96 protein-coding genes and 3 pseudogenes are annotated in these 111126 nt (G+C 54.5%); 48 read left to right on the top strand and 51 right to left on the bottom strand.

What is annotated here, in order from left to right:
• The 4 genes from tnpA to B9Y55_RS02680 form a co-directional block, all read right to left on the bottom strand.
• The coding region (tnpA, locus tag B9Y55_RS13430) for an IS66 family insertion sequence element accessory protein TnpA (RefSeq protein ID WP_407641437.1) at window positions 1-212 on the bottom strand (212 nt) is incomplete at its 3' end.
• 89 nt (window positions 213-301) lie between these two features.
• Window positions 302-2017 carry a patatin-like phospholipase family protein gene (locus B9Y55_RS02685; RefSeq protein ID WP_085543809.1) on the bottom strand — a complete coding sequence of 572 codons (1716 nt, stop codon included), beginning with the start codon at window positions 2015-2017 and terminating at the stop codon, window positions 302-304.
• Between the two features lie 2 nt (window positions 2018-2019).
• Window positions 2020-2262, bottom strand: coding sequence for a hypothetical protein (locus B9Y55_RS12990; protein WP_143340787.1), 243 nt, complete (start codon window positions 2260-2262; stop codon window positions 2020-2022).
• A 293-nt stretch (window positions 2263-2555) separates the two neighbouring features.
• Window positions 2556-2963 (bottom strand): hypothetical protein, encoded by a 408-nt coding sequence (locus B9Y55_RS02680; protein ID WP_085543808.1) that lies wholly within the window; start codon window positions 2961-2963, stop codon window positions 2556-2558.
• Window positions 2964-3177: 214 nt separating this feature from the next.
• Here B9Y55_RS02680 and B9Y55_RS02675 point away from each other — a divergent pair, with 214 nt between their 5' ends.
• Window positions 3178-4260, top strand: a complete 1083-nt coding sequence (locus B9Y55_RS02675; RefSeq protein WP_085543807.1) for an ankyrin repeat domain-containing protein — start codon at window positions 3178-3180, stop codon at window positions 4258-4260.
• A gap of 977 nt (window positions 4261-5237) precedes the next feature.
• Here the strand turns inward: B9Y55_RS02675 and B9Y55_RS02665 are convergent.
• The 24 genes and pseudogenes from B9Y55_RS02665 to B9Y55_RS02545 form a co-directional block, all read right to left on the bottom strand.
• Window positions 5238-5621 (bottom strand): hypothetical protein, encoded by a 384-nt coding sequence (locus tag B9Y55_RS02665; RefSeq protein ID WP_085543806.1) that lies wholly within the window; start codon window positions 5619-5621, stop codon window positions 5238-5240.
• A complete protein-coding gene (locus tag B9Y55_RS02660; protein WP_085543805.1) occupies window positions 5618-6727 on the bottom strand; it encodes a hypothetical protein in 1110 nt (369 codons plus the stop codon). The genes B9Y55_RS02665 and B9Y55_RS02660 overlap by 4 nt, the downstream gene beginning before the upstream one ends.
• 556 nt (window positions 6728-7283) lie before the next feature.
• Window positions 7284-7721 (bottom strand): annotated as a pseudogene (locus tag B9Y55_RS13425) (ATP-binding protein).
• The gene (istA, locus tag B9Y55_RS02645) at window positions 7682-8773 is read right to left on the bottom strand and encodes an IS21 family transposase (protein ID WP_159448206.1); all 1092 of its coding nucleotides are present in this window, start codon (window positions 8771-8773) and stop codon (window positions 7682-7684) included. The pseudogene B9Y55_RS13425 and the gene istA overlap by 40 nt, the downstream one beginning before the upstream one ends.
• A 775-nt stretch (window positions 8774-9548) precedes the next feature.
• Entirely contained in the window at window positions 9549-9914 is a 366-nt protein-coding gene (locus B9Y55_RS02640) for a GIY-YIG nuclease family protein (protein ID WP_085543801.1), read from the bottom strand.
• A gap of 67 nt (window positions 9915-9981) precedes the next feature.
• Complete coding sequence (locus B9Y55_RS02635; protein WP_085543800.1) at window positions 9982-10971, bottom strand: helix-turn-helix transcriptional regulator; 990 nt, start codon at window positions 10969-10971, stop codon at window positions 9982-9984.
• Between the two features lie 106 nt (window positions 10972-11077).
• Entirely contained in the window at window positions 11078-11488 is a 411-nt protein-coding gene (locus B9Y55_RS02630; protein ID WP_085543799.1) for a hypothetical protein, read from the bottom strand.
• 327 nt (window positions 11489-11815) lie between these two features.
• Window positions 11816-12820, bottom strand: coding sequence for a helix-turn-helix transcriptional regulator (locus B9Y55_RS02625; protein WP_085543798.1), 1005 nt, complete (start codon window positions 12818-12820; stop codon window positions 11816-11818).
• A gap of 25 nt (window positions 12821-12845) precedes the next feature.
• On the bottom strand, window positions 12846-13196 hold the full coding sequence (locus B9Y55_RS02620) for a hypothetical protein (RefSeq protein WP_085543797.1): 351 nt from the start codon (window positions 13194-13196) through the stop codon (window positions 12846-12848).
• 111 nt (window positions 13197-13307) lie between these two features.
• Window positions 13308-14033: an ABC transporter ATP-binding protein gene (locus B9Y55_RS02615; protein WP_085543796.1), complete on the bottom strand. Its 726-nt coding sequence runs from the start codon at window positions 14031-14033 to the stop codon at window positions 13308-13310.
• On the bottom strand, window positions 14033-14803 hold the full coding sequence (locus B9Y55_RS02610; protein ID WP_085543795.1) for an ABC transporter ATP-binding protein: 771 nt from the start codon (window positions 14801-14803) through the stop codon (window positions 14033-14035). The genes B9Y55_RS02615 and B9Y55_RS02610 overlap by 1 nt, the downstream gene beginning before the upstream one ends.
• Entirely contained in the window at window positions 14800-15660 is an 861-nt protein-coding gene (locus B9Y55_RS02605; protein ID WP_085543794.1) for a branched-chain amino acid ABC transporter permease, read from the bottom strand. The genes B9Y55_RS02610 and B9Y55_RS02605 overlap by 4 nt, the downstream gene beginning before the upstream one ends.
• Window positions 15661-15663: 3 nt before the next feature.
• Window positions 15664-16545 (bottom strand): branched-chain amino acid ABC transporter permease, encoded by an 882-nt coding sequence (locus B9Y55_RS02600; RefSeq protein ID WP_085543793.1) that lies wholly within the window; start codon window positions 16543-16545, stop codon window positions 15664-15666.
• Window positions 16546-16629: 84 nt separating this feature from the next.
• Complete coding sequence (locus B9Y55_RS02595; RefSeq protein ID WP_085543819.1) at window positions 16630-17763, bottom strand: ABC transporter substrate-binding protein; 1134 nt, start codon at window positions 17761-17763, stop codon at window positions 16630-16632.
• Window positions 17764-17921: 158 nt separating this feature from the next.
• Window positions 17922-19370, bottom strand: coding sequence for a 4Fe-4S dicluster domain-containing protein (locus B9Y55_RS02590; RefSeq protein ID WP_085543792.1), 1449 nt, complete (start codon window positions 19368-19370; stop codon window positions 17922-17924).
• On the bottom strand, window positions 19345-19635 hold the full coding sequence (locus B9Y55_RS02585; protein ID WP_085543791.1) for an NADH-quinone oxidoreductase subunit NuoE family protein: 291 nt from the start codon (window positions 19633-19635) through the stop codon (window positions 19345-19347). Before B9Y55_RS02585 ends, B9Y55_RS02590 begins: the two co-directional genes overlap by 26 nt.
• A gap of 22 nt (window positions 19636-19657) precedes the next feature.
• Window positions 19658-20833: a SpoIIE family protein phosphatase gene (locus tag B9Y55_RS02580; protein WP_085543790.1), complete on the bottom strand. Its 1176-nt coding sequence runs from the start codon at window positions 20831-20833 to the stop codon at window positions 19658-19660.
• Window positions 20834-20835: 2 nt separating this feature from the next.
• Window positions 20836-22584 carry a [Fe-Fe] hydrogenase large subunit C-terminal domain-containing protein gene (locus B9Y55_RS02575; RefSeq protein WP_085543789.1) on the bottom strand — a complete coding sequence of 583 codons (1749 nt, stop codon included), beginning with the start codon at window positions 22582-22584 and terminating at the stop codon, window positions 20836-20838.
• Window positions 22581-22838 (bottom strand): (2Fe-2S) ferredoxin domain-containing protein, encoded by a 258-nt coding sequence (locus B9Y55_RS02570; protein WP_085543788.1) that lies wholly within the window; start codon window positions 22836-22838, stop codon window positions 22581-22583. The genes B9Y55_RS02575 and B9Y55_RS02570 overlap by 4 nt, the downstream gene beginning before the upstream one ends.
• 23 nt (window positions 22839-22861) lie before the next feature.
• Window positions 22862-23782, bottom strand: coding sequence for an ABC transporter substrate-binding protein (locus B9Y55_RS02565; RefSeq protein WP_085543787.1), 921 nt, complete (start codon window positions 23780-23782; stop codon window positions 22862-22864).
• A gap of 5 nt (window positions 23783-23787) precedes the next feature.
• On the bottom strand, window positions 23788-24579 hold the full coding sequence (locus tag B9Y55_RS02560) for an ABC transporter permease (RefSeq protein WP_085543786.1): 792 nt from the start codon (window positions 24577-24579) through the stop codon (window positions 23788-23790).
• A gap of 151 nt (window positions 24580-24730) precedes the next feature.
• A complete protein-coding gene (locus B9Y55_RS13420; protein WP_234986107.1) occupies window positions 24731-25177 on the bottom strand; it encodes a DUF1214 domain-containing protein in 447 nt (148 codons plus the stop codon).
• Between the two features lie 408 nt (window positions 25178-25585).
• Window positions 25586-26014, bottom strand: a pseudogene (locus B9Y55_RS02550) (DUF1254 domain-containing protein); the annotation flags it as partial.
• A 173-nt stretch (window positions 26015-26187) separates the two neighbouring features.
• The gene (locus tag B9Y55_RS02545) at window positions 26188-27366 is read right to left on the bottom strand and encodes a MalY/PatB family protein (protein WP_234986105.1); all 1179 of its coding nucleotides are present in this window, start codon (window positions 27364-27366) and stop codon (window positions 26188-26190) included.
• Window positions 27367-27529: 163 nt separating this feature from the next.
• Between B9Y55_RS02545 and B9Y55_RS02540 the strand changes: the two genes are divergently transcribed.
• The 6 genes from B9Y55_RS02540 (at window position 27530) to B9Y55_RS02515 (ending at window position 34945) form a co-directional block, all read left to right on the top strand.
• Complete coding sequence (locus B9Y55_RS02540) at window positions 27530-29146, top strand: Na/Pi cotransporter family protein (RefSeq protein WP_085543818.1); 1617 nt, start codon at window positions 27530-27532, stop codon at window positions 29144-29146.
• 3 nt (window positions 29147-29149) lie between these two features.
• A complete protein-coding gene (aroD, locus tag B9Y55_RS02535; protein WP_085543782.1) occupies window positions 29150-29923 on the top strand; it encodes a type I 3-dehydroquinate dehydratase in 774 nt (257 codons plus the stop codon).
• A 5-nt stretch (window positions 29924-29928) separates the two neighbouring features.
• Complete coding sequence (gene aroE, locus B9Y55_RS02530) at window positions 29929-30810, top strand: shikimate dehydrogenase (RefSeq protein WP_085543781.1); 882 nt, start codon at window positions 29929-29931, stop codon at window positions 30808-30810.
• A gap of 331 nt (window positions 30811-31141) precedes the next feature.
• Entirely contained in the window at window positions 31142-32581 is a 1440-nt protein-coding gene (locus B9Y55_RS02525; RefSeq protein ID WP_143340783.1) for a sodium:solute symporter family protein, read from the top strand.
• Window positions 32582-32585: 4 nt separating this feature from the next.
• Complete coding sequence (locus B9Y55_RS02520) at window positions 32586-33671, top strand: Ldh family oxidoreductase (protein ID WP_085543780.1); 1086 nt, start codon at window positions 32586-32588, stop codon at window positions 33669-33671.
• Window positions 33668-34945, top strand: a complete 1278-nt coding sequence (locus tag B9Y55_RS02515; protein ID WP_085543779.1) for a nickel-dependent lactate racemase family protein — start codon at window positions 33668-33670, stop codon at window positions 34943-34945. The genes B9Y55_RS02520 and B9Y55_RS02515 overlap by 4 nt, the downstream gene beginning before the upstream one ends.
• Window positions 34946-34983: 38 nt before the next feature.
• On the opposite strand, the gene B9Y55_RS02510 is transcribed toward B9Y55_RS02515, so the two are convergent.
• A complete protein-coding gene (locus B9Y55_RS02510; RefSeq protein WP_085543778.1) occupies window positions 34984-35433 on the bottom strand; it encodes a hypothetical protein in 450 nt (149 codons plus the stop codon).
• A 3-nt stretch (window positions 35434-35436) separates the two neighbouring features.
• Window positions 35437-36942 carry a Na+/H+ antiporter NhaC gene (gene nhaC, locus B9Y55_RS02505; protein WP_085543777.1) on the bottom strand — a complete coding sequence of 502 codons (1506 nt, stop codon included), beginning with the start codon at window positions 36940-36942 and terminating at the stop codon, window positions 35437-35439.
• Window positions 36943-37384: 442 nt separating this feature from the next.
• Here nhaC and ord point away from each other — a divergent pair, with 442 nt between their 5' ends.
• The 7 genes from ord (at window position 37385) to B9Y55_RS02470 (ending at window position 45291) form a co-directional block, all read left to right on the top strand.
• A complete protein-coding gene (gene ord, locus B9Y55_RS02500) occupies window positions 37385-38434 on the top strand; it encodes a 2,4-diaminopentanoate dehydrogenase (RefSeq protein WP_085543776.1) in 1050 nt (349 codons plus the stop codon).
• Window positions 38435-38449: 15 nt separating this feature from the next.
• Window positions 38450-38758 carry a 2-amino-4-oxopentanoate thiolase subunit OrtA gene (gene ortA / locus B9Y55_RS02495; RefSeq protein ID WP_234986104.1) on the top strand — a complete coding sequence of 103 codons (309 nt, stop codon included), beginning with the start codon at window positions 38450-38452 and terminating at the stop codon, window positions 38756-38758.
• 2 nt (window positions 38759-38760) lie between these two features.
• Window positions 38761-40182, top strand: coding sequence for a 2-amino-4-oxopentanoate thiolase subunit OrtB (gene ortB, locus B9Y55_RS02490; RefSeq protein WP_085543774.1), 1422 nt, complete (start codon window positions 38761-38763; stop codon window positions 40180-40182).
• 98 nt (window positions 40183-40280) lie between these two features.
• The gene (locus B9Y55_RS02485) at window positions 40281-40646 is read left to right on the top strand and encodes an ornithine aminomutase subunit alpha (RefSeq protein WP_085543773.1); all 366 of its coding nucleotides are present in this window, start codon (window positions 40281-40283) and stop codon (window positions 40644-40646) included.
• The gene (gene oraE / locus B9Y55_RS02480; RefSeq protein WP_234986103.1) at window positions 40643-42844 is read left to right on the top strand and encodes a D-ornithine 4,5-aminomutase subunit OraE; all 2202 of its coding nucleotides are present in this window, start codon (window positions 40643-40645) and stop codon (window positions 42842-42844) included. Before B9Y55_RS02485 ends, oraE begins: the two co-directional genes overlap by 4 nt.
• Window position 42845: 1 nt before the next feature.
• Window positions 42846-44210, top strand: a complete 1365-nt coding sequence (locus B9Y55_RS02475; RefSeq protein ID WP_085543772.1) for a GlmL-related ornithine degradation protein — start codon at window positions 42846-42848, stop codon at window positions 44208-44210.
• Window positions 44211-44229: 19 nt separating this feature from the next.
• Entirely contained in the window at window positions 44230-45291 is a 1062-nt protein-coding gene (locus B9Y55_RS02470) for an alanine/ornithine racemase family PLP-dependent enzyme (RefSeq protein ID WP_085543771.1), read from the top strand.
• 173 nt (window positions 45292-45464) lie between these two features.
• Here B9Y55_RS02470 and B9Y55_RS02465 read toward each other — a convergent pair whose 3' ends face one another.
• The gene (locus B9Y55_RS02465) at window positions 45465-46406 is read right to left on the bottom strand and encodes a YeiH family protein (RefSeq protein WP_085543770.1); all 942 of its coding nucleotides are present in this window, start codon (window positions 46404-46406) and stop codon (window positions 45465-45467) included.
• A 105-nt stretch (window positions 46407-46511) separates the two neighbouring features.
• Here B9Y55_RS02465 and B9Y55_RS02460 point away from each other — a divergent pair, with 105 nt between their 5' ends.
• The 4 genes from B9Y55_RS02460 to B9Y55_RS02445 all read left to right on the top strand — a co-directional run bounded on the left by B9Y55_RS02460 (window position 46512) and on the right by B9Y55_RS02445 (window position 50037).
• Window positions 46512-47462 (top strand): LysR substrate-binding domain-containing protein, encoded by a 951-nt coding sequence (locus B9Y55_RS02460; protein ID WP_085543769.1) that lies wholly within the window; start codon window positions 46512-46514, stop codon window positions 47460-47462.
• A gap of 95 nt (window positions 47463-47557) precedes the next feature.
• Window positions 47558-48577 carry a DNA cytosine methyltransferase gene (gene dcm, locus B9Y55_RS02455; RefSeq protein WP_200806610.1) on the top strand — a complete coding sequence of 340 codons (1020 nt, stop codon included), beginning with the start codon at window positions 47558-47560 and terminating at the stop codon, window positions 48575-48577.
• The gene (locus B9Y55_RS02450) at window positions 48570-49637 is read left to right on the top strand and encodes a HaeII family restriction endonuclease (protein ID WP_085543768.1); all 1068 of its coding nucleotides are present in this window, start codon (window positions 48570-48572) and stop codon (window positions 49635-49637) included. The genes dcm and B9Y55_RS02450 overlap by 8 nt, the downstream gene beginning before the upstream one ends.
• 55 nt (window positions 49638-49692) lie before the next feature.
• Complete coding sequence (locus tag B9Y55_RS02445; RefSeq protein ID WP_159448205.1) at window positions 49693-50037, top strand: LysR substrate-binding domain-containing protein; 345 nt, start codon at window positions 49693-49695, stop codon at window positions 50035-50037.
• A 27-nt stretch (window positions 50038-50064) separates the two neighbouring features.
• Here the strand turns inward: B9Y55_RS02445 and B9Y55_RS02440 are convergent, their stop codons facing one another.
• Complete coding sequence (locus B9Y55_RS02440) at window positions 50065-51039, bottom strand: threonine ammonia-lyase (protein ID WP_085543814.1); 975 nt, start codon at window positions 51037-51039, stop codon at window positions 50065-50067.
• A gap of 507 nt (window positions 51040-51546) precedes the next feature.
• Here B9Y55_RS02440 and B9Y55_RS02435 point away from each other — a divergent pair.
• The 3 genes from B9Y55_RS02435 to B9Y55_RS02425 all read left to right on the top strand — a co-directional run bounded on the left by B9Y55_RS02435 (window position 51547) and on the right by B9Y55_RS02425 (window position 55569).
• Window positions 51547-52005: a MarR family transcriptional regulator gene (locus B9Y55_RS02435; RefSeq protein ID WP_085543766.1), complete on the top strand. Its 459-nt coding sequence runs from the start codon at window positions 51547-51549 to the stop codon at window positions 52003-52005.
• Window positions 52006-52102: 97 nt separating this feature from the next.
• Window positions 52103-53848, top strand: a complete 1746-nt coding sequence (locus tag B9Y55_RS02430) for an ABC transporter ATP-binding protein (protein ID WP_085543765.1) — start codon at window positions 52103-52105, stop codon at window positions 53846-53848.
• On the top strand, window positions 53842-55569 hold the full coding sequence (locus B9Y55_RS02425) for an ABC transporter ATP-binding protein (RefSeq protein ID WP_085543764.1): 1728 nt from the start codon (window positions 53842-53844) through the stop codon (window positions 55567-55569). Before B9Y55_RS02430 ends, B9Y55_RS02425 begins: the two co-directional genes overlap by 7 nt.
• Here B9Y55_RS02425 and B9Y55_RS02420 read toward each other — a convergent pair.
• Window positions 55566-56912: an NAD(P)/FAD-dependent oxidoreductase gene (locus B9Y55_RS02420; protein ID WP_085543763.1), complete on the bottom strand. Its 1347-nt coding sequence runs from the start codon at window positions 56910-56912 to the stop codon at window positions 55566-55568. The genes B9Y55_RS02425 and B9Y55_RS02420 overlap by 4 nt on opposite strands.
• Before the next feature lie 92 nt (window positions 56913-57004).
• Here B9Y55_RS02420 and B9Y55_RS02415 point away from each other — a divergent pair, with 92 nt between their 5' ends.
• The 3 genes from B9Y55_RS02415 to B9Y55_RS02405 all read left to right on the top strand — a co-directional run bounded on the left by B9Y55_RS02415 (window position 57005) and on the right by B9Y55_RS02405 (window position 61636).
• Window positions 57005-57853, top strand: a complete 849-nt coding sequence (locus B9Y55_RS02415) for a radical SAM protein (protein ID WP_234986102.1) — start codon at window positions 57005-57007, stop codon at window positions 57851-57853.
• A gap of 65 nt (window positions 57854-57918) precedes the next feature.
• Complete coding sequence (locus tag B9Y55_RS02410) at window positions 57919-60759, top strand: ATP-binding protein (protein WP_159448204.1); 2841 nt, start codon at window positions 57919-57921, stop codon at window positions 60757-60759.
• Window positions 60734-61636: a GGDEF domain-containing response regulator gene (locus tag B9Y55_RS02405; RefSeq protein ID WP_159448203.1), complete on the top strand. Its 903-nt coding sequence runs from the start codon at window positions 60734-60736 to the stop codon at window positions 61634-61636. The genes B9Y55_RS02410 and B9Y55_RS02405 overlap by 26 nt, the downstream gene beginning before the upstream one ends.
• Window positions 61637-61638: 2 nt before the next feature.
• Here B9Y55_RS02405 and B9Y55_RS02400 read toward each other — a convergent pair whose 3' ends face one another.
• The 6 genes and pseudogenes from B9Y55_RS02400 to B9Y55_RS02380 form a co-directional block, all read right to left on the bottom strand.
• The gene (locus B9Y55_RS02400; protein WP_085543760.1) at window positions 61639-62685 is read right to left on the bottom strand and encodes an ABC transporter permease; all 1047 of its coding nucleotides are present in this window, start codon (window positions 62683-62685) and stop codon (window positions 61639-61641) included.
• Complete coding sequence (locus tag B9Y55_RS02395) at window positions 62682-63377, bottom strand: ABC transporter ATP-binding protein (RefSeq protein ID WP_085543759.1); 696 nt, start codon at window positions 63375-63377, stop codon at window positions 62682-62684. Before B9Y55_RS02395 ends, B9Y55_RS02400 begins: the two co-directional genes overlap by 4 nt.
• Window positions 63349-63789 carry a hypothetical protein gene (locus tag B9Y55_RS02390; protein ID WP_143340782.1) on the bottom strand — a complete coding sequence of 147 codons (441 nt, stop codon included), beginning with the start codon at window positions 63787-63789 and terminating at the stop codon, window positions 63349-63351. The genes B9Y55_RS02395 and B9Y55_RS02390 overlap by 29 nt, the downstream gene beginning before the upstream one ends.
• Entirely contained in the window at window positions 63790-64167 is a 378-nt protein-coding gene (locus B9Y55_RS02385) for a TolC family protein (protein ID WP_085543757.1), read from the bottom strand.
• A 238-nt stretch (window positions 64168-64405) separates the two neighbouring features.
• Window positions 64406-64587: pseudogene (locus B9Y55_RS13695) on the bottom strand (zinc ribbon domain-containing protein).
• Window positions 64574-64921, bottom strand: coding sequence for an RNA-guided endonuclease TnpB family protein (locus B9Y55_RS02380; RefSeq protein ID WP_159448201.1), 348 nt, complete (start codon window positions 64919-64921; stop codon window positions 64574-64576). The pseudogene B9Y55_RS13695 and the gene B9Y55_RS02380 overlap by 14 nt, the downstream one beginning before the upstream one ends.
• Here B9Y55_RS02380 and B9Y55_RS12975 point away from each other — a divergent pair.
• From B9Y55_RS12975 to B9Y55_RS02305, 17 genes are all read left to right on the top strand, one after another.
• A complete protein-coding gene (locus B9Y55_RS12975; RefSeq protein WP_143340780.1) occupies window positions 64899-65111 on the top strand; it encodes a permuted SH3 domain-containing protein in 213 nt (70 codons plus the stop codon). The genes B9Y55_RS02380 and B9Y55_RS12975 overlap by 23 nt on opposite strands.
• 105 nt (window positions 65112-65216) lie before the next feature.
• The gene (locus B9Y55_RS02375; RefSeq protein WP_159448200.1) at window positions 65217-67817 is read left to right on the top strand and encodes an efflux RND transporter permease subunit; all 2601 of its coding nucleotides are present in this window, start codon (window positions 65217-65219) and stop codon (window positions 67815-67817) included.
• Between the two features lie 88 nt (window positions 67818-67905).
• Window positions 67906-69519: a gamma-glutamyltransferase family protein gene (locus tag B9Y55_RS02370; RefSeq protein WP_234986101.1), complete on the top strand. Its 1614-nt coding sequence runs from the start codon at window positions 67906-67908 to the stop codon at window positions 69517-69519.
• A 66-nt stretch (window positions 69520-69585) separates the two neighbouring features.
• Window positions 69586-70566, top strand: a complete 981-nt coding sequence (locus B9Y55_RS02365; protein ID WP_200806609.1) for a purine-nucleoside phosphorylase — start codon at window positions 69586-69588, stop codon at window positions 70564-70566.
• A 162-nt stretch (window positions 70567-70728) separates the two neighbouring features.
• Complete coding sequence (locus B9Y55_RS02360) at window positions 70729-73320, top strand: lectin like domain-containing protein (RefSeq protein ID WP_159448199.1); 2592 nt, start codon at window positions 70729-70731, stop codon at window positions 73318-73320.
• 145 nt (window positions 73321-73465) lie between these two features.
• Complete coding sequence (locus B9Y55_RS02355) at window positions 73466-74620, top strand: amidohydrolase (RefSeq protein ID WP_143340779.1); 1155 nt, start codon at window positions 73466-73468, stop codon at window positions 74618-74620.
• 300 nt (window positions 74621-74920) lie between these two features.
• Window positions 74921-76432 (top strand): ABC transporter substrate-binding protein, encoded by a 1512-nt coding sequence (locus tag B9Y55_RS02350; protein ID WP_085543754.1) that lies wholly within the window; start codon window positions 74921-74923, stop codon window positions 76430-76432.
• 92 nt (window positions 76433-76524) lie between these two features.
• Window positions 76525-77454, top strand: coding sequence for a nickel ABC transporter permease (nikB, locus tag B9Y55_RS02345; RefSeq protein ID WP_085543753.1), 930 nt, complete (start codon window positions 76525-76527; stop codon window positions 77452-77454).
• 13 nt (window positions 77455-77467) lie between these two features.
• Window positions 77468-78340 carry an ABC transporter permease gene (locus B9Y55_RS02340; RefSeq protein ID WP_085543752.1) on the top strand — a complete coding sequence of 291 codons (873 nt, stop codon included), beginning with the start codon at window positions 77468-77470 and terminating at the stop codon, window positions 78338-78340.
• A gap of 19 nt (window positions 78341-78359) precedes the next feature.
• Window positions 78360-79367: an ABC transporter ATP-binding protein gene (locus tag B9Y55_RS02335; protein ID WP_407641436.1), complete on the top strand. Its 1008-nt coding sequence runs from the start codon at window positions 78360-78362 to the stop codon at window positions 79365-79367.
• Entirely contained in the window at window positions 79367-80347 is a 981-nt protein-coding gene (locus tag B9Y55_RS02330; RefSeq protein ID WP_085543750.1) for an ABC transporter ATP-binding protein, read from the top strand. The genes B9Y55_RS02335 and B9Y55_RS02330 overlap by 1 nt, the downstream gene beginning before the upstream one ends.
• A gap of 422 nt (window positions 80348-80769) precedes the next feature.
• A complete protein-coding gene (locus B9Y55_RS02325; RefSeq protein ID WP_234986100.1) occupies window positions 80770-82281 on the top strand; it encodes an AbgT family transporter in 1512 nt (503 codons plus the stop codon).
• Window positions 82282-82372: 91 nt separating this feature from the next.
• Complete coding sequence (locus B9Y55_RS02320) at window positions 82373-84520, top strand: methyl-accepting chemotaxis protein (RefSeq protein ID WP_085543748.1); 2148 nt, start codon at window positions 82373-82375, stop codon at window positions 84518-84520.
• 129 nt (window positions 84521-84649) lie between these two features.
• The gene (locus B9Y55_RS02315; RefSeq protein ID WP_085543747.1) at window positions 84650-85162 is read left to right on the top strand and encodes a transcription repressor NadR; all 513 of its coding nucleotides are present in this window, start codon (window positions 84650-84652) and stop codon (window positions 85160-85162) included.
• 29 nt (window positions 85163-85191) lie between these two features.
• The gene (locus B9Y55_RS12970; protein WP_143340778.1) at window positions 85192-85389 is read left to right on the top strand and encodes a hypothetical protein; all 198 of its coding nucleotides are present in this window, start codon (window positions 85192-85194) and stop codon (window positions 85387-85389) included.
• On the top strand, window positions 85390-86832 hold the full coding sequence (locus B9Y55_RS02310; RefSeq protein ID WP_085543746.1) for a sodium:solute symporter family protein: 1443 nt from the start codon (window positions 85390-85392) through the stop codon (window positions 86830-86832).
• 51 nt (window positions 86833-86883) lie between these two features.
• The gene (locus B9Y55_RS02305; protein ID WP_085543745.1) at window positions 86884-88095 is read left to right on the top strand and encodes a Zn-dependent hydrolase; all 1212 of its coding nucleotides are present in this window, start codon (window positions 86884-86886) and stop codon (window positions 88093-88095) included.
• 48 nt (window positions 88096-88143) lie between these two features.
• On the opposite strand, the gene B9Y55_RS02300 is transcribed toward B9Y55_RS02305, so the two are convergent.
• From B9Y55_RS02300 to B9Y55_RS02245, 12 genes are all read right to left on the bottom strand, one after another.
• A complete protein-coding gene (locus B9Y55_RS02300) occupies window positions 88144-88941 on the bottom strand; it encodes a putative hydro-lyase (RefSeq protein ID WP_085543744.1) in 798 nt (265 codons plus the stop codon).
• Complete coding sequence (locus tag B9Y55_RS02295) at window positions 88938-89711, bottom strand: LamB/YcsF family protein (protein ID WP_085543743.1); 774 nt, start codon at window positions 89709-89711, stop codon at window positions 88938-88940. Before B9Y55_RS02295 ends, B9Y55_RS02300 begins: the two co-directional genes overlap by 4 nt.
• 13 nt (window positions 89712-89724) lie before the next feature.
• Window positions 89725-90786 (bottom strand): 5-oxoprolinase subunit C family protein, encoded by a 1062-nt coding sequence (locus B9Y55_RS02290; RefSeq protein ID WP_085543742.1) that lies wholly within the window; start codon window positions 90784-90786, stop codon window positions 89725-89727.
• Window positions 90783-91520, bottom strand: coding sequence for a 5-oxoprolinase subunit PxpB (pxpB, locus tag B9Y55_RS02285; protein WP_085543741.1), 738 nt, complete (start codon window positions 91518-91520; stop codon window positions 90783-90785). Before pxpB ends, B9Y55_RS02290 begins: the two co-directional genes overlap by 4 nt.
• A gap of 76 nt (window positions 91521-91596) precedes the next feature.
• The gene (locus B9Y55_RS02280) at window positions 91597-92823 is read right to left on the bottom strand and encodes an NRAMP family divalent metal transporter (protein ID WP_085543740.1); all 1227 of its coding nucleotides are present in this window, start codon (window positions 92821-92823) and stop codon (window positions 91597-91599) included.
• 610 nt (window positions 92824-93433) lie between these two features.
• Window positions 93434-94045 carry a response regulator gene (locus tag B9Y55_RS02275; RefSeq protein WP_143340777.1) on the bottom strand — a complete coding sequence of 204 codons (612 nt, stop codon included), beginning with the start codon at window positions 94043-94045 and terminating at the stop codon, window positions 93434-93436.
• Window positions 94042-95523 (bottom strand): response regulator, encoded by a 1482-nt coding sequence (locus tag B9Y55_RS02270; protein ID WP_143340776.1) that lies wholly within the window; start codon window positions 95521-95523, stop codon window positions 94042-94044. The genes B9Y55_RS02275 and B9Y55_RS02270 overlap by 4 nt, the downstream gene beginning before the upstream one ends.
• Before the next feature lie 186 nt (window positions 95524-95709).
• Window positions 95710-96891 carry an RNA polymerase factor sigma-54 gene (locus B9Y55_RS02265; RefSeq protein ID WP_085543738.1) on the bottom strand — a complete coding sequence of 394 codons (1182 nt, stop codon included), beginning with the start codon at window positions 96889-96891 and terminating at the stop codon, window positions 95710-95712.
• Window positions 96878-98224 (bottom strand): sigma-54-dependent transcriptional regulator, encoded by a 1347-nt coding sequence (locus B9Y55_RS02260; protein ID WP_085543737.1) that lies wholly within the window; start codon window positions 98222-98224, stop codon window positions 96878-96880. Before B9Y55_RS02260 ends, B9Y55_RS02265 begins: the two co-directional genes overlap by 14 nt.
• Window positions 98221-99477 carry a sensor histidine kinase gene (locus B9Y55_RS02255; RefSeq protein WP_085543736.1) on the bottom strand — a complete coding sequence of 419 codons (1257 nt, stop codon included), beginning with the start codon at window positions 99475-99477 and terminating at the stop codon, window positions 98221-98223. Before B9Y55_RS02255 ends, B9Y55_RS02260 begins: the two co-directional genes overlap by 4 nt.
• Window positions 99450-100841 (bottom strand): sodium:solute symporter family protein, encoded by a 1392-nt coding sequence (locus tag B9Y55_RS02250; protein WP_085543735.1) that lies wholly within the window; start codon window positions 100839-100841, stop codon window positions 99450-99452. Before B9Y55_RS02250 ends, B9Y55_RS02255 begins: the two co-directional genes overlap by 28 nt.
• Window positions 100842-100943: 102 nt before the next feature.
• Window positions 100944-102839: a S9 family peptidase gene (locus B9Y55_RS02245; RefSeq protein WP_234986099.1), complete on the bottom strand. Its 1896-nt coding sequence runs from the start codon at window positions 102837-102839 to the stop codon at window positions 100944-100946.
• Between the two features lie 85 nt (window positions 102840-102924).
• Between B9Y55_RS02245 and B9Y55_RS02240 the strand changes: the two genes are divergently transcribed.
• The 7 genes from B9Y55_RS02240 to B9Y55_RS02210 all read left to right on the top strand — a co-directional run.
• Window positions 102925-103983, top strand: coding sequence for a type 1 periplasmic-binding domain-containing protein (locus B9Y55_RS02240; RefSeq protein WP_159448198.1), 1059 nt, complete (start codon window positions 102925-102927; stop codon window positions 103981-103983).
• Entirely contained in the window at window positions 103980-106094 is a 2115-nt protein-coding gene (locus B9Y55_RS02235; RefSeq protein WP_085543732.1) for an HD-GYP domain-containing protein, read from the top strand. The genes B9Y55_RS02240 and B9Y55_RS02235 overlap by 4 nt, the downstream gene beginning before the upstream one ends.
• Window positions 106095-106111: 17 nt before the next feature.
• Window positions 106112-106633 (top strand): YeeE/YedE thiosulfate transporter family protein, encoded by a 522-nt coding sequence (locus tag B9Y55_RS02230; protein ID WP_085543731.1) that lies wholly within the window; start codon window positions 106112-106114, stop codon window positions 106631-106633.
• Window positions 106634-106637: 4 nt separating this feature from the next.
• Window positions 106638-107165, top strand: a complete 528-nt coding sequence (locus B9Y55_RS02225) for a DUF6691 family protein (protein WP_085543730.1) — start codon at window positions 106638-106640, stop codon at window positions 107163-107165.
• The gene (gene nagZ / locus B9Y55_RS02220) at window positions 107162-108760 is read left to right on the top strand and encodes a beta-N-acetylhexosaminidase (RefSeq protein ID WP_085543729.1); all 1599 of its coding nucleotides are present in this window, start codon (window positions 107162-107164) and stop codon (window positions 108758-108760) included. The genes B9Y55_RS02225 and nagZ overlap by 4 nt, the downstream gene beginning before the upstream one ends.
• A 123-nt stretch (window positions 108761-108883) precedes the next feature.
• Window positions 108884-110602, top strand: coding sequence for a coiled-coil domain-containing protein (locus B9Y55_RS02215; RefSeq protein ID WP_085543728.1), 1719 nt, complete (start codon window positions 108884-108886; stop codon window positions 110600-110602).
• Window positions 110603-110833: 231 nt separating this feature from the next.
• The coding region (locus B9Y55_RS02210) for a DUF6444 domain-containing protein (RefSeq protein WP_234986098.1) at window positions 110834-111126 on the top strand (293 nt) is incomplete at its 3' end.

The raw sequence follows: 111126 nt of genomic DNA, 5'->3' as shown, positions 1-111126 counted from the left end.
TCGGCAAATACCGATGTCTTACGCTCCTGCTGTTGCGCCTCTTTGCAGGCAGCTTTGCGGACCTGGTTTTGGCGGTAATAATAGGTATGAACGTGGATTCCCTTGGATTTGCACCAGGCCCTTACGGTCATTCCGCTGGACCGACAGTCATTGATATGATCTGTCCAGATCTTTAAGGTCTCTGCTAGCTTAGCTTCTTGGTTCGTCATCATTGGTCTACCACCCCCGTACTGATTGAGTTCCCTTCAGTCTTCATCGTGGGGCGATTATCTCACGCCGATGATGATGCTACGAGGTACTGCTAGCTTTGACGCTTACTAGGTATCACAATATCATCAGCCATGTCTAGGGTTATAAGTGCTTCTTTAAGGGTCAGCAGCTCTCTGATGCTCCACTGTCCTCTGGTGAACCGATAGAAATCGTTTACCAGGCATATTAGAGCCTCAGGCTTGGAAAGAGACCGGTATTCGCTTCCATTAAAAGTCCTTGTCCTTATCTGTTGTAGCCACTCCACTAGTTCAAGTCGTCGTTCCAGGCTGTCTATTCTTTGACGATCGGCTAGTATCTCTTGCCTGAGTCTAAGAAAGACCGTAGATAGGCTTTTATAGAGATCGATTATCTGGTTCTTTTGTTCACCCCGTACTTCCTCTATCTGGCTGAATAGGGCATTTATCTTTGTGTTAGCCGCAACGGTCAACTCCAGAGAGAGAAGTCCCTTGTTTTGAATCGCGTTTATCATAGAGAAAGCGGCGTACTGGGCCTTGGCTAGATCTTGATCATTTTCCGAGGATATTCGACCGTTTTTTCCTGATAACCTTCCAATAAGTCCGGCGAAGAATCCTTGATTAGATATTCCTTTGGATCTTGAATCAACTGGAGATAGCAGAGCTATAGCCTCAAACATGGTTTGAGACAGGGTGGCATCTTCGCTGCTTTGAGCCTCTATGAAGCTATCAACCTCTATGCCTATATTATCCTTGTCTATCTGACAGAGCATAGCTCTCGTGCTTTCTTTGAGGACTTTTTCCTCGATGAACTCGGGGATAGCTATGGGCTCAGAGAACGAATCATTTCTCACTGCCTTGTTGAACTGTATCATGGCGGTTTTAATGTCTTGAGCGGGTATCTCTGTCCTTCTGTTGGAAAAAATATCTTCATTTTCCTTCATTTTAAGTAGAATTTCTGTAGCTTTTTGGGCTATATCGTTTTGAATGCCTATGTTGCCCAGGGTTTTCATCGTATCTCTGTAACCTAGGTTTACCCTGTAATCCGCTCCTTCTCTAGAACAATCCAACATTCCGTCTAATACCCCTCCTAAGTCTTCCGATGGCACTATAGATAATATGGTTGCATTAGGATAACGATCTCTTTGGATTTCGAAGCACTGTTCTAGGGCAACCACTATAATAGTGGAGCAGCCCTGTCCGTAGACCGGGGCGATAGGGGTGTTGTCCAGATTCCTGCCTGGAAGGTAGTGCCATCCCCCATCGGATAGATTCATGTCGTTCATCTCAACCGGAGGGAAGATCCCCGGAAGGGACGCAGAGGCTATAATGGAGTCGCCTCGCTCCTTTGGCGATAGGTTGTGTAACGGAAGATAGACAATGCTGTTTCTCCCTTCGTCGTGGGCTCCCACGAAAAAGGGGATGCCCGATGATGTCAGGTTGTTCAGGTCGACCTTTTCCTCGAGGAGAGATCGTATCCCTTTAGGATCCAATATACCCTTTTTTTGCTTTAGAATAAAATTAGAAAGATAGGGATCTATCTGTTTTGCAATGATTTGTTTTGTTATGTTTTCTGTGTTTGGTACGACGAGCTTCCAGGCACTGAGGTTTTGCCACATATCCAGGGCAATCTCCAAGCTCCCCTGTAGATATAGGGCTCCGTTGATAGCCCCTATCGACGTGCCGGAAATAGCTTTAGGTCGGATTTTGAGCTCCTCCAATGCCTTCCATACGCCTACCTCGTAGGCACCCTTCCCGCCTCCACCGGATAACACTAGTCCTACATTTTCCATTTTTAATCACTCCTGGTAGATTTTTTGTTGATTTTTATAGCGTAGCTGTCACTAGCCCTCTTTGAAAAGCTCCTCTTACGGATATAGTTTATTAGCCCAGTTCTCGATAGGAGGATATCAGCCGGATTGATCTGCTTATGGTCCTCAGCTGGTCCAGCATGGACTTCAGGTCCTGGATGGCAATCTGTTTGGTTTTTATCCTGGAGTTTTCTTTTCATTATTAGCTCCAAGGTGTCCGCTTCCATTATAGCCTGAGATCAATGTTATCTGTTGACCTAAAAAAACTTACCACAGCCTCCTCCTTTCATGTTTTACGACCTGAGCTTAAATTGTAAATGAGACATAACATGTCGGAGAATGTGAAAAAGTCTCGACTTCCAGGAGAAGTCGAGACTTTTGGCCTAGCGTCAGTGCTTTGAGGTGTCTAGATAGGCGGCCTCTACCTCTGAATTGTTTGTCAGTTCCCTGGGGGGCTCCTTTCATTATGCCCCTTCCGGTCTGGAATAAAATCTGCGGGGAGTATGAGGGATTGTCTAGCTTACTTTGCCTGGGCGTTTGTTGGCTTTTCTTGGTCTTTGGTTATAGTTACTACCGATTCTTTTTTCTTGTTTGAAGTGGGAAGCGCAAAGGTAGCCAGAGCGGCGACTGTAAGCCCAAACAAGATCTGTTCGTTGACCGGTAAAGCCGGCCCCATGAGAACTAGCCCTGCCGATCCAAAAAGGCCGACGCAAATGACCCACTTTAAGGGCGAAGGCACATCTTTGAAGAGGGAGAGTATAAAGACTCCTGCTGCGGCCACCGCGATCAGTAGAAACGCTATGTAGAAAGGGGTATCTTCTCCCCCGAAAGCGGCGACCAAGCCCCCAAACCTGTTTAGCCCCTCTGCTGCCCATAGGGCACCGCAAAAGCCTACCACCGAAGCGACCTTCCTTACCATCTTATTCATAACGAAATCCTCCTCTTGATTGAGTTTATCTTGAAAAGGCCTATCGCCTTCACCTGCAACTTTACTACTCCATAACGACATCTTAGGACGGTGACAGAATAAGGTTTTTGCTTTCCCTCTCCGACTTAACAGGTCGCTCTGTTGCCCTATGCTTTTTTTGCGGGAGCTTAGACGGCCTGTTTTCGGTTTTTTGATTTCATAAGGAGGGATCTGTATGGGAAAGAAGTTTATCGGTTGGATCGCTGTTTGCCTGGCTTGCGTTATGGTCTTTATGGCTGCACCTCCAGGTCTAGCTACAGATCAGGAGGAGGCAGCTTTTGCCAATTTCTGCAAGCGTGGGTCGGTCTCTGAGATAAAACGGTTATTGGCTAGCGGTATGGACGTCGACGCAAAAAACGAAGTTGGCTATACGGCTTTGATGCTAGCGGCGTGGTCTAATCCTGATCCAGCGGTAGTTATGTTGCTTTTGGAGTATGGAGCTGATGTAAACTACGAGGACGAAGATGGAGGTACTGCCCTTTTTTACTCCGCGAGCGATAACTCTGACTCCAGGGTAACCAAAGCCCTTCTGGATGCTGGAGCAAATCCCAATGTATTTTTGATAGGTCAGGATGGGACGACCCTGTTGATGTCTGCGGCAGGCAACAACCCCAACCCGGAGGTGACTCGACTGCTCTTAGCGAATGGAGCTAATGTTCAGGCGAAAGACGTGGAAGGGAAGACCCCTTTAATGTATGCCGCTTCGTCTAACCCTGTAGTTGATGTTACCGAGGTACTCTTAAAGGGAGGATCCAATGCTAATTTCAGAGATAGCGGTGGGAAAAATGCCGCTGATTTAGCCAAGGCCTATAACGAAAACAAAGAGGTTGCCAAGCTACTGGCGAGCTATTCTGGCTCCCAAGCCTCCGGCAAGACCGATTTTTCGGAATATGAGTGGATGAACTACAGAAAAGCCGTGTTTGAGGACTACCCAAAAGGGCAAAAGGTTAAGATTAGCGGCGAGGTTTATGATGTAGACGGTAAATACGCCTCTGTTTTTACAGAGCGAGTTTCAGGTATGGGATACCTTAAGAATCCCGTAATAGTCCAGGTTCCAAAGGGAAGGATAAAAGCCCTGGAAGGGGACAGAATGGTAGCCTTGGGAACCTATAACGGGACCAAGGAAGTGGTCGATCTCTTCGGTGGGCAAAGCGTAATTCCGGTTATTTTAGCTGAGCATTATGAATCCACCGAGAGCAACTTCACCCACTCAATAGAGGATAACTTCATCGATGCTGTTATGAGCGTGTGGGATTAAGTTTAGGAGCGGCGGTATCGCTTGAGTTGGTTCAAGCTGTTTTCTACATAATAGAAAGGGACAGAAATGCAAAGGGCCATTGCAACCATAACCCGATGCCTTTTACTTCTGGACAGGACTAAAAGAGAGGGACAGAGGTTATATGTTGAGAATGTATGTAAGACAATGTAAAATGAATAGGCAGACATTAGGCTGGATGGTTTTTAAAGGGTTAGAGCAGAGCGCCATTCCTCAATAACGTCAAATAAACCCCTAAAGCGCTTGCTTATCGCTCAACATTACTGCATTTTAACTTATTTTGGTTAGCTCAAAAACGAATGGAGGTAGCGGAGATGCCAGCATCAACAAAGAAAAAGTGCCAGATGTGTAAAAAGGAAAAACCATTATCAGATTTTTATCATAATTCAACTAAGTCGGATATGCATAATGGTATCTGTAAAGAATGCCAGGCAAAGATTAATAAAAAATGATGTGATTCAATAAAACAGGGTCTTTAAAGTGGACCCTCGGAGGGATCGTTCCGACAGAGCCTCTTCGAGTTCGCATTTTCGAGATACCTTTGTGTAGTACAAATGGGGCGACAGGATATCACCCCAATTCGAAGGGGCACAGGACGTACCCCTTCGATAACTTACTTGCCGTCGATTTGGCTCAAAACCCCCTCCCTACTGGAAAGGTGGCAAGAGGCAGGCCCAAAAAAGGCAAGACCAGGAACCTCCTGGAGAGATTTAGGGGCCATAAGGAGGAGATCTTGCTCTATGCCAGGGACTTTGCCATCCCCTTCGACAATAACTAAGCTGAGCGGGATATCCGCAACTTCAAAAGCGAAGCTTAAAATATCGGGCTGCTTCCGAACCTAGGAAGGGGCTAATGGCTATGCCAAAATAATTGAGACCATGTCTATGGCTCTCAATGGTCAGGTTCTATTTTTGACAGGGGCGACTAAATAGTTGCCTAGCTATGTTATTTGTATAAAACTATAATTCATCAACAAAATTTTTGTCCATCAGTTTCTCTCGGAAGTCTTGAATTCCTCTGAAAGGGCTTGTTTGTATTTGAGATATAACTCCCTGCATGAGTGAATTTACCATTGCCGTATCCCCTTTCTCAATCGCGGCATCAATACCGCTAAAAAGTTTTTGATAAGTGCTTGCCCTTTCTTTATACTCGTGTTCAAGGTATTCTAAAAATATTTCCTTTTGTGATCGTATACGCTCTATGCATGCTTCTGCCTCCTTAATTATTTGGGTGCGCTTGGTTTTTTCTTCTTCCTCTATTTTTTTAAAATTATAAAATTCTTTCAAGATGGACTGAATTGCATCGGTTGATAGACTTAAACTAGGGTTGGGTTTTTTTCTCATGATATGCTCGACTTTGCTAGTTTTAGAATTTTAGCAGACTGGTCGTTTGCTTTCCCTTTTTCATCAAGCAAGGGAATCTCCAATACTTTTTTCAGTGCTCCAGTCGTTTCTCTCATTATAAATAAATCCTCCATTTCTTTCTTTTTTAGATCTCTGTCGCTATAAATACCCTCTAAGAAATTATCGTTTATTGAGGCTTTTAGCCCTATTCGTTGGAGTGCTCTCTGTTTTGTTTTGTGCATTTTAAAAAAAAGGATTTTTAATATAAGTTTTGGGTTTCTGATTAAAATCTTTTTTTCTGTTTTTTTCATCCGCTCTATAGTACTCAGAAGGCGAGCGTCTAGCTCGTTGATTACAAAATTAAACTCTTCTATGCGTTTGCCAACCGTAGATACTGTAAGCATCAAAGCTTCTATATTTTCACAGGCAATTTCTATTTTTGCTGCGTATTCAATTGCTTTGGTATAGGCCTCTTCAGCCTTGCTTGCGGCCATAAAACCGCTTACTGCAAGAATTGGCCCTGCGACAATGCCTCCTAAAACAAGTGCTCCTCCAGCCATTCCAAATCCACCTGCTGCCAAAGAACCGCCCCCGAACCATGCGAGGGTAGCGTTTGTAGCTGCTGCTCCGCTAAGTGTGCTTATGGCTGTTCCTGTAGATGCGGTTCCAATTGCTCCTGCTAATCCTAGAGCACCCATGCCTGCTGCAGCTCCATTTGAAACTGAGGATATTAAGCATCCTGCGGCTTCAGTAAAACTTATGGCATTTTGCTCTAAAGATTCAATGCTTTCTTCTGTGATTGCAATCGTTTCTTTCGTATCTTCATAGTTTGAGTTTATTTTATTAAATTTTTTATATATTGGCATGAATTTATCTAGGATGGTTTGCTGGTATACTCTGTTTTTTAGAATGCCTAGGTTGTTTGCCTCTTCCTGAATTTCGCCTTGCTTCTTTTGAAGGCGATCGATGGCATCGCGATGCTTTTCTTCAGCATCTTTGCCAATTTTTTTTGCTTCGCCGAAAGAGTTAATCGCATCATATCCTTTTTTTGCGCCACCTATGCCAGCCACAATGGCTGCTCCAGCTAATAGAAGCGGTATTGCCATTTTTTAAGTCCCCTTCTCTCTTAGTAATTCGCATGCATTTTCGTTGCATTCGATATAGCGATCGTATGGGAGTATATCTGCGAAAAATTTTTCGTAGGCCTCTTCCACTCGGCAGAAGATAGGTCGTTTCTCGTATATTGCGCAAAGGTTATCTTTTAAAAAAATGCAACAGCCTGAATTATCTGCCATAAACCGCAGGTGCTCGTTATCAGAGATGTGTCTGCAACAAGCCCCACACTTCCTACACTTAAATTTCCTCTTTTTGTCATTCACCCTGATTCTCCCTTCTGGCCTCAGCAGTTACATTTTTGTAGTTTTTTGATTTTAGAGTGAGCTTTTTATTTAAAAAATCATGCAAAATATCGTTTGACGGCGCATTGGTATGCTTGAAAATTGAGACAACAGATGCATCTAGACTACCATAAGGGACCTCTAAAAAACGCTTATCCTCGGAGAGATCGTCCCGACGGAGCCACTTCGAGCCCGTATGCTCGACATATTGTCGTGTAGTAGGATTGGGTGTTTTTGACAACTCAAAAGGGACCCACCCTCTTGTTTAAATTTCAGAGCTGACATAGGCGATTCTTTGAGCAAAGCGATAGGATTTCCCCTTGAACACGAAGATATGAGCGTGATGAGTCAAGCGATCCAGCATAGCCTCAGTCATGGTTGCATCGCCGAAGATCTCTGTCCAGCGACGAAATTCCAGGTTTATAGTGATGCAGACGTTCCGTCGTTCATAGCGTTCGGCAAAGAACTGAAAGAGCATGGGGCCTCATGGACCGAGCCCCAGATAGCCTAATTCGTCCACGACGACCAGATCGCTTTTCTCGTATCGGGCAAGGGCCTTTTTGAGGCGATGTTCGTCTTTACCAACTAAGAGCTCCTGTGCCAAGCCCATAGCGGTGGTAAATCGAACCGAATAGCCCTGTGCGATACATGCCATGGCGACACCTATAGCAATATGGGTTTTGCCTGTTCCTGACTTTCCCAGGAGGATAAGGTTTTCCCCTTTTTTGAGAAATCCTCCGTTTCCGAGTCCCGTCTAGCGCAGACCGTGACGATTTCCCTTTCATGGCCGACTGGGACGGAGTACATATTCCCATCGTAACGAATCAATGACGTAGGGCTTACTCTAAGCTGGGCTGTAATGGCGCAATCGAAAGGAATGGAGGGAAGGGGATTGAGATGCTTTTGTTCCTCGTTCCACCGCTTTCCTCTACGGACCAGACACCATTCTTCCAGATGATCATTCAACGTCTCCAAGTCCGGGACCTCGGGAACCGGAACCAAAGCATTACGTCGAACAAAGCCGACCAGATTTTCCACGGACCCCTTTTCGTTGCCTTTCGCCACGCCACAAAATTGGCTTTCGAAAAGATAGTGCCCTTTCAGGCTGCAAAACCATGGGTTTTCGACTCTCTTCGGTCCCTTCAGGACCTTGCTGACCGCAGAAGAGAGATTGTCGTAGAGGCATTCCTTGGGGATACCTCCAAAAAACTCAAAACCATAACGATGACCTGCCAGAAAGCTCTCCTGCTTGGTGTTTGGGAAGGCTCTAACGTAAGGAGCTCCACTGTAGCGTAGCCTCATACAAAAAAGGAATACCTTTCGGTTCTCCCCTCCAATACGGACCGTCGCCTCCCCCCAATCCACCTGCCCCTGTTCTCCTGGTTCTGTACTGAGGGGAATAAATGCACGAGGAGCTGGATCGATCTCTCTTCGAAGCTCCCGAACCAACGCTCGTATCGTCGACTCTGCCCCTTGAAAATCGTATTCAATGACCAGCCGGTCGTAGATCCTCTTCGCTGTGTGACGTTGCTTCTTAGGAGCCTCGAGATCTTTCTTTAGCCAAGACAGAATTACGGGACAGTATGCTCCCGTCACAGGCTTGGGGCGAGAAATATGACGTGTGTATTGCGGTATTGACGAGTCGACCAAAAATTTACGAATGGTCTTGCGGCTCATCTTATGCATCCGAGACAACTCTCGAATCGATACCCCTTTGCTAAAATACTGTTTTCGGATAAACTCTTTGTCGACCATCCCGTACATCTCCTCTCATCTCCCCGGAAAAGATTAGTCCTCTCTTCCGAAGATGATACATGGACTTGTCGGGGTGGTCCCTTTTTCGGCTATCAAAGAAACCTAAACGGGGCCCCTTTTAGAGTATCAAATACATGGGACGACAAGACGTTTCCTCTGAGGCGGTTCGTACGGAACAGGCAGGTCGAGTATTCGCCCGGGCGAGACAGGGGGCAGGCTGAATGGTCTCTCCGAGGGGACTCGAAAGTGAGTTTTTAGAGGTACCTTATAGTTAGTAAATAGCTAGTAACTTAGCAATCTAAACAAAGTTTTTATTCGTAGTAATTATTTTATATATAATTTAATTGATATATTGTTTAATTTTTTTTGCTTCTGGCTTCCACCCTTTTTTCAAGTAAAGCACCTCAATCAGGTATTTTTTAACCTTTAAGACATCGATAAAGTTTAAACTAATTGATTTTAATAGGTTTTAGGTTAAATATGCTAAGTTGCCAAGTATGAGAGACACCCATAAATATAAATCAAGATGCTTGATTTATATATGGGTATTTCTCCCCATAAAGCGTTTTTTTATGGATACTAAAATTACGATCTAGTCTCTTTGCGTTCGCTTAGGAGAGTGTATTAATTATTAGGTAAGTTGTAGGATCAAGTTATTGTTTATTTTCTTTTAGACTGATTATGAATAAGCCTAAAAAAGGTCCTGGCCATGTCTCTGTAGTCTGCTTATGAATAGCCAGCTCTTCGAGGAAGATCAGATGCTCCTGCTGTGTGACTATCTTCTATCCGACCAGGGTAAAGCTTCGCCTTTTTTTCTTGCTTGGTCATACCACATGGTTTCTATCTTTCTAGCTTCCGATGCAGGGCATTTCTGCCAGAAAACACTAACATCATCACGATTGCTCGAGGTGATATATTTTAATCTCGCAGTTCCGACTGCTGGTCCTCGATAGTAATCGCTAAACCTTTTCCTCAGGCCGTCCTCTGCTTTTCCTACTTTCATCAACTGCCCTTTATAGAAGATCTTGTATACTCCAGGGCCACTCGGTGCTTTTTTATCAATATAAGCGCTTTTTAGGGATGCCGAATCTGTTTCAGTTATAGTTAAGCATATTTTTAATATTTCGTCAAGAAGTCCCATTGAAACCCCTCCCTTAGTTTTGCTGGTAGCCCTATTTCTATAACCCTAGGGCAAGCTTTTTTCCGGTTCAAAGAACTTCATGCTCCTTCGCCATGCCGTGGGCTAGCTCTGCGACCTTTTGTACTAGCTCTTCCGGTTCTTTTGCCTTTGCGTGGGGAGCGCTCGCCATTATCCATCGAGCGACAGCGCCTATATCGGGAACCTCGGCTGTCATGACAACCACTCCGTCGTCTCTGTCGAGGAAGCTTTGTGTTGGGTGCCATAAGGTTTCTTTTACGATATCCCCTAAAGGCTGTGATATCTCTATCTTTACCGGTATGGAGGCGTCTCCTGTGTAGCCATACCAGCCTGAAGAGGAGTGCCCCACTATGTCCGTTCCCTCAGGCGGTTTTGCAAATGTGGTGTCCGGTGAGGTGATAATCGATTTTATTCGGGATATTCGGTAGGTCACGCCTTTAGGAACTTTCGGGTGGCTACCCCAAAGATACCATGCGTGAGATTGAAAGAAAACGCCCCAAGGAGAGACCACTCTGGTCGTGGCATTTCCCTGTCCGTAGGGAGATCGATAGGAAAACTGTATGTTTTTGAGATCCTTTATGGCCTCCAGTATGGTGTCAAAGGCTCTAGGGTCCATCTGGGATACAGGGAGAGACAGGACGACGCTCTGGCCTAATATATCTCCCTGGTTAAGAAGGGATTCCGGCAGTGACGATCGCATCTTTGCCCATAGCTCTTGTGCGTCTTTATCCAGATGGGGCAAAAAATGAGAGGACATTCTCAGCCCAGCGATTAGCGCTAGGATCTCCTTTTCCCGCAAGGTGAAATTGAGGATAAATGATCCCCTACCTTCCAGAATATAACCTCCGCAGAGCCTGTCGTATCTTATATCCACCATGTAGGCCTCACGGAGGAAAGCCATATCTCTCTCGAAAGTTCGAGATGTGGTGTATCCTATTTCATCTAATATTAAATTTTTTGTCACTGCCCTTCCCGAGTAGAGTATCCCCATAAGGCGATTAAGTCGATCCAGTTTTACTGAGGATGTGTCTTTAGGCATAGGGCTTCCCTCCTCCTTCTTGTTTCCTTTTAAGCGTTAAGTTGATTGTAGCATTTAAGGTCGTGGAGGCAATGTTTAGCTTTACTTGATCTGTGTGTTTTGTTTCCTAGTCGAGCCATTCGTCAATATCTATTTCGCCCAGAAGTGAGGAGCAAAGGGTTATGGCCCCTCCTAGTCCCAGGAGCATCAAGGTGGCCCCAGCCGTTTTTATGAGATTTTGAGTTTCGTCTAGTATGAAACCCAACTCTTCGTATACGTCTTCCTCCTGTAATCCTGTGTTTTTCAATTTAACTTCTAAATTTTTAATTTTTTGTTTTAGCCTGTTCATTTTGGCGTCAGCTTCCTCGATTTTAGCCGTAGGGATTGGCTCTTCATCTGGTTTTTCAAGTAAAGCTATGGAGTTGTTTTTTTTCTCCGCTTTTTTATTCTCAAGGATATCCGCTAGTCTAGCCAGGTGATCCTGGATCTCCTCAAGTCTTTCCTCGCACTCTTTGACCGTTCTCTGTCCTTTGTTCATAGAAAACCCCTCCTCAATCTGTCTCCCACTCGGAAAGCCTATATAGCGGGTGTTTTGTTTATGATAGGCTATGAAAGCGACCTCTTAAGTCGGATAGGGTATGAGGTTTTTTTGTGCCTTGGGCACCGATTCGGGGATTACTATAAGTCATCTCTAGAAACTCTAATCCTTGGAGAGATCGTTTCGACGGAGCCCATTTGAGCCCGTATACTTGACATGCCGTCGTGCAGTCGAATGGGGCGACAGGACGTCGCCCCAAGCCGAGGGGGCACAGGACGTGCCCTCTGAGGCGGTTCGAAAGTGAGTTTTTAGAGGTTCCCTATAGATCTATCGAGGTGTCATCCCCGTTTTGTCGACCAAGTCTGCCAGCAGCTTTTCCACCTGATCCGCCAGTCTTGTGGGGCTCTCCACCGTCACAAAAGGCGCGCTCGCCAGGATCCACCTCGCCACGGACCCCAGGGCGTTCTCCGAGACGGTGGCTCTGAGGGTCGCCGATAGGTCCTCTTTCGTCTCTATTGTCTGGGTGGGATGCCAGGTGGTCTCAGGTATGACCAGGGAAAGGGGAGGGGATATGTTCAGCTCTATCTCCACGTCCGAGCCTCCTCGATAGGCGTACCAGCAGGACGACGCGTAGTCGGAGATCTCCTGCCCATGAGGCTTTTCCTGATAATCTCCGTCAGGCCACATGAGAGGCGTGTTTATTCGGGAGATCCGGTAGGTAACCCCGTCTGGGACGTTGGGATGGCTGGCCCAGAGATACCATGCGTGGGCCTGGAAGAACACGCCCCAGGGCGATGTCACTCTCTCTTTCGGTTCCGGCGACGATTCGTAGGGAGAGGTGTAGGAGAACCTTACCGGGATCTTTTTGTTTATGGCGTCTATGAGAAGGTGGAAGGTCCTGGGGTTTACGGCGGATACCGGCGTGGCCACCACCGTGGAGCTGCCCAGGGCCTCCCCCTGTTTGATTAGTCTATTTGGTACGATGGCGGAAACCTTTCCCCATAGGTCGGAAAGGTCGTCCTTCAGGTGGGGCAGAAAGTGGGAGGCTATCTTTATGCCTGCCGCCAGGCCTTGTATCTGTGCTTCGTTTATGGAGATGACCATAACGAAAGATCCTCGGTTTAAAAGGCTGTAGCTGTCCCGGGATGGATCGTAATCTATCTCCGTGCCGAACTCCTCCCGGAGGTACTGAAGGTCTCTCTGAAAGGTCCTGGATGACGAGTTTCCCTTAAGGCCCCTGAGCTCTGCCCCTCCCACCTCGGGCTTTGAGCAGAGCCTCTCCATTATGGAGTTGAGCCTTCTTATTCTGCTGGACGACATCTCTTTGGGCATTTATGAGTCCCCCTTAGGATATAGTTTAGCCAAGCTCCCGATAGGAGGAGATCAATCGGATCGATCTGCTTATGGACCTCGTCCGGTTCAGCATGGACTTAAGGTCCCGGGTCGAAATCTGTCCGGTTTTTCTCTGGAGGTTTATCTCCATGATTAACTCTAAGGTCTCCGCCTCCATTATAGCCTGAGACCGGTCCTCCTGGTCCCCCTGATCCAGCCAGTTTTTCAGGGAGCAGATTTTACAGTCTATTCTCCCCGCTATGGTTGGGCCCATTCCCTGGGATAGGGCCTGAACGTCTTTCCTCAAAGCGGACAGCTCCTGGGAAACCCGGTTTTTTAGCCTGTTATGATCTCTATCGATGGCAAAAAGGGTCAACAGAATCTCCTCCTTTTATCCTGATGATCTGAGTTTACACCGCAGATGCGACAAGTTATGTCGGAGGGAACAAAAAAAGTCTCGATTTCCGGAGAAATCGAGACTTTTTCGTCAGTGCTTTGTGGTGCCCAGGTAGGCGGCCTCCACCTCTGGGTTGGTTATAAGCTCGCTGGATGGGCCTTCCATGATCACCCTTCCGGTCTGGATGACGTAGGCCCTGTGGGAGAGCATGAGGGCCTGTCTGGCGTTCTGCTCCACCAGCAGAATGGTCATGCCCTCGCCGTTGATCTTCTTCAGCTCCCTGAATATGTCCTTTATGACGATAGGTGCCAGTCCCAGAGACGGCTCGTCCAGCAGGAGGACCTTCGGGGCGGACATGAGTGCCCTGCCTATGGCCAACATCTGCTGCTCTCCGCCGGAGAGGGTTCCGGCGTACTGGCCGTGTCTTTCCTTAAGCCTTGGAAACAGCTCGAAGACGTGTTCCTTTGTTGCCTCTATCTTCGACCTGTCATCTCTGGGGAAGGCCCCCATCATGAGGTTTTCGTCCACGGTCAGAGTGGTGAAGACCTTTCTTCCCTCAGGGGACAGAGAGAGCCCCTGTGCCACGACCTGGAAGCTCTTGGAGGATAGGACTTTGTCCCCGATGGAGACGGTCCCGGCCTGGCGGGGGACGTCTCCCATGATGGCGTTCATAAGGGTGGATTTTCCCGCGCCGTTTGCCCCTATAACCGAGACTATCTCTCCCTCGTAGACGTCGAGGTCGACTCCGAGCAGGGCCTTTATGGCTCCGTAGCTGACCTCTAGCCCTCTGACCGACAGAAGCGGCTTTTTATCCATCACTCCACCTCCTCGCCTAGATAGGCTTTAAGGACCTCTTTGTTGCCCTGAATGTCCTCAGGGGTTCCGTCGGCTATGACGGCGCCGAAGTTGAGGCATATGACGTGAGGGCATATCTCCATGACCAGTTCCATATGGTGCTCTATGACCAGTATGGTGAGGTCGAAGTCTCGGTGTATGTTCTTTATCAGGACGTTTAGCTCCTGGACCTCCTCGGGGTTCATCCCGGCGGCCGGTTCATCCAGGAGAAGGAGTCTGGGGCGGAGGGCCAGAGCTCTGGCTATCTCAAGCCGTCTCTGGTGGCCGTAGGGCAGGGTGTCCGCCACTCTATCGGCGTCTTTGGCCAGGCCGACTCGCTCAAGCAGGTCCATAGATTCCTTCCTTATGGCTTTTTCCGTGGAGCGCCATCTTCCCATATGGGTGGCAGCTTCAAAGAAGGAGTAGGGGTGATACCTCTGGCCTGCGGTCATGACGTTTTCCAGCACCGAGGAGCCTTTGAAGAGCCTGAGGTTCTGGAAGGTTCGAGCTATGCCCTTTCCGACGGCGTCGCAGGTTCGGATTCCCGTTACGTCCTGTCCCTCCATGGAGACGTGTCCCGAATCCAGAGGATAGACCCCGGTTATCAGGTTGAAGACAGTGGTTTTGCCCGCTCCGTTAGGCCCTATGAGCCCCGCCAGCTCCCCTTTCTGCAAGGTGAAGGATACGTCTCTGACGGCGTGGACGCCTCCGAAGAACTTGTTTAAGGTGTCGAGAACCAGGACCTCCGTCATGAACGTTCACCTCCTTTTTTGAAAAGCCTTCTTACCAGGCCCCTGACCTCGTTTCGTCCCATTATTCCCTCAGGACGAAGGACCATGACCAGTACCAGGACCAGTCCGTATATAAGCATACGATACTGGGATATAGGTCTGAACAGCTCGGTAACCAGTGTTATAACCGTGGTGCCAAGTATGGCCCCGCTCATGGAGCCCAGACCTCCGAAGACCACGACGGCGGTCATCTCGGTTGATTTAAGCATATCGAACATCATAGGCTGAATAAAGGATATAAATCCCGCATAAAGTCCTCCGGCGAGGCCGCAGTATAGGGCGGAGATGGAGAGGCTTACTACCCTGATTCTTGCGACGTCGAATCCCAGGAGCCCTGCCGCTACGTGGTCGTCTCGGCAGGCTTTTAGGGATCTGCCGAACCTGCCGTCTATGAGACAGAAGGCCATTATCGCCAGAACGACGAAGAATCCTCCTGCCACAGGGAGGGTGGTGAAGGTGTCTATACCAGCCAGCCCTCTGGCTCCGTTGGTGACGCTCTGCCAGTTTTCCAGTATGAGCCTGATCGATTCCGCCAGACCTATGGAGGCTATGGCGTAATAGTCCCCCATCAGCTTTAAGGTAGGTATACCTATAAGGCAGCCTATGACCATCGCCACAACTCCACCGGCGAGAACCGCAGGGAACCAGCCCACACCGTAATCGAGGGTCAGTATGGCGGTGGTGTAGGAGCCCAGGGCCAGGTAGGCGGCGTGTCCTAAGGTGAATATGCCCGTAAAGCCGGTCAGCAGCGACACTCCCATAGCGGCGATGGCGTTGATGCAGAGCAGTATTAAAATCCCTTCAGCGTATGCAGGCATAGGCTACACCTTCTCTCTGATGTCTTTCCCGAACAGGCCACTAGGTCGGACTATTAGGGTTATGACCAGAAGGGAAAATACCACCAGGTCTCTCAGCTGGCTGGAGAGGAATCCGGCGGTGAGCATCTCCGCCAGGCCCAGGATAAGGCTTCCTACTACCGCCCCAGGAAGGGATCCGAGGCCGCCTATGACCGCTGCGACGAAGGCTTTAATGGTTATCATCCCAAGCTGAGGGAAGAGGGTGTAACGGACGGACAGGAAGATCCCTCCTACTGCGGCGAGAAGGCCTGCGACGAAGAACACCAGTGATATTAGCTTGCTGGTGTTGACTCCCATAAGTCCCGCCACCCTGAGATCGCAGGCGGCGGCCCTGATGGCGAGGCCCCATTTTGTCTTTGTCAGGAAAATTTGAAGTCCTCCCAGGAACACGAAGGCTGTCGCAAGGGATATGAGGTCCAGGGCGCTGGTGGTAGCTCCTCCGAAGAGGTTCACCGTGTCGGTAGGAATGACCGGGGGAAGGGCCCTGAACCGTCCTCCCGCTATGACTACAAAGACGTTTTCGATAACTATGCTCATACCCATAGAGGCTATGAGGAGGTACAGGGTCACCGAGGTTCTCTCTCTTATAGGTTTATATGCCAGTCTCTCGGTGAGTACCGCCGCAAATCCGGCACCTACCAGAGCGCCTAGGCCCGCTATCCAGATGTTCATTCCCGCTGAGTTCAGGGCGAAGTAGCAAAGATATCCGCCTATTACCAGAAATCCTCCGTGTGCAAAGTTGGAGAACATCAGTATCGAGTACACTAGGGAGTATCCGACCGCAATAAGGGCGTAGATAGATCCCAGTGAAAGCCCGTTTATTATCTGCTGGACCAGTGTGGCCAAATGGACTGCCTCCTCTCATAAGGTCGCTAGAAAAAGGACGGGTGTGCTCGGCACACCCGTCCGCCGTCTGAAAGCTTTACGATTTTATTCGGGCTTGATCTTCTTGAAGAACTGACCCTTGCCGTCTTTCGCTATAAGGACGATGCCGTCTTTGTCCTTGGGGTTGTTGAACTCGTCGACGGTGAGGATAGCGTGGTGAAGCTGAAGGTCCTTCGTCGCCGACAGGGCCTCGGCTATCTTGACGGGATCGCTGGATCCCGCTCTCTCGATGGCGTCGAAGAGCCAGTACATGGCGTCGTAGCCCAGTATGCCGTTGACGAACTCTTTACACTCGTCGTTGTACTTGGCCTTGTAGTCCTCGAAGAACTTGGCCATGTTGGGGTCGCTTGGGGAAACGTGGTTGATCCAGTAGGAGTTCTCCATTGCAGGTCCTGCGATCTCCCACATAAACTCGGCGTAACCGTCTCCGCCGACGAACACTATGTCGTCCATTCCGAGCTCTCTGGCCTGCTTCATGATGAGGGCCATCTCTTTGCCCATGTTGGGAAGGACGAGGACGTTTGCGCCGGAGTTGCGGATCTTGGTGAGCTGGGCTCTGAAGTCGACGTCCTGACCGCCTTTGAAGGCCTCGTCGGCCACCGTCTCTCCGCCGTAATCCTTAAAGCTCTTTATGAAGAACTCTCTAAGTCCCTGGGCGTAGTCGCTGGCGATGTCGTAAAGGATGGCGGCTTTGGTTAGCTCAAGCTCCTTAGCGGCGAACCAGGCTATAAGCTTTCCCTGATAGGGGTCGGTGAAACAAACCCTGAAGCTGTAGGGTCTGACGTCGCCCTTGCGGTCCACTGTGACCATAGGGTTCGTGGAGACCGTTCCTATCTGAGGAACCTTGGCCCTGTTGACCAGAGCGGCGGTGGCTATGTTGATGCCACTGGCGTTGGCTCCGACTATTGCGGAGACCTTGTCCTCCTCCAGAAGACGACGGACCGCGTTGACCGCGTCCTCCTGGCGTCCCCTGAAATCGTACACCACCAGCTCAACCTTGCTTCCGTTGATGCCGCCTTGGGCGTTGATCTCGTCCACCGCAAGCATAGCGGTGTTTTTCTCGGTCTGGCCGTAGGCCGCCCAGTCGCCTGTGAGGGCCGCAAGGTACCCGATTTTGATAGTTTCCTCCGCCATCGCCCCTGTCGCCATGGCGACACAAAGGATTACTGCACCTAACATCAAAGATAGTTTCTTCACGTTTCTGTCTCTCCCCTTTCGAGAAAAAAGATAATTCCCTGTTCCGTGTAAATTGTATCAGATCCTCGGGGAGAAACAAGCACTATCTGTGGTTTTTTCCGAATAAACAAAAGAGGCTCCCTTGCGGGAACCTCCGATCTTCAACCCTTTGCGGTGGCTTTTTGGGATAGTTCAGTGACTTTCCTCTTTGAGACCGTTGGGGACGCTATCACCCCTGCGCCGGAAACGCAACCTCCCTGGCAGGCCATGACCTCCAAAAAGTTTCCCGGGCACTTTCCCGAACCGTAGAGCTTCAGGGTTTTCATCGCCCCTCTGTCCAGACCGTCGATGGCCAGAGGCTTGACCTCCAGATCCGGCGGAAGTAGGTCTTTGACCGCCTGGGTCACACCTCCGCTGATGGGGAACCCTCGGCCACCGGCGCCGGCGTCGTCGATGAAATCCCCGGGTTCAACGGTGTTGACGTTTATCCTGGCGGCTACGAAAAGCGCCCCTAGCTCCTCGAAGGTCAGAACGTAGTCGGTGTCGTCGTCCTCCATGGCCTCCATCCGCTTTGCGGTGCAAGGGCCTATGAAGACGGTCACGCTGTCTGGGTAGTTGTCTTTAACCCACTTTGCGGTGATCTTCATCGGAGACGGCGTGTGAGAGACGAATTTCGCCAGGTCTGGAAGATGTTTTCTCGCCGCCGCGACGTAGGCGGGACAGCAGGAGGTGGTCAGTAGCTTTCCCTCGGAGATAGACTCCTCCAGCTCCAGGGCCTCCAATCTAGCGGTTTCGTCGGCGCCTTTTGCCACCTCCGCCACCTCGGCGAACCCCAGCTCCTTCAGGGCTCCGACCACTTTAGACGTGTCCCCGGGAAACTGTCCAGATATGGCAGGTGCGGCCATGGCGATCACCGGTCGGTCCCCTTTTAGGGCCTTTATGACGTCCACTATCTGAGATCTCTCCACCACCGCCCCGAAGGGACAGGCCAGGACGCACTTCCCGCAGGCTATGCACTTGTCCGGGTCTATGTGTTCCTTTCCCATCTCGTCTTTGTATATGGCGTCCACCGGGCAGGCTTCCTCACAGGGAATAGGTATCCTTATTATGGCGTGATAGGGGCATACCTTCATGCATATGCCGCAGGCGATACAGGCGTCGTGGTCTATGACCGCCTGTCCCTTTCTCTGGACTATGGCTTTTTTAGGGCACTTGAGTGTGCAGGGTCTGGCGACGCATCCTCTACAGGCGTCGGTTACCATGTAGCGGCTCTTGACGCAGGCGCTGCATGCCAGGTCTATGACCGTGAGGACCGGTCCCTCCGGCTTCTCCCTCTCCATGGCCATGGATGCGTAACGGGATAAAGGGGTGAAGTCGTCCTCTTCGTCCTCCAGCCTGTGGCCCATGGCGGCCATGCACCGATGTTTCAGAACCTCCCGATCCCTGTAGATACAGCACCTGGTCGACTCGTCCCCTTTGGGCCTCATTATGTAAGGTATCCGATCTACCTCTTTTTCGAGATTATCGTTGAAACACATTGAAGCTATTCTTACCAGGACTTCCCGTCTGAACCTGGTGGCCTCGTTATCGCATCTCAGGACATTCTCCATCGCTGAAAGGTTCCTCCCTTACCATCTTCTCAACCCATCTAACCAGTTTTGGCAGTGTCGCCCTGGCGACGGGGGTGCCGTTTAAAAGGACGAAAGGAGCCTGTCCTAGGTCCTTTGATCCGCAAAACCCCAGGCAGTGAGATCCCTCCAGGATGACGTAGGGTTTTACGTCGTCGTCGAGGTGGTCCTTTAGGGTGTGAAACTGGGACGCCCCCATCAGATGGCAGGTGGTCCCTGTACAGACCGTTACTTTTACTGGCTTCATGTGTTTCCCCCCTCTTGAAAGATCATATGTAACGTATGGACGTTTTTTTGAGATATTTTTCCCTTAAGGTGTTGGAGAGGTTTTTGACTATATTTCGCCTTATCTCTATCTCCACCGGGAGGGAGGGATCCTGATGTGCCTCGTTTATCCTGGTCCCTACGACGAACTGTATGACGTCGTTCCCCATGAGGAGTCTGGCTAGTTTGGCCGCCGGGTTGTTTCTGTCCAGCCCCTCGTTGTTTTTGAGTATTTTGTTCGCCTCGGTGAGGGTCAGAATTCCCTCGGTGACCAGGTCGACCCCTTTTATTATGGAAAGAGGGGGGATCCCTGGCGCTCCGGTTGAGATGTCGGTCTCTATATCCCTGCCTAACTCTCTCGCGACTATGTCGGCGGTGGTGCCTCCACATACGACCTTGGATCCTTCGAAGGTCTCGAGCATGGCGGCGTACTCGCCGTCTTTATCCTTTGCGAAAGGGGGGCCGGTGAGCAATATGAGGTTTCTGGGGCGTCGGAAGTACATGACCGAGCAGGTCATGTCGTCTCCTGCCTTTCTCAGAGGCTCCTTCGATAGAGCCTCCTCCAGTATCAGTTCCGACAGCTCTTGGGCGGATATGTAAGGTTTCTTTTTTACAACCTCAAGGACCAAGGTCTGACAGCCCTCTTCACCCCATCCCAGAGGATAGCTCCAACTGCCCATTCCCGACTGGGTGATGCCGTCGGACAGGAGTATTATTCGGTCCTCCGGCTTGGTCAGTATCTCGCTCAGGAGGATCTTTCGCTTGTTCCACCTTGGGGATTCTACCTCCCGATAGGTCAGAGGGAGGATCTGGTTGTCCCGGATGAAGATGGTTTTTGGGTTGTCCATCTCTATGATTCTGGTCCAGCCCTTTAAAACGCTGTCCACTATGGTAAAGGTGGCGTAGCTGATATTTCTCACCTGACACACCGGAAGGGCCTCCATCATTATCTCCGCGGAGTGGAGAAAGTCCATGTCGCTGGCTATAAACCTTAAAGCCATGCTGGCTGTCATGGAGGACAGTATGTTGGCCTTAACGCCGCTTCCCAGACCGTCGGAGAGAACCGATATTATTCGGTTTTTCTCCTGAGCTGGCTGGCTCATAAAGGTGTCTCCGAATATGGACTGACCTTCCTTGGCCTTTTGGGCTACGTCTATCTCCAGAAAAAGAGGTCCCTGCATGGCTACTTGTTTTCCTCGTGCATATCGCCTTCGGAGCCGTAGCCCTCGGCTATTTCCCTCAGGAGGATCTCGGTGTCCGCCATATGCTCTCCCAGTCGGCAGGCTATTTCCTGCACGGTGGCCAGGTTTTTCTTAATCACCTGATCCGCCCTGTGGGCTATCTGGTCCCTGCGGATCTCCCTCCTGGTGACGTCGAGGACCACCGCCCCGACGGTGAAGTGGGGCTCTATGGAGAATACGGTTATCTCGAAGAGCTTATCTCCCACCCGGAAGTGGTCGTAGTGGACGTCCTGATCGGTCTCGAGGACACCGGACATAAGGTGGGCAAAGGCGGGGGCTATCTTGTTGAGCTGGGCACCTTTAAGGCCGTCGGAGACCTGGTAGAGGCTCTGGATCTCCGTTCCCATAAAGGTTGCAAACCTTTCGTTGCACTCCACTATCTGAAGGTCCTGGTCCGCTATGACGACCCCGGAGGGCATGCTTCTCAACATGGCGTTAGCCTTTTTATGGGCTTTTTTTCTCATGTAGGAGACGCACATACAGTCCTCCGCCCTGCCTAGGACCAGCGCTCTGGCGAAGGCCCGGCAGGTGTCGTAGCCGCATCCTCCGCAGTTTAGCTCGTCCTCTTTAGATCTCTTCCCCACGGTAAACAGCGCCTGGGTGATCTGTTTTTCCGTTATGTCCCCTGTCGCCGGTATCTCCGGCACGTAGGCCTCCGCTACGACTACCGTCTCAGTCCGGCCAGCTGCTTTATCCAGAGGTCCTGCGAACTCCTTTACGTCCACCCATCGTGATAGGCCGTCCCTGTCTTTCGACGAGCCTGGGCCGTTTATACATCCTCCAGGACAGGTAAGGCATTCTATGAACACCGGTGACGTTAGCTTAGAGGGGTCCGCAGCGTCCAGAGCTTTCTTTATAGAATATATTCCCGATACCGTCAAAAACCTGACGTGGCTGAAGTCGCCTGAGGCCTTTATGGTCTCTATCATGCCGCCCTCTATGGGGTAGTGGTTTCCCTCCTCGGCGTCTAGAGGAAAAAATCGAGGGGAGTTGTCTTTAAATGACCTAGGGTCTACGCCCTCTTCCTCAAACCAGTTTTTGAGGTCCTGAAATGTCAGGGCTCCGTCCAGGAGCTCTTTATGGGTGTCCGCCTCCTCTTTTTTCGCTATACAGGGCCCGAAGAAAACCATCGCTCCCTCGGGATCCATGTGTTTACGAAGTATCCTACAGTGGGCCAGGAGAGGGGAGGCCACAGGGGTCAGGCAGTTGGAAAGGTGGGGCAGGTATCTTATGACGTATTCCACCGTGCTCGGGCAGGCGGTGGAGAGGTAAAGCCCCGGTCCGGCGTGACGTAAAAATCGGGCCAAAGAGGCGGATACTTCCTGGGCTCCCAGGGCGGTCTCTCCGACCTCTCTGAAGCCAAGGGCCTTTATGGCCTGTACTATCTGGCTGGGGGACACCCCGGCGAACTCACCGACCCAGGATGGGGCCAGCGATACGTAGACCGGTCTTCCCGATCTAAGCAGCTCTTTTACGGGGGTCACGTCGTCTCTGACCCTCTTTGCACCTACAGGGCATATCTCGACGCATCTGCCGCAGATTATGCAGGAGTCGGCTATCTCCTGGGCGTGGCCGTTCTCCACCTTTATGGCCTTTACCGGGCACCCTCTGACGCACTTGTAGCAATCCTGACAGTCGTTCTCCACGGTGTAGATGGCGAAAGAACTGGGGTCTCTGTTTGCGGAGGTCATAGAGTTTGCCCCCCTAGTAGAGCTTCGGTCAAAATAGCGTCTATATTATCCTGACAGATTCGGTTGAATATCCTTCCGTCCACCGTCATGTTAGGTCCTTTCAGACACTCTCCCTCGCATCTGCTCCCCTTTAACAGGACCTTGTCGGTAAGGCTGTTTCTCTCCAGAAAATCCTTCACCTTCTGGAGGTTTTCCTGGTTACCTCTGGAAAAGCACGAACTCCCCATACAGATAACTATTGTGTGCTGCTTCATGACGATCGTTCCCCCTGTCGCCTCTAAAGTATCAGCGAATTTAGATCTATCTCCCCAATTATGGATAGATCCTGTAGAAAGACTACCTCCTCCTCCAGGTTTTTTACGTCCTCCGAGGTGATTGCCGGAGAGAAGTCGTACAGCCCCATCGTGGCCTCTATAAATTCCTTAGAGATCATAGAGTCTCTGGATAGAAGCCCCCAAGCCCAGCGGGGGTCTTGTGCTATGGCCTCCACCGCATCTTTCTGGGCGTCTGCGAAGGAACGGACCAGGTCGGGCCTCTCTCTGGCGGTTTTGCCGCTCACCCCCACCAGCGCCAGACCTCCTATCAATCCCTTTCCGTTCACCAGTTCTCTGGCTCCCCTTTTAATTCCACCTAGGGCAACAGGGCCGGTGGCCAGAGCTCCGTCTATCTGACCTGACAGGAGCGCCGCAACCGCCCTGTCGTGGGGCATATCGATAAACTCGACGTCCTTAAGGGAAAGGCCCTCCTGTTTTAGGGCGGAGGCCAGTAGAAAATGGAGCACCGTCCCCATAGGGCCACCTAGGGTTTTCCCTCTCAGGTCCGATATCGAGGTGATCCGATCGGAGTTTACCAGGATCTTGAATACCTCTGGCGATCGGCTGTATACGGACAGTATCCTGATATCCAGTCCACCGGAGGCGGCGACCAGCAGAGAGGTCGATCCCATACAGTTTGCGAACTCTATCTGACCGGCAGCCATGGCCTGAGCCTGTCGAAAACCTGCGGAGAGCTCCGGTAAGTACAGGTTCACCTTATCTCCGAAGTGCTTCTGAAACAGCCCCAATTCCTGCTCCACCGCCGTTGGGACGTTCATAAGGGCCTTTATCACCGAGATACCCACCTTTTCCGAGCCCTGAGAGGGTATAGTGAATATTATCACAAAAATCGCCGCGGTCAAAAGCCTTTTGATCCTGGACATACCAATTACCTCCTTCTCAGTCTTTCCATGTAGTCTGAATCGCTCATAGTCAAATACCCAATAGCTCTATCGAGCAGGATCCCTAAGATTCCCATGGTGATAAGGGTTGCGGCCATAATATCCGGCCTGGAGAATACCTCCGCCCTGTGAAGGAGGAATCCCAGTCCCGACGACGAGGCCACCAGCTCCGCCCCTACCAGAGATCTCCAGCCGTAACTTAGGCCCACCCTCATGCCGGTTATAATTCCCGGTACAGCACAGGGTAAGGTCACGTGGATAAAGGTCCTCCAGGTAGATGCTCCGCAGGACCTGGATGCCTCGACGAGAGATTTGTTGACCGTCCTGACCCCTTCCATGGTGTTCAGGTAGATCGGGAAGAAAGAGGCCAGGAAAATAACCCCTATTTTAGACGGCTCCCCTATGCCGAACCAGAGCATGAGCACAGGGAAAAGGGCCAGAGGGGGGAGATGGTTTAAAAAACTTAAAGAGGAGGAAAAATAGGCACTAAATCCTGGAGAGAGCCCTGAAAGCACCCCTGTGGGAACCGCTGTAACGAGAGCGATTGCAAAACCACTCAATATCCTTCCAGTGCTGGACGCTACGTGGTCGATCAGGCTTCCGTCCTCTATCATGGAGATGAGGGCCTGGACGGTGCTCTCGGGGGACGGAATTATGAAGGGGTTCCAGATGGCCTTATGGGAGCCAAGCCACCAGGAAAACAGCAGAATAGAGGGACCGATCAGGCCCCTCAGGCCGCCTTTTGACTTTGATAGGGCCTTTTTTAAATGAATATCCATGGCTCTCCTCTTCTGTTTTTTGCATACTGGATAACGATTTACAGCATAAACTCTGTCTCGAATTTGTCAACGTGAGCCATAAGTCTTGCTTGTGAGAAAAAGACAAAGATGCCCCAATCTAGGCAGATTTGGGCATCTTTGTGTGGACTTTTTACTGTGCGGTGGGAGCGGTATCGATTTTAAATATGCTGGGAGCCTCCCAGTTTCCGCCTATCCTCTCCCTGTCGGGGCAGTATATCCGTAAAAACAGGTGGAATCCCTGGTCCCCTGTAGGAAGCCAGTTGGCCTTAAGTGGATCGTCCTCTTTAGGTGGTTCGGGCTGAAGTAGCAGTTCCAGCGAGCCGTCTGGATTGAAGATCAGCGGTGTCCGGTCGTTTATGCAGTATCGGTCCAGTTCGTTAGGTATCAGGAAGCTGTCGTCGCCGTAGGCGGTTATAGACCAAAAACCGTCCCCTTTAACCGGAGGGAGTGCCCCCTTTTTGAAACGGACCCTGTAGCGCTCGCCCGCCTTCAGAGGATCTCCGTTAGAGTCTACTTTGGAACTGGCGTAGATCGCCGCGGAGACCGGGTTTGCCCCTAGCCCCTTAAGGGCGACCATAGCACGGTAGTCGTACTCCGTCCCAAACTGGGCTATAGGTTCCCCTAGGTATCGCCATGGTCCCCAGTGGGATAGGAACTTTTGACTGGATTCTATTATCCTCTGATTCACCTTAGCTAATAGCTCTTTCCAGGTCTTTTCTCTTTTCTTGGGATCGGATCCCAAGACCGAGAGGTCGAAGGAGAGCCCTGGCCCGATCCCTATAGCCCTGAGCTTCTCCACCGTTGGCGTATCCTCTGCGACCGGGGGGTTGTCCAACATGAGCTTGTTCGCCTCGTGGAAGAACTCCTCCGCCGTCATTCCCACCACTCGTTCCACAGGGACGTAGTCGCGCTTAGGATCGTAGGTGCCTACAGGGGGAACGTAGGTCTCTCCGCTGAGGTATGCCGCCAGGGGCAACAGCTTCATGCCCTTTTGGATGGCTCGGACGTTTTCCATGTCCTCCTCTCCCCTGCACAGAGTTCGGCCTATTATCCAGCCTAAGTTGCCGGAAAAACGGGCCTCCCTCATTCCCTCCGGGACCACGGTGTCGTCGTCGGTCCTCAGGAGGATTCACACCTGTTCCGACTCGCCGTCCTCCGTGCCGCCGGATCCCGCTATTGCCACCGAATTGGTCCAGCCGTCGAGAAACTGGGCGGAGCAGTAGCGGTCCGATGACGGTTTTACGAACACCAGTGGTCCGTCTTTCAGGTCTATAAAGGCCTGAGAGTAGAGGGTGTCCACGTTCGGCGTGACCACCTCACGAAAGGCGGCACTGGCCAGTCTCTCGGCGTGGTGCAACCTGTTTATCGGTGCTTTTTTTGTCGTTTCCTCCACGGTGTTAGTGGCGTTTTTCATCGTCACCGACATGGTGACCAGAGGAAAGCTGAAGATATAGCCCTCGGAGAGGGTGTCCAGACGGTTCTGTGTGGAGCCGTTGCCCCAGGCCCCTAAGGAGAACAGAGGAACCGACAGAAGAAGCAACCAGCAAAGTCCTTTAAAATGTCCCATACTCCAGCCTCCTGACCGTCTTAGCGGTCCAGTTTTTTGACCGCCGAGGCTATCTTTTTGAGCCCCTCCATCACTACCGATCTGGGAGTGGCTATGTTCAGTCTCGCGAAGCCCTCCCCTCCGATGCCGAAGTTTGCCCCTCTGTTCATGGCTACCCCCGCTCCGATCAGGAAGCTGTGAAGCTGATCGGGGTCCATCTTCAGGGAGCGACAGTCTATCAGGGGAACGTAGGTACCCTCCGGTCTCACCAGGGAGATAGAGGGAATCTCCTCTGCAAGAAAATTCTCCACCATGTCCACCGTTCCCTCCAGGTATACGAGGAGCTCCTCCAGCCAGGGCTCGCCGTAGCTGTAGGCCGCCTCGAAGGCCGGTATGGACATACAGGTTCCGCCCTCGAGATGGAGGGTAGAGAGGGCCGAGTTATATCTCTCCCTCAGGTCTTTGTTCGGTATGACCACCGCTGAGGCCTTAAATCCGGCGATGTTGAAGGTCTTGCTCGGGGCCATAAAGACCGCACATAGCTGCTCTATCTCCGGCGATATGGAGGCTATGGGCCGATGTACGTGGCCTTTGTAAACTACGTCGCAGTGTATTTCGTCGCTTATCAATATGACGTCGTGCTTTACGCAGAGGTCCGCTACCGCTCTAAGCTCCTCCTCCGTCCAGACCCTTCCCGCTGGGTTGTGAGGACTACAGAGGAACATCATCTTGGCATCTTTTAGCTTCTCGTCCAGGTCCTCAAGGTCCATGGAGAACCTTCCGTCCCCGTACTTAAGGGGGTTTAATGCGGGAATCCTGTCGTTTAGCCTGATTTCCTCCGCAAAATGGTGATACACTGGGGGCTGGATGACCAGCCTGTCCCCTGGGTCGCTGAAGGCCCTGATGGCTATTCCCATAGCTGTGACGAGACCTGGAGAGTGGGTTATCCACTCCCTCTTCACCTGCCACTTATGACGGCGGATCGTCCAGTCTATAAAGGCCTGATACCAGCTGTCTGGGTATCGGGTGTAGCCGAAGATGCCGTGTTCGACCCTTTTTTTAAGGACATCGATGACCTCCTTAGGGGCTCTGAAGTCCATGTCAGCCACCCAGAGAGCGGTAAGGTCCGGTTTCCCGAAGGTATCCTCCAGGCCATCCCACTTTTCGCAGTCCGTTCCACGTCTCTCTATGATCTCATCGAAGTCGTATCTTTTATTCAATTTAAACTCAGCTCCTTTGGGACGTTTGTTTTCCAGAGGGCTATTATATCTCGAAAATAGAGGATACGCCGGATTTACACCACAAAAAACGGTTTTACCAGTACAATACACTGGGGTTATATGTGTCGATATCATTTCCGTTCGGAGGATTGGTACAGTGAGTATGGCGAATTTTTTTCAGATTCTAGGGGGGCTAGGGCTCTTCATCTACGGTATCAAGCTTATGAGCGACTCCCTACAGGACCTGGCGGGAGACAGGCTCAGGCAGCTGATTTCCTCTCTGACTAGCACTCCCGTGAAGGGCGTTCTCATAGGGACTCTGGTGACTATCCTTATCCAGAGCAGCAGCGGTACTACCGTCATGGCGGTCAGTTTCGTTCAGGCCGGTCTTATGACCCTAAAGCAGGCGGTAGGGGTCATTATGGGAGCCAACGTAGGGACTACCGTCACCGCTCAGATGATCGCCTTCAAGATAAAGGACTTTGCCCTGCCTATCGTCGGTATAGGGATGATTCTGGCGGTTTTTGGAAAGACAAAGAAACAGAAATATCTTGGAAACGGTATGGTCGGCTTTGGGCTTCTTTTCCTCGGCATGACCAACATGGAGCAGTCCATGAGTTTTCTCAGAGGTCGAAAGGATATCTTCCTGGCCTTCGGTCACAATCCTCTTTTGGGAATATTGGCAGGGACGGGGCTTACTATGCTGGTACAGTCCAGCTCCGCGACTATAGGTCTAACCATAGCTATGGCGGTTCAGGGTCTTCTTCCGCTAGATTCGGCGATACCTATACTTATGGGGGATAACCTTGGGACCACTATCACAGCTATTCTGGCCTCTCTAGGGGCCAGTCGGTCCGCCAAACAGGCGGCGGCGGGGCACGTCCTCTTCAACTTGATAGGGGTCTGTATATTCCTGGCGGCTATGCCTCTTTACAAACATATAGTGGTATCGACCTCCGGCGACATCGCCAGACAGATAGCCAACGCTCACACTATATTCAACGTCACCAACACCCTTATCTTCCTGCCCTTTACGTCGGCTTTTGTGGCTTTGATCAGAAAGATAATACCCTCCGACGTTGACGAACAGCTTTCAGGTCCTCAATATCTGGATCCTAAGCTTCTGTCCGCCTCTCCTGCGGCTGCCGCTGACGCCGTCCGTAAGGAGGTCCTCCGGCTTGGGCACATAACTTTGACTATGCTTGAGGACGTGCGGAAAGGCTTTGTGAACAACGATCCTAAGATGATCCAGCAGGTAAACCAGACGGAGAAGATCGTAAACGAGATGACCCATCGTATCGCCGCCTACGCCTCGGAACTTTGGGAGCGACACATCTCCAGCGACCTATCTCAGGTCCTGTCCTCCTATATCAACGGCCTAGGGGATATAGAGAGAATCGGAGATCACGCCCAAAACCTGATAGAGATGTACGAGTTTAAGCTGGAGCATAAACTGTCTTTCTCCGGCACGGGAATGACCGAGTTTTTGGAGATGTACGGTCTCGTCCATCGCTCGTTGACCCTCAGCCTCGAGGCTGTTGAGGAGGAGGACCTGGCCAAGGCCCACGAGGTAATAGACGTCCTTGAGGAGCAGGTGGACGATATGGAGCAGAAGCTGAGAAAGAACCACATCCATAGGCTGAACGAGGGAAACTGTACCCCCTCCGCTGGTGTGGTCTTTATCGACATACTCAGCAACTTCGAGAGGATCGGCGACCACGCCCACAATTTGGCCCTCATAGTGAAGGATATGAAGAGACTTCATAAGAAAGGGGTCTAGGTCATGGACCGTCCTGCGCCATCAAGGCCTATTAAGGCTGGGAACCGGCTTTTAGGCGGCGCTGTTCCTCTGATCTGTGTCCCTCTTGTCGGGGCCACATCCGAGGTTGTCATGGGAGAGGTGAGCAACTTACCTCCCGGTGTTGACGTAGTTGAGATTCGCATAGACGGTTGGGACGAGGTGGAGGATCTGGACTTGTCCGTCGGTTTTATCAGAGAGATCCGTTCAGCCATCGGGGATATGCCGGTTATACTGACCTGTCGAGGTCACTGGGAGGGAGGCATAAAGGAGGTAGCCGAATCGGTCAAGGACCGTATCTACTCAATGGCCATAGAGGAAAAACTGGTGGACTTTGTGGACAAAGAGCTGTCTTACGGCTACGAGAAGCTTGCCAAGCTAAAGGCCAGTGCTCAGGCCCACGGAGTGGGGCTTATCGTCTCCTTCCACGACTTTGAGAGGACCCCCTCTCCGTCCTTTATCTACTCCCAGATGGTGACCCAGATTCGTTTTGGTGCGGACGTGGCTAAGGTCGCTCTGATGCCCCGTTCGGAGGAAGACGTCCTCAAGGTGTTCGAGGCTACCCTGGCGATCCGCAGGGATTTCCCTCACATCCCTCTCATTACCATGTCAATGGGAGCCCTGGGGCAGGTCAGCAGGCTGGTCGGCGGTCTATACGGCTCTGACCTAACCTTCGCCGTTGGCGGGGCTCCCTCCGCTCCAGGACAGCCCTCCGTCGATGCGGTGAGGACGGCGTTTGGCCTTATCTACGGGAGGTGAGCTTTATGATAGAGAAAAATAACCCCTGGGCGGAAACCCAGTTTTTCGGGCTCCTTGGAAGCCCTGTTCGAAAGTCCCTGTCCGCGGCGATGCACAACGGGAACTTCAAGTCACTGGGCATGAATGCCCTTTACACTCCCTACGAGGTTACGGCGGAGGAGCTTCCTAAGGTTATTCCCGCCCTCGAATCACTCCGCTTTAAGGGGCTAAACGTCACCATGCCCTTAAAACAGGAAATCATAAAATATCTGGACGAGTTGGACGAGATAGCCTCTCTCTGCAACGCCGTCAACACCGTCTACTGGAAGGACGGCAAGCTATGTGGCTCCAACACCGACGGAATCGGTTTTGTCCACGGCCTCAAGGAACAGGGGAGATACGATCCTACGGGAAAACACTGTCTTCTCTTCGGGGCCGGTGGAGCCTCCAGAGGGGTCGCCTTCGCTCTCTGTGCCGCTGGGCTTAGCTCCATCACCCTTTGGGGCAGGCCATCGGGCCACGATAAGCTCCAAAAGCTTGCCAGCGATCTGAATGGCTATAGGTCCGATGTATGCAAGATCCAGTCCACCGATGAAAGGGATATCCCAAAGCTGCTGAAGGAAAACGAGCTGATCATAAACGGGACCTCCGTGGGCATGGCTCCAAACACCGATGCCACGGTTTTCGATACTTCCTACTTAGAGAGCCGCCATATGGTTTGCGATCTGGTCTACGTCCCTGACGACACAAAGTTGCTTCGTCAGGCGGCGGCTAAGGGAGCCAGGACCCTGGTCGGCTACTGGATGACCATATGGCAGGGAGCGGAGGCATTCAGGCGCTGGACCGGTGGAAAAGAGCCCGACGTAAAGGTCATGACCGATGCTGCTCTTCAGTTCCTTGAGGTCTAATGGTTCTGTTCTTTTTCGTTGACAAAACCCCTCTTAGAGTGGTATAAAACTCCCCAACCGTATATAGCGACCAAGTCGCGGAAGGAGCGCCACATGGTGACGTCTTTATCTAAAAATCGTCTTTTCTGGTACGGCTATTACTTTAGATGCGTGGGACCTCTCGGGAGGACCGACGTCTAGGCGTCGTAGGCTTTTCCGGGGATCGGTCTCTCGTGGGAGATCGGTCCCCTTTTTTTGTCTTTTCGGAAGGGGGACGGCGTCTCTGTGGGTGCGGTTTAGGGGTGAGGACAGGCGGTTGTCGCCTGGTTTGGGGAAGAGAGGGGGTTTTTAGGTGAGTATTCAGCTTGTTATTTTAATAGCTTACATAGCGCTTTTGTTCGGTGTCTCGTTCAAGGCTCTGGACATGCAGAAAAAGAGCGAGGTGAAAGGGGCCATAGGATACCTTCTGGCGGGGCGAAACCTGCCTCCTGTGGTTGTGGCCGCCATGCTCGCTGGATTGGCCGTAGGTGGGGCCTCCACCGTCGGAGTTGCCCAGAACGCCTACACTAAAGGGCTCTCCGCTGGCTGGTATAACGCCGCATGGGCTGTAGCAGGAATCGCAGTGGGCCTTGTGGCCGCCGGTTTCTTCCGGAGGATGAACGTCAGGACCGTTCCTGAGATGATGGGCCGTATGTCCGGTTCCGGTGCCAGAGTCCTAGGGGCGGTGGCACAGCTTATGATCCAGATGGTCATAACCTCACTTCAGTACGTCGCAGGAGGTGCGGTCCTCACCGCCCTGCTCCCTGACGTGTTTACCTTTCAGACCGGAATGATGGCTACGGCGGTCATCTTCATAGGGGTCACCCTCATAGGGGGCTACCTGGCAGGGGGATTGGTCAACGTCATAAACGTAGTTGTAATCTACGGGGGAATAATAGCCGCCCTGATCAGCGCGTCGTCCAACTTCGGTGGTTTCGATACTATAGTGGCCCAGCTTCCCCCTTCGGACATCTGGCTGGACTGGACCTCCGGCATAGGCATCGCCATGGTCTGTGCCTGGATGGCGGTCATGATAACCCAGGCCTTTTCGGTCCAGGCCATCAACCAGATAGCCTTCTCCGCCAGAGACGAGAGGTCCGCCAGGCTAGGCTTTATCCTCGGAGGAATCGTGATTCTGCCTGTCGGATTTCTCTGTGCCCTCTTCGGTGTGATGGCCGCCGCTAAGTTCCCGGGCCTCGAGAACTCCGCTATGGCTCTGCCAGCTCTGGTCACCACCATAAGCCCTGCCATAGGGGGGCTCCTGCTGGCGGGACTGTGGGCGGCGGATATCTCCACCGCCGTAGGGCTCCTGCTGGGAAGCGCCACTCTCACCTTAGAGGACCTGGTTAAGCCCCTTTTCCTGAAGGGAAAGGAGCTGACCTCCTCCCAGGAGATCGCCCTCTCCAGGGTCTGCGTCTTGGTCATGAGCGTCCTCACCTTCTTCATGGCCCTGTCCATCGTGGGGATCCTGAAGACCCTCACCTCGGCTCTGGCCGTGACTGCTTCCTTTACCTTGCTAATCCTGGCCGACATGTTCGTCCCCTCGCTCTGCCGGAGGGGGTCGGGATTTTGGACTATCCTAGCGTCGCTTCTGGTGTGGGCGGCCTGGACGTTTTTCCCTGCAAGCCACGTGGTGTCTCACGTCATATACCTGGAGTGGCCGGTCTGTATCGCCGTGTTTCTGCTGGTCGCGTTGGTCGACCGTCGCCCGGCCGGTCGTATAATGCAGAAAACAGAACCTGAAAGGGGATAGTGTTTTGATCGTTTCCTACGATAGACTGATGGATCACGTCGTATCGGTCCTTGAGAAGGGGCTGGGCTACAGTCCTTCCCAGGCCCGTATAACCGCCGAGGTGCTGGTGGAGGCCGACGCCAGAGGGATGCCGTCCCACGGGGTGGCCAGGATCGCCTTCTACAGGAGCAACCTGAAGGGAGGGTTCGCCTTCACCGACAGGGAGCCGGTGGTGGTCCACGAGACTCCGGTGTCCCTGGTGGTGGACGGTCGTTCCGGCATAGGTCCCTCTATAGCCGCCTTCTCGGTGGACCGATCCGTGGAGAAGGCCCTGGAGAGCGGAACCTGCACCTGCGTCGTCAGGGACTCGAACCACTACGGCATGGCGGGCCTATGGGCGGAGCGTGCGGCCCGCCGGGGCTGTATGGCCGTCGCCATGACCAACACCAGAAAATGCTGTATCGTGACCTTCGGCAAGGAGCGTCTTCTCGGCACCAACCCCATAGCGGTGGCGATTCCCGGAAAAGGTGAGGATATGTTCCTCCTGGACATGGCGACCCCGGTGGTGGCCCACGGCAAGGTGGAGGTCTACGACCGACGTAAAAAGCCCATGCCTATGGGCTGGGTGGTGGACGAGAACGGCCGAGGGACCACCGACGCCACCCACATTGAGGGGCTTTTTAAGGGGGAATCCTCCATGGGAGGCCATCTTTTCCTGGGAGGAGAGGGAGAGGAGCTAGGGGGCCACAAGGGCTACGGCCTAGGGCTCATGGTGGAACTGATGTGTTCCGCCCTCTCTATGGGAAGGTGGAGCCCCGAGACCTTCTCCGAGCCAGGAACCGGCAGCGGCATAACCCACTATTTCTCCGTCTCCAGGATGGACCTCTTCGGCGACGAGGACGAAATCAGAGGAAAGGTATCGTCCATAATGGACTCGGTCCGCTCCAGCGAGAAAGCCGAGGGCCATGACAGGATCTTCGTCCACGGAGACAAGGAGAGGGAGGCCAGAGAGAGAAGCCTGAGAGAGGGTATCGAGCTGGATCAGGCCACGGTGGACATGTTTAAGGTCTACTCGGAGAAGTTCGGCCTCGCCCCTCTGGAGGGAATATGAACTTAGGCTATGGCAAGGGAGAGGTGAACCTCTCCCTGCCCGAGGGGCTGACCCTAAAGGGAGTCCTCGAGCCTCCTCAGGCCCTCTCCAGGCCAGAGGAGGAGGTCATAAGGGAGTCTCTGGCAAACCCCATAGACTCCCCCAGGCTCAGGGACATAGTCTCCGCCGGAGAGACGGTGTGTATCGTGGTATCCGACGTCACCAGGGCGTGGCAGAGAATGGCGGTATACCTGCCCTTCGTGGTGGAGGAGCTTATGGCGGGAGGAGTGAGGGAGGAGGATATCTCCTTTCTCACCGCCACCGGGACCCACAGGGCCCAGACAGAGGAGGAACACCGTATGCTCCTGGGGGGGCTGTTGGATCGGTTTAAGATCGTTGACCACGATTGCACCGACGGCGACTCCCTGGTGGACCTTGGGTTCACCTCCAGAGGGACCCCCTTGAAGGTAAACAGAATGGTGACCCAGTGTGACAGGCTGATCATAACCGGCGCTGTGACCTATCACGTCATGGCTGGCTGGGGAGGGGGAAGAAAGTCCATCCTCCCTGGGGTCGCCTCCTACGACGCCATACAGGCCAACCACGCCCTGGCCCTAAAGCCATCTCCCCACACCGGGAGAGACATGAGGTGCCGCTGTGCTAATATGGAAGACAACTCCCTCCACCTGGATATGGAGGAGGCCTGCCAAATGGTCTCGCCGGACTTCGCCTTCAACGTGGTCATAGGCGGGGACGGCAGAATAGCGGCGGCGGTGTCGGGGCACTGGCGTTTCTCCCACCTTAAGGGGACCGAGCTAGTCAACGACCTGAACGGCGTTACAGTAGAGGACAGGGCCGACGTGGTCGTAGCCTCCGCCGGTGGATATCCTAAGGACATGGTCCTGTACCAGTCCGCAAAAACGGTGTTCAACTCCGCCGAGGCGGTAAAGGACGGCGGGACCCTGGTGGTGGTGGCCCGGTGTCAGGAAGGGGCCGGTAGCGACGAGTGTCTTGAGATCCTGACCGAATACCCCGACCAGATCGAGAGGGAGAAGGCCCTGCGAGATCGGTTCTCCATTCCCAGATATGTAGGGTATCTCCTGACCGAACAGGCGGCGAGGGTCAACCTCGTTTTGGTGTCCGACATGAACCAAACCGACCTGGAGGGTTCAGGAATAGTGGCGGTATCCACCGTAGAGGAGGCCATGGCTGAGGTGGAAAAGCGCCACCCTCAGGGAGGTTCGGTCTACGTCATACCTCACGGAGGGGCGGTTTTTCCGTTTATAAAGGACTAGGAACGAACAGCCCCCTGACGATCGTCAGGGGGCTGTCTTTATTTCTGTATGGTGTTTACCTCCGTCTTCGGGCACATCTTCGAGATGATCCCTCGGACGGTCTGTTCCTGTTCCCTGTTGAAGAGGACTCTAAGTCCCTTTATCTCGCCGTATCTCTCGAAGAAGGCCATGAACTCTTTCCTCTTTGTGGCGATGGTGACGTGAGCCACCTTGCTCCAGGGGAGCACCTCTTCGCTGGAGGAGAGGAGGGTCTTGGTCTCCTTAACTATACCCTCCGGGGACAGGTATATCCTTTTTTCGGACCTGGAGAAATAGAGCAACCCCAGTCCCACAAACAGGTAGGGATAGATCTGTCCAAATCCCGATGCCTGCCCCGCTATTCTCCAAATGCCTCCCGCCACGAGGACCACTCCCGCCGCTGCGGACAGGTACTTGGTCCACGTCGGGTAATATCCCGATTTTGAGAGGCATAGTACCTGTCTATCCAAGGCCTAGTCCTTCTTAGGGCCGTAGCCTTCCTTCCAGAATATCCCTAGCCCGGTGTAGGCCATGAATATGGCCACAAATGGGTTGAGGTAGTTCATGAAGGCGTAGGGAATGTACTCCAGGGTCGGGACGCCCAACACTGATGCGTTGTAGGCACCGCAGGTGTTCCAGGGTATGAGGACCGACGTGAGAGTTCCGGCGTCCTCGAGGGTACGGGAGAGAACCTTAGGATCTAGCCCTTTCTCGTCAAAGGCGGACTTGAACATCCTACCGGGCATGACTATGGAGAGATACTGGTCTCCCAGGAACAGGTTGGACACGAAGCAGGAAACCAGAACGGAAGTCACCATTCCACCGACGCTCTTGACTCCCTGAAGGATGGTCTTAAGGAGAACCTCTAGGAAGCCGCATCTCTCCATGATGCCGCCGAAGGAAAGTGCGGAGAGGATCAGGGAGATGGTCCACATCATGGAGTCCAGACCGCCTCTGGTGAGGAGGTCGGAGAGCATGGTTCCAGCGTCCTTGGCGAGCTCCGGCGACACCCCTGCGATGCTGCTTTGAGCCATAAGCTCCGATACCGCCTCCATGGTCTCCGCCTGGGCCAGCTGGCCAGATAGGGTGGCCTCGTAGCCGTAGTGAAGGGCCTCGATGATGTCCCCCAGGCCGTTGCCCTGTAGGAAGGACATTATGCAGGCGAAGATAATACCGGCGAAAAGACCTGGAAGGGCGGGAACCTTAGCGATCGCGAGCCCTATTACCAGAAGGGGAGGGATAAGGCCCATTAGGCTGATTTTGAACTCTCCCGCCATGATTGCCTGTATAGCCTGGATTCTGCTGATGTCCAGTGTGCCGCCGGAGTATTTATTGCCCAGATAGATCGTTATGGCCGCTACGATAAGAAATGTGGGCCCGGTGGTCCAGATCATGGATCGGATGTGGCTGAAAAGGTCGCTTCCCGCCACCGCTGGGGCTAGGTTGGTGGTGTCCGAAAGAGGAGACATTTTATCCCCGAAGTAGGCTCCGGAGATGACGATTCCCGCGGTGACCGGCGCTGGGATACCTAAGCCCGCTCCCACTCCCATGAGGGCTATGCCCACCGTTCCCGAGGTTCCCCAGGACGTACCTGTGGCAAGGGCTACAACCGCCGCTATGACCAAGGTGGCCAGGAGGAAAATCTTAGGCGACAGTATATCCAGGCCGTAGTAGATGAGGCTTGGGACCACTCCGCTCTGTATCCAGGAACCTATGACCAGCCCGACCATCATAAGTATAAGGACCGCCTGTAATGCCATAGTTATCCCCTGGATGATGCCGTCCTCTATGGATTGCCATGGGTACTTCAGGACGAAGGCTCCCCATAGGGAGACAATAACGGCGGAAATAATGATCGGTATGTGGGCGTCGGCCCCCAGTTTTAAAACCCCGTAGCTTATAAGCCCTGCACAGGCCAAAAGAATGATAGACGCCTCTAAAAAAGTCGGTCTTCTTCCCTCTTGTTTTTGTGTATCCATAGTTTTTATGTTTCCTCCTTTCGTATGTGACTAACCGTTGTCTTTCCCGTGTTTAAGAACATCCCATAAAGGTAGGTCGTTAATCCCTCCTCTCTGTCCTTTTTGTCCTGGAAGGTTTCTTCTTCCGGTCCTCGAGAGGATCTCTAAAGAGGTCAATCGGACACCTCTAAATAATAACACAATATACCCCTTATTTGGAAATGCCAAAAAACATTCTGAGGCACGGTGTGATCCTGGGATGGCTAAAAAACTTTCTATTCTGTCTAGGGCTGAGTTGAAAATCTTCCTTACAGACCCTCTGGACAGTTCGGACGATTCGGTGTATGGTGATCCAGAAAAGGTACTCCTTTTTGTTTGTAGTTTACTTTTGGACATTTTTTCTCTTTAAGGTTTCTAAGTCGGCAGCCTGGGCTGCAAGTTCATCTATGGGGAGGTAAAGACAATGAGGAAGGAATCTGTAAAGGTTATCATCTGGGGTCTTGGCGCTATGGGCAAGGGTATGGCGGAGATGATGCTCAAGAAACAGGGTTTTGAGATAGTTGGAGTCGTCGGCCGTGGCGCCAAGATCGGCAAGAGCATGTACGATTTTCTGGATATGCCCAAGGGTGACCGCCCGGACGTCCTTATAGGAGCAGCAGAGGACGTCATAGTCCCAGGAGCCGCCGACGTGGTTCTCCTCTGTACCGATTCCTTCGTGAAAGGCGCTTTCGATAAGATCAAGTTCGTCGCCGAGAGGAAGATCAACGTGGTCTCCAGCGCCGAGGAGATGGCCTACCCCAAGGCCCAGGAGCCCGAGCTGGCAGTAGAGATCGATAAAATCGCCAAAGCGAACGGCGTCACCGTATTGGGTACCGGCATCAACCCGGGCCTCATGATGGATCTCCTTGTGGTCATCTTTACCGGAGCCTGTGAGTCGGTAGACCACATCACCGCCCGCAGGGTCAACAGCCTTTCCCCCTTCGGCCCCGCGGTCATGGAGGAGCAGGGTATAGGCATCACCGAGGAAGACTTCCGCAAAAAGAGCGCTGCCGGTGAACTCGCGGGCCACGTCGGTTTTGCCGAGTCCATCCACATGATCGGAGACGCCATCGGCTGGAAGGTCGAGGAGGTCACCCAGACCATGGAGCCTATCGTCACCGACGTAGACCGCAAATCCCCCTACGGCTTCGCCAAGGCCGGAGACGTGGCTGGCTGCGCCATGAAGGGCTTCGGCAAGGTCGCTGGAGAGATCAAGATAGAGATGGATCACCCTCAGCAGATCGAGCCTCACCTCGGCGGAACCGACACGGGCGACTACATAATCATAAAGGGAACTCCCGACGTCAACATGGCCAACAAGCCTGAGATCCCCGGCGGAATAGGCACCATCGCCATGTGCGTCAACATGATCCCCCACGTCATCAACGCCAAGGCAGGCCTCAAGACCATGCTGGACCTTCCTGTCCCCAGGGCAATCATGGGCGACGTAAGGGCTATGATCGAGGAGGACTAGCATCGGAAAGGGGATGTGAACCAAGTGGAAAGGGCAAAAAAAGGCGACTGGGTACAGGTAAAACAGATCGTGCTGCCTCCGGATGGCAGAGCCCCTCAGGCTCCTGAGGACACCAAGGCGACCCCCCTTCTCCTGTGGGTTAAGGGATTTGCCAAGTCCGAAGGCGCCATAGGAGAGGAGATCTCCGTCGAGACCTTGACGGGCAGAGAGGTCAAAGGAGAGCTCTCCGCCATCAACCCGAGATACGTCCACGACTTTGGCGACTTCGTGCCCGAGTTTCTCGTAATAGACGTGCAGCTCAGATCGCTCATGGAGGAGGTGTAGAGATGACCTTAGATATGTCCTACGAGGCGGTAATGGGCCGTAAAAACGAGATAATGAAGAAGGCCATAGGCATAGACTACTCGGAGTTCGAGTCGGGCTCTCTATCCTTCGACTACGAGAGGATGATGCACGAGGCGGGCTATTCCCTGGAGGAGATAAGGGATATCCAGGGGGCCACAGGGGTGGGCAACACCCCTCTTCTTGAGCTCAGGAACATCACAGCTCTCGCCAGGAAGTACGCCCCATCTGGCAAAGGAGCCAGGATATTCGTCAAAGACGAGGCTTCTAACCCCTCCGGCAGCTTCAAGGCCCGTAGGGCCGCCACCGCCGTCTATCACGCAAAAAAGCACGGCTACAAGGGAGTTATCGCCGCCACCAGCGGCAACTACGGCGCCGCCGTGGCGTCCCAGGCGGCCATGCAGGGGCTCAAGTGCATCATAGTACAGGAGTGCTACGACAGCAGAATGATCGGTCAGCCGGAGATACTGGAGAAACAGAGGGCCTGCGAGGCCTACGGGGCGGAGGTCGTTCAGCTCACCGTAGGGCCGGAGCTCTTCTACACTTTCTTGAGCCTTCTGGAGGAGACGGGATACTTTAACGCCTCTCTCTACACCCCCTTCGGTATAGCGGGGGTCGAGACACTGGGCTACGAGTTGGCCGAGCAGTTCAGGGAGAGGATCGGCTCCGCTCCTGACGCTGTGGTCGTCACCCATGCCGGAGGCGGCAACGTCACAGGCACAGCCAGAGGGCTTATAAAGGCCGATGCTGAGGACACTTTGGTTGTCGGTGCTTCGGTGGACCTCTCGGGGCTTCATATGGCCTCGGACCACGACTTCAACCGCAAGTCCTTCACGACCGGTCACACCGGGTTCGGCATACCTTTCGCCACGTGGCCCGACAGGGCCGATGTGCCGAGGAACGCCGCTCGACCCCTTCGCTACCTGGACCGCTATCTTCTGGTCAAACAGGGCGAGGTTTTCTACATGACCGAGGCCCTGGCTATCCTAGAGGGACTGGAGAGAGGCCCCGCAGGGAACACCTCTCTCACCGCCGCCTTCGTCCTGGCTCAGGAGATGGACAGGGACCAGACCATCGTCGTCCAGGAGACCGAGTACACTGGGGCGGGAAAACATCCTATGCCTCAGATCAGCTTCGCCAAGAAAAACGGCGTAGAGGTGCTCTTCGGCGACCCTGACACCGAGGTCCCTGGAAAGAACATCGTTTTCCCTGAGAACCCGAGCGCCATAAAGATCAGGGAGTTCGACCTGGACAAGGCCAGGCGGTCCTACATCCGCAACTCGATGGCAAAAGTCTGTTGTCACAGCTGTGTATCCGACGACGACGTGGCTTTCATGGCGGCGGAGACAAAGACCGACGAGGGCTTCGTCCGGTCGGTAATGGAAGAGCTAAAGGCCTCTGAGTAACCTTAAAGGCGGAGGCGGCTTATCGGTCGCCTCCGCCTTTTTAAGCTTCTGAAAAACGTTCCTTGGGGAACGGTTTTGCCGTATGGGGGGATAAGACTATGAAGAGAGAAGACGATTTTCAGGTACGCCGTCAACACCTGGCGAACCTATCGGAAGAGGAACTGAAGGCCCGTTTCTGGGAGTTGGCTGGTAAAGTAGTGGATCCTATGCTAGAGCTGGGAAAGACCCACACTACCCCCGCTGTAGAGAGAAGCGTCCTGCTTAGGATGGGCTTCTCCAGCCTGGAGGTCAAGCCTATAGTCGAGGGCGTTATAGCCAAGGGCCTCATGCCCAAAGGCGCTGGCAACGTAGTATGGCGTCTGTCGAAAAAGCTTGGAGTTTCGGTACGGGAAGCTGGAGTCGCCCTGGCGGAGGGCAAGCACTGGGATACGGTAGAGACCTTGTTCGGAGGGGATAACAGATGACCATGAAGCTTGAGCCCAATAAAAGGCTGGACGTCAAGGAGCTCCTTAAGGACCTGGAGAACTACCGTCCCAAGCGCAGAGGCTGGCACTGGAGAGAGGGCCGAGACAAGGTCCACAAAATAGGCGACTTCGAGTTCCACGAGGCGTCGGAGAGCCTTAAGAACTCCGTTCCTCTGCCTGGAAGCCGTGGATTCGGCTACATCGATCCTCAGCCCGACTGCGTCATAACCACCGAGATAGCCTCCGGTCGCTTTGAGGACGATGTCCGTAGGATGAGGATGTCCGCGTGGCACGGAGCGGACCACCTCATGGTCATCCGCACCGCAGGACAGTCCCATATAGACTCTCTCCTTGAGGGAACCACCCAGGGCATCGGCGGGATCGCCGTCACCAGAAAGCAGGTCAGGGCCACCAGAAAGGCCCTCGACGCCATAGAGGAGGAGGTCGGCCGTCCTATAAACTTCCACTCCTACATCTCCGGCGTGGCTGGCCCCGACATAGCCGTCATGTTCGCCGAAGAGGGGGTCAACGGAGCCCACCAGGACCCTCAGTACAACGTCCTGTACAGAAACGTCAACATGGTAAGGAGCTTTGTCGACGCCTGTGAGGCCAAGAAGATCATGGCCTGGGCGGACATACTCCAGATAGACGGAGCCCACAACGCCAACGCCACCGCCATGAAGGCCTGGAAGGTCCGTCCTGAGCTCATGGTTCAGCACGCCATAAACAGCATCTTCTCCCGTAAGGTGGGTTTAAAGCCGGAGAACATAGCCCTCTCCACAGTTCCGCCTTCAGCTCCTCCTGCACCATGCATGAGGCTGGACCTGCCCTACGCCGTGGCCCTTAGGGACTTTTTCAGCGAGTACAAGATGAGGGCCCAGCAGAACACCAAGTACATGGAGTCGGATATGAAGGAAGCCACGGTCACCCACACCTTGAACCTGGTGATCTCGAGGCTTACCAGCGCCGATATCCAGTCCACCATAACCCCCGACGAGGGTAGAAACGTGCCGTGGCACTACAACAACATCGCCGGGACCACCACCGCAAAACAGGCCCTCAACGGCATGGACGGCCTCAGGGAGATGGTCAAGATCGATCGAGACGGCCCTCTCGGCGACGTCGTCCGTGAGCTCAAGGAAAGGGCCGTCCTCTTCATGGAGGAGATCCTGGAGGTCGGTGGCTACTTCAAGGCCGTCGAGGAGGGATTCTTCGTCGACAGCGGCTACTACCCGGAGCGCAACGGCGACGGAATAGCCCGCCAGGCCGACGGCGGCATAGGCTGCGGTATGCTCTTTCAGAGGGACCCTGACTACTTCGCCCCTGTCTCGGTCCACTACGGAAACAACTGTATTCCCGAGGAGTTCGACGGCAAAGCCTCCGCCGCCATAGGCGGAGACACCTTCGAGGATCCCTCAAAGATCGTCTTTGTGGACGAACTGGACGAGCAGGACAACGTCAACGTCCGTCTCGCCGAGCTGGATAAATACTACGAGACCAACCTCATCAAGCCGGAGGTGGAGTGGAGGGCCGACGGTATAGTTGCGGTCAACCTGTTCCTCCCTGTGGACGAGAGGACCGCCGAGTTCGCCGCAATCAAGTGCGGCGAGAAGATGGGCCTGGACGAGGTCACGGTGGTACACAAGCTGGCCATGCACCCCTCCGAGGGAACCTACGTGGAGATAAAGGGCAAGGTCAACTTCGACATAAACGTCGACGAGCTGGTCATCCCCGAGAAGGAAGAGACCCTCTCGGAGGAGGAGATCAGAGCGGACATAGCGGAGAACCCCATATTCGTCGTGGCTGCCACGGTGGGCCAGGACGAGCATTCCGTGGGCCTTAAAGAGACCTTGGACATCAAGCACGGCGGCATAGAGAAGTTCGGCATCAAGTACCTCTATCTCGGAACTTCCTGCCCTGTGGAGAAACTTGTGGACGCGGCCATAGAGACCAACGCCGACGCTATACTTGCCTCGACGATCATCACCCACGACGACGTCCACATCAAGAACATGAAGAAGATCCACGAGCTCTGCATCGAGAAGGGCATCAGGGACAAGGTTATCCTGGCCTGTGGCGGTACACAGGTGACCAACGAGATAGCCAAGGACTCGGGCATGGACGCCGGGTTCGGCCGTGGCTCAAAGGGTATAGACGTGGCCAGCTTCCTGGTCAAGTTCCGCAGGGGACAGGCATAGAATGAAAGTCGCCGTGTTGGTGGCCGAGATCGGCAGCACCACCACGGTGGTCAACGCCTTCGATGGAATAGGCGGCCCCTGTCCCAGATTTGTGGGACAGGGGCAGGCCTTTACGTCGGTGCTCCAGGGCGATGTCACCGTGGGCCTTAAAGGTGCGGTTGAGGACCTGAAAGGAAACCTGGGAGTCTCAGAGCTTCAGTGGGACGAGATGTTGGCCACCTCCAGTGCCGCTGGGGGACTGAGGATGAGCGTCCATGGCCTCGTCTACGACATGACCGTCAGGGCGGCAAAGGAGGCGGCCCTCGGAGCAGGAGGCATTCTGAAACACGTCACGGCGGGAAAGATGCGTCGGACGGACCTCAAAAAGATATCCGAGATTAAACCGAACATAATACTTGTGGCTGGAGGGGTGGACTACGGCGAGAGGGACACAGCCCTCCACAACTTCGAGCTGGTCGCCGAGCTTGGGCTGGACATCCCGGTTATCTACGCCGGAAACGTGGAAAACCAGGAGGAGATCGAGGAGATCGCCCAGGAGAAGGGCATCAGGCTCTATCTGGTCGAGAACGTCTATCCCAAGGTGGACCAGCTGAACGTCGAGCCCACCAGGTCCGTCATACAGCAGGTCTTCGAGGAGCACATAATCCACGCTCCCGGCATGACCACCGTAAGGGATATGGTCGACGGCCCTATCCTCCCCACCCCCGGCGCCGTCATGGAGGCCGCCAAGGTCCTCAAAGAGGCCATAGGGGACCTGGTGGTCTTCGACGTAGGAGGAGCCACAACCGACGTCCACTCGGTGACCGAGGGAAGCGAAGAGGTCAGCCGTCTCCTCATAAGCCCCGAGCCAGAGGCCAAGCGCACCGTGGAGGGAGACCTGGGGGTCTTCGTCAACAGGTATCACGTGGTGGAGAACGTAGGCAGGGAAGAGCTCCTTAAGGACTTCCCCGACTTAGACGAACTCCTGGAGAAGGCCACCGCCATACCCGGTGACGACAGGTCAAGACAGTTCTCCGAGCGGTTGGCGGAGGAGGCCATGATAATGTCCCTCCAGCGGCACGCCGGAACCCTTAGACACCTCTACGGTGCCTCGGGCAAGAGGACTATCGCCGAGGGAAAGGACCTCACCGAGGTCAAGTATATAGTTGGAACCGGCGGGGCACTCACCCGTCTGCCGAGGCACAGGGAGATACTGGCAAAGGCGGCGGGATACGGAAAGGGCCTGGAGCTCTATCCCAAGAAGGACGCAAAGGTTTTAGTGGACAACCACTACATAATGGCGTCCCTTGGCGTCCTCTCCAAAAGGTATCCCGAGGACGCTGTGGCTCTGATGCTCTCCAGCCTGGACTGGGAGAACGAAAAATAGGACGACAGGAGGGGATAGGATGAATTATCCTGCACTTATAATAGACAGGGCAAAACTACAGGAGAACACGGAGATATTCTCCAAACGGTGTCACGACAGCGGCATCTCGGTGGCGGCGGTCAGCAAGGTTTACTGCGGAATGGCTGAGCTGGTCCAGGCCCAGGTGGACGGCGGGGCGGACTGGATCGCCGACAGCCGGATAGAGAACCTGGCTAAGATGAGGGATATCAAAATCCCGAAGATCCTCCTCAGGCTTCCTATGATCTCCCAGGCCAAAGAGGTCGTGGAGCTATCGGACCTGAGCTTCGTCTCCGAGGTCGCCACCTGTAAGGCCCTTTCCGACGCCGCAGTAGCAGCAGGAAAGGTCCACGAGGTGCTCCTCATGGTGGATGTAGGGGACTTGAGAGAGGGAGTCTGGCCCGACCGAGCGGTGGACGTGGCGGGAGAGATCCTTTCCATGGCAAACATAAAGCTCAAGGGAGTCGGGGCAAACCTGACCTGCTACGGAGGGGTCCTTCCAAGCGGTGAGAATATGTCCCTGCTGGTGTCGGTCGCGGAGGAGATAGAGTCCCGTTACGGGGTCACCCTGGAGATGGTGTCCGGCGGAAACTCCTCCTCCATAAACCTGATAGGCACCGACGATATGCCCAGTAGGGTGAACATGCTCCGCCTCGGCGAGTCCCTGACCATAGGCTACGAGACGGCCAAGGGAACCAGGGTCCCCGGGCTCCACGGCGACGTGTTCACCTTGGCGGCGGAGATCGTAGAGATCCAGACCAAGCCGTCGGTCCCAATAGGGGAGATAGGCCGCAATGCCTTCGGCGATATCCCGGTGTTCGAGGATCGAGGCCTGAGGAAGAGGGCCATAGTGGCCATAGGCCAGCAGGACATGAGGCCCGACTCGATTTTCCCAAAGGACAGGGCGATACTGGTCCTAGGGAGCAGCAGCGACCACATGATACTGGACATAACCGACAGCGACAGCGATTGGAAAATAGGCGACGTGATAGAGTTCAACCTGGGCTACGGCGGCGTCCTGGCCGCCAGCACCAGCGACTACGTCTCCAAGGTCATAATATAAAGGCCATCCGCCTCGGAGGGCACGTCCTGTGCCCCCTCGGCTTGGGGCGACGTCCTGTCGCCCCATTCGTTCTACACTACGGCAGGTCGAGTATACGGGCTCGAAGGGGCTTCGTCGGAACGGTCTCTCCGAGGATCAGCAATCTTATAGAACATCTCCTGTGGTGATCTAGACTAAACCGCCAGAGCTATAAAGTTTCCTTTTATGAGGATCAGTGACACCGTGGTCACGGTGATCCACAGTAAAATGGCACAGAGCAGAGGTCTCCCTCCCGCCTTTCTCAGGTCCTCCACCGTAAGCCCCGCTCCCACCAGAAACAGGGTGGCGGTCATGAGCCTTTTCCCCAACGAGGCGAGCCCCGTCCAAGCTGGGTCGGCCTGTGGAATAAGGCTCCGAATCAGGGCTGCTGCCATAAATCCCACCAAAAACCACTGTATCTTGGCGCTCGAGTCCTTCTTATGAAGCCTGGCTGCGACGAATGACACCGGAACGATCCACAGGGCTCTGGTCAGCTTTACCGTGGTGGCAAGAGCCAGGGCGACGGTCCCGTAGGCCGCACCAGCCCCTACGACGCTGCTGGTGTCGTGTATAGCCAGAGCTGCCCATAGGCCGAACTGGTCCTGGGTCAGGCCGAAGGCGTGGCCTATAGGTGGAAACAGCACCAAGGCGACGCCGTTTAGCAAAAACCCCACCGCCATGGCCACCGCCGTGTTGGCCCCTGATGCCCCTATTGCCGGGGCTATGGCCGCTATGGCGCTTCCGCCGCATATGGCGGTCCCTCCGCTGAGCAAGGTGGAAAGCTCTCGGTCCACCTTCAGAGCCCTGCCGAGCAGCCAACCGATCCCCAAGGTGAGGCCTATGCTGATCGCCGTGATGCCCAATGATTCGGACCCCACCTTAAGCACCACCCCTATCTGTAGACCAAACCCCAGCAGCACCACCGACCCCTGAAGCAGGTACTTTCCCGCCTTCGACGTGGACGACCTGGCGGGATTTCCCACCGTCAGGCCCAGCAGGGCTCCCGTGCAGAGCCCCGTCGCCGGCGACGACGTCAGGGTACTGAGGGCGAAGGCCACGACAAGCCAGGATATGGGGTTCCTGATAACCCTTTCCATACAGCATCTCTCCGTTTCGATTCGATTTTTCCCCTGGTTACGACGGTATATTACACCTGTACTATCGTTGCATCCAACTCATGGATATGATATGTTTCATCAATTATGTCGATCGATAGAGATGTAACCATAAGACAGATAGAGATTTTCGCCGAGGTCGCCAGATCGGGAAACCTGACCTGTGCCGCAACCAGGTTGGGTATGTCCCAGTCGGCGGCCAGCATGGCGTTGAAGGAGCTGGAGAGGCTTCTCGACGGGCCCCTCTTTGGAAGGGTTGGCCGAGGGCTGATCCTAAACGACAGAGGGCGGCTCCTGTTGCCTCTGGCGGAGGAGGTCCTGGGCTCGATCGCCGAGTTTACCTCCGTCGGTCGCTCCGGGAAGGAGCCGTCGGGAGATCTGACCGTGGCCTGTAGCACCACCATAGCCAACTACCTTTTCCCCTTCCACATGAAGGCCTTTATGGACCTCTATCCTAAGGTGTCCATATACCTAAAAGTCGGCAACACCATGGAGATAGAGGAGGAGATCTCCAGAGGGACCGCCGATATAGGTCTTGTTGAGGGGGATGTACAGGGCGACAGGCTGGCGTCGGAGGACTGGGTTAAAGACGAGCTGGTGGTGTTCTGCTCTCCCCGATGTCCTCTGGCAAAAGAGGGGGCAGTATCTCCCCATAGGCTGAGGGAAGAGCGTTGGATACTCAGAGAGGACGGATCGGGAACACTGAGCACAGTGATGGACGCCCTGGGGCGGGAGGGCGTGGCCCTATCCCGGACCGTCAGGATAGGCCACACCGAGGCGATAAAGAGGGCGGTGGAGGCCGGTATGGGAATAAGCTGTCTGTCTCGGTTCGCCGTGGAGAGGGAGGTGGCCCGGGGCGAGCTGGTCATAGTCGATACGACCATGGCCCTGCACCGTTGGTTCCGGGTGGTCTACCACAGGGGAAACCGAGGAGGTTCGGCCTTTTTAGCCATGATGAGGTGGCTGATGGAACATCGATCCAAGGTTTGCCTCCATCGGGATCAGGACAATCAAGAAATATTCTTGATATTTATGTGATTGCTCAGTCGCCCTGCCGATTTAGGTCCTAAATCAGCAGTTCCTTAGTCTTTTGTAACGTGCTATCATGATATTAGAATAAAAAGGGTGATGACATGGAACAAATGGAATTTTGCTTGGAAGATATTGGAATTGATTCTGGATCTAATTTGAGTAGCAAGTCTCTAATTTGGGATGATTTTAAATTCATTGACTTATTCGCCGGAATTGGCGGTATTAGGATTGCCTTTGAAAGTGTTGGCGGAAAATGTGTTTTTTCTTCTGAGTGGGATGATCGTGCTTGTGAGACCTATTTCGCCAATTTTGGTGAACATCCGGAGGGAGATATCACTAAAATAAATACGGATAAGATACCGGACTTCAATATTCTTCTTGCCGGATTCCCCTGCCAACCATTTAGCATTATCGGGGATAGAACAGGGTTTAATCACGAAACACAAGGAACCTTGTTTTTCGATATCGAACGTATCTTAGCTGCGAAAATGCCCCTCGCTTTTATGCTGGAAAATGTTAGAAACCTTACCGCTCACGAATCTGGAAGGACTTTTAAAATAATCATTGCTCACTTGGAGTCGCTTGGTTATTATGTGCATTATAAAGTTTTAAATGCTCTTGATTTTGGAGTGCCGCAAAAGAGAGAACGAATAATCATTTGCGGTTTTAAGCACGATGTTCCCTTTTGTTTCCCCAAACCTGTTCCCGAATCGGAAAAGCTTTCTCTGCAAGATATTCTGGAACCGAATGAAGATCTTGATGAGAAATTATGGGTTAATGATAGTATAAGATTAAATAGAATGTTGAGAATGAAAAAATTTATATCCACTCCTTACATCACTCACGAAAATGTTTCCGGATCGGTAACTCCGCATCATTTTTCCTGTGCCTTAAGAGCGGGAGCTTCGGCTAATTATATGCTCATAAACAACGAACGAAGACTTTCCGCAAGAGAAATGCTGCGATTGCAAGGGTTTCCCGACGATTTCAAAATAGTTGTTCCTTACAGTTCCATACGAAAGCAAACGGGAAATAGCGTAGCTATTCCAGTGATAAAGGCTGTTGCTCGACAAATGTTAAAAGCTCTTAGACATTGTGAGGAGATTAGAGATTATGACTGATATCTTGCAGGCTAGGGAATCGTTAGACAAAGTTATAGATAAGAGCAGAGTTCACCTATATAAACCCATACAAATTGCTGAAATTTTGTATCAACATCGCATTACAAAAGGAAATATTAATTTAAATAATCTTGAGGAATACAGAAATGATAGCAAGAGATGGAGAGATGATGTTTGTAGGGAATTGCTTGGACGAGTTTGCACAAGTTCTGCTAAATATCAAGATAACTTGTTTGAAAAAAATGCATTACCTCCGGAGATGATTAATGAACTCGGGAGGGTTAATCTTATTACGGGCGGGGCTGTGGAAGCCTATATCTACAATAAATTTACAGGCAAACACAGTCAATTAATAAAAATACTTGATTATTGCAAGGAGGCCGCTGTTAATACTTTTAATGTTGAAGACCTGATAAATTCTTTCCGTGAGCAACCGGGGCTTAAGCGTAGCTTAGACAAGGTATATGAAGTTGTTGTGTATGCTCTTTTTCATACTCTACTAGCTGAGCTCGAATTTTCAGTTGAAATATCCATGAATGAAGATAAAGTGTATATCCTTGAAGAATTTAGTGATTTTGCGGATAAAGTAATGTGCTTGAATTTAAACAACAAAAGTTTTAATCAAAAAGCTAAAATTTTTAGGGTAGGAGTGACGAATGCCTCTGATCGCGGACTCGACATGTATTCAAACTGGGGACCGGTGATTCAAGTCAAGCATCTTAGTCTCGAAGAAAGCTTGGCTCAAGAAATCGTTGACGGAATATCGAGTGATAGAATAATTATTGTATGCAAGAAAGCAGAGCAAAAGGTTATCAATTCTTTGCTTACCCAAATTGGTTGGCGAAATAGAATCCAAAGCATCGTTACCGAAGAAGATCTTGTTCTTTGGTACGAGAAAGCTCTGCGTGGCAATTACTCAGCTACTATCGGAAGAAAACTGCTTACCTGTCTTGAAAATGAAATATTGGAAGAGTTCCCTTCGGTAGGCGAGATGCCTGATATTATTAAAAAAAGAAATTATGGTTCTGTTAGTGACGAGTTTTGGCTGCAGTTGCATTAAGCACTGAAGTGTAAGCCACTGGAACCTGTGTGCTAAAGCGACTGTAACTATTCAGTTGCCCCATCGGCTGAAGGAAGAGCGTTGGATACTCAGAGAGGACGGATCTGGCACACTGATCACAGTGATGGATGCCCTGGGAAAGGAGGGCGTGGTCCTATCCCGGACCGTAAGGATAGGCCACACCGAGGCGATAAAGAGGGCGGTGGAGGCTGGTATGGGCATAAGCTGTCTCTCTCGGTTTGCCGTGGAGAGGGAGGTGGCCCGGGGCGAGCTGGCCATAGTCGATACGACCATGGCCCTGCACCGCTGGTTCCGGGTGGTCTACCACAGGGGAAACCGAGGAGGTTCGGCCTTTTTAGCCATGATGAGGTGGCTGATGGAACATCGGTCAAGGGCCTGATAGGCCCTTGGCCTCTCTCGGAGCTTATTAGGGATATCGGCAGATTAGGTCCTTTAAGAGCTCCCCGTCGATGTTGCCTCCAGATAGAACTAGGGCTATCTCTTTTCCACCGATTCTGTCTCCCTGTTCCATGATCGCCGCTACCGTGGTACAGCTTCCCGCCTCTACGATGTATTTCTCCTGCTTAGCCATGAAGCTGACCGCTTTACCGATGGTCTCCTCCGACACCGACAGAAAATCGTCAACGTAATTTATCGCCATCTCGTAGCTGAGGGCCCCTATCCCACCGATCAGGGCGTCACATAGAGATTTTTCGCTGGGATAATCGGAGTAGAATGTATCGTCCTCGTAGGACTTTATCATCGCAGGACATGCCTCGGTCTGAACTCCGACGACCTTTACGTTAGGTTTGATGGCCTTTGCTGCCACCGCTACTCCGGTGATCAAGCCACCGCCCCCTATGGGTACGACGATGGTGTCTATGTTGGGGTTTTGCTTTAGGATTTCGATGGCTATGGTGCCCTGGCCGCCGTATATTTTGGGGTCATCGTAGTAAGCGTCGATGTAGGTCATGCCGTTTTTCTCGATGTACAGGTTTCCCAGATTGTGGGCCTCGTCGTAGTCTCTGCCCAACTTAACGACCTCTCCGCCAAAGTATCCAATACGGTCTATCTTGCTCTGGGGGGTGTTCTCCGGCACTATGACTATAGCTTTTTTAATCCCAAGGAGAGATGCTCCGTAGCTTACGGCACTACCGTGGTTACCTGACGAGACGGTGGCGACTCCTTTTGACCTCTCCTCCTCGCTCAAGGAAAGCATTTTGTTAAGAGCTCCACGAATCTTAAAACTCTTAACCCTCTGGAAGGACTCCAGCTTAAAGAAATATCGACGCCGGTCCGTGCCGAGGTAGAACGATTCTTCCAGTGGGGTCTCTACGACGTAATCCCTGATTCTACGGTGCGCTTCTAATACATCGTTGTAGCAGAACTTTTCGTTGGTCATGTTCTTCCTCCTGTCTTTTTTATCAAAGCTATGCTGACAAATTACCTTTGTCTCCAACTTTACATCCCTCCTTAAAAAGATAAAGCACCGAGATCCACGCCTCCGCTAAGCGGCCCTAACGGCGTAAATCTCGGTGCTTTTTATCGTCTGGCCCCGGGGGGCGAGACAAGCATACATATTCGTCTCGTGAAATTGTAGCATCAAGGGCTGAGTTACACAACTGTAGGCTCTGGTATTCCCCCTGGTATTGGGATTGCTGAACGATATTCCTGCGAGAAGTCTCGCCCTGGACATGAAGGGATTTGGCCGTCCTGACGAGGACAAAAGACGGGATACTGCCGAATTTGCGGAGAGCGAACCCTATATAAAAGGCCCGGGGGACTCTGAAAGACGGCCATCTGACCGAAATGGCCTTCGGCAATAATGCCTTGACAAAATAGTTATCCAGGCGTACTATCTCAGGCGGTATATGTGAGGGAATACTAACTAAAGGGGCTAGGTGAGGACATGGAGGACGGAATTAAAAGTCACAGGGAGATAGCGGAGCTGATGTTCAGCGTACACAACAAGTTCAAACAGCTGGGAAGTCGGCCTAGGGACTTCGGGACAGGAGACCTGCTCTACTCCACCGAGATCCACACGATTATCGCCATAGGCGAGAATCCGACCTCCAACCTCACCGAGCTGGCCGAATCGCTGGGGGTGTCCAAAAGCTCGGTCTCCAAGTTCGTCAAGAAGCTTTTGGACAAGGGGTACATAGTCAAGACCAAGGCCCTGGAAAACCGAAAGGAGGTGCTCTTCGATCTCACCGAAAAGGGATGGATCGCCTACGGAGGTCACGGGATCTTCGCCAAAAAGGTGTTTGGAAAGGTCTACGAGATCCTTGAGAAGGGGGAAGAGGGAGACGCCTTGGTCGTGCGTAGGTTCCTCGAGGTCTTAAACCAAGAGGTGGATAAGGTCCTGTAAGGGGCCTTTTTATCGCCTTAATTGTTCGCCTGTCTAACAAAATGTGGCCTCGGTGCGGACATGGGGCTTAGCGATAGCTGGGATAAGAGGGATAAAGATGAACGACGGAAATAGCGTGATTCAGAGGTATAGGTCCAAAGCCCTGGGCAGTGGGCTGTTGGTGATGTTGAACTCTATATTCGGCATAGTCCCACTCTGTCTCTCCCTGAGGCTGGTGATGGCTCTGCTGGAGGGGTCGGTGTCCGACGTCCGGGAGATATGGACCTTTGGTGGACTTATCTGTGCCAGTCTGGCGTTGAAGGCCATCTTCTACGGCCTGTCGGTCTGGAAGGTCCACGACGTGGCCTACTCCTGCCTTGCCGACGTGAGGCTGAGCGTTCTGGAACGTCTCAAGAGTCTGCCGATAGCCTTCTTTCAGAGGAGAAAGGGCGGCGATCTGGTGAACGTCATCAGCCACGACGTGGAACAGGTCGAGCTGTACCTGGCCCACGGCCTTCCAGAGATGATCAACGCAGTTGCCCTGCCCCTCGCCATAGCGGTGATGATGTTCACCGTGCTGGACTGGCGGCTTGGGCTGGCCCTGATCCTGCCTATCCCCTTCGCCGTGGCGTTGGCCAAGGTTGTGGAGAGATCCAACTCGGAGGTTATGAGACGGTTTCAGGGTAGCATGAAGAGGACCACCGAGGACCTGGTCGAGTACATCTCCACCATGCCGGTGATAAAGGCCTTCGGCAGGGACGAATCCAGGACCGAGAGGATTCTTGAGGACGTCAGGACCAATGCGAGGTGGGTTAAGAGGGCGTCTTTAGGGATGCACGTCCCTATGGGCTTGATCCTTCTGGTGATGGAGTCGGGGGTGGCGGCGGCTATAGTCACAGCCTGTTACCTCCTCATGGAGGGGAGTATAAACGGCTACGAATACCTTCTCACGATCGCCTTGGTCGGGGCTTTTACCGGGTTTTTCCTGAAGCTCCACGTTATCCAATATACGGCCACCGTCTTCAATCGGTCGGTGGAGAGCATAAACTCCGTTCTGGAGGCCCAGGACGAAAGGAGAGACGGTCTGTTGAACGGCGCCGTGGCCGGGGAGGTTCGCTTCGAGGACGTCGATTTTGGCTACGACGACAAGGGCAAGGTGCTTAAAAAGGTGAACCTGTCCTTCGGCGAGAGGACCATGAACGGGGTGATCGGTCCCTCCGGGGCTGGAAAGAGCACCATAGCCAGCCTCCTGATGGGGTTCTGGAGGGGATACGACGGAAAGATCACCATAGGGGGCGTGGACATCGGTCGGATGACCGAGGATAACCTGCTGAGTCTGGTCTCGGTGGTTCAACAGGAGGTGTTTCTGTTCAACCTCTCCGTCGAGGAGAACATCAGGCTGGGCAAGGAGGACGCCACCAGGGAAGAGGTGATCGCTGCGGCTAAAAAGGCTCGCATACACGACGGCATAATGGCCCTGCCAAAGGGCTACGACACGGTGGTCGGAGAGGGTGGAGCCAGTCTCTCCGGGGGAGAGAAACAGAGGATATCCATAGCCCGGATGATCCTCAAAGACACGCCTATTGTCGTATTCGACGAGGCAACCGCCGCCATAGATCCCTATAACGAGCACCTTATCCAGATGGCCATAGACAGCCTGACTAAGGACAAGACGGTCATAGTGATAGCCCATAACCTGAACTCGGTCAAAAACGCCGATCAGATAGTGGTGATGAAAGACGGCATGGTGGAGGCGAAGGGCAAGCACCGTGAGCTGTTGGAGACTAGCCCCCTGTACCGTGAGATGTTCGAGGCCCAGGTCGACGCGGACCGATGGAGACTGAAGGAGGTAACGGCATGTTAGCTGAGTTGATCAGAGGTCTGACGGGGAAGGCCAAGCTGTTTATGTCCCTTGCGATGGTATCCTTCACCGTCGGATCCCTCCTGAACGTCGGGATAACCCTGGTCGCCCTTGACGGCCTCAGGCTCATAAGCTCAGGGGAGACCTTGAACCTGTGGCATTTTGGGTTCAAGCTGGCGGCGCTTTTCGTCGCCAAGGGGATCTCTAACACCGTGGCGGAGGTGGCCCAGCATCAGGCCGGGTTCGACACCGTCGCCACGGTCAGGGAAAGGCTTATACTGACCATGAAGAAAATCTATCTCGGGTTCTACACCGAGGAGAGAATCGGAGAGCTGAACACTGTGATCCAGAAGGACGTAGGCAACCTTCAGCCGGTGGTGGTCCATTTCTGGTCCAAGACCGTCAGCAGTATCCTGGTGGCGGCGTTGGTCGGAGTGGGACTATTTCTCGTCGACTGGAGGATGGGGCTGGCCATGGTTTCCCTGACTCCCGTAGCCCTGCTGGTCATGTTCTCCGGCATAGGATCTAACGGCAGATTGCAGAAGGAGACCCAGGACGACCTGGCGGACATGGTAAGCCTCTTCGTCGAGTACACCAAGGGCATCCCCCTGATTAAGGCCTTCGGGGAGAGCTCGTCCTTCGAGGGGAAGCTCAGGGACAGCATGGTCAAGTTCGGCGAGAGCAGCAAGGCCATATCCAGGTCCGTCGCCGGTTACATGGGAAGGTACTTTTTCCTTCTGGACCTCTGTTACGGTGCTTTAGTGGTCGTCGGGGCCACGTTGGTCTTCTACGGAAAGGCGACGCTGTTCAACTACATCCTGTTCGTCGTCCTGAGCAGGGAGTTTTACAGGCCCTTTGTCGAGCTTGAGAGCTATTGGCTCAACTTCATAAAGGGAAAAGACAGCTACAGCAGGATCTCGAAGGTCCTCAGTGCCCCTACGATAAAGCCCAGCCCGAACAGCAAAAAGCCCAAGGGGATGGACCTAAAGTTCTGCGGCGTGGGCTTTTCCTACGGGAAAGAGGGCTTTGGGCTGAAAGACGTCGATCTCGATATCGGAGGTGACTCTCTCATAGCCCTCGTTGGCCCCTCTGGAGGGGGAAAGACCACTATAGCCAACCTGATCCTGAGGTTTTGGGACGTTCAGAGAGGGCGTATAGTGGTCGGAGGGGTGGACATAAGGGACATCGACTACGACGAATTTCTCTCCAACGTGAGCATAGTAATGCAGAATGTCATACTGTTCGAGGACACTATCTTCGAGAACATAAAAGTCGGCAGAAGAGACGCCTCCAGGGAGGAGGTCGTCGAGGCCGCCAAGAAGGCCATGATACACGACTTCATCTCGGGGCTTCCCAAAGGCTACGATACGCCGGTAGGGGAGAACGGCGTTGGGCTGTCGGGAGGTCAGAGGCAGAGGATCTCCATCGCCAGAGCCCTCCTCAGGGACGCACCTCTAGTTATACTGGACGAGATGACCAGCAGCCTGGATCCCATAAACGAGGTCAAGATACAGAGGGCCATAGACAACCTGACCGCCAGCAAGACGGTGGTCGTCATAGCCCACCACCTGAGGACGATCCAAAACGCCGACAGAATCGTCGTCTTAAACGACGGTCAGGTCGTCGAGTCGGGAAAACATAGGGAGCTTCTGGATAACGGTGGCCTCTACAAAGAGCTCTGGGACGCCCAGGAGGCATCCAGAGAGTGGGAGTGGGCGGTCTAAATCAGCTTGCTCCAGCCGTCCTCCGCCGCCGCCACTATGGCGTTGGAGGCTGGGAAGAAGGTCTGCCACGGCTGGGAGCAGTAGTCGAATGACATGAGATCTTTTGCGGAGAAGCCCGCCTTGATCGCCATGGTCAAGGTGTCTATCCTCTCCGCGACCGCCTCTCCTCCGACCACCTGACCGCCGATGAGCTTGCCGTCCCTTTTAAAGATCAGCTTTACGGTCACCTCGGTGGCTCCTGGCATCATCGGAAACCTGGTCGTGGTCTTCCCTCTGCCGATCACCACGTCCAGGCCCTTCTTTCGACAGGCCTCCTCGGAAAAGCCGACTCCCCCTATCCTCAGAGGATCCACCACCGTAACCGCTCCGTTGACAAAGCCCTGATAGTTCCACTCCAGCCCTACCATGTTCCTTGCCGCTACCTTCGCCATGGGCACGGCGTTGGTGGCCAGCTTCCCTCCGACTATCTCGCCGTCAAGGAAGGAGCTGTACTGGCATACGTCGCCTGCCGCCCACACGTCCGGAATGCCGGTCTCCATTTTGTCGTCGACGATAACTCCCATCGGCCCCATCGGCAGAGCGGTTCCCTTGAACAGCTCGACCTCCGGCCTGACCCCGACGGACATTACGATCAGATCGTCCTCGCCGTACTCGTTTAACGAGATGGCCCCTCCGTCGGTCAGGTGCGCCTTGGAGATCACGTCCCCGGACCTGTCGAAGGACTTCACCCCGACCCCGGTCATGAGATCTATTCCCCTGCCCCTGAGCTCCCTCTCGACGTCAGCCACCATATCCAGATCCATCATGGCCGGCAGGACGTGATGCGCCATCTCAACGATGGAGGTCTCCAGGCCCCTGCGGTTCATGGCCTGTGCCATCTCTATGCCTATATTCCCCGCCCCGACGATCAGGGCCTTACGGGAGTTCGGCGTTATGGCCTCCAGGATCGCCCTGAGATCCTCCTCGGTCTTCACAGGGAAGACGTTTTTAGCCCCTGAGAGACCCTCAAGAGGTGGCATTAACGGCCTGGCCCCTAGGGCTATGAGAAGCTTATCGTAAGGCAGCACCTTGCCTCCTTCGGTGGTGACGGTCTTGCCGTCGAAATCCACCTTTGTGGCCTTCTCCTTCACGAGGTTCGTCCCTGTATCGGTCACTATGTCGTCGGATTTGCATATACGGTCTATGTCCAAAAGACCCTCCACAACGTAGGGAATGGCACAGTAGATGACGCTGGATGGCTCCGGCCTTACCATGGTTACTTCCCAATCAGGTCTGAATCCCCTCAACAACTTGGCAGCGCTGATCCCCGCCGGGCCTCCTCCTAATATGACAACTCTCTCCACTGCGACCACTCTCCTCTTAGGTTATCTTGTCGAGAAATATACCACTAGGGGGTATATTATTCAAGCCCCCTAACGGAAAGAGGTCCCAGTTGATGAAGCTTGAGCTGGGATATAAGATGGTCCTCTTTAGAGGAGGTGATCGGATGATATCCACAGGGAAGGTCTTCAAAAAGTCCATCATATCGGTCTCGAACATACCAGGGGTGGACTTCACGATAAACCCCTACGTTGGCTGTCCCCATAAGTGCGTCTACTGCTACGCCGAGTACATAAAGCAGCACACCGACCACACAGAGGACTGGGGGGACTTCGTGGACGTGAAGGTCTGCCACTCTCGGCTGCCCTACAGGAAGATCCAGGGCAAGACGGTGGTAATGTCGTCCGCCACCGACTGTTACAACCCCTTCGAGGCCAGCATGGAGGCCACCAGGGAGGTACTGGAGGACATGGTGTTCAGCCAGTGCGATTTTAACCTGATGGTCCTCACCAAGGGACACCTGGTGGTTCGGGACATAGACCTGCTGGTCAAGCTGAGGGCAAAGGTGGGGATCTCCATGAATACCTTGGACGATTCCTTCAGGGCCATATCGGAGCCCAGGGCCTCCCCGGTCGCCCAACGGATAGACGCCCTGCAAGCCCTCCGAGAGGCGGGGCTGGACACCTGGATCTTCGTGTCCCCGGTGTTTCCGGCCATAACCGATTTCCGCTCCATCGTCGAGGCCACCTACCCCTGGACCTGTCGTTACGGTTTCGAGAACCTGAAGCTCAAATGGCCCTATAAGAGCAGGGTCCTCCAGATGATATGGGACCACCGCCCCGATCTGATACCCCTCTACAGGAGGATATTTCTGGATGAGGACCGATCCCACTGGAACGGCCTTTCCCGAGAGATTCGATCCTACTGCGGAGGTAGGAAGATCGACTTCGACGTGTATTTTTAAGGCGTGTTTCGGAAAAGCCTCCCTGTCGTGGTATCTTTAGGGGGATGACGAAGGGAGGTTTTCGATTGTTCGGTATTTTTCGTTATAAAAATGGGGCTCTGGCACTGGCACTGGCTTTATGTCTTCTATGGCTTCTTTTCCCGCCTATGGCCCGCTCTCAGCCCCTAGTGGAGCTCACCCAAGAGGAGAGGGACTATCTTGACCAGCTAGGCCCGGTGCTGATGTGCGTTGATCCCGACTGGGAGCCCTACGAAAAGCTCTCCCAGGAGGGGGTTTACTCTGGAATAGCCGCCGATCTTATAGGCTTGATATCCCGAAGTATCGGGGTATCAATAGACGTGGTCCCGACCGCCAGTTGGCCGGACAGCATAGCTAGGGTAAAGTCAGGGGACGCCGATGTCCTGGCTTTTTTGAACCGCACCGACGATAGGGCCAAATGGCTTCTGTTCACCGAGTCCTACTTCACCGATCCTAACGTTTTCATCACCAGAGAGGATCACGACTTCATATCAGACCCCGCCAGGCTGACCAACGAGATGGTGGTGTTGCCCAAGGGAACCGGGGTGGAGGAGGTCATACGCAGGAACTATCCCGATCTCAATATTCTTCTGGTGGACACCGAGGCGGAGGCCTTCTCCATGGTGTCCAGAAAAAAAGCCGACATGACCGTCCGATCCCTGGCTGTGGCGGCCTATACCATAAGGAAAGAGGGTTACTTCAACCTGAAGGTGGCGGGGGAGCTGTCTCTGTACACCAACCACTTCCGAATGGCGGTTGTAAAATCCCAGCCTATGCTACGGGATATACTGGATAAAGGGGTCAGTACCGTAACTCCCAGGGACGTCCAGGAGGCCTTTAATCGCCACGTCTCCATTACTGTCCAGTCGGTGGTGAACTACGGACTTTTGGTCAGGGTCTCACTGGCTTTTTTGACCCTTTTCACCTTGGGGCTTTTCTTTCACCTCAAACTCAGAAGGCTTAACCGTGTCCTAGCGGACCGCCAACGTAAGCTGGAGGCCGTCGGAGCTCATCTCCGACTGGTTATAGACACCGTCCCCCACTATATTTTCGCCAGGGACAGGGACGGTAGGATGCTGCTTTGCAACAGGTCCGCAGCCGACGCCCTTAGGTTGGATCAGGACGACATAATAGGGAAGAAGGTCCTGGACTACCGGGCCTCCGAGGAGGAGGTTGAGTTCTATTTTCAGGCGGACCGGCAGGTCATAGACTCAGGGCTCTATCTGTTCATTCCACAGGAGCGGATCGTAAGAAAGGACGGCTCTATGGGATGGTTCCAGGTCATCAAGATACCTTACGTCAACCCCGACTGGGGTGTTCCTGCGGTCCTAGGCGTCGCGACGGACATAACCGACCTTCTGGAAGCCAAGGCCCAGGCGGAGGCCGCCAGCGAGGCAAAGAGCTCCTTTTTAGCCAACATGAGCCACGAGATACGGACCCCTATGAACGGTGTCATCGGAATGGCGGACCTCCTTCTCACCACGAGCCTGGACGACGAACAGAGACGCTACGCTAGGACGGTGAAAGGCAGTGCCTCCGCCCTATTGACCCTTTTAAACGATGTTCTGGATATATCGAAGATAGAGGCTGGAAGGCTGGAGCTTGAGACGGTGGACTTTAGACTGGGGGAGTTTCTGGACGAGATATGCCCTCTGTTCGAGCTCTCCGCCAAGGCAAAGGGCATTTCCTTCTCCGTCAATCTGGACGAGGACGTTCCAAAGGTGGTTAAGGGAGATCCTACCAGGCTAAGACAGATATTGGCCAACCTCCTCAGCAACGGCATAAAGTTCACCGCCAGGGGATCGGTTTCCCTCTCGGTATCGGTAAAAGAGCGATCGGACCCACCGGTGATCTCCTTTTTGGTCGAAGACAGCGGAATAGGCGTACCACAGGATAAGATGGACCGACTGTTCAAGACCTTCAGCCAGGTGGACAGCGCCACTAACCGCCGTTACGGCGGATCGGGGCTGGGGCTCGCCATATCCAGGGAACTGGTGGAGATGATGGGAGGCTCTATCGACGTGGAGAGCGTCGAAGGCCAGGGAACCGCCTTCACAGTGGATATCCCTATGGCCATAGGAAAAGAGGCCCTCTGTATCTCTCCTTCCGAGTCTATAGGCCTTCCCCCAACGTCAGGGGGACACCCCAGGCTTCTTCTGGTGGAGGACATACCCACCAACGTGGAGGTAGCTAAGGGAATACTGGGCAAAATCGGCGTTAATTGCGACGTGGCCTTCAACGGGCAGGAGGCGTTGGACGCCCTCAAGCTACAGGACTACGACCTGGTGCTTATGGACGTCCAGATGCCGGTGATGGACGGAATAGAGGCCACAAGGGCGATCAGGGCCAGCGAGCCCTCTCACCGCAGGATCCCTATAGTGGCCATGACCGCCCACTCTATGGCGGGAGACAGGGAGAGGTTTTTCCTCGCCGGTATGGACGACCATCTGGCCAAGCCTGTGACCCTGGAGTCCCTGGCGAGGGTGCTGGGGCGGTGGTTCCCCTCCCTTTCGGTCCCTGAGCCCACCGAGACCACGGAGGTTGAGGATACCCTCTCCCCCTGGGACAGCCAGGGGTTCTTCCGCAGGTTGATGGGCGACGTGGATCAGGCTATGGAGATAATGGGTCGGTTTATGGAGGATTTGCCTCGAAAGATACGCTCCATGGGTAGAGCCCACTCGGAGGGCAAATTTGATGAGCTCCGGTCGATGGCCCACGGCCTTAAAGGGGCGGCCTCTTCGGTTGGGGCTGAGCCTCTGAGACAGGCGGCATACTCCCTGGAGAAAGGGGACGTCTCAAGCCTAGGGGGTCTCCTGGAGGAGCTTGTGATTCAGCACGATAAATTGAGGGAGGCGTATGAGAATGAGAAGGATACTTATAGCCGATGACGACATGACCTCCAGGGCGGTCCTGGCGACGGTGCTCAGGAAGATAGGCTACGACCCAGTGGAGGTGGAGGACGGAGACAGCGCCTTTCGCATCATGACCGAGGAGGACAGCCCTTCTATAGCGGTGCTTGACTGGGTTATGCCAGGCATGGACGGCCTGGACGTGGTCAAGGCGGTGAGGGAGGTCAAGGGAGACCTGCCTCCTTACATAATAATGCTTACCTCCCGAGGGGAGAAGTCCGACGTGGTTCTGGGACTGGACGGAGGGGCGAACGATTACGTCTCCAAGCCCTTCGACACAGGGGAGCTCCGGGCCAGAATAGAGGTTGGTCGACGGATGATAGAGATGCACCGGGCCCTGGTCCAGAGCAAAGAAGCCCTGGAGTATCAGGCCTCCCACGACAGTCTCACCGGCCTTCTAAACCGAGGGGCCACAATAAAGAGGCTGGAGGAGGAGTTGGCTCATGGCCATTCCAGATCCGGCGACCTTGTGGTGGCGGTGCTGGACATAGACCATTTCAAGAACGTCAACGATACCTACGGACACCAGACCGGAGACGACGTCCTGATGGAGCTGTCGAGACAGATGGATCGCTCCTGCTGTGGACGAGGGGTCGTGGGGCGGATGGGAGGGGAGGAATTTCTGGCCATACTCCGCTTCCCCCACCCCGACGAGGCCAGGCCCTTTCTGGATCAGCTCCGCAACTCAATAGGGTCCTCCCCGATGGACACCAGATCAGGCCCTGTGTCCATCTCCGTCAGCGTAGGGGCCTGTGTGGCTGTGGAGGGTCAGGGCCTGGACCGACTCCTTGGCCTGGCCGACTCGGCGCTCTACAGGGCGAAGGATCTGGGCCGAAACCGGGTCGAGTGGAGCTAGTTTTATTCGTGTCTCAGCGCCTCTATCGGGCTCAGAGCGGCGGCCTTGGAGGCTGGGTAGTAGCCGAAAAACACCCCTGTGGCCGCCGACACCCCTACCGCCAGGGCCACAGCGACCATAGGGACGGAGGTGTTCCAGCCGGTAAAGGCGGTTATGGCGGCGGCTCCTCCAAGCCCCAGTGCGACTCCTGTGAAGCCGCCTATCAGCGACAGTATGAGCGCCTCGGTCATAAACTGTATCCTGATGTCCGTGGCGGTGGCTCCGACGGCCATCCTTATGCCGATCTCCCTTGTCCTCTCGGTCACCGACACCAGCATTATGTTCATTATGCCGATTCCCCCGACCAGCAGGGACACCGACGCCACAGCGGTGAGCAACATGGTCATCACCGCTGTGGCTGACTTAGTGGCCTCCACCATCTGGGTGACGTTCCTTATCCTGAAGTCGTCGTCCTCGTCGCCCATCATGGACTCGCCCTTTTCGTCCAATACCCCTATTACAGTGAAGGGGATCTTCCCTATCCTCACCGACTGTCCCAGGGGATCCTGGTCCTGAAACAGCTCTTTCGCCACCGTGACCCCTAGGAGGCAGACCTTAGCGGAGTTTCGCTCCTCACTTCCGGTAAACTCCCGACCGGATGTTATGGACCAGTCCTTCAGCGTCAGGAAGGATACGGTGGTCCCGGTGATCCTGGTGGACCAGTTGGCGTTGCCCCTTATGATCTGGGCGTTCATGTTGACCGTGGGGGCGACTGCCATCACAGCGGAACACTCCGCCTTTATCGCCTCTCCGTCCTTGACCGTCAAGGTGGCGACGGTGGTGGTCCTGGCCCCCGACGAGGGCATATAGTTGGGTCTGATAAAGAGCATGTTGCTGCCAAGGGCGGACATCTTCCCTGCGATCTCCTCCCTTGCCCCGGTGCCGACGGCGAACATCACTATGACCGCTGTGACCCCTATGACTATGCCTAGAACCGTCAGTGCCGACCTCATCCTGTTGGCAGCTAGGGCCCGGAGGGATATCTTTGTCGTCTGGATCGGCGATATCATGGTTCCAGCCTCCTGTCCTCGACGATTGAGCCGTCCCGGAAGGTTATTATCCTTTTAGAGAAGAGGGCCATCTCGGGCTCGTGGGTTATGAGTATGACAGTTATCCCCTGCTCTCCGTTGAGCTCCTGAAACAACTCCATTTTCTCGGTGCTGTTGGCTGTATCCAGGTTTCCTGTAGGCTCGTCAGCCAGTATTATAGGGGCCCTGTTCACCAGTGCTCTAGCTATGGCTACCCTCTGCTGCTGGCCTCCGGACATCTGGTGGGGCCTGTGGTCTTGCCTGTCCCCTAATCCCACCCGTTTCAGTGCCTCGGAAGCCCTCTTTTTCCTCTCTCCTGAAGGGACCCCCGAGTAGATCATTGGAAGCTCCACGTTCTCCAGTGCTGTGGTCCTGGGAAGTAGGTTAAATCCCTGAAAGACGAATCCCAGCGAATCCCGCCTCACCCGGGCCAGTTCGTCAGGTTTCATCCTCGCCACGTCCTTACCGTCCAGGTGATAGGAGCCCGAGGTGGGCACGTCCAGACACCCCAGCATGTTCATCATGGTGGATTTTCCCGATCCCGATGGTCCCATAATGGAGACGAAGTCCCCTTTCTCCACGGAGAAGCTCACCCCCTGGAGTGCGTTCACCTCCTGATCTCCCAGGACGTACCTTTTATGCAGGTTATCTACGACCACCAGGTGTTGGGCCAAAGGGACTACCTCCTCTCGAGGAGGAGCCACCGTTGGATATTACCTCCACGACAACCTCGACTCCCTCCTGTAGGTCGCCGATAACCTCTATCCATCCATCCTGGGCCATGCCGATTTTGACCTTCATCGGCACAGGGCTGTCTCCTGAGAGGGTATATACCGTTCCTCCGTTGGAGGCTCTTTTGCCGCTCTTCCCGTTGCCTCCCTGCCCTGGCATGGTGATCCTCAATGCCGACGACGGAGCCATCAACACGTCGTTGACCCTGGCTTGGGCCACGTCTATGAGGGGCTTCTCCCCGACGTCGTACATTCCCTGAACTATCTCCAGGTGTCGCCTGTCCTGCTCTGTAAGCTCCCTGGCTATGGACAGATCCTCATGAGAATTGAGCAAGGTGCAGTAGGATTGGGCCACCTAATAGCGGATGTCCTGTAGCACCGAGGCCCGGTCCTCAACGGACGATAGCCTATCCTCCTTGCTGCCTCTAACAGCGAGCCCGGTGACCCCTGAGTCGAATATCCGCTGGCTTAGGCCCAGAGATCCGCTGTGGGATCCGTCTCTGCTTTCCTGAACGGTGTACCTGTCTTTGAGGGATAAAGTCGTCCTCCAGGGGGAGGCCGCTTTGGATAGCCTTGCGTCGGACAGGTCTATCTGTCGGTCCGCCGCGACTAGGTCGGGGTGGAGCGACGCCATGTCCATACAGTCCTCCAGTGTCAGGACCTCCTCCCCCCAAGCGGTGGCGGCGATCACCAACGATAGGGCGAACACCGTCCCCCTAAACCTCCAACCCATCCTATCAACCCCTTTCAAGTTATGGCATATATGATACACGGTATTGAGAGGGTGAGAGTATAAAGAAGTTTTAGCGAGTTGCCTTGAGGATGGGATGTATTTTTTGATCGGTTGACTAAAATAGGTCGATCGTGTGAACTACCCCCACTTATAGAAGTGGGGGCTTCCTGGTCAATATCTCTAACGAGACAAGTTTCCCCAGGCTCGAAAGGTCGTCCCGACCTCGTGAGTACCAAAGCTACACTGCCGTGCTAATTTCGGTGGGCAGCGCTAGTTTCAGTAGGTTTTGTGCCGTATTTACGTCCCTGTCGTGGCGAACGCCGCAACTTGGACACACCCAGAGCACAGTTGGGAGCTGGCATAATTTGCCCCAGCTATTATCGGATCTCTGCCGTACCACAGGGATTTATACTCCAGCATCGATCTGAACCGCGCTCCATGAAACCTCCGATATGGCTTTAGCGAGACAATGGTTTTTCAACATGTTTTTGACCCTAAGGTCCTCGATCACTATGGCTTGGTTTTCGCGAATGATCTCGGTGCTGACCTTGTGCAAAAAATCACGTCTCTGGGCCGCTATCTTACCGTGCAGCTTGGCGACCTTTAGCCTTGCCTTCTGTCTGTTGCTGCTACCTTTAGCCTTACGAGACAGATCCTTCTGTAGTTTTACCAGTCGTCTTTCAGACCTTTTGAGCCATCTGGGGTTCTCATAGGTTTCGCCGTTAGAGCATATGGCAAAGTTTTTTATCTCCACGTCCACCCCTACCTTGTGGGTCTACGATCCAGAAGAAGGGGTGGTACGATCCAGATCGGTGTCCCTGGGCAAGTTGCAGGGAGACGACCGGTTTACGGTAATAGAAGGATTGAAACCAGGTGAGCATTTGGTTGTGGCCGGTGCGGACTTCCTCACCGACGGTATGTCGGTAACTCCCCTAAAACGATGAATCCTGCCGGTTTTTCTCTCAGAAAAAGGACCTTCATGGCTGTCATGACGGTCCTCATCGTAATTGCAGGGGCTATCTCCTACGGCGTTGCCTAACGGCCCAGGGGTGGAGTATAAGATTGGCGTCCGTTTCAGAGGCCCTGACGAGACGATCCTTAAGGGCCTGGCCGGTCAGGCTATGGACGTTATTAGGCAGAACCCTATGGTGAGAGATCTGCGCACCGACTGGCGGCAACAGGTACACGTGTTGCGGCCCCAGTTCTCCGAGAGCCGTGCCCGCCAGGTTGGTGTCAGCCGTCACGACCTGCTCCAGGCCCTTCAGTGGACCTATGGGGGAACCAGGGTAGGCATATTCAGGGAGGACGACGAACTGATACCAATAATCTCGAGGCCTCCTGCGGATGAGCGTAAGTCTGTGGGATCCCTCGAGGATATACAGGTCTGGAGCGGAGCTTACGGGAGCTTCGTCCCCCTCTCGAACGTGGTGGATGGTTCCAGGCTCGTGTGGGAGGACCCCCTCATAAACAGACACGATCGTCAAAGGGCCATCTCGGTCGAATGCAACCCCATCTCCGGGACCGCCGAGACGCTCAGGCAGGAATTGACCCAGGCCATAGGCTCTATCCAGGTCCCTCTGGGCTACTCCATGACGTGGACCGGGGAGTACCAGGATTCGGCCGAGGCCCAGGAACCGCTACAGAAGACCTTTCCTCTGTGTCTTATCGCTATGTTTTTGACCGTTGTATTGCTGTTTAACTCCATAAGAAAGCCGATAATAGTGTTTCTATCCGTCCCTCTCTCTTTGATAGGGGTATCGGGCGGGATGGTCCTGTCGGGGATACCCTTCGGGTTTATGTCCATTTTAGGTTTTCTTGGTCTGTCGGGTATGTTGATCAAAAACGCCATAGTCCTCATAGACGAGCTGGAGATACAGATAAAAGACGGCAAGGACCGATATCTGGCCATACTGGACTCGTCGGTGGTTCGACTGAGGCCGGTGGTTATGGCGGCCGGGACCACCGTGCTGGGAATGGCCCCGTTGCTGTTCGATCCCATGTACTCGGGTATGTCTGTCACAATAATGGGAGGTCTTTTCGTCGGAACCTTCCTGACTATGATAATGGTTCCGGTGTTCTACTGTTCTACGCCGTGTTCTACAGGATTTTCCCTTTGCCTAAATCTGAACTATAATCGGCGGGACAAAGGGGTGGTGACGTTGTTGTGGAAGATATTTTTGGCGTTTTTTAAGACTGGACTGTTAGGTTTCGGCGGTGGGGCGGCCATAGCTCCTGCGATGCACAAGGAGGCGGTGGAGAAATATCGATGGGTCAAGAGCGTTACATTTAGCGATATTCTGGCCCTCTCCAACACACTTCCTGGTCCGGCGGCGCCTCAGATGGCCGCCGTCATAGGCTACAGGGCTGGGGGAATCTGGGGCGCTGTTATGGCGGTCTTTGCCCTCGTTGGACCTGTGGCCGTCCTGGTGGTGGCGTTGATATGGTGGATATTCTCCACCGTAGGGGACAGCGCCGACAAGCTGTTGATACTCCAGAGGTCCACGGTGGCGGTATTCCCTCTGGTGTCCGCCATGTTGTGCCTTCTGATGGCCAAGTTCTTCAAACAGAGCCGATCGGCTCTGGGAACCGACAGAACGATTTTTTTCTCCGTCCTCTGTCTGATACTGCTCTCCGTAGGTGTTGACAACGGTTTCGTAATACTTGCGATGATCTCCCTGGCTATAACCGCCTCCGCTCCCTGGCCTAGGTTCGTTAGGGAGGCGATGGTCGTTCCGGTGGCTATTTTCCTTCTCATACACAGCGACCTGCCGGTCAACCTCGACGTGACAATCCCATGGTGGCTTAGTTGGGGATTGGTCCTTTTTATGGTGATTATGGGAGCCCGAGGACTTTGGATAACCCCCGCCCTTCCGTCGGAGGATGTCCTCTCCTCGGGGGACTCAGGGCCTGGGGTGGTAATGAAGGATGTCGGCAAGATGTGGCTGATCGTGCTGATCCTCCTGGCTCCCCTGTTTATCCTTTCGCCTTTCCTCCTTTCGGTGGCCTACCTTGGCCTGCTCGGGGGGATGATCTTCACCGGGCTCATGACATTCGGAGGAGGCCCGGTGTTCATTCCCCTTGCCATCGACCTGCTGGCCGGTCCTTCTTCCCAGGTGTTTCTCTACTCGAAGGAAAGGCTTATGCAGTATATCGCCATAGTCAACGCACTGCCCTCCCCGATAATCACCAAGCTTTCCGCCATCTCCGGTTGGGATATGGTCCAAAGCCTGGCGGGGACAGGGCTTGGGGTTAACGGCATCAAGCCTATCGGAGTGTCTATGTCCCCTTTGGGAGTAGGGATCTGGGCTGGCGTCGGTGGGGCTATACTGGTGCTTGCCATGGTGTTGCCCGCTATGTCCAACGCCCTGGTGGCCTTTTCCTGCTTCGACAGGATAAAGCGGTCTCCTGGAATGAAATCCATGACCAAGTTTATAATGCCGATCCTTATGTCCATATTTCTCTCGGTGTTCATATCCTTCATCACCACGGCGATTGAGACGATAGGCTCTTTCCCAGGCAGCTCAACGCTATGGGCGGTCTCTCAGGTGGTGGGGCTCTTCGCCCTGTTCCTCTTGCTGGAGGCAAAAAAACTTGTTCCCGATATGTTGTTGATAGTCGGTGCGGTGGTCTACGGACTCACGATCCTTTAGCCCCTTTGTATGTCCGACTTTTTAGGTTAAACTCCTAGTAGAGGTGTTTGTATATGCCTGACAGAAGAAGACGAAGGAGGTTGACTTTATGATTAAAGGAATAGATCCTCATCGTTATCGTTATCCATCGAGAAGGTCCTTGGTTTACGGTTCTAGGGGAATGGTGGCGACGTCCCATCCCCAGGCGGCTCAGGCCGGTCTGGACGTGCTTAAAAAGGGCGGCAACGCCGTGGACGCAGCGGTGGCCACCGCCGCCGCTCTCACGGTGGTGGAGCCCACCAGCAATGGCCTCGGGAGCGACTGTTTCGCCATAGTCTGGAAGGACGGCAGGATGTACGGAATGAACGGAAGCGGTCCGTCCCCTAAGCTTCTGACCAATGATCTGCTCAAACGGAGTGGGCTAGACCGTCTGCCTCAGATGGGATGGTTTCCGGTCTGTGTTCCCGGGGCAGTCGGAGCCTGGGCCGCACTGGCAAGGAGGTTGGGACGCCTTGGCCTCTCTGAGTCCTTGGCCCCTGCCGTAGATCTGGCTAGATCGGGGGTCGCAGTTCCTCCTGTGGTGGCCCATAACTGGGATCTCGCGTCGGTGAAGTACGACAAGCAGGCGGATAACCCCGAATTGGCATCGTGGTTCGACACCTTTTTGCCCGATGGTCGTTCTCCAAAACCGGGGCAAATCGTTAAGCTCCATAATCACGCTAGGACCCTTGAAGCCATCGCCAACTCGGATGGAGAGTCTTTCTACAGAGGGGAGATCGCCGATAGGATAGCCGGTTTTTCCAAAAAGACCGGTGGGCTGTTGGATCTTCCCGACCTGGGAGATTACAGGCCCAAATGGGTTGAGCCTATCTCGGTCAACTACAGGGACACTACTGTGTGGGAGCTGCCCCCTAACGGTCAGGGGCTGGTCGCACTTCTGGCCCTTGGGATACTGGACGGTATGGAGGCAGGGGAGTGGGACGATCCTCTCGCCGTCCATCGCAGGATCGAGGCGATAAAGCTGGCCTTCGCCGATGGACAGAGGTATATATGCGACCCCGACAGAGGGGATATTCCCGTGGAGGAGCTCCTTTCCCCGGACTATCTGACATCCCGTAGGGATCTGATAGGGGATAGAGCCATACGTCCCGAGGCAGGGGATCCTCACAGCGGGGGGACGGTTTACGTGGCGGTCGCCGACGGCAACGGGACGATGGTGTCCCTCATTCAGAGCAACTACACAGGGTTCGGTTCAGGAGTCGTAGTTCCCGGAACCGGCATAGCCCTCAATAACCGAGGACTGGGTTTCTCCATGGAGCCGGGCCATCCCAACGAGCTGGCCCCAGGAAAGAGGCCATATCACACCATAATCCCCGGATTCCTCAGCAGAGGTGACGAGCCTATAGGTCCCTTTGGGGTCATGGGGGCCTATATGCAGCCTCAGGGACATCTACAGGTTCTGACCGGGATGCTTGACCATGGTATGAACCCCCAGGAGGCACTGGACGCCCCCAGGTGGCAGTGGACCGGAGGGCTTGACGTTACCGTGGAGCCGTCGTTTCCGTCGGATCTGGCCCAGGCCCTGGAGAGGTTGGCCCATAGGGTATCGATATCGCTGAACTCAGACTCTTTTGGAAGGGGACAGATGGTTTTCAGGACCTCCGATGGCAGCCTGGTCGGAGCCACCGAACCCAGGGCCGACGGCACCGTCGCGACGTGGTGACCCCTTGACCGGAAAGTAAAGTTGACATATCCTTGTCTAAACAAATAAAAGTAAGGGGTGTTCGCGGTGGATAAGTTCAAACGTAGTTTGTTCGGCGCGCTTTTAGCGGTCATGGTGCTGGTCGGCTCCGCCTTTGCCGGTGAGCCGGTCAAGGTTAAGGTCCTGGTTATGGCGATGTTCGAGATCGGGGAGAACACCGGGGACTTCGCCGGTGAGTTTCAGCACTGGTACGAGGGGTATCTCATGGAGAATCAGCCCTACGACGTGCTAGGTGCTCCCTACCCTCTGTTTGTGGCGGATTCCGGCGTGGCCGGCATCGTGACCGGCATGGGAAAGGCCCAGGCCGCTGCTACCCTCACAGCCATACTTAAAGATCCCCGTTTCGACTTCAGCGACGCCTATTTTATAACCTCCGGCTGTGCCGGTGCGTCGCCGGAGAGAAGCACCCTGGGCTCTGTGGTCTGGTGCGATGCCGTGGTGGACTACGAGCTGGGACACAGCTGGAAACAGTCCGACGGTGTATCCGGTGAGCCGACCTTTATGGTGATGGACGACTTCAGGGACGCCGGCTACATACCCCTAAACAGGGCCATGGCCCAGAAGGCCTACGATCTTACGAAGTCGGTGGAGCTATCCGACGACGATAAAGCCGTCGCATACAGGGCCCTCTATCCCCAGAAGGCGGCAAATGCCGCCCCATCGGTGCAGATGGGGGTCTCCGTGACCAGCGATGCCTACTGGCACGGTCAGGGTTCATCCGAGACCGCCGACTATATCTGCTCCCAGTACGACGCTGGAACCTACATGGTCACACAGATGGAGGACAACGCCTTCGCCGCGGTCCTCCGGAACTTCGGTTATCTGAACAGATACTTGGTCGTTAGGGACGTGGTCAACTTCGACGGGCCCCACCCTGACCAGACCGTCAAGGAGAGCCTCGCCGCCTCCTCCGGTGGGTTTTCCATAGGAATGACAAACGGTTTTAAGGTTGGTTCGGTTGTGGTGGACCACATACTGGCCAATCCCGGAGAGTGGAGCGAGCTTTAGTATTTGCAGGAGGGTCTACCGATCGGTGGGCCCTTCTCTTTTTTAGTCTCTTCTCGCCGCCTTGACAGCCTATAGAAGATGGTGTTTAATGAAGAGTATGGTGTAGATTCAGAAAGTTGTGCAGTTGGCCTTGGGCCGACCAACAGAAGGGAGAGATGCGAGTTGAAACTTAAAAATGGTTTAGTGATGTTGACACTTCTTTTGTTGACCCTGTCCGCCTCGGCCTGGGCAAACGAGATGGCCCCTGTAAACCCGGCTTTTCAGAGGTACATGGAGAGGAGTAAGGGGCTTTCAGCTGGAGATGCTATCAACGGCAGGACCCCATCGCCGGTGGATCTCAGCCACCTGGCAGGAGTGTCGGTTTCTGGCCCTCATGGGAAGAGGGGGAGCTTTCCCGCGGCATACGATCTCAGGGATCTGGGTTTAGTGACTCCCGTCAGAAATCAGAATCCCTACGGTAGTTGCTGGACCTTCAGCGCGACAGCTTCCCTGGAGTCCACTGCCTTAAAGGCGGGACTGGCCAGCCCTGATTACTCTGAGCAGTTTTTAGCCTACTTCGGTTACGTCGATCAGAGTCCTTCTTTGGTGGGGTTTGGCAACTACTCCGCCTCCGATTTTCCCGGAGTAATGAACAGAGGGGGCGACGATTTTAAGGCTATAGCCCTCCTGGCCAGAGGAACCGGTGCGGTTAACGAGGCAGACGCTCCTTATGGATCGGTCGCCCCTTCGGCGTCCGCTCCGGTGAGCAGATTTCTTCGCAATGTTTTTTACTTCTACTATGATTCGGATACTCGATATCAAAAAGCCAGTATCGAGAACATAAAGCAGGCCCTTATGAGCCACGGTGCGGTTTCCGTTGGAATGTATGCTGGTGATCCTCAGACTGGCAACTGGAATAATTCTCCCTACTTCAACCCCTCGACCTACGCCTCTTATATCCCGTCGGGGAACCCTGATGGTCTGTCAGTGGGCAGAGCTAACCATGCGGTGACGGTTGTAGGTTGGGACGATGACTACTCGAGATCAAATTTTAATTCCGCTAATCTACCCCCTTATGATGGAGCCTGGATAGTCAAAAACTCCTGGGGATCGACCTGGGGGGACAACGGCTATTTCTATCTGTCCTATTACGACGCCGTAATAGACACAGGTGCTGCCTACGTAGGCGGAGATCCTGCTACCTACGATACGGTTTATCAGTACGATCCTCTGGGATGGACGGGGTCGTTTAAGCCCTCGGGATCGGTTAACGATACCGCATGGATGGCTAACGTCTTCACCGCATCCGAGGACTCCGATCTAAGAGCGGTGTCCTTCTACGCCGGCGGAGTCGGCAACTCCTACTCCATATCGGTCTACACCGGTTCCGTTTCTGGCCCTATCTCCGGGACGAAGGCCATAGACGGCCAGGTCGGCACCCTTCAGGCCCCTGGATACTACACAGTACCTCTGGCGTCGTCGGTGGCTCTGACCTCGGGGCAGTCTTTCTCCGTCGTGGTCAGGCTAACGACTCCCGGCTACGATAGCCCTATTGCAGTTGAGAGACGGATTGTCGGCTATTCGGACAAGGCATCGGCTTCCCCTGGTCAGAGTTATTTCTCCGCAGACGGGAGCTCCTGGACCGATATGACCACCTTTGATCCGACGGCTAACGTCTGTCTTAAGGCCTTTGCCGTTCGCAGAAGCTCTCCCGCTCCCGCTTCTCTGTCGGTCACAATAACCCCTGCGGCGGCGGTGTCCGCCGGTGCTAAGTGGAGCGTCGACGGCGGTGGTGTATGGAACGACTCAGGTTCCTCTTTGGCGGCTCTCGCTCCTGGAGATTATACGGTCTCCTACAGGCCGATCAGAGGATGGACGACTCCCTCTCCCGAGAGAATCAACCTTACATCAGGATCCTCTAGGTCCCTGTCGGGGATCTACCAGGAAATACAGGTCGGTAGTCTCGCTGTAACCGCCTCTCCTCTGGAGGCTAAAAGCTCGTCCCAAGGTTGGAGGGTCTCTGGTGATGCGGTATGGGCCTCCTTCGACGTGGCGAGGTCGATTGACAGAGGAACCTACAGGCTGGAGTTTGGGGATGTCTCAGGGGATAAGTGGTACACTCCGGTTTCCCGGGACGTGCTAATTACAGGAGGAGAGACTACCTCGGTTTCCGGCGTTTACGTCAAAAAACCCGATATTAACGGAGGAACTGTCTCTGGAGATCCGGTTATAGCTCCTTTGGACGTCAAGATCACAAGCTGCGACATAACCTCCGCTGATATAGCGTCCCTTTTGGGGCTGTCCGATATCGAGAGTGACAGCTGGCTTTTGGTGTCCGATGACACTCACTACCCTGTCTTAGAGACCATGGAAATATCTCTCGATTCCGGCAAGAGCAGCGTAGTTTTAAGTCGTTCTTCCGACGTGTCTTCCTCCGACAGGACCTATAGGCGGACCGTTACCTTTGCTTTTAACTATGAGACTGTCAAATACGAGATTCCATCTCAGCCTTCAAAGGGATGGTTCTCCGCTTATTCCACATCAGACCAGTCTTTTGAGTTGAAAGACGGTAGTGATTACGAGAAGCCAAGAAGTGTCGATGGGGTCTTAAGAGATGTCAAGCTGCTGACCGCCCCTCTGGAGGCAAAGTCCCCTGCTCCTGGGCCTGGTCCCGCTCCTGACCCCGATCCATCGACAGGAGGCGGTGGTTGTTCCTTAGGGCTTCACCCTGGATTGTTGCTATTGGCTTTGCCTGTGATATTCTTCCGTAGATAACGATCAAAAAAGCACCGCCTCCCTCAATTTAGGGGGGCGGTGCTTTTTTCTATAGTCCCTCTAGTCGGACGTGATTTCTTTCGGAGGTGTTTTGGACTACAATGTTCTGAGAGTTTCGTACCAAAACAAAGGGAGGGGTTTTTAGGTGAAAGCTATTGTGAACGCCAAGGTCATCACCATGGCCTGTGGCGTGGTGGAGAACGGAACCATAGTGATGGATAAGGGGAAGATAGTCTCTCTAGAGTCCGGTGGGGTGGTCCCAGAGGGAGCTACAGTCCTGGACGTAGAGGGCAGAATCGTCACCCCAGGCTTCATAGACGCCCATGTTCACGCCGGAATCTGCGAGGAAGGTGTTCCCGGAGCCATGAACGCCGTGAACGAGGATACCTCCGCCGTTACCCCCCACGTCAGGGCCATAGACGGCATCAATCCCTCCGACGAGGGGTTTAGGAACGCCGTCGAGGCTGGCATCACCTGTATGCAGATACTGCCTGGGAGCGCCAACATAATCGGTGGGACCGGTGTCATTGTCAAGCCCGTCGGCAACATAGTGGACCGCATGGTCATCAGGGCTCATTCTGGGATGAAGGCTGCCCTAGGCGAGAACCCGGTTAACTGGCAGGGCGGCAAGGGACGGTTCCCCTCCACCAGGATGGGCAACGCCGCCTGTATGAGAAAAGCCATAGGTGACGCGTTTGACTACCGGGCCAAGAAGGAGCAGGCGGAGAAGAAGGGAGAACACTTCACTCTGGATCAGGGAATGGAGAACTTTCTCCCCGTACTGGACGGCACCGTGCCCATGAGGATCCACTGCCATAGGGCCGACGATATATGCACCGCTATTCGGATATGCGACGAGTTTGGCCTTCGCTATACCCTGGAGCACTGCACCGAGGGCCATCTCATAGCGGACTATCTTGCGGAGAAAAAGGTAAAAGCAGCGGTAGGCCCAACGGCGACCAGCAAGACCAAGGTGGAGGTCCGTGACAAAGGCTGGCACACCCTCCTGGCCCTTAAGGAGGCAGGGGTCCCCTTCTGTCTTATAACCGACCATCCTGTCATACCTATAGAAAATCTTCCTGTGGCGGCGGCCCTGGCTGTCAGAGCTGGCCTGGACGAACAGACCGCCCTTAAGGCCCTCACCGTAGAGGCGGCAAGCCATCTCGAGCTTGAGGATCGCCTCGGTTCCATAGAGTCAGGAAAGGACGCCGACCTTGTCGTATGGTCGGGAGATCCACTGGACGTGAGAAGTCGACCTGTCCAGGTTTTCGTGGACGGACAGCCCCAGCTTGACTGGTAAAAAAGAACAATTGACAAATTCGGATAAAACCGATAGAGTTATGGACGGATGGTAAAACGGATCCAACTTTGAATGCAGGCCTTAATCTAGTGAAGGAGCCTGTAAAAAACGTCTTTTTCAGAGTTTTTAGAGCCACCCTGCTAAATAGCTATCCTCATCAAGTTAGAGCGCGATAACCTTAAATCTGTCAAGCTCTCTTAGCTGAACATATAAAAACGAGGAGTTTTCCGTAGCAGAAGAGGTGTTGGCCTGTCGGCCTTACATCCTGTCTGGTATAAATCAAAAGGAGGAGATGAAGCAATGAAAGGAACAAGGCGCACCAAAGGCTTAACCTGGGTAGTACTCTCAGCGGTTTTCTTGGGGCTCATGGCGATCCCCGCACTGGCGAAGGACACTCTGACTATCGCCAACATCTACGACGCTCGCTCTCTTGACCCCATCGTCCAGAACGAGGTGGCCGCAAGCGGCGCTATCTGCCATATCAACGAGACCCTTATCGATCTCGACGATGAAGGTAACCCTATCCCCCTGTTGGCCGAGGAGTTCGAGCAGATCGACCCCACTACCTACAGGTTCGTTCTCCGCAAGGGCGTCAAGTTCCATAACGGCGATCCCTTCACCGCGGCTGACGTCCTCTACTCCATCGAGAGGGCCAAGAGCCCCTTGGGATCTGCCATAAAGCAGTATCCCGAGATAATCGAGAGTGTTGTGGCCGAGGACGACTACACCGTCGTCATCAAGATAAAGTATCCCTTTACCCCTTTCTGGGGGACCATGGCCCACACCTCTTTGGCCGTAGTCAACCAGAGAGCCGTCGAGGAGAAGGGCGACATGTATCCCATGAACCCCGTGGGAACCGGCCCCTTCACCATGAAGGAATGGGTCAAGAACGACAAGCTGGTCCTTGAGCGTTTCGAGGAGTACTGGGGAGACAAACCCGCTTACAAGACCCTCGTCATGCGTTCCGTCCCTGAGAGCGTCAACCGTACCATCGAGCTCGAGACCGGTGCCGTCGATATCGCTTACCTTATCCCCACTGCCGACGTCTCCAGGGTAAAGGACAACAAGGATCTTAACGTAATCAGCGCCTATCAGCACTCCACCTGCTTCATGGGCTTCAACACCGCCAAAGAGCCTTGGAACGATCCCAGGGTCCGTGAGGCCGTCAAGCTGGCCCTCGATATCAACGGTGCCAGACACGCAGTCTTCCGTGGTACCGGTGAGACTCCTGTCAGCTTAGTTCCCAAGACCATCAAATACTCCGACCAGAGCGCTACTATGCCCAAGAGGGACGTAGAGAGAGCTAAACAGCTCCTCGCCGAAGCGGGAGTCAAGCTGCCCCTTAAGGCCCAGATCTGGTCCAACGCCTACAAGCCCAGAGTCGACCTGGCCCAGATCTTCCAGGCTCAGCTCAAGGAAGTTGGAATAGAGATAGAGGCTAAAGTCCTCGAGTGGGGAGCATACCTCGACGGCCTCAAGCTCGGTGACCACGATATGTACATCCTCGGTTGGACCATCTCCAGCGTCGACCCAGACGGCATCATGTCCGGTATCGTCCATTCCGGTGGAGGATCCAACTACGCCAAATTCCACGACGAAGAGATCGATGCCCTTATCGACAAAGGCAAGACCATGCCCGACGGCCCTGAGAGAGAGGCCCTCTACATGGACCTTCAGAAGCGGCTTAACGAGCAGAACCCCTACCTTTATCTCTATGCCGAGGAGACCTTCTACGGCGTCAAAAACGAAGTGGAGAACTTCATTCCCAGCGCCAGGGGATACCATAACCTCGCTGGCGTGTCCTTTAAGTAAGATAACTCCGTATCTATAACCGATCCTACGGGAGAAGCAGGAGCCGCATAACTAGCTCCTGCTTCTCTCATGTCCAGGAGGGTGGATGAACAGTGATAAAGTATATTTTCAAGAGAATTGTCTCTTTGATTCCGGTTATGCTCGGAGTCGCCTTTATTGTTTTTACTTTGCTTTATTTAACCCCAGGAGATCCTGCCAGGATAGTCATGGGAGAACAGGCCACAGAAGAGGCCCTTCACGAGTTCAGGGAAAAAGAGGGGCTAAACGATCCCTTCTTTGTGCAGTTCGGCAACTACGTCGTTAAGGCGGTCACGAAGGGCGACATAGGTCGCTCCTACATGACCAGACGGCCGGTTTTCGACGAGATAATGAGCGCTTTCCCCGCGACTCTCAAGCTCGCTGTCAGTTGCGTCATCGCGGCGGTCCTTTTTGGAATTCCTATAGGCATTCTGTCGGCCATAAAGCAGAACAGCTTTTTCGACAATATAACCCGATTTTTGGCCATAGTAGGGCTATCTATGCCGGTGTTCTGGCAGGGCCTATTGCTGATCCTTCTTTTCTCCGTAAAGCTTCGGTGGTTTCCCTCCTCTGGCTTTGACTCCTGGGCCACGCTGGTCCTTCCGACGCTGACTTTGGCCTGTAACCCTCTGGCGGTTATAACCAGAATGACCCGCTCCAGCATGTTGGAGGTCGTCAGACAGGACTACATCCGTACCGCTAGATCAAAGGGCCAGATCGAGCGAATCGTCATATGGCGACACGCTCTGGGCAACGCCCTTATCCCTATAGTTACGGTAGTAGGCCTCCAGTTCGGCACGTTGCTGGCCGGTGCGGTTCTCACCGAGTCCATATTCTCAATTCCAGGAGTTGGCCGCCTCATGGTCGAGGCCATTAAGATGAGAGACTATCCTATGGTGCAGGGTGGAGTGCTGTTCATAGCCATCACCTTCAGCTTGGTGAACCTTCTGGTCGATCTTCTCTACGCCTACGTCGATCCAAGGATCCGGGCACAGTACAAGTAGAGGAGGGTATAACATGAGTGTACAGTCTTCCGTAAAAGTAAAAAGCGAAGCAGGACTTCTGGGGATCTGGAAGCGGCTTTGTAAGAGCCCTCTGGCTATGTTTGGTCTGTTTATAGTAGGTCTACTGATCTTCTTTGCTATAACCGCCGATTTTGTCGCCCCTTACAGGTATGATCAGCAAAGCCTGATGGACGCCTTTCAGGCTCCCTCCAAGGAGCATTTCTTCGGCACCGACGAGTTCGGCAGGGATATTTTCAGCAGGATAATCTACGGTTCAAGGATATCCCTTCAGGTTGGCCTGATAGCGGTCTCCATCTCGGTTATCTTCGGTGGCTTTTTAGGAGCGGTGGCGGGCTACTACGGCGGCAGGATAGATAACATTATCATGAGATGTATGGATATCCTCCTGGCGATACCGTCTATACTCCTGGCTATAGCCATCGCCGCCTCCCTGGGGCCCGGTCTCTATAACATGATGGTGGCGGTAGGTATATCCAGCACCCCACAGTATGCCCGTATCATAAGGGGGTCTGTGCTCTCCCTGAGGGATCAGGAGTTCGTCGAGGCGGCGAAGGCTGTCGGTTCCTCCGACTCCAGGATAATCCTTAAGCACATTATCCCTAACTGTCTCGCTCCGATCATCGTTCAGTGTACTCTGGGCGTAGCCAGTGCCATACTGACCGCCGCAGGACTTTCGTTTATCGGGCTTGGTATTCAGCCCCCGATCCCTGAGTGGGGTGCTATGCTTTCCGGCGGACGAGAGTACATTAGAGATTACGCATACATGACCATATTCCCTGGCCTGGCCATAATGATCACTATTTTGGCCCTTAACTTCCTCGGTGACGGCCTCAGGGACGTCCTTGATCCGAAACTAAGAAGGTAGGGAGCGGGGGATGACTCAAATGGACGATAAAAAATTTATTCTCGATATACAGGACTTGACCATTCACTACGTCGTCGAAAGTGGCACTGTCCACGCCGTTGAAAACCTGAATCTCTCCCTGGGGTACGGCGAAAACCTCGGCTTCGTTGGAGAGACGGGAGCGGGAAAGACAACCGCAGCCCTCGGTATTATGAGGCTGGTTCCCGATCCTCCAGGAAAGGTCATTGGAGGCAAGATAATCTTTGAAGGGGAGGATCTGCTCTCTAAGACCGAGAGCCAGATGAGAGCCATTAGAGGTGGAAAGATCTCCATGATCTTCCAGGACCCTATGACCTCCCTAAACCCCGTCATCACGGTGGATAAACAGATAGCCGAGATGGTACTGCTCCACAACGACGTCACCGAGCAACAGGCCCTTGAGAGGGCGGTGGAGATGTTGGAGATGGTGGGTATCAAAAAAGAGAGAGCCAGAGATTTTCCTCATCAGTTCAGCGGAGGGATGAAACAGAGGGTGGTAATAGCCATAGCACTGGCCTGTAATCCCGCCCTTCTTATCGCCGACGAGCCGACCACCGCTCTGGACGTGACGATCCAGGCCCAGGTCCTCGAGCTGATGAAGGAACTTCGCAGAAAGATCAACACCTCCCTCATCATGATAACCCACGACCTGGGGATCGTGGCGGAGATGTGCGACAAGGTGGCCATAATGTACGCCGGTAAGGTCGTTGAGTACGCCTCCACCGAGGCGCTGTTCAACCGTCCTGCCCATCCCTACACCGAGGGGCTCTTCAACTCAATCCCCGATCTTACCGAGGACGAGGACGAGCTCAAGGTCATAAAGGGACTTATGCCCGATCCGACAGATATCCCTTCCGGCTGTTCGTTTCACCCTAGGTGTCCTTACGCTGTGGAGACCTGTTCTCAGGAGGTTCCTGAGATGGTGGAGATCGAACCGGGGCACTTCGTCGCCTGTCCCGTATGGGGAAAGAAGCTGCTTAAAGATTCAGCCGCCACGGAGGTGAAATAATGAGTCTCACCGGACAGCCTATAGTGGAGGTAAAAAATCTAAAAAAATACTTCCACACGAAAAGAGGGATGCTTCACGCCGTGGACGACGTCTCCTTCTCCATACTCAAGGGCGAGACCCTTGGCCTGGTGGGAGAGTCGGGATGCGGTAAGTCCACTCTGGGGAGGGCCATGATCCGTCTTCTGGAGGCCACCAGTGGAGAGGTCAAGTTCTGGGGAGAGGATATCCTAAAGCTTTCTAGCTCTAGGATGAAGGAAATGAGAAAGAAGATACAGATAGTCTTTCAGGATCCCTATTCTTGCTTGAACCCCCGACTTTCCGTGTCGGAGCTTATCTCCGAGCCTCTGTTGGTCAACAAAGTTTTCTCCAACTCCGCTGACAGGATAAAAAAGGTGAAAGATCTCATGGACACCGTTGGATTGGCTCAGAGACTGGTAAACGCCTATCCTCACGAGCTCGACGGAGGCAGAAGACAGAGGGTAGGTATTGCCCGCTCTCTGGCCCTCTCTCCCGAGTTTATAGTCCTGGACGAGCCGGTATCCGCCCTTGACGTGTGTATTCAGGCTCAGGTTCTGAACCTGCTTAACAACCTCCAGAAGGAGTTTGGCTATACCTACGTGTTTATATCTCACAACCTCAGCGTGGTTAAACACGTATCCGACCGTATCGCCGTTATGTATCTCGGGTCGATGGTGGAGCTGACCGACTATAGGTCTATATTCAAGGATCCCCTCCATCCCTACACCCAGGCCCTTCTCTCGGCTATACCTATCGCCAAGATGGACGTGGACAGGAGCAAGAGGATCATACTCGAGGGAGATGTGCCGAGTCCTATAGAGCCTCCGGCGGGCTGCCGTTTTGCGGGACGCTGTCGCTATCGTCAGGAGCGGTGTTCCATCGAGACTCCCGAGCTCAGGCAGATAGATCCAGGAAGATGGGTCGCCTGTCACTACGCCAAGGAGCTCAAGGAGACGGTATAAATCTCCTAATAAATATAGACATAGACGGCATCAAGGCCAAAAGACCTTCTCGTCGCCTGGATAAAAAGTAAAAAACAGCGGAGCTCAGGTCTTCCCGAGCTCCGCTGTTTTTTTGTTCAATTTGATCATTTATGTATGTAAACGTAAGTTCAATAGCTAGATTCACTTGATTCAACGATATACTTCTAGATATTTTTTTTGTAGATATCTCTGATATAGAAGAAAAAATCCCTTTGCCATAATGACCAGGTTATTGTATAGTAGACCGTGAAAAATATGACACACCTGTCCGGTAGGAGAAGGGAGGATCTATCCGTAGTCGCCGTAGCTTTGGTTTTATTTATCTTAATATCCTAACAACACGAAGGGAGTATCAAATGTCGACTTCAAACAAAGCAGAAGCCAACAAAAAAAGGAGTCTGTTGAACAGGTTCCTGGACGCCGTCGAGAGAGGCGGAAACGCCCTCCCCCATCCCGCAACCCTGTTCCTGCTCTTCTCCATGGCGGTGGTCTTTATCTCCGAGCTCTGTTTCAGAGCAGGGGTCTCCGCCCAGTACACCACCGTGTCCAAAGGTGAGTCCCAGGTCGTCGTGAAGAACGCTATCAGTCTGATGAACGCCGACGGTATTCGCTATATGTTCTCCAGTGCTGTCAGTAACTTCACCGGCTTTGCCCCTCTCGGTACGGTCCTGGTGGCCATGCTGGGAGTCGGCGTAGCGGAGGGAACGGGCTTTATAGGGGCCCTTATCCGTAAGGTTGTCATGGGCACCCCTAAGCAGCTCATCACAATCGTGGTGGTCTTCCTGGGAGTTATGTCCAACGTGGCCTCCGACGCCGGATACGTCGTCCTGGTTCCCCTCGGTGCCATTATCTTCATGAACTTCGGCCGTCACCCCTTGGCCGGTCTGGCTGCCGCCTTCGCCGGAGTCTCCGGTGGTTTCTCCGCTAACCTGTTAGTAGGGACCATCGATCCCCTTCTGGGAGGGATCTCCACCGAGGCAGCAAGGATCCTCGACCCCAGCTACAACGTTCTAGCTACCGCTAACTACTACTTTATGGTAGCGTCCACCTTCCTGATCTCCTTTATAGGCTGGTTCGTGGTGGAGAAGATCGTCGAGCCTCGTCTCGGCGAGTACAGTGGATCCCATAAGGTCAGCCTTGACGAGCAGACCGCCGAGGAGAGAAGAGGCCTTCGCTTTGCCACGATCTCCATCGTCATCTTTGTCGGGATCATGCTAGCCATGCTACTGCCTGAGGGCGGAATCCTGAGAGATCAGGCCACCGGCGAGATTTTAGGCAGGTCTCCCTTTGTGACCTCCATAGTGACGGTCATAATGATGTTCTTCCTGTTCCCTGGGGTCGCCTACGGCCTGGGAGCTGGCACTATCAAGTCGGACAAGGACGTGGTTCACGCTATGTCCAAATCCATGAGCACCATGGGAGGATATCTGGTTCTGGCCTTCTTCGCCGCCCAGTTCATCAAATACTTCAGCTACACCAACTTAGGGGTCATCCTGGCCGCCAAAGGTGCCGAGTTCCTCCAGGCCATCAACTTCACCGGCCTGCCTCTGATAATCGCCTTCATCCTGGTGTCGGCTTTTATCAACCTGTTCATCGGCTCCGCCTCGGCCAAGTGGGCTATCATGGCTCCGGTGTTTATCCCTATGCTGATGCAGATGGGTTTCACCCCTGAGTTCACCCAGGTCGCCTACCGTATCGGCGACTCCACCACCAACATCATTTCGCCCCTGATGTCCTACTTCGCAGTTATAGTCGCCTTCGCTCAGGCCTACGACGAAGACGCAGGGATCGGTACCCTTATCTCCACCATGCTGCCCTTCTCGGTGTGCTTCCTGCTGGGATGGACCGCCCTTTTGGCCATCTGGTTCACCTTAGGCCTTCCTATAGGGATCGGCGTCGGCATCCATATGTAATAACCTATGTCAACGGAGGAGATCGGCTTTGCCGGTCTCCTTTTTTTTGTGCTATCATTACTTTAGATATTTCTGAACGGAGGGGTTGTGTATGAAGTGGCATCTTAGATTACAGGGCAAGATAATAGCTTTCGTCCTTACTGTAGTGCTAGGCGTGTTCGTCGTGATAATCAGTGCATCCACCTACATGAGCCGTGGAGAGAACGTGGAACAGGCCAGGCAACTGGCTATCAGCCGATCCAGGGAATACGCAAACTACATAAAGGCCGAGTTTGACGTGGCCCTAGAGGTGGCCAGGACTCTGGCCTACGTGATGGAGGGCATCACCGAGGTAGGCGATGGGGATAGGGAGCTGGCAAATCGCCTGTTAGTCCAGACCCTTCGGCGACACTCGGGCTTTGTGGGCATCTGGACCTGTTGGGAGCCCGATGCCTTCGACGGCCAGGACCAGGCCTACGCCTACACCACCGGTCACGACGACACCGGCAGGTTCGTCCCCTACTGGTATAGAGACGGCGATAAAATAGATGTAGAGCCTCTGAAGGGCTATACCGTCCCAGGTGATGGAGACTACTATCTGATACCTCTCAAGGGGGGTAAAGAGGCTATTATCGAACCGTATTATTACGAAGTGGCAGGTAAATCTGTTTTTATGACGACCTTATCTGTCCCCGTGGAGGTAAAGGGAAAGATCGCAGGTGTAGTCGGAGTGGATATAGCTATGGACGATGTTCAGGCTATAACCAAGAATACAAAGCTCTACGATACGGGTTTTGGGAGGTTGCTGACCTATCAAGGCACCGTCGCCGCCCACCCTGATCTGGCCAGGGTGGGAGATGTCGCCGGAGAGATAAAGGTTCCAGGAGGGGAGGAGGTCCTCGGAAGGATAAGACAGGGGGATCTATGGTTCGACGAGGCCTGGTCAGAGGCGTTGCAGGAGACCACTCTAAAGGCCTTTGCCCCGGTAACAATAGGCACTACTGGCACACCTTGGAGCTTCGGAACGGTGATAAGGATCGATGAGGTAATGGGAGTGGCGAACAGACTTCTCTACATGACCCTTTACATCTCTCTAGCTGGCCTGATCCTCATAGTCCTGGCGGTATGGCTGATCGTTAAAAAGATCACCGCCCCTATGAGGAAGGTCGTCGAGGTCGCAGGCAGGGCGACAGAAGGGGACCTCACCGTATCTCGAGAGGAGTTCGGAGTTCGCTCCAAAGACGAGCTAGGCGACATGGCCGACGCCATATACGCCATGATAACCGGCCAGGCGGAGACGGTGGCCCAAATAAAGGCGGTCGCCTCTAGTATCTCCGAATCGTCGGACACCCTGTCTGGAATCTCCAACGATACCAGCGATTCTATGGATAAGATCCGATCGGGCCTGGATCGGGCCTCGGAGCTCTCTCAGTCCAACAGCGCCTCCATAGAGGAGACCACCGCAGGCATAGAGGAGGTCTCCAGCGGTGCCCAGAACATGGCAAGGGCCTCCTCCGACGGTTCCGCCGCAGGGGAGAAAGCCGGGAAGATAGCCCAGGAGTCGGTCCGCAAGGTGGATGGAGTCGTCAAAGACCTGTCGGAGGTGGAGAAGAGGTCCGAGGAGAGCGCCAAATCCATGGGAGAGCTGGCCTCGGCGGTAAGGGATATCGCTGGCTTTGTGGATACCATAACGGGAATAGCGGATCAGACCAACCTCCTGGCCCTCAACGCAGCCATCGAGGCCGCCAGAGCTGGGGAGGCCGGTAGAGGTTTTGCCGTCGTCGCCGAGGAGGTCAGAAAGCTGGCGGAGGAGTCCAACACCGCCGCTGGGGAGGTCTCGAAGCTCATAGATACACTGGAGTCCAACACCAACCGGTCCATCTCTGTGACCGAGGAGACCGGCAGGACCATGGAAAAGATCGTCCGGCGAGCGGAGGAGGCGGGGAAGGAGCTTAACGTGGCCCTAGAGGAGATCTCCAAGGTCATAGACGCAATAAACTCTGTGGCCTCCACAGCTCAAGAACAGGCGGCGTCCAGCCAGGAGATGGCCTCCGCCATGGACCAGATAACCGTGGGCACCACAGAGATAGCCGAGTTCGTCCAGGACATGGCCAAGGCCTCCGAGGACACCGCCAAGGTGGCGGAGGCCCTAGCGGAGAGGGCGAAGGACATGAGCCACCAAGGGGACGACCTTATGTCCCAAATCTCTCGGTTTAAGGTATCCGACGTCAAACAGCAGGGCCTAAAGCCCCTGAAATAGCCTAAAATCCCTAATATTCCCTATGGGCGACCGCCGTCGTCCATAGGGAATATTTTTTAGTCTCTCTCAGGGACCAGTTGTCTTTCTGCTAGTAGCTGCTATAATCAGTCCCGTTTGAGAGGTGATTTTATGGGCAGAGAGGAAAGGCTGAACGGGCTTCTGGAGGCTCTGGAATCGTCGGAGGAGCCGTTAAGCGGAGGGGCCCTTGCGGAACGGCTGGGTGTCAGCCGTCAGGCTATCGTCCAGGACGTGGCTACGCTGAGAGGAAGAGGGGTCCCCGTTGTCGCAATGTCTCGGGGGTATCGGGTAGATAGGTCCCAGGACAGGCCAAGGCGGGTGATGGCGGTCTGTCACCAGGCGGAACAGCTCTACGACGAACTGGATCTCATAGTCTCCCTGGGGGGGCGTGTGGTGGACGTCTTTATCGACCACCCCATCTACGGCGAGATAAGGGGAAACGTGGACGTTTCAACCGGCGAGGAGGTTCGGCGGTTTATGACGCTAATGGAGACCACCGGACGTAGGCCCCTTCTGGGGCTCTCCGGCGGGTTTCATCTCCACACAGTGGAGGCGGACAGCGAGGAACTCCTGGACGGCATCGAGGAAGGGCTAAGACAATCGGGCTTTCTTGCCCGATTCTGACGTAAGGTAAACGGAAGGGATTGTTTTGTATGGTGAGCAGGGAAAGTAAGTGGTGTTGGTGGATGATTGTCGTGGCGGTGTTAAACCTGGCCTTGCCCTTTGGCCCTCTCAGAGACAGGGGCTCTCTGTACGGTTCCTTCGCCTTCTGGCTGAGCCTAACGGTCATCGTCATAATCTCCGGTGCGGTGTACACCGTCGACTGGGGAAAGTCAGAGGGGGATGCCTAGATGTCCGGCCTGACACTGTCGTCCGGGATATTCGTCTGGTTTGCCCTGGGATCCTTTCTGTCCTGGCAGGCCAGCAAAAAGACCGGACCTGGCGTCTCGGAGTACTTTTTGGCGAACAGGACCGTCGGAGGGCTGGTCTCCGCCCTGACCTACAGCGCCACCACCTTCAGCGCCTTCATGATGGTGGGGCTAGTGGGGCTCACCTACAGAACCGGAGTCGCGGCGCTGGGATTCGAGTTCTCCTATCTTATCTTCACAGTGTTCCTTTTGATCCTCTTTGCCCCTCGCTACTGGGCTGCTGGTCGGGCGTTCAACCTGGTCAGTCCGTCGGAGCTTCTGTCCTTCCGTTACGGCGATAAGAGGGTTGGGTTTGCGGCGTCCTGCCTGTGTCTGGTCATGCTCATTCCCTACGCATCGGTCCAGCTCATGGGGGTCGGCTATCTCCTTGAGACCCTGTCCGGCGGTGCGATTCCCTTCGTGGTGGGCTCGGGCCTGGCCTCCGCTATCGCCATGGTATTCTGCCTGTCCGGCATGAGATCCGTAGCCTGGACCGACAGCCTTCAGGCCCTGGTGATGCTTGTAGCCAGCTTTATGCTCATAGCCTTCGTGATGGGAGAGTTCTTCCCTCAGGGTTTTGTGAGAACCCTGGAGGCGACGCCGGAGCTGCTTAAGGTGAACTGGTCCATGTCCCTTTTTATAGGTCTGACACTCCCCTGGGCCTTTTTCGCCGTGACCAATCCTCAGGTGGTCCAGAGGCTCTACACGCCCAAAAATCCAAAGAGCCTGAGGAACATGATACTGGGCTTCTCCTTTTTCGGCCTGATCTATACCCTCATATGCGGTTTGCTCGGCTTCTCAATGGCCATGATAAGCCCGGGACTGGAAAACGCCGATCAGGCCATGCCTCTGCTTCTGTCCAAGGTCCCGGTGGCGCTGGGACTGGTGGTGACGGTCAGCATAATGGCGGCCGCGGTGTCCACCCTCAACTCGGTGATACTGACCCTCGGCTCTATGTTCGGTCGCGACGTGGCGCGTCCCATGTTTAAGGGGCTCTCCGAGAGGGGAGAGCTGATGGTTGGACGGATCATGATCCCAGTCATAACCCTGGCCTGCTTTGCCTTTGCCCAGTTCCGTTTCGACCTGATAGTTGTGCTGTCCTCCATGGCCTCCGGTGGTCTCCTCATGCAGCTTCCCGCCGTTATAGGGGCGTTTTTCTGGAAAAGGGCAACCGCCTGGGGAGCGCTGTCCAGTTTGGTCCTTGGCGGGTCCGTGGTGGCCTTTCTCAGCATGGCAAACCTGAAGCCTCTGGGGCAGTGGCCCTCGGTGTGGGGGCTGGCGGTCTCCTCCCTGGCCTTTATCCTGGTTAGTCTCATGACCTCTCCACCGGAAACGAGGCTTTTCTTTAACGGAATGGATCGGGAAATCGCTAAGGTGAAGGGATAGTAGTACAATGGTTCCAGGCTGAGTCGCCTAATATCGCACGGAGGTGGGACCATGACGGAGCGTTCGATTAATCGGCAAAGGTTAAGGTCGACGATAGAGGAACTGGGGGCTATCGGCCTCGATCCAGGTGGAGGCAGGACCCGTCTCGCCCTTGACGATCACGAGAAAGAGGGCAGGGATACCCTGGTCCGCTGGATGAGGGACGCTGGTCTTGAGGTCAAGGTGGACCCTATCGGGAACATTTTCGGCGTTCTTCCAGGGGATGAGCCAGGGGATCCGGTCACCGTAGGATCCCACATAGATACGGTTCGCCACGCAGGGATGTTCGACGGCTGTGCTGGTGTCCTGTCGGGCCTGGAGATACTCAGGACCGTAAAGGAAAACGCACTTCCCCACAGGCTCCCTCTGGCTGTGGCGGCCTTCACCAACGAGGAAGGCGCCCGGTTCGCCCCGGACATGATGGGAAGCCTTGTCCTGGTCGGTGATGCCTCGTTGGAGGATATGTACTCAAGGACCGACGACGAGGGCAAGACGGTTGAAGATGAGCTCCGTCGGATCGGCTACGCCGGTTCAGACAGGGTTATGCCCTCTTACTACCTGGAGCTTCACGTCGAACAGGGGCCATTTTTGGACCTTAAAGCCGTGCCGTTCGGGGTTGTGGACGGGGTTCAGGGGATCGCCTGGTGGCACGGCAGGTTCAAGGGACAGGCCAACCACGCAGGGACGACCCCCATGGACATGAGGCACGATGCCCTTCTGGCGGTGTCCCACCTTCACGTGGAGATGACCGAGCTGGCAAAGTCCATAGGGGGACGGGCCACCGTGGGCCGGATCGGTATCAAACCGGACATCATAAATGTAGTTCCCGGTGAGGTCTCCTTCACCCTGGATATGCGCCATCCCGACGCCCACCGGTTTGCCCAGATGAAGTTCAAGGCAGAGGAGGCCATGAAGAATTTGGCGAACCGCTTCGGACTTTCTCTGGAGTTCTCCAAAGAGGCGGATGTCCATCCTGTCTCTTTCGATAAATCGCTGGTGTCCATGATCCAGTCCGTGGCCGACGAGCACGGCTTAGATTCGACCCACCTATGGAGCGGTGCGGGCCACGATGCTCAGATACTTTCACATGCGGTCCCGTCTGCGATGATATTCGTACCCTCTATAGGGGGCAAGAGCCACTGTCCACAGGAGGACAGCGACTTCGACCAGATCGCCGACGGAGCGGACGTCATGCTAGAGTGTGTGTTGAGGTTAGCGGAATAAAAAACCCGAAAAGAGAGGAAGGCTCCCACGAGCCTTCCTCTCTTTTCATCAAAACACCGCCAGATCCGAGTCCTTTGGGTCCAGTATCATCATGTGTCCCGGAGCGTGGGTTATGGCGAAGGGGGGCTTGCTGGCCATCAGTGCCGCCTGGGGGGTAACCCCACAGCCCCAGAACACGGGAACCTCGCCGGGCTTTATGGTCACAGAGTCGCCGAAGTCGGGCTTGGATATGTCCTTGATCCCTATGGCCTCCGGGTCTCCTACGTGTACCGGAGCTCCGTGTACCCCTGGGAACCTGCCGGTGCAGAGAACCGCCCTGGGAACCTGGCTCGCCGGTATGGGCCTCATGCTGACCACCATAGGGCCGGAGAGCCGACCGGCAGGGCGGCACTGTATCGACGTGACGTACATAGGGACGTTTCTGTTCTCCTCTATGTGTCTGATAGGTATTCCAGCCTCCATCAAGGCGCTCTCGAAGGAGAAGGAACACCCCAGGAGGAAGGCCACCAGGTCGTCCTTCCAGTAGGACGATACGTCGGTGGGCTCGTCGACGAGAAGGCCGTCCTTCCATACCCTGTAGCGAGGTATGTCCTTCGCCACGTCGGAGCCAGGGGCCATTATCCTGGCCTCTTTGCCCCCTGGCTCGGTTATGTCCAGTATAGGGCAGGGGGTCGGGTTTCTCTGGGCGAAGACCATAAAATCGTAGGCCCAGTCCTTCGGCAGGACTATCATGTTGGCCTGGACGTGGCCCGCACACATCCCCGGTGTGGGGGCGGTCCACTCTCCCGATCGGATTATCTCCCTGACCGACGCAGGTGACCAATCTCTGTAGTCGCTGGCTTTCATAGATCGAGAACCTCCTTTAGATTCGTTATCTCGACTCCCTGCTCCGCGAGCATCCTGCGGACAGTGGCGGCCATCTCGACGGCCTCCGGTGTGTCGCCGTGGAGGCAGATGGAGTGGGGCTTCATGGATATCTCCGTGCCGTCTATGGCCTTTATCTTCCCCGTCGTGACCATGGATATGACCTGTCTCGCAGCCTCCTGGCCGTCGTGTATGACCGCTCCCTTCATGGTCCTGGGGACCAGTGAGCCGTCGGCCATGTAGGCCCTGTCTGCGAAGGCCTCGGAGGCGAAAGGTATCCCAAGCTGCTCCGCCGCCCTCTCGAAGAGCGATCCAGCAAGGCCCATCAGTATCAGGTTGGGCCTTATGTCCTTCACCGCCTGGGCTATGGCTAAAGCCATGTCCAGGTCCTTTGCGGCGGTGTTGTACATGGCGCCGTGGGGTTTGACGTGCTGGAGCTCTATCCCCTGAGCTCGACATGCTCCGTCTATGGCCCCTATCTGGTAGAGACAGTCGCAGTAGACTTCCTCCGGGGAGCATTTCATGGCCCTCCTGCCGAATCCCACCAGGTCGGGATAGCCAGGATGGGCCCCTACTGCGACGCCCTGCTGGGCCGCCAGCTTGACGGTCTTGACCATCACCATAGGGTCTCCGGCGTGGAAGCCGCAGGCCACGTTGGCGGAGGACACGCTCGCCAGGACCTGGTCGTCCCTTCCCATCTGGTAGGCCCCGAAGCTCTCCCCTAGGTCGCTGTTAAGGTCTATTTTGCTCAATTCCACCCCTCCTCTAAAGTCTTTCCCATGTGACGTCGTATCTTTGGCCTTCAAGGCTCAGAGCCAGCCTGCCGGAGGTAGGGGCCACCTGATCTTGGACGATCTCCCTGGGAGACGCTATCCACCCCTCGACCGCCAGTCTCAGTCTCTCGATCTCCTGGGCCTCGGACCTCGCCTCCTGTATGGCCTGATCCTGGCTCATGGACTGGAAGCGTACCGATTCCCCCGGCAGCCTCTGGGCCAGTCGAGCCACCGACTTGCCGGTGATCACCGCTATTTTGGTGTAGCCGCCGGTGGTCTGGCGGTCCGCCATCATGACTATAGGCTGGCCGTGGCCTGGAACCTGAACCGCACCGAGGCAGATGCCGTCGGACACTATGTCCGCCCCGGCTGAATGCTCTATTTTAGGCCCGTCCATCCTGTATCCCATCCGGTCCGCGGCGGGGGATACGGTGTACTCTCCCGACAGGAAGGTCTGGATGCCCTCCTCGGTGAAGCAGTCGTCCTGAGGTCCCAGTACGGCGTTCAATGGAACGGTCGGATCGTAGTTGGGTCTAAGGTCGTCGGGGCAGGAGAAGCCTTCGCACCTTTCCCAGAGTATATAGGGTTCGCCGCAGGGGAGGATGTCTCCCTTTGCGAGGGCCCTGCCCATATGGCCACCTATCTTGCCTCTGAGGTAGGTCGATCTGCTGCCCATAAGGGAGGGAACGTCGATCCCCCCTGAGACGCATAGGTAGGCCCGGCAACCCTGTCCCTTCATGCCGGAGAAGGATATGCCGTCGCCGTCTTTGACCGAGTAGGTCCTCCAGGGCTCGGAGGGGACCCCGTTTATAGCCATTCCCAAATCGGCGCCGGTGAGGGCTATTAGCCCACTTCCGTGGACCGTGAGGGACGGTCCCATGACGGTTATCTCCAGGGCGGCGGCGTTTAGGGGGTTTTTGACCATAAGGTTGCCCCTTTTCAGGGCCATAGGGTCCATCGCTCCCGCTACAGGCATGCCGATGGCCTGATGCCCCCATCGTCCTAGGTCCTGGACGGTGGTCAGCATTCCAGGGGACTTTACCTCCAGTCTCACGACATCTCCCCCTTTTCCACTATCTCCAGGGCGTAGCTGCCCTGTCTGACTTTCGCCTGGATCTCGTCGTATTCGTCCTGGTCGATGGGCCTGAACCTCACCCACAGCCCAGCGTCCAGCAGTGTCGCTGGATCCTTGGACGGATCGTACATGGCGAGAGGGGTCCTGCCTATTAGCTGCCAGCCTCCCGGGCTGTCTATGGGATATATGCCAGTCTGCTTGCCCGCTATTCCCACGCTTCCCGCCGGTATGAGCTCCCTCGGGGTCTCCAGCCTTGGGGTCGCAATCGATTCGTCCATTCCCCCTAGATAGGAAAATCCCGGGGTGAAGCCCAGCATATAGCAGTAGCAGCTTTTGCCCGAGTGTCTGGCCACGACCTCTTCCTCGGTTATGCCGTGATGCCTTGCCACCGAGGGCAGGTCCGGTCCGTGCTCTCCGCCGTAGCAAACCGGTATTACAGCCTCTTTCGTGCCTATGGAAGCACTCTCCCCTAGTGAGGCGAGCCCCTCGGAGATGGCGGATTTTATCCTGTCCAGATCGGACCTAACTGGTTCGAAGTACACAGCCAGGGACCGGTAGGTGGGCATTATCTCCATGATTCCCTGTATGTTTTTCGACTCCAGGTACGATCTGAGCGCCTGGACCTGGCCGTTTATCTCCAGGGAAATTGAGTTTCCGAAGTCCACCACCAGACAGGTTTCCCCAGCTGGGTGGACTTTAGGGGTTTCGTTCATAACGTTCACCTCTCGTTCGACATAGGGCGAAGGAACATGTCCTTCGCCCCTCATTATAGTCCTGTTGCTCTTGAGTCTAGGAGAAGAGTTTCATTATGGAGCTAAGGGACTTTACCCCCATCCACATGGTGAAGGCCGCCATGACGTAGCCGCAGAGGGACATCCACATGGGATGTTTGTAGTCTCCGACGATCTCCTTTTTGTTAGCCGCGAGGAGGACCGATATGAGAGCTAGAGGGAGTATCAGGCCGTTGATTGAGCCGGCGAAGATGAGCAGGGCCACCGGTCGTCCTATGGTAGCGAGGACCAGGGTTGAGAACACTATAAATCCTATCATCCAGGCCCTATGGTGATCTCCGACCGACTTAAAGAGGGTCTTCAGGAACGATATGGAGGTGTATGATGCCCCGATTACCGACGTTATTCCCGCTGCCCAGAGGATTATCCCGAAGATCTTGTACCCTATGTCTCCCGCTCCAAGCTGGAAGGCCGATGCAGGAGGGTTGGCCGGGTCGAGCTTATGGCCCATCATGACCACACCAAGTATGGCTAAAAACAGCAAAAACCTCATGATTCCCGTTATGGCTATGGCGTTGATGGATCCCTTGCTGATGGAACCCAGATTCTCCTGTCCTGTGAGCCCTGCGTCGATGATTCTGTGGGCTCCGGCGAAGGAGATGTAGCCTCCAACCGTTCCACCAACCAAGGTAAGGACGATCATCCAGTTTATGCTGGAGGGCATGAATGCCTCTTTAATGGCAGCGCCTACAGGGGGATTTGTCTTAAAGACCATGTAGATAACCATGGCGATCATGACGAAGCCCAGGGCCTGGGTGAACTTGTCCATAGCGCTTCCCATTTCCTTGCGAAGGAAGATAAAGATGGCTATAAGGGCGCTGAGGGACGCTCCGACAGGTATAGGCCAGCCGGTCAGTACGTTGACTCCCATGGCGGCCCCTCCCACGTTTCCTATGTTGAAGACAAGCCCTCCGGTCGCCACGGCGAAGGCCAAGAAGTATCCCAGTCCCGGGATTACCTTGTTCGCCACGTCCTGGGCTCTCATTCCCGATACGGCTAGGATCCTCCAGATGTTGAGCTGGACCACTATGTCTATCAGGATGGACGCCAGGATGGCGAAAGCGAAGGCCATCTTCATCTGTTCGGTGAACACCGCAGTCTGGGTCAAAAAGCCCGGTCCTATGGCCGATGTTGCCATCAAAAACGCCGCACCTAGCAATACGCTAAGGGTATTCTTCCTTTTGCTCTCCGCCTCGTCGTTGAGCACTATTCGTTCTGTCGCCATAAAAAAGCACCTCCAGGATAAAGATAATGTCTCTGCACTATTTATATAAGCAAAAAAGTTGCCGAAAAGCTTTGGGAGGGTGTTTTTTTGTAAAAGCTCCAGTGGAGTCATTTTTCAGTCTTGTGATTTGTTTCTTTTTTTATGACGATGGATATTTCGTTTGATAAGCGAACGGTCCGTGCGATTTCCGCACGGACCGTTCGCTACCTGTGTTCTTTAGGGCGTCTCTAAAAACTCTAATCCTCGGAGAGATCGTTCCGACGGAGCCCACTTGAGCCCGTATACTCGACATGCCGTCGTGTAGTACGAGTGGGGCGACAGGACGTCGCCCCAAGCCGAGGGGGCACAGGACGTGCCCTCCGAGGCGGTTCGTACGAAACAGGCAGGTCGGAGTATACGATTGGGCGAAACAGGGCGTAGGCGGAACGATCTCTCCGAGGGGACTCGAAAGTGAGTTTTTAGAGGTTCCCTTTAGCTACTGCCTCGAATTTGCCCTCTACTGCCATAAATACCTCTACCAGGACCGGGTCAAAGTGGCTGCCCGACTCGGCTAGGATAATCTTTTTTGCCTTCTCGTGGGAGAAGGCCTTCTTGTAGGGCCTCTCGCTTCTTAGGGCCTCTCGCTTCTTAGGGCGTCGTAGACGTCGGCTACGGCCATTATCCTAGCCGGGAGGGGAATCTCCTCTCCCTTCAGCCCCGTAGGGTAACCGTGGCCTTTTATCTCCTCAAACTCCTCCTCCGTCAGCTTGCCAGGTTTGAGAAGCAGTCGATCAGGAATTCCCACCTTTCCGACGTCGTGGAGGGGGGACGCTTGGGTAAGTGTCTCAACCTCGTTTCGGGATATCTCCCGCCCCTTGATCCCCTTGGAGGCCAGGTACTCGGCTATAGTCATGACGTATCTTCCTGTCCTCTGGACGTGGGCGCCGGTTCCCGAGTCCCTGGCCTCGTCGACCTCTTTCTCCAGGGACGTGACGAAGATAATTGGTATGGACGAGGTTCTTTCGTCGTCCTTGAGGCAGCTACAGACCTGGAAGCCGTCTATGTCCGGCAGGACTATGTCCAGCAGGATTATGTCAGGCGTTATGGAACAGGCCAGATCTATCCCGTCCCATCCGTTGGTCGCAACGCTGACGTCGTAATCCTCCGACAGGAAGGAAAGCAGAAAATCTATGTTCATCTCCGTGTCGTCCACAACCAGGATGGTCCCTCTGTAGGGGGTCATTCTCTTTCACCGCCCAGTTTTTCGATCGCTGAGTCCAACGGAGAATAGGCGTCCTTGAATCTATAGCGAGACACCATGTCCTTAAGTCGATTGATATCGCCCGATACCCTTTCTGGCCAGCGGTAGGATTCCAGATGGTCCAGTATAGGCCTAGGTTGTCTGACGTCGAGGTATCCTCTGATGGCGGAGAGGATATCGAGAGCTTCCTCGGTGGTTATCCCCTTGACCTCCGTTGCCTCGGAGCACTCGCTGTCTCCGAGGCAGGAGAGTAGTTTGTGGACCTCTCGCTCACGTTCCTGAAGCTCTCGCCATATATGGTCCAGCTCCAGGTTCCCCGAGGCGATGGAGTTCTCCAGGTCCTCGGATAGCCTCTGTACGTCCAGGAGCCCAAGTGTGGCCGATGCCCCCTTCATAGAGTGGATCAGCCTGGATGATTCCTGAACGTTTCCTGCGTTAAGTGATTCCATGGTGCTTTCCCCGAGTGGGAAAAACTCCACGATAAACTTGTCCAGCAGCGATCTATACCTGTTTCTGTCGCCACCGGACCTCTTTAGGCCTGCGGCAAGGTCGATCCCTGGAAATTGGGCACTTTCCTCAAACTCTTTCTTCCGAACGCGAAGGACTGGCTCCCCCTGGCTTTTGTCGAAGATCCATCTGTATGCTGTGGCTATAAGTACGTCCGGGTCAACAGGTTTGGGGATGTGGTCGTCCATTCCCGCTTCGATACACCTCTCCCTGTCCCCTTTCATTGCGTGTGCCGTCATCGCTATGATGGGGGTTCTCCTGTGGGTCTCCCTGGATCTTATCGTTCTGGTGGCCTCGAGGCCATCCATCCTGGGCATCTGTATGTCCATCAAGATCAGGTCAAAGTCGGACTTTGTCGCCAGGTCCACCGCTTCTTTGCCGTCTCGCGCCTCGGTCACTATGGCCTGTGCGTCCGCTAAGAAGTGTAGAGCCACGTCTCGGTTTATGTCGTTATCCTCGGCCAGAAGCACCTTGGCTCCTTTTAGGTGGAGTGAAACGGGGTTTTCAGTCCTTTTCCCGGAAGGACGCTTGTCCTCGGATAAGGCAACGATGGCGTCCAAAAGTGACGATGGCTGCACCGGTTTCGTGAGCACCGATGAGAAGCCTGCCTTAAGGGCTTCCTCCAGAATCTCCGTCTTTCTGTGAGCCGTAACCATCAACATGCTTGGAGGATGGTTTAGACCGTTCTGCAATATCCTCTGGGCTGTCTCCAGGCCGTCCATGTCCGGCATTTTCCAGTCCACGATGGCCAGTCCGAAGGGACGTCCTTCCTCCTCCTCGGACTTCAGCCTGGCTATGGCGTCCCTCCCGTTGGAGACGGTCTCGACCTCAAATCCCATATTTGTGTCCATAAACTCTACGTCCAGAAGCACTCCCTGGGGCTCAAAAATCGACCTTACACCGTCTATCTGTTGTGCTGTGGCGAGAAACCCTATGTGATATGACCCTATCATAAGCGCTCTTTTACCGGAGATGTCGACCGGGTCCGGCTCTTCATCAGGATAAAGGACAGGGAGAGGCCCATACGAAAAGACACAATCCCACCGTAGCCACAAGTTTTTTGAGGATGTTCATCTCCCCGCCTCCTTTCCGTCGCTCGATATATTCATCATATACCAAAGAGAAGGCGAAAAGAAACGCTATTTTCCCATTTTCGATCTGTGCCAGGATACGGTCCTGACCGGAATCCCTAGGTCTTTCGCTATACGCCCGATGCCGTCTCCTATGGCGGTTCGATTCTCTATGACCCACCGTAGCTGGGCCACCGATATATCCGGCCTGGCCTTTAAAGGTCTGCTGAAGAGATTTGAGAGCGGCATGGTCCCCCTTGGGGTCGTGGTCCAGGTGGAGGAGGCGGTCCTCTGAACAGTTGAAGGGCAGTATCCCGTCCTGTCCCCGACGTCCTCCAGTGTGGCTGATCCTGGTGCAGGGGAGAGGCCGGTAAGGTAGCTCCTCTGAATATCCCCTAGAGCTAAGGCCACCGCGATCTTGGTAGAATAACGCCTGGCCATGTCCTTGACCACCTTCAGCCCCTCCCTGGTCATAGCGTCGATCCTGTGGTCGTCCCACTCCAACGGGGTCATCCTTATCTTTGGCAAGTTCTCCTCCAGTAGGACCGCCGCCCTGATCCCATCGGGATAGAGTGCCACCTCCGGCACAACCGGGTGGGCTCTCTCGGCCCTCCCGGGGGAGGGGTCCAGGCGGGATAGCTCGTCCATCGCCGCCTTGGTCCTCTTTTCCGTCCATCCAAGGGATATGGCGGCCTGAGAGTAGCCTCCTGAGGTGAGGGCCTCCGAGGCCTCCCTTAGAAGGGTTGCCCCGTCGCCTTGCTCCCTTCCCATTCTAGCCAGCTGTAGGAGCAGACAGTGTGTGAGATCCCTGGCGAATATGCCTGGCGGATCCAGAGAACCTCTAGCCTGGTCCAGTATCTCCGTCAACGATTCAGGGTCTAGTCCAAGGTTCTCGGCGATATCGACCTCCGAACCAGCGAGATATCCCCTGTAGTCCAGCCAATCCACCAGATCTCGAGAGAGGGAGTCCCTTCTTCCCTTTAGGGCAGGAAGGGCCGCCATCTGGACTATCAGGTCGTCGCCGATGGACGGTTGGGAGGTCAGCCGCTCCTCCCAACCGTCCCAGTCCCCGATGGATCTAGGGGGGTCCACCCTGTATATCAGGTTATCCCCTAGCTTAGATGAAAGATGTTCGGTAAGTTCCGGCAGTGGCATGGTGAGGATCTTCAGCTCTTGAATGAGTATCGGAAGGGGCAGAGGTTGTAGCTCAAGCCTCTGAACGGGGGACGGCGTTACGTTAATCGATGCCATGTTTCTGGAGCCTTCTTATAAGGGCGTACCGCGATAGCCCAAGGGCCGATGCGGCCTTTGTCCTGTTTCCCTCGGAGAGGTTCAGCGCCCGCTGGAGAAGTCTCCTCTCGAATTGGTCGACCTGTAGCTGAAGAGGGCGACCGTCGTGATTTCCCTGGTTTTCGTCCGAGGGCAGGCCGTCCAGCATCTCCTGAGGGAGGTCCTTCAGGGAGATGATGTGGTCCGTCGGGTCCTTCAGTATAAAGAGCCTCTCCACCAGGTTTTTAAGCTCTCTGACGTTGCCCGGCCAGTGGTACGAGGAAAACACCTCCTCCACGTCCTGAGAGGGAATCAACGGCGACCTCCCCAGTCTTTCGCTGTAGAGGGACAGGAAATGGGCCATAAGCTCCGATATGTCCTGCCCTCTCTCTCTGAGAGGCGGGAGGTCCAAAGGCAGCATGGAGATCCTGTAAAAAAGGTCTGGCCTGAAACTGCCCTGGGATATCCGATCCTCCAGGTTCACGCAGGTAGCGCAGAGGACGTTCAGGGACACCTGGATCTCCCTGGAGGCCCCGATAGGGCGGAAGGTCCGGGAGTCCAGAAAACGGAGCAGCTTTCCCTGTAGGGACAGAGGCATATCCCCTATCTCGTCCAGAAACAGGGTTCCTCCGTCGGCCATCTCCGCAAGGCCCTTTTTGTCCGAGCTGGCCCCGGTGAAAGAGCCTTTTCTGGAGCCGAATAGCTCGGTCTCAAGCAGGGTTTCCGGTATGGCGGCGCAGTTTATGGCCACAAAATCGCCGTGACACTGGGCCCCGCTGTGGAGCATTCGGGCCACTACTTCCTTGCCTGTGCCGCTCTCTCCCCTTATGAGTACGTTGATATCCCTGTGTCTGGAGACCTTCTCGACAAATTCGTTGATCTTTTTTATTCCAGAGGAAGAGCCTATCATGGAGAGGGCTCGGGCGTTTTCCATCCTGGAGACCTTCCTCGACAGTCCTATGGCCTCCGATGCCCTTTGGGCCATGTTGAGGGCGGCTTCAAGGGGGAAGGGCTTATCTAGGTAGTTGAAGGCCCCCTCCCTTATGGCCCTTACTACCAAGGCCGAGTCGCCGAAGGCGGTCATCACTATGACCTTGGTCTCCGGCGATGTCTGTAGTATGTGGGGCAGGGCCTTCAATCCGTCGCCGTCCTCAAGCCTCACGTCCAGAAAGACTATCTCCGGTGTTCCACCATCTAGTAGGCCCTTCAGTCCTCCTAGGCCGGGAACGGTCTCTACATGGTAGCCCTTTCTGGTAAAGGCTATCTTAAGCCCTTCCGCAAGGGCCCTTTCGTCCTCGACTATCCAGATTTTCAACGAAAATCCCCTCCTTCATCAGGGAACCACAGGTCGAACGCCGTTCCCTCCTCCGACGATCTATAATCTATACTTCCTCTGTGTAACTCGACTATCCGGTATACCACCGATAATCCGAGGCCCGTTCCCTCGGGCTTTGACGTGACGAAGGGATCGAATATCCTGTCTTTTATCCTCTCAGGTATTCCCGATCCACCGTCCTCCACGGAGAGAGCGGTTCCATCACGGGATTTTTGTACCTTTAACGATATGGCCCCCCCATCCTGGGTGGCCTCTATACCGTTCAGTATGAGGTTCAGAAGCAGCTGCTGTAGTTGCCCTCGATCCGCCCAGATAAAGGTATTTTCCTCGATCTCCTGATGCCACTCAAGCCCTTGATCTCTGAGTTTAACCCTGACCATTCTGTGGCACCAGTCCAGTATTTCGGTGGGGTCCACCGGTCCCGCCAGAGGAGGAGAGGGCCTGGCGAAGGAGAGCAGCTGGGTTACCACCCGATTAAGCCTGTCCAGTTCGGAGCTCAGGATTTCAAGGGAATCTACGTCCTCTCCCTCCAGGGAGGGGCCTATAAGGTCCAGATGTATCCTCATGGACGCAAGGGGATTTTTTATCTCGTGGGAGACTCCGGCGACTACCTCTCCGAGGGCCGCCAGCCGTTCCATGCGGGATATCTGTCTCTCCATGGCCTGCCAGCCCTTAAGGCCTTGGACCATGTCGTTAAAGGCGTCGTTGAGGGTCTCCAGCTCGTAGGATCCCGCCTTTTCCCTCGGTATGTCCGAAAGGTCGCCTTTGGCCACTCTGGAGCAGGCCCATACCAGTCTTTTCAGCGGTCTGGTGATCCAGTATGCCATGAACACCGCCATCTCCGCGGACAGAAGAAGACATATCATCGCCGCGACCAGGAGATGTCTCCTCCTGTGTAACACCGACTGGAGAATGGCTCCTCTGTCGGGCCTCAGGTACCACAGTGCCCCATCGGAGGTTAAAAGCCTCTCTCCAGGACCTTTTTCGCAGGTCACGATCCACCGCTCTCCCTGTCTTTCCATGATGTACACCGCTTCGGCGGACGTTATATCCCCCTCTCTTGCTGTAAGGTCACCTATGATCTCCCTCTGTTGGGCGAGGGTCTCCCTGAAATCCATGGACAGGGACATAGTGATAAGCACCAAGGTAAGGGAGAGGGCCATAGCGGTGACCATCCCTTTTATCCTGGTCTCCAGGCTGGCCCTCATGGCTTTCTCCCTAAAAACCACCATAACAGCCCCTCCATGACCAGAGAGGGCAACATGGCGATCTCCGGTGCCATTTGAAAGAACCACACTAAGCAATTGTAGGTCAGCAGGGCGGACCCCATCGCCCCGAAAAGGCCTTTTCTGCCGGAGATCCCTGGCATGTAGAGGGGAAGTAGAAAACACAGGGCCACCATGGACCAGCTGTATCTCCCTAGCTGTAGTATTCCAGGGAGGGGCAGATGGCTGAGAAACAGGGCCACCGTGGCTATGGCTCCCACGGCCACCCTGTTTCTGAACAGAAAGTCGTCCTCCTCCATAGGATCCTGAGAAGGTATTCTCCCCTCTCCCTGGAGGTCGTAGCAAAAGGACGAGGCGGCCAGAAGGAGCTGGGAGTTCGCCGTGCTGACCGCCGCCGCCAGAACCCCCACCATCAGCATAGCCAGAGGGAGAGGGGGCAAAGTCGCCTCCATCAGCCTGGAGAAGAGGGCCTCCTGGCTTGGACCGGTCACGAAGGGCATCATGACCTTGGCTCCTAGTCCCGTAATGGTCAGACAGAGATATATCCACGCTATCACCAGAGAGCTTATGGCCACCGTAAAGGCGGCGGTTCGACGGTTCCGGCAGGACATGAGCCTGATACAGTATTGGGGGTTTGCCGCTACTCCCAGTCCCCAGCCCAGTGCCATGGCGAAGGATCCGAATCCCCCTCCCTCCGGCCAGGGACGAAGGAGAGAAGGGTCGTTTGCCCTTATTGACTGATGTATAGACGGTAGCCACCCGGTCTGAGAGCCGATGGCCCAAGCGGAGGCGGTGACGGCGACCACTATGACCATAAGGTTAAGGCCGTCGCTCCTGACCACCGACGACAGTCCGCCGAAGGTGGTGTAGAGGACGAAAAGGTAGACCAGCAACGACGCCATCCCCCTCCCTATATCGAGCATAGATCCCACAATGGCACCGAAAGCCCTGAACTGGATAACCAGATATACGGTGTAGACGACCATCAGGCCAAGGGCGGAAAGAAGTCGCAGTCTTTCGTCGCCGTACCGATCCTCCAGCCACTGTGGGAGGGAGAGAGCCCGGCTTTTCCTGAGCCTGACGATAGCCAGAGGTAGGAGAGGGAGCCCTAACATCCAGCCGTTTACCGAGGTGGTGAAGGCGGTGTAGCCCTGCTGATGGAGGAGGACGGTGTAGCCCAGCAACGAAGCGGCGCTCATCCAGGTGGCCCCGAAGGATCCGACGGAGGGCCAGAGCGAGATACTCCGGCCCCCGAGGTAAAATGTCCTTCTGTTTTCCTTCCATTGAAAGGCCTGTCCCGCCAGGAGGATCAAAGTCAGGCCGTATCCCCCGAAGGCCAACAGGCCCAGTATGTTGGACTGTAAGGTCATTTCTTTCTGCCCCAGATCAACATAATCCACGGTATCACCGTGAGAATCCCGAAGGAGGCCCAGGAGATCCAGTAGGGCCTGGTGGACAGGAACTCCACGGGATCAGTTTTTCAGCTTTAGGTGTTCCGTCAGGAAACTTTCCATGGCTCGGTAGAAATCGAACCGATTTTCCTGATTGCGGAATCCGTGTCCCTCGTCGTCTTTGACCATGTACTGGACCTCGATCCCTCTGGCCCTCATGGCCTCCACCATCTGGTCCGACTCCGCTTTTTTGACCCTGGGATCGTTGGCTCCCTGGGCTATGAAAAGGGGGGCGACTATCTTGTCGGCGTGAAACACCGGCGATATCTCCTTAAACAGCTCTGCGTCCCTCTCGGGGTGGCCGATGGTCTCGTACATCTTCTGTCTTGCCAGCTCCCAGTAGGGAGGGATCGACTCAAGCAAGGTGAACAGGTTTGCCACTCCGACGTAATCTATGCCGCAGGCGTAGAGATCCGGTGTCCGTATCAGCCCCATCAACGTAGCGTAGCCACCGTAGGATGCCCCGTAGATGGCTATCCTGTCTGGGTCTCCTATGCCCTGTTCTATGAGCCACTTTACTCCGTCGGTTATGTCGTCCTGATGTTTTCTGCCCCACTGTTTGAAGCCCGCCATCCAGAAGTCTTTGCCGTAGCCTGTGGAGATGCGGTAGTTGACCTGAAGCACCGCCACCCCTCGGTTGGCTAAAAACTGGACCTCCGGGCTGTAGCCCCAGGTGTCCCGAACCTCCGGCCCTCCGTGGGGGTTCACCACTACCGGCAGATCCTTTGCCGGGACTCCCACCGGTAGTGTCAGGTATCCGTGGATGGTCAGGCCGTCGTCGGTGACGTAGCTTATGGGCTTCATCTCGGCCATGTAACTTTCGTCGATCCAGGGGTAGAGGTCCGCCACCAGCCTGAACTCCTCCGGCTGGTCTAGGTCGTGATAGTAGAGTTTGCCGGGCATCCTGTCGCTGGCGACGGAGACGATCATCTTTCTCTCGTCTCTGCTCATGCTGGAAATGCCCACCGAATAGCCCGGGAAGCGGGATTCCAGTCTGGAGAACAGCTCTTTCGTCCGGTCGTCGAAGAAGTGACGTTGATTTTTCTCGGTGTAGTAGGTGGCTCCTAGTAGTTTCTTTCTCTCCCTGGACCACATTATCCCCGAGAGGTCCACGTCGTCTCTGTCGTAGAGCATCTCTCCGAAGGCCTTTTCCTGGGGATCGAAAAGGTAGAGCGCTTTGGTGTTTCTGTCCAGGTTGGACAGAACGTAGAGATCTCGGTTGTCTCCGCTGAAACCCACCGGTATAACCGAGTCGGTGAAGTCGGTGGAGAAGATGGGGTGAAACTCGTCGTCCTGGTTATCCCGGTAAAGGATGGTTCTCTTTAGCCCCTCCATGGCGTAGGCTATCCTTATATTGCCGTCGTGGTCGGTCATCCAGCCACCGATGGTTCCGGGGTTTTCCGCCACCATCTCCATCTCTCCGGTGTGTATGTTTACCTTGTAGACGTCGAAAATCTGGGGGTTGCGGCGGTTCATCTCGACCAGGATGTGATCGTCGTCGTCCTCAAGGTCGTCGAGGATACCCGCCCTTACTCCCTCGAAAGGGGTGAGGTCTTTAACGTCCGATCCGTCTTTCATCAGGACGTAGACGTGATAGTTCTCGTCTCCCCCTTTATCCTGAAGGTAGACAAGTGCGTCGTCGTTTACCCAGGCGTAGGCCCGAATGTCCCTCTCGGTGGAGGAGGTTATCCTCTTGGCCTCCTCCCCTATCTTTGCGACGTGGATGTTGAGCCGATCGTTCCAGGGTTGGAGAAAGGCGTAGTGAGTTCCGTTCGGCGAAATCCTGTAGGCGGTCTTCGTGGGCAGTCGAAAGAAGTCCTCCAGAGGCAATTTAGGGGGTTTTACCTCGGCGAATAGTGGAGACGCTAACATTATTACCGCCGTCGATGCGATGGCAATGGCAAGAGTGGCTTTCAATGTGGTATCCTCCTTATATGGTATGGTTGATTGTAATCTCTCCTGGCCATTATAGGCCATGGACGGGATAGGAGGGAGGCGGCCTGTGATAAAACGAGCTATTTTTGCAGCTCTAGCGGTTCTGACGGTAGTCGTCGTCGCGATTATCGCCTTTCGAGTTCCTACGGTCACCGTCGGCGTCGCGATCAACGACAGGGCGGCGCTGTCGGCGTCGGAGGGAGCTATGTTATCGGTGATACAGTCTTACGTCACCTGGTATAACGATCAAAAACGGCCTCTCCGTCTAAAACTGGAGATAGCCACCTACAGGGACGATCCCAACGAGGCCCTGGAGTTCCTGGCCTCCAAGGGGGTCGCCGCGGTGGTGGGGTTTCCCCTCTCCCTTGAGGCGGCCTTCGCCGTCCCTGTAGCGGAGAGGCTTCGGATCCCTGTTCTGTCTCCTGCTGCGTCCTCTTCGACTTTCTCCGGTAAAGAGGACTGGTTTTTCAGGGTGGTGGAGGATAGCCAGGGGGAAGGGGTTCAGATAGGGAGATTTTTAAGCGCTATAGGTGCCTCCAAGGTGGCGGTGTACAGATCTCCCTACAACGACGCCTACGTAAACCAGCTCGTAAACGACATGGAGGAGAACTCTTCTGTCAGAGTTGGTGGTATCTCAAGCTACCCAGGAGGGGCTAACGACCTCTCCGGCGACGCCATTTTGGTCGTGGCCGAGCCCTCCAGAACCTATTGGATTATCCAGGATATCCTTCTTCACTGGCCCCCTGTCCCGGTGGTGTTGGCGAGGTGGTCTCAGGGATCCGACTTTAAAACCTTGCTGGCTGTTCCAGGGGGCTACTTTTTCTTTTCCTCGACCTACGATCCATCGGAGATACCGGACGACCCTTTCACGACGTTTTTGGTGGCAGAACGAGACCTTGACCTTGGCCTGTTCGCCCGACACGGTGCTGCCGCCATGGCCTATCTCACCGATGTCCTGGAGGAGAACCCTAAGGCCAGAGGAGAGGCTCTGAGGTCCGCTCTCTCCCGTCCGAGGGAGGTTCTGGCCCCTGGGTGGAAATTCAACGTAGATCGCTTCGGCGATGCCTCTGCGAACCTGAAGTTCTTTCGTCTCAAGGATGGAACGGTATCGGAGGTGGAGCCATGAAGATTCGGTCCTTAAAGAGCTACGGTCGCCACCTGATAGCGGTCATGGCCGCCCTCGTCGTCGCCGGATCGTCTCTGGCTTTCTGGAGGACATGGGTGGTAGCGGTTCAAAACTACGATTCAGCTGTGGTCGATCAGTTTGATTATCTGTCTTTGTTTCTGGACGATAAGCTGAGAGGCTATCAAAAGGCCGTTCAGTTCTGGGGTTTTACGGGTATCAGCATGGAGGCGGAGCAGTTCATGATGTCCTTTCCCGAGATCCGGGGGCTTCTGCTGTCCGACAGAAAAGGTACAATACGATGGAGCAACCTGCCCTACGTCCAGGGAGGAATGGTTATCCCAAGTGAGATGTTATCGGGGAAGTGGATTCCGTCGTCCCTTTTCGGGGACGTATCGTCCCCAGGGCTTATAATATCCGTCCCTATTCCATCGGGATGGCTCATATGCGAGATAGATAGCTATCGACTGCTCAGCTCCATAAGGATAAGGGCGAAAGAGGACACCGCTATGGCTTTAGTATCCAGCGCTGGCCAGGTCCTGTATAGTTGGAGTCCCGACCTGCCGGTCCCTATAGGGTCGGTGCTACCTAGAGCGCTGTTGGCGGAGAGAAGCCAGAATTTAGACCTGTCCATAGGTAGGGCCCGCGCCTTTTCCAGGATGTTGGTCGGAGGGCTGTTCCTCGTCTCTGTGTATCCTGAGTCCGTGCTTTTCCAGGTCTCCGCCGTGCAGGCTCTGTCGGTGGCGTTGCTTATCCTGGTAGGCTCAGGCCTGTTTTTGGTCATATTCTGGAGAGGTTACGAGAGGGTCTCCAGCTCTTTCAGCCGATGGGTCCAGTTTCTCTTTGGAGCATCGGAGAGGGTAAACCTCTGCGATAACTCCCTTGAGATGTCCGAGTACCTGGTCGACTTTGACCATCAGATGGGAGCGCTGGAGCCCTCTTTCACCGAGGAAGGGGATCTGAGGGACGCTTTCGGCATACTCCTTCGGACCTTGAGCGACAAGGAAGAGACCCTTATGGCCTATCTGGAAGAGACCAAGGCCATGGAGGATAGCCTCAGGATGACAAACGCGGACCTTGAGCTCGCCATGGGCCAGCTGGAGAACATCCTCTGCCTAGCCCAGGGAGTTACCGATGGAAGGACCCTTCAGGGAATGGCTTCAAACATGGCGGAAAACCTCAAAAAGACCTTCCGGTGCAGCTTTTCCGCCCTAGTGGCTCTGAACAGAGGGGTTCCCTATATCTGGGGCGAGGCGGGAAATAGGTCTAGATCCCTTTCCCTCGATAAGCTGTCCTTCAGGGACAAAAAAATCTGTGACGAAAGCCGAACCCTCATAGTTCCCGTTCATTTTATGGATAAAGTGGCGGGCTACGTGGTTATGGAGGGCTGTGGGGAATACTCCCAGGAAAGGGTCAGCGAGGTCCTTCGGAGGTTCGCCCTCACCTTAGGTGGCCTCTTGCACGCCAACGAACTCCTGACGGAGGTCAGGTCCTCTTTCCATTATTTTGCCCTCAGGATGCAGGCTTTTACGGAGATATACCACGAGGAGACCGGAGGACATATCGCCAGGGTGGGAGAATACGCCGCTTTTATCGCCAGGGAGCTCGGCAGGGACGAAGCCTACGTGGAGGACATAAGGGTATACGCCCAGTTGCACGACTTGGGAAAGGTCAGGGTGAGCAGGGATATCCTTACGAAACCGGGTGCTCTGACGGAGGATGAGTTCAGGGAGATGAAGAGGCACGCTCCCTACGGTGCCGATATGCTAGGGGATTCTGCCTGGCTCGAGATGGCCAGAAATATCTGCCGCTACCATCACGAAAGATGGGATGGGTCCGGTTATCCCGAAGGTCTTTCAGGGGAGGCCATTCCCCTCGAAGGGAGAATAGTCTCTCTATGCGATGTTTACGATGCTCTGAGGGAGGAGAGAAGCTACAAGCCCGCCTTCTCCCACGAGGAGGCCAGCAGGATAATTCTAAAGGGAGACGGTCGGGTTATGCCAGGGCATTTTGACCCTGAGGTGCTCGATATCTTTAGGGTAAACGGCGACTTTTTCAGGGATATCCATGTCTCAATCGCCGACAATCATCAGGTGGATCGACAATCAGTATAAGGAGGTTTAAGGAGAAGATGTATTCTTTTGAAAAAGGCCAAAGGGCACTTAACCCCTACTTGGCAGGGGCGATTACAGGGGTGCTTTCGGTTGTTTCGGTGTTTTTGACGGGAAAGTTTTTTGGGGCTTCCACGACCTTCGCCAGGATGGGGGCGGCGGTTTACGGGGTTGTCGCCCCGGAGCGCGCTCTGACACTGGAGTATTTCGCGAAATATTCCTTTAAAGCGGACTGGCAGTTTCTTTTTCTCGTCGGCATTTTCCTAGGTGCCCTTCTGTCGTCCACGATGAACGGGACCTTCTTTATCGACGGTGTCCCCGAGCTTTGGAGGGAAAAGTTCGGTGCGAGACAGTGGCCTCGTCTGGTGGTCGCCTTTCTTGGCGGTATACTGGCCGCCTTTGGGGCGAGAATGGCCGACGGATGTCCCTCGGGCCACGGCCTCAGCGGCCTGATGCAGCTTTCGGTCAGTGGGGTAGTCTCTTTGGTCGCCTTCTTTGTCGGAGGCGTAGTTATGGCCAGGATAATATACGGAAGGAGCTGACGGTATGTTTGAGTCGATTATGGCCCTGGCGACGGGGCTGATCTTCGGTTTTCTGATGCAGAGATCGGAGGTCCTTAGGTACGACCGTCAGCTAGGCGCCCTTCTGATGGAGGATATGACCATAGTAAAGTTCATGATGTCCGCGGTCTGTACCGGCATGGTGGGGATACAGCTTCTGAGCCAGATGGGGCTTATCTCTTTATCGATAAAGTCGACGGTCCTTGGGACTAACCTGGTCGGCGGCGTGATTTTCGGCCTAGGTTGGGCCATGCTGGGATACTGTCCAGGGACGGCGGTAGGGGCCCTGGGAGAGGGAAGGGTGGACGCTTTAGCGGGAATAGCCGGTATGGTGGTCGGAGCTATTCTGTTCGCCGAGCTTTACCCCTTTACCAAACTATCGATCTTTTCCTGGGGGGACCTGGGAAAGATAACCTTGCCCTCCTACACCGATACCAGCCCCTGGCTGTGGGTGGCGGGCTTTCTCGCCTTAGCTGGAGGTCTGTCGGTCATATTCGACAGAAACGACCTATGATCGTGGTCAGACTTCTCGTCCTGGTCCTACTCCTGCCCCTTTTCTGGGGCGAGGTGGCCTGGTCTATGACGGTCCGGGCAAAGGCGGGACAGGTGCTGGCACTGGCTTTCAGAGGTCCTGTTCTTGACGGTCCTACCCTCGATCGTCTTAAGTCAATACAGCCAGGAGGGGTTATCCTCTATAGGTGGAACGTCGAAAACCCCTCTCAGGTCAAAGAGCTTATCTCCGATCTTAGAAAGAGATGCCCTCTGGACGAGCCGATAATGGTGGCTCTCGACCAGGAAGGAGGGTTGGTCGCCAGGATAAGGACCGATGATTCCGATTTTCCCGGCCTCATGGCCTTAGGAGCTACCGGGGATATATCCCTCGCCAGACGTCAGGGCTACGTCATAGGCACCCAGATGAAAAGCCTCGGTGTCGACGTCGATTATGCCCCGGTGGTGGACGTAAACAGCAACCCCTACAATCCGGTCATAGGGGTCCGTTCCTTCGGGGATAATGTCGATCTGGTGTCGTCTATGGGCGTCGCCATGATAGAGGGTTTTATGGAGTCCGGTCTGGGCTGTTCCGCTAAACACTTCCCGGGCCACGGCGACGTGGACATGGACTCACACCTTGACCTCCCCGTTCTGGACAGATCGCTGGACTCTCTGAGGGCTCTTGAACTCGTTCCCTTCAAGGCGGCTATTGAAGCGGGGGTTCCCGCTATTATGACCGCTCACGTGGTGGTCCCTGAGCTGACAGGTGATCTTCCTGCCACACTATCCCCTGCTATGGTGTCACTGTTGCGGGAGGAGATGGGGTTTGACGGGGTGATCCTCTCCGACTCGATGGGGATGAAGGCTATCTCCGATCGGTGGGGTGTCCCTGAGGCGACGGTTATGGCTCTCAAAGCAGGGGTGGACATGATACTCCTCGGTGCCGATCCCGCCTTTCCGCCGGAGAGACACGGAGAGGTCCACGATCGTATCGTTCAGGCTGTGGCCTCCGGCGAGCTCGATGAGGCGGTGCTGGATAGGGCCATAGACCGTATCGTGAAGTGGAAAAACTCCATAGGGCTTTACGGTGAAAGTGGACGTCCCCTGTGGATAGACGGCTCGGACCTGATGAGGGAGATCGCCGTTAATAGCGTCACCTTGATAAAAAGCGATGGCTCCCTGCCTATCGGCGATAGCTCGGTGTTGCTTCTTTGGCCTGAGGTCTCAATCGCCAAAGGGGAGATCCTGGCGAGTTTCCTCAGAGAATCTGGTGTAAAGGTCTCGCTGCAACCTTTTGACGAAAACGGTCATGAAGACCTTGTGGAGAAAGGGGCTTCTTTCGATAGGGTTTTAGTCGGGACTTACGACATCCTGAAGTACCGTTCGGCGGTGCCTCTTTTGGCCTCTTTAGGGGATAAAGTGGTCCTCCTCTCCATGAAAACCCCCTACGATGTAGTGGCCTATCCCGACGCTGGAACGGTTATCGCCTGTTACGGCGATCGGCCTGAGACCTTGAGGGCACTGTCCAGTGGCCTTACAAAAGGCGAGTTTTTCGGTAAGTTGCCGGTGGAGATACCCGGTCTTTTCCCTTTCGGATCGAAACTGGACGGTTTTTGATCCAAAACGCATAATTGTCTCCCACGAATCCCTCTGAAATGGTAAAATCGACGGGATGGTGGTAAGCTGTAATAGGTGTTACTCTAAGATCATTTGTGAATAACGGAAGGAGGAGAATTCTCGGTGAGTAAAAACAAACGCAATAGTCTCGACGAGGAAAAGAAGAACATTCAGACCGGGAAGGTCCAGGAGGGCGGTGCCCCTAAGGACATGTCCAGCGGTGCATTTCAGGAGGACGTGTGGGATGCCGATTCAGCCCAGTCCTGCACCAAGGAGAAGAAGTGCGCCACCCCGGAGGACGAGTCCCCATTGGCTTCCATCACCAACTGGTTCAACGGCCTTCAGCTATTTAACCAAGACGGAGATAAGAAGGACAAAGGCCCCAAGACGGGTAACTCCGGATCTAACGGTGGTTCTGACGGCGGAGAGGGCAACAAGTTCGTGGAGGACATGAAGGAAGAGCTGACCAAAAACTGGAGAAAGTACGCCATAGTCGGTCTCGTGCTTCTGATCCTTTTCAACGTCGTCTGGACCTTAATGGACAGCCGTATAGGCTCGGTTGCCGATGAGGGAGCCAAACAGGCCGCTGCGGTACAGGAGCTCAAGAAAGAGCTTGAGGCCGTTAAAGCCACCCTTGCGGACAAAGTTACCGCTATGGACGAGGCCATCAAAGGAGCCGGTGTCGCCATAGAGGGTATCCAGGGATCTCTTACGACCTTTGAGGAAGACCTCAAGGCCTTCGACGAGAAAGCCAGCGACGACCGTATGGTCATAGCCAGGCACGACGAGTACATCCGTCAGACCGTGGCGGATCGTAAGGCGGAGCTCAGGAAATACGCCAGAGATCTCAGGGTCTACGAGAGCCTGCTCGGCGAAGGTGGGGCTATTTCACTTCCCTCCGTACCTATGGTCGCAGCGGCTGCGGTTATGGAAGAGGCCGTCGGTCCCGTCAAGAGCACCCTTCAGCTCACCCAGGATAGCCTGAGCATCACCAGGGATACCCTGGCTATCACCAGGGATTCCCTCGAGAAGACCAGGGCTGACCTGCTGAAGAAGGAGAAGGATAACGCCGCTCTTACCGCCGACCTTGAGAGCTCCAGAAGAGACCTTCTCGCCCTTGAGACCAAGGTCGCCGAGCTTGAGAGAAAGTACAAAGACCAGTCTCTCGACCTCTCCCAGACCAAAGCGGACCTTGCGGTAAGCGAGAAAGAGGCCTCCGACCTTAAGCTGGAGATCTCCAAGACCCAGGGTTCCCTCAGGGAAGAGATAGAGAAGGCCAAAGAGGCCCTCAACGCTAAAGGCGCTGAGATCGAGTCCGTCCAGGCGACCCTTGCCGAAAGAGACGAGCAGGTCAAGGCCCTTGAGGCTAAAGTGGCAGAGCTTGAGGCCTCACTCAACGAAAAGTCCGAGGCCCTTTCCTCTGTGACCGAGGAGCTCAATGCCGTCAAGGAAGATTCTACCGCCAAGGCGAAGGATCTCTCCGAGAAATCCGGCCTTTTCGAGACCGTCCAGAAAGAGCTTGAGGAGCTTAAAGCCTCCTCCGAGTCCATGAAGGCGGACTTCGAGAAGTCCATGGAGGAGAAAGAAGCAGCCCTCACCGAGGCGAAAGCCAAGGTAGAGGAGCTTGTAGAGAAGCTCAAGAACTTCGAGGGTCTCTCGGAGAAAAACGTAGAAGAGGTCGAGGCTCTGAAGCAGGCTCTCGAGATGAAGCAGGCCGAGCTCAACGAGGCTATCGCCAGCATCAGAGCTCACGAGGAGCGTCAGAAAGCCCTTGAGGACAAGCTCATGATCCTCGAGAACCAGGCTCCTGCTGCCCCTGCGGAGGCGAAGCCCGCAAGCTAGAGAAGGCAAGTCGAGATCTTTGCGTAAAAAGGACCCCTTTTCGGGGTCCTTTTTTTGTAACTATTCGCACCCCCAAGTCAGGAAGAGAATTTGACCATCGAGAGCTCTAGGCATATTTGCTTTATTGTAACTATTCAGTCCCCTGCGAATTTAGCTCCTAAACCAGCAGTTTCTTAGTCTCTTGCAACGTGCTATCATGGCATCAGAATAAATCTGAAAGGAGTCCTATTCATGTTTCAGAAGCCCACCTATGAAGAGCTCTTCGAGGACACCCAGATGCTCAAGGCGATAATTAAGACCCTAAGCGAGACTCTTGAGAGACTGGAAGCCCGTATGGCAGAACTCGAAGCCATCCTGAAACAAAACAGCCAGACCAGCTCTAAGCCTCCTTCCAGCGACGGCTATAAAAAGCCCAAGCCGACCAGCTCCCGGAAGAAAAGCGACAAGAGTAAAGGGGCTCAGAAGGGCCATAAAGGAAGTGGCCTTCAGCTTCCCCATGAACCGGATAAAATCGTAGAGCATCT

Source organism: Dethiosulfovibrio salsuginis (assembly GCF_900177735.1).
Lineage (GTDB): Bacteria > Synergistota > Synergistia > Synergistales > Dethiosulfovibrionaceae > Dethiosulfovibrio > Dethiosulfovibrio salsuginis.
The sequence above is the reverse complement of the archived record's forward strand: the minus strand, read 5'-3'. Positions and strand labels throughout refer to the sequence as shown.

Excerpts from the sequence above, each read along its gene's own strand:
- B9Y55_RS02625 (WP_085543798.1), bottom strand. The coding sequence starts at position 12,820 with ATGCCCAAAGAGATGTCGTCCAGCAGAATAAGAAGGCTCAACTCCATA.
- B9Y55_RS12990 (WP_143340787.1), bottom strand. The coding sequence starts at position 2,262 with ATGGAAGCGGACACCTTGGAGCTAATAATGAAAAGAAAACTCCAGGAT.
- ord (WP_085543776.1), top strand. The coding sequence starts at position 37,385 with ATGAGGAAGGAATCTGTAAAGGTTATCATCTGGGGTCTTGGCGCTATG.
- B9Y55_RS02415 (WP_234986102.1), top strand. The coding sequence starts at position 57,005 with ATGAAGCTTGAGCTGGGATATAAGATGGTCCTCTTTAGAGGAGGTGAT.
- B9Y55_RS02300 (WP_085543744.1), bottom strand. The coding sequence starts at position 88,941 with ATGAAAGCCAGCGACTACAGAGATTGGTCACCTGCGTCGGTCAGGGAG.
- pxpB (WP_085543741.1), bottom strand. The coding sequence starts at position 91,520 with ATGAACGAAACCCCTAAAGTCCACCCAGCTGGGGAAACCTGTCTGGTG.
- B9Y55_RS02275 (WP_143340777.1), bottom strand. The coding sequence starts at position 94,045 with ATGACCCCCTACAGAGGGACCATCCTGGTTGTGGACGACACGGAGATG.
- B9Y55_RS02485 (WP_085543773.1), top strand. The coding sequence starts at position 40,281 with ATGAAGAGAGAAGACGATTTTCAGGTACGCCGTCAACACCTGGCGAAC.
- B9Y55_RS02570 (WP_085543788.1), bottom strand. The coding sequence starts at position 22,838 with ATGAAGCAGCACACAATAGTTATCTGTATGGGGAGTTCGTGCTTTTCC.
- B9Y55_RS02635 (WP_085543800.1), bottom strand. The coding sequence starts at position 10,971 with ATGCCTAAAGACACATCCTCAGTAAAACTGGATCGACTTAATCGCCTT.
- B9Y55_RS02425 (WP_085543764.1), top strand. The coding sequence starts at position 53,842 with ATGTTAGCTGAGTTGATCAGAGGTCTGACGGGGAAGGCCAAGCTGTTT.
- B9Y55_RS02580 (WP_085543790.1), bottom strand. The coding sequence starts at position 20,833 with ATGCAGGGACCTCTTTTTCTGGAGATAGACGTAGCCCAAAAGGCCAAG.
- B9Y55_RS02450 (WP_085543768.1), top strand. The coding sequence starts at position 48,570 with ATGACTGATATCTTGCAGGCTAGGGAATCGTTAGACAAAGTTATAGAT.
- nhaC (WP_085543777.1), bottom strand. The coding sequence starts at position 36,942 with ATGGATACACAAAAACAAGAGGGAAGAAGACCGACTTTTTTAGAGGCG.
- B9Y55_RS02605 (WP_085543794.1), bottom strand. The coding sequence starts at position 15,660 with ATGCCTGCATACGCTGAAGGGATTTTAATACTGCTCTGCATCAACGCC.
- B9Y55_RS02305 (WP_085543745.1), top strand. The coding sequence starts at position 86,884 with ATGACGGAGCGTTCGATTAATCGGCAAAGGTTAAGGTCGACGATAGAG.
- B9Y55_RS02515 (WP_085543779.1), top strand. The coding sequence starts at position 33,668 with ATGAACTTAGGCTATGGCAAGGGAGAGGTGAACCTCTCCCTGCCCGAG.
- B9Y55_RS02640 (WP_085543801.1), bottom strand. The coding sequence starts at position 9,914 with ATGGGACTTCTTGACGAAATATTAAAAATATGCTTAACTATAACTGAA.
- B9Y55_RS02675 (WP_085543807.1), top strand. The coding sequence starts at position 3,178 with ATGGGAAAGAAGTTTATCGGTTGGATCGCTGTTTGCCTGGCTTGCGTT.
- B9Y55_RS02590 (WP_085543792.1), bottom strand. The coding sequence starts at position 19,370 with ATGGAGAATGTCCTGAGATGCGATAACGAGGCCACCAGGTTCAGACGG.
- B9Y55_RS12970 (WP_143340778.1), top strand. The coding sequence starts at position 85,192 with ATGGTGAGCAGGGAAAGTAAGTGGTGTTGGTGGATGATTGTCGTGGCG.
- B9Y55_RS02630 (WP_085543799.1), bottom strand. The coding sequence starts at position 11,488 with ATGAACAAAGGACAGAGAACGGTCAAAGAGTGCGAGGAAAGACTTGAG.
- oraE (WP_234986103.1), top strand. The coding sequence starts at position 40,643 with ATGACCATGAAGCTTGAGCCCAATAAAAGGCTGGACGTCAAGGAGCTC.
- B9Y55_RS02560 (WP_085543786.1), bottom strand. The coding sequence starts at position 24,579 with ATGGATATTCATTTAAAAAAGGCCCTATCAAAGTCAAAAGGCGGCCTG.
- aroE (WP_085543781.1), top strand. The coding sequence starts at position 29,929 with ATGATAGAGAAAAATAACCCCTGGGCGGAAACCCAGTTTTTCGGGCTC.
- B9Y55_RS02315 (WP_085543747.1), top strand. The coding sequence starts at position 84,650 with ATGGGCAGAGAGGAAAGGCTGAACGGGCTTCTGGAGGCTCTGGAATCG.
- B9Y55_RS02385 (WP_085543757.1), bottom strand. The coding sequence starts at position 64,167 with ATGGGTTGGAGGTTTAGGGGGACGGTGTTCGCCCTATCGTTGGTGATC.
- B9Y55_RS02615 (WP_085543796.1), bottom strand. The coding sequence starts at position 14,033 with ATGGATAAAAAGCCGCTTCTGTCGGTCAGAGGGCTAGAGGTCAGCTAC.
- B9Y55_RS02225 (WP_085543730.1), top strand. The coding sequence starts at position 106,638 with ATGTTTGAGTCGATTATGGCCCTGGCGACGGGGCTGATCTTCGGTTTT.
- B9Y55_RS02460 (WP_085543769.1), top strand. The coding sequence starts at position 46,512 with ATGTCGATCGATAGAGATGTAACCATAAGACAGATAGAGATTTTCGCC.
- B9Y55_RS02320 (WP_085543748.1), top strand. The coding sequence starts at position 82,373 with ATGAAGTGGCATCTTAGATTACAGGGCAAGATAATAGCTTTCGTCCTT.
- B9Y55_RS12975 (WP_143340780.1), top strand. The coding sequence starts at position 64,899 with ATGGCAAAGTTTTTTATCTCCACGTCCACCCCTACCTTGTGGGTCTAC.
- B9Y55_RS02660 (WP_085543805.1), bottom strand. The coding sequence starts at position 6,727 with ATGGCAATACCGCTTCTATTAGCTGGAGCAGCCATTGTGGCTGGCATA.
- B9Y55_RS02665 (WP_085543806.1), bottom strand. The coding sequence starts at position 5,621 with ATGAGAAAAAAACCCAACCCTAGTTTAAGTCTATCAACCGATGCAATT.
- B9Y55_RS02405 (WP_159448203.1), top strand. The coding sequence starts at position 60,734 with ATGAGAAGGATACTTATAGCCGATGACGACATGACCTCCAGGGCGGTC.
- B9Y55_RS02595 (WP_085543819.1), bottom strand. The coding sequence starts at position 17,763 with ATGTTAGGTGCAGTAATCCTTTGTGTCGCCATGGCGACAGGGGCGATG.
- B9Y55_RS02230 (WP_085543731.1), top strand. The coding sequence starts at position 106,112 with ATGTATTCTTTTGAAAAAGGCCAAAGGGCACTTAACCCCTACTTGGCA.
- B9Y55_RS02540 (WP_085543818.1), top strand. The coding sequence starts at position 27,530 with ATGGCGAATTTTTTTCAGATTCTAGGGGGGCTAGGGCTCTTCATCTAC.
- B9Y55_RS02440 (WP_085543814.1), bottom strand. The coding sequence starts at position 51,039 with ATGACCAACGAAAAGTTCTGCTACAACGATGTATTAGAAGCGCACCGT.
- B9Y55_RS02565 (WP_085543787.1), bottom strand. The coding sequence starts at position 23,782 with ATGTCCAGGATCAAAAGGCTTTTGACCGCGGCGATTTTTGTGATAATA.
- B9Y55_RS02685 (WP_085543809.1), bottom strand. The coding sequence starts at position 2,017 with ATGGAAAATGTAGGACTAGTGTTATCCGGTGGAGGCGGGAAGGGTGCC.
- B9Y55_RS02575 (WP_085543789.1), bottom strand. The coding sequence starts at position 22,584 with ATGACCTCCGCAAACAGAGACCCCAGTTCTTTCGCCATCTACACCGTG.
- B9Y55_RS02235 (WP_085543732.1), top strand. The coding sequence starts at position 103,980 with ATGAAGATTCGGTCCTTAAAGAGCTACGGTCGCCACCTGATAGCGGTC.
- istA (WP_159448206.1), bottom strand. The coding sequence starts at position 8,773 with ATGGTCGACAAAGAGTTTATCCGAAAACAGTATTTTAGCAAAGGGGTA.
- B9Y55_RS02430 (WP_085543765.1), top strand. The coding sequence starts at position 52,103 with ATGAACGACGGAAATAGCGTGATTCAGAGGTATAGGTCCAAAGCCCTG.
- dcm (WP_200806610.1), top strand. The coding sequence starts at position 47,558 with ATGGAACAAATGGAATTTTGCTTGGAAGATATTGGAATTGATTCTGGA.
- B9Y55_RS02435 (WP_085543766.1), top strand. The coding sequence starts at position 51,547 with ATGGAGGACGGAATTAAAAGTCACAGGGAGATAGCGGAGCTGATGTTC.
- B9Y55_RS02270 (WP_143340776.1), bottom strand. The coding sequence starts at position 95,523 with ATGATAGGGTCATATCACATAGGGTTTCTCGCCACAGCACAACAGATA.
- B9Y55_RS02610 (WP_085543795.1), bottom strand. The coding sequence starts at position 14,803 with ATGACGGAGGTCCTGGTTCTCGACACCTTAAACAAGTTCTTCGGAGGC.
- B9Y55_RS02280 (WP_085543740.1), bottom strand. The coding sequence starts at position 92,823 with ATGGCGACAGAACGAATAGTGCTCAACGACGAGGCGGAGAGCAAAAGG.
- B9Y55_RS02370 (WP_234986101.1), top strand. The coding sequence starts at position 67,906 with ATGATTAAAGGAATAGATCCTCATCGTTATCGTTATCCATCGAGAAGG.
- B9Y55_RS02265 (WP_085543738.1), bottom strand. The coding sequence starts at position 96,891 with ATGGCATCGATTAACGTAACGCCGTCCCCCGTTCAGAGGCTTGAGCTA.
- B9Y55_RS02470 (WP_085543771.1), top strand. The coding sequence starts at position 44,230 with ATGAATTATCCTGCACTTATAATAGACAGGGCAAAACTACAGGAGAAC.
- ortB (WP_085543774.1), top strand. The coding sequence starts at position 38,761 with ATGACCTTAGATATGTCCTACGAGGCGGTAATGGGCCGTAAAAACGAG.
- B9Y55_RS02310 (WP_085543746.1), top strand. The coding sequence starts at position 85,390 with ATGTCCGGCCTGACACTGTCGTCCGGGATATTCGTCTGGTTTGCCCTG.
- B9Y55_RS02680 (WP_085543808.1), bottom strand. The coding sequence starts at position 2,963 with ATGAATAAGATGGTAAGGAAGGTCGCTTCGGTGGTAGGCTTTTGCGGT.
- B9Y55_RS02400 (WP_085543760.1), bottom strand. The coding sequence starts at position 62,685 with ATGATATCGCCGATCCAGACGACAAAGATATCCCTCCGGGCCCTAGCT.
- nagZ (WP_085543729.1), top strand. The coding sequence starts at position 107,162 with ATGATCGTGGTCAGACTTCTCGTCCTGGTCCTACTCCTGCCCCTTTTC.
- B9Y55_RS02330 (WP_085543750.1), top strand. The coding sequence starts at position 79,367 with ATGAGTCTCACCGGACAGCCTATAGTGGAGGTAAAAAATCTAAAAAAA.
- B9Y55_RS02250 (WP_085543735.1), bottom strand. The coding sequence starts at position 100,841 with ATGACCTTACAGTCCAACATACTGGGCCTGTTGGCCTTCGGGGGATAC.
- B9Y55_RS02475 (WP_085543772.1), top strand. The coding sequence starts at position 42,846 with ATGAAAGTCGCCGTGTTGGTGGCCGAGATCGGCAGCACCACCACGGTG.
- aroD (WP_085543782.1), top strand. The coding sequence starts at position 29,150 with ATGGACCGTCCTGCGCCATCAAGGCCTATTAAGGCTGGGAACCGGCTT.
- B9Y55_RS02585 (WP_085543791.1), bottom strand. The coding sequence starts at position 19,635 with ATGAAGCCAGTAAAAGTAACGGTCTGTACAGGGACCACCTGCCATCTG.
- B9Y55_RS02350 (WP_085543754.1), top strand. The coding sequence starts at position 74,921 with ATGAAAGGAACAAGGCGCACCAAAGGCTTAACCTGGGTAGTACTCTCA.
- B9Y55_RS02465 (WP_085543770.1), bottom strand. The coding sequence starts at position 46,406 with ATGGAAAGGGTTATCAGGAACCCCATATCCTGGCTTGTCGTGGCCTTC.
- B9Y55_RS02335 (WP_407641436.1), top strand. The coding sequence starts at position 78,360 with ATGGACGATAAAAAATTTATTCTCGATATACAGGACTTGACCATTCAC.
- B9Y55_RS13420 (WP_234986107.1), bottom strand. The coding sequence starts at position 25,177 with ATGGTCGCCCTTAAGGGGCTAGGGGCAAACCCGGTCTCCGCGGCGATC.
- B9Y55_RS02340 (WP_085543752.1), top strand. The coding sequence starts at position 77,468 with ATGAGTGTACAGTCTTCCGTAAAAGTAAAAAGCGAAGCAGGACTTCTG.
- B9Y55_RS02255 (WP_085543736.1), bottom strand. The coding sequence starts at position 99,477 with ATGGTGGTTTTTAGGGAGAAAGCCATGAGGGCCAGCCTGGAGACCAGG.